This is a genomic window from Actinoplanes couchii, assembly GCF_016862075.1.
GTDB lineage: Bacteria > Actinomycetota > Actinomycetes > Mycobacteriales > Micromonosporaceae > Actinoplanes > Actinoplanes couchii.
On record NZ_BOMG01000064.1, the window covers coordinates 226,412 to 320,347 of the forward strand.

Consider the following 93,936-nt stretch of genomic DNA (forward strand, 5'->3'; position numbering starts at 1 on the left):
CTCGGTACGCAGCCCGGAGAAGGTGAAGAACAGCGGCAGGAACACCGCCGACGCGACCGGGTTGGTCACCGCGATCACGTGGTCGGTCCGCTCGTGCCGGGGCATCACCACGCCGAGCGCGAACGCCCCGAAGACCGCGTACAGGCCGATCTCGTCGGTGTAGAAGGCGACCAGGAAGAGCAGGCCCACCACACCGAGCATCCGGGTCCGGTCGTCGAGCCGGTCACTGCCGATCAGCAGCCCGGTCACCCTCCGGCCGCCGAACCAGAGCGCCAGCCCGAACAGGATCGCGCCGCCCGCGGTGACGAACGCCGGCCCGGCCTCGCCGGAGGCGAACGCCAGCACCACGGCCAGCATGATCCAGGCGATCATGTCGTCGACCGCGCCGCTGGCCAGGGCGAGCGAGCCGTGCCGGGTGCCGGCGTGGCCGCGTTCGGTGATGATCCGGGCCAGCATCGGGAACGCGGTGATGGCCAGGGCCACGCCGACGAACGCCGCCGACACCCCGAGCGACACCCCGTCCGGCCGCATCGGCACCGCCCCCGCGGTGAGGAGCACCAGCAGCACACCGAGCAGCAGCGGCGCGAGGACCCCGGCGAGGGAGATCACGCCCGCGGTGCCGGCCATCCGGGGCACCCGGTGCGCGGCGAACGCGTACCCGGCCTGGAACATGAACAGCACCAGGCCGACCTGGCCGACCACGTACAGCACCGGCAGCAGTGGCGCCGGGAACAACGCCGCCTGGACCTGCGGGAAGAGGAGGCCGAGCAGGGACGGGCCGAGCAGCACCCCGGCGAGCATCTCGCTGACCACCGGTGGCTGGCCGGTCTTGCCGAGCAGCCAGGTCACCAGGCGGCAGACGATCAGGATCACGGCGACCGCGATGAAGAACCGCGGCGCCAGCTCGGTCGGGGTCACGGGCGGGCCTCCTCGAAATAGGTGGCGCAGAGTCTCTGGCGGCGGGCGTCGAGCACCATCCAGGTGCCGAGCACCAGCTGTTTCACCGAGCGGCCGGCGTCGGCGACGGCGTCGGAGCGGCGCAGGGCGCGTAGCCGGCCAGCCGCCGGTCCCGGGCGGCCGACCGGGGTCAGGTACGCGGGCCCCCGGCTGGGCAGCGACCGGGTGTGCCGGACCGAGGACGCGATCGTGAACCGGCGCAGCACCTCGCGGGTGGCGGCGCGCAGCATCACCGGTGCGGCGCCCCGGGCGGGACAGGCACGGTTGGCGGTCACCCCGTACGGGATGAAATGGGCCTCTCGTCTTTTGATCTTCTCCCAGCGTGTGGGGTCGAAGACGTCGTCGCCGGCCGGCCCGGTGCGCTGGAACGCCAGGTAGTTGAAGAGCAGCACGGATCCGGCGGGCACCGTGACGTCACCGGCGGTGATCGGCGCCGAGGTGATCCGGTGGGCGATGCCGAAGAGCGGATGCACCCGCAGTGTCTCGTCGATCAGCCGGTCCAGGGACTCGTCGGACAGGTCGGTCCGGTAGCCCACGGCGCAGAGCAGGATGTGCGCCATCGCCTCGGACATCTGCACCACCGCGGTGTTGAAGAACGCGCCTTGCAGGTACCAGGCCGTCTCCTGGGCGGTGAACGGCGGCGGCAGTACGACCGGGCAGGTCCCGGCCTCGATCCGGCCGAGCAGATAGCGGGTCAGCCGGTCGCGGCGGCGCATGTGCCGCAGGCTCAGCCCTTTCAGCGCGGTCACCACGTCGTCGGCGTTGGCGACGATGAGGTCACGCGCCGCACGCGGGCAGGCCTCTGCGAAGACCAGCTCGTGGAAGACCTCCGCCCACACCGGCATGAGCAGGTCCCGCAGCCGGGTGAACGAGGTCCGGTCCGGTGGCAGCCGGTCCAGGATCCGGCGGGTCGCCGCGGTCGCCAGTTCGTCCGAGCGCGTGTGCGGAACCGCCAGCACCTTGCGTGTGGTCCGGGCGACCGTCTGATACCGATCACCGGGCTCCAGGTGCTCCTGGTGCATCTGCGGGCCGGGCGCGAGCCAGTACCAGAACAGGTCGGAGAGCCCGGCGCCACGACTGCGGCCGTTCGCGGCCGGATCGCTGTAGACCCGTTCGAAGTGCTCCGCGCCGATCAGCGGGCCGGGGACCGGGATCCCCTCGGTCCCGTTGACCCGCTGGAAGATCCACTCGCGGAGCCGGACGACGGTGTTCATCCGGCCACCGTCACCAGGTCCGGGCTCAGGTCGGCCGGTCGCTGCGCTCCGGCCAGCGCCATGGCGTGGTCCAGGTCAACGGTCAGTGTCCGCAATTGATCTCGTACGCCATCGGCCCCGCCCGCCGCGAGGGCATCCAGCACCGGCCGTCCGACCAGGACCGCGGTGGCGCCCCGGGCCAGCGCGATCAGCACGTCGGTGCCCCGCCGGACACCGCCGTCGAGGAGCACCGGGATCCGGCCGCCGACGGCCTCGGCCACCGCGGGCAGCGCGTCGATGGTGGCGACCGCCCCGTCGAGTTGCCGCCCGCCATGGTTGGAGACGATCACCGCGTCCACGCCGTGCTCCACCGCGAGCCGGGCGTCCGCCGGATGCAGGATTCCCTTGATCACGATCGGCAGCCCGGTGATCGCGCGCAGCCATCCGATCCGGTCCCAGCCCAGGGCCGGGTCCATCTCGATGTCGCGGACCCGGCCGGTGTCGTCGCGCATGTTCTCACAGGCCAGCCCGTCCGGCAGGTCGGTGAAGCCGTGCCGCAGGTCCCGTTCGCGGCGGCCGAACACCGGCGAGTCCACGGTCACCACCAGGGCCCGGCAGCCGGCCGACTCGGCCCGTTTCACCAGCCTCTCGGTGAACTCCAGGTCGGGCTGCGGGTAGAGCTGGAACCAGAGCGGGCCGCCGGCCTCGGCGATCCGTTCGACCGGCTGGGTCGCGGCCATGCTCACCACCATGACGGTTCCGGCGGCGGCCGCCCCCTCCGCGGTCGCCGCCTCCCCGCCCGGGTGGGCCAGCAGATGGAACGCGGTCGGCGCGACCAGGACCGGGGTGGCCAGCTCGGTGCCGAACAGGGTGGTCCGCAGGTCCCGGTCACCGGTGGCGCGCAGCACCCGCGGGACGATCCGCAGCCGGTCGTACGCCGCGAGGTTGTCCCGCAGCGTGCGTTCCTCGCCGGCCCCACCGGCGAAGAAGTCGGCGTGCACCGGGTTCATCCCAGGACCCGGGCCACGAACCCGGCCAGCGGCTTGACGTGCACCTCCGGCCGGTCCCACTGGTTCTCCAGGTTCTCGGCCAGGTGATGGGTGTTCGCCAGGGCGCCGTCGCGGTAGTGCCGCACGACCGGGTGCAGGTACGCGGCGTCGTGCGCCTGGCCGGGGGTGTCCTGGGCGATCCGGGCCACGCCGATGTCGAACGGGTCGACCTTGTCGTGGTCCGGGCCGTACTCCAGGGTGATCACGAACGCGTCGTGGTAGTCGTGGTCGGGGGTGGCCAGCCCGTGCCGGGCGAACCATTCCACCGGCACCTCGTCGTGGTAGCGGGCGCTGTCCTCGCCGACGGTCACCACGTCGGCGAGGAACCCGAACTGCTGCCAGAGCGCCGACGTCCGGTTCACCCGGGTGATGACGGCATCGGTGATCGCCTCCGGGGTGCGGTCCAGCTTCTCGGCCGGCCAGGGGGCGTCCTCGAGGATCCGGTGCAGCGCGCGCACGGCGTACCGGAAACCGTGAATGAAACCGCTCGTGGACTTCTTGAAGTCGCGGACCTGGCTGATCGTGCCGGCGAAGAACAGGCCCGGCACGTTCACCGACTCCCACGCCTCGGTCTGTGCCGGGAAACGGTCGTCGATGGTCAGTTCCGGGCGGCACGACTCGTCGAAGACGGACGCGTCGAAACGGAAGCCGGTGCAGGCCAGAATGCGGTCGTAGTGCAGTTCCTTGACGACCTCGTTCACCCGGGCGAAGCTGAACGTCACCTTGAAACCGGCACCGTCGCGCTCGATCTTCTTTACGGTACCGTCAAGGATCGCGTTGGCGGACTTCAGCTGATAGGTGTCGAGGAAATTGTTGTTGACCGCGCGCAGATGGCCGACGAAATGGGTGCGCCAGGCCAGCCGCACCGAGCTGGGCCCGGCCACGTGGATCACCGTGGTCGTCTCCATCAGGTTGTCGGCGGTCTCGAACGCCGAATTGCCCTTGCCGAGAATCAGCACCCGCTGGTCCAGATAGTCATGCGGATCGGTGGACATGGTGTCGTAGCCTTCGGCCAGCTCGAACCCGGGGATGTCCGGCCGGTGGAGCTGCGAGACACCGGTCGCCACGACGACCCGTCTCGCGGTGTACACCTGGTCCCCGGCTGCCACGGTGAACAGATCCCCGTCCTTGCTGATCCTGGTCACCCGGGAGTGGTACCGGACCTTGATCCCGGTGCGCTCGGCGAAGTCACCCAGGTACCGCACCATCGTGTCGGCGTCCGGGAAATAGCGCTCGGTGTAGCGGGTGAACAGCAGTTCGGGATCGTCGCTGAGCAGCGAGTTCCAGTCCAGCCGCAGGTTCAGCTCGGGATCGTCGGTGCCGGTGTGCGGCTTGTTGACGGAGATGAGCGTCCGATGGCGCGGGTACCGGGTGAAGAAGGCACCGGATCGGTCCGCCGCCTCCAGCACCAGATAGTCACGCCTGCCGTCGGCTTCCAGCAGCGCGGCCAGTTGCAGACCGGCCGGGCCGGCCCCGATGATCACGTAGTCAAGCGGCATGCCACCGACCGTACGAAGCAGAAATCAGAGATTTTTCAGCTCGCTCATCCGCCGCCACCCTGCTGACGACTGTGCAACGCACTCGCGGACACCGGCAGTCAGGTATTGCTCCAGCAGCGTGAGATGGCTGGCGTTGTAGGCCCAGGAAAGGTATCCACGGAAGTCGTCGGCTCTTTGCAGCGCTAAGTCCTCTGCCGCCGGGTGGCAGTTCGTTGAGGCAGCCTGTGATCGGCTTTCAGCCGCATGCCAGTGGATCGGCGGCGGTTTTGGGGTTGCAATAGGTTGCGGTGCCCCAGGTTCGGTCGGGTGTAGTGATCTCGAGTACGCCGGGGTCGTCTGTTCGTTTGATGGTGATTCGGCCACCGGCGGGAACGGCCAGGTCGTTGCTTTTGATGATGTGGGCGGTCAACCCTGGTTCGAGCTGGATGTCGAGGATGGTGGTGTCGCCGTCAGCGGCGGGCTTGGCGGGGTCGGCGGGTGGGTTCAAAAGTTTCATCGTGCCGGTTCCGTCCGGGTTGACGGTGATCGAGCGGTAGCGGCCGCCCCATTCACCGACGAGGAATTGCATGTCTGCGGGGAGCCCGGTTTCCGGTTTGGCGCAGCTGTTGCGGATACAGGCGATTACCTTGTCGGCGATTGCCTGCTGGCCGGCAACGGTGGGATGGAAGCTGAGGTTGGTCCACGACGGGATGCCCCGGTTGATCCAGTTTTCTTTCGAGCAGACGTCGTGGTCCTTCATGGCGTGGGTGATGTCGACGTACTCGAATCCGGCGTCGAATGCTCGCTGTTTGATCGTCCGATTGGCCAGGTCGACTGTCTGGTTGAGGCCGAGCATTTCCATCTCGGTGAAGTTGGTGCCGCCGCCGGTGCCGCAGCCTGTTGGTGGGCTGGCGGGGAAGAAGCGGGGGTAGCCGACGACCAGGACCCGGGCGTCCGGTGCCGCTGCGTGGACGTCTGCGTACAGGTCGGCCAAGGTGTGCCGGCCGGGCCAGGCGCCTCGATCGCGTCCCAGATAGGCGATGAGGCGCTCGGCCGCGCCTTGGCCGGCCAGGCAGCTGCCACGGCGTTTCTTGAGGACGTTGGCGCAGTAGGTGATGATCGTCGCGAACGTGGCGTCGTTTCCGCCGAAGGTCAAGGTCACCAGCTTCACTCGCGGGTCCGGTCGGCCGGCGTTGAGTAGGGCGTCTCGTTGTGGTGCGGCATCGTTCGGGTATTGGTGGTTGGGGCCCTGATAGAAGTCGTTGATCACGGAGCCGCTGCAGGCGGCGAATCGCAGTCCGAAGCGCATTTTCTCCGCTCGCCAGACACGGGCGGGCCAGGCTTCCCATGAACGGTGGCAGCCTTCGCGGCCTTGCTCAGTGCCGTCGAGGAAGATGCTCTCGCCGCAGACGGTGCGGAAGGGCGCGCCTTCACCGGAGGAGTACGAGTCGCCGAGGGCGACGTAGAGGTCTCCACTGAGTGGTTCGGGTGGCAGCTGGAGCCGGGTCGCCGGGACGTCTGCCGGGTTGGCCGGACAGCTCTCCAGCCGTGGCGGCTGGGCAACGGGCGGTCCGGCCGTCGATGTCGCACCGGACCCCTGGATTTTGCATCCTGCCGTCGAGGCCACGCACACAAAGGCAAGTACGACAACTATGGCGATGAAGGAACGGGCCGGTCGCATTCTCGGATCTCCTCAGGACAGGCCGAAGCCTTGGCATCATTCTCATATCTGACGGACCGAGATGTCGCCCGATGCGTCGCATGCCGGTAGGTCCGGGCGCTGAGCGTATTCACGGCGAGGTTTGTCAGTTCTTCCCAACCGGGCCTGGTGGCCGTGTCGCGAAGTGGTCGCGCAGGATCTGGTGGCTGAATGTGTACTCGTTGCCGCCGGTACGTTGCAGGAGCGCGAGCCGGGTGGCGCGGTGCAGGAAGGCGGGCAGATCGGAAGGGATGAGATGCTCGTCGCGCAGCCTGGCCTCGACCACGGTGACTTCGAGTCGGGCGCTGAGAAGCACAATGAGCACGGTGACGAAGCCGACGGCGGCGGCCAGGACGCCGCCGTCGAACGCCGGGTACAGCGAGGCGAACACTTCGCGGTAAGACTGGTCGTCGGCGCTGAAGGCGGTCAGGAGCAGGCGCCCGGTGGCAAATACCAGCGCCGTGATCAGCCCTGAAATGGCGGCGGCGTACGCGGCCCAGCGAGCGCTGCGCAGGACGAAGGGGCCGAACGGGCGCACGACGGGCCCGACGGCCCAGTTTTCCGTGTCGGTCCACCCCCATTGGGCGCCCTGAAGCAGGCCCAATGCGCCCACCGAAACCACTGCGACCACCGCGAATATCAGCAGACGCTGTCGCTGACCGGCGTCGAGTGAACCCCAGACCGACAAGCCCTGATAGAGGCGATGAGCGTCGAACAGCGCGCATCCGACCGTCACAACCCCGCCGAACCGGCGAAACCCGCGCCGGAACTCGCTGACCGACCACGAGATGCGGGGCCGCGCCGTCCGTACGGGAATCGCGGTGTCGCCCGTACGGTCCGGCACGTGGAAGGCGCTCAGCAACACGAACAGGGCCAGTGCGACGCCGAGACCGGTTGTTGGGTGGCGGGGTACGATGATCGCGGCCGCGCTGAGTGCAACAACCAGAGCCACCAACAGACCGATAGACAGGTTGATCACCCGGCGGGCCGTTCGCTGAGGGATCCACTCAACCATCAGGTAATCGCGCAGATAGAACGAATTCAGGCGATCCAGCTGAATGGCGATCCAGCCAAGGTCGCGCAGGAAGGCCTCGCGTTCCGCTCGGGCCTGCGGCGCGGCGAGCGATCCGGCGCGGTCGTCACGAAGCAACATGGATTCCGCGTACGACTCGATGATCGCCCTCCGTGGATCACCATTGCGCAGCCGCAGCATGGTGGTGCCGTCCCGATCCGGGAAGGCCAGCAGGGCCGTGGTGAAGAACAGGCGGGTCCGCAGCACGTCGACCAGGGCGGGCGAGTCGCGGGCCACTGAACGTAGCTCGTCGTGGGTGCCGCGGAAGCGGTCGAGATGCAGATCCACCTGACCGGCGCTGACGGGCTCGACGACAAGCTCTGGCAGGTTGAGCTCGGCGCCGCCGGCCCGGGTGCTTTCGGCATTGACGCCGAGCAGCAGACCGACCGCGGGATAAGCGGTTCGGAAGGCGTTGAGGTACTCGATCGCCTTCTTGCGGCGCAGCGGCGGCAGCCAGCTCAGATTATCGATCAGCAGGTAGACGGTTCCGGCTGCCAGCCATCGGTCGACGGCCGCGCCGGGTACTGCACTGCGCTGCTGTAAGACCTGTCGCACATGCCGGGCGAGGTCAAGCCCGGAGGGCCACGAGCCGGCGTCGATCAGGACCGGCATGACCGGGTCCTCGCCACGGTCGAGCCGCGCGGCCGCGTCGTCGGCGAGCGCCCAGGTGGTATCCCGCAGGAAGGTGCTCTTTCCCGAACCGGGATCGCCGACCAGCGCGACCGAGAGAGCACCGCGCGAGTCGACCACCGCGGCGACCAACTCAGCCGCACTGGACACTGCCCGGTGCGGCCCGTCGTCCTCACCCGCGGGCTGCAGTGTCAGGGGGAGCCGCGCGGCTGGGCCCAGCACCGTGCCAGCCTCGACGTCGATCGAGCCACGGTCTCTCGCCTCCAGGGTCTTGCGGGTCGTGTTGATCAGGCGGGCTGCGAACCGTGCATCCACTGCGGCAGTCGGTACCAGCGCCTCGGCGGGCGTCCGCAGCTGGTCGTAGGCCAGGGCCGCGAAGACGCAAACGGTGATCGGGATGATGAGGGCCGGCGTGGTCAGCCAGTCCGGTGTGTCATCGGACAGGAAGTTCACTAGTAGCGGCAGCACCACGAGTGCGAGGGCGAGCACTGCGGCCGCTCGCGCCCGGCCACCCGGAAGCCTCATACCCTTAGCTGACGGACCAGCCGCCAGCCGCACCAGCCGTACCACCGGCAGATCGGGTTCCACAACGCGACAAACTGGACCAGGCCGCCTCATGGGTGCAGCTGCCGTCGGGACTGTTGGCCCAGTCGCGGTAGGCGACGTCGGCCCGGTAAGACGCGTCGAGCAGTGATGCCCGCAGATCGGCGCCGTTGGGCAGGTAGCCGCTTCCGCCTGTCAGGCAGACTGGACAGCACGAAAGATCCGAACCGGATCGCCGGCCGAGGTCGATGAACGCCATGGGACGACCGATCACTCGGGTGGGGTCAGGGCTGCCAGTGATTCGGTGATCTCAGCGGCCAGGCGGACCTCGGCGTCCAGCGGGCGGTCCGGGTCGACCGGCGGGATCGCGGCGGACAGCGCGGACAGGATCTCTGCGCACGCCGGGGCGGTAGGCGTGCGGGCTCCCACATGGACGGCCTGGCGCAGCCCGAGCGCCAGCGAGCCGGTGATCAGGCCGAGCAGGCGGGACTGGTCCAGGGCGCGTAACGCGGACTGCGTGCCCAGGGGAATGACGTCCTGGTTGTGCAGGTTGGTCGGCAGGGACTGGAGGCTGGCCGGCATCGCGTCGCGGCGGATCTCGGCGATCAGGGCGGTCGAGGCCAGCTGCACCCCCTGCAGACCGTGCTGCTGCCCGGGGCCGGCGGCGAGCATCGGCGGCAGGCCACCGTTGCGGACCGGGTCGACGAGCAGGTCCAGCTGGCGTTCGGCCAGGTTGCCGAGCTGGGCGAGGACCATGGTGAGGACGTCGGCGGCGAACGCGGCCGGCTGCCCGAAGAAGTTGCCGCCGTGCACCACCCGGTCGGCGTCCGGGAAGAACAGCGGGTTGTCGCTGACGCTCGCCAGGTCGGCGCTTACCACCCCGTCGACGTACCGCAACGCGTCCTCGGCCGCGCCGAGCAGCTGCGGGGTGCAGCGGATCGAGTACGGCTCCTGCAACGGCCGCGTCCCGGACGGGGTCACGCCGTCGAGGATCGTGCGCATCCGGGCCGCCACCGCTACCGCGCCGGGATGCCCGTACGCGTCGAGCAGCCCCGCGTCGAGGAACTGCGGATCACAGCCGAGCAGATCGGCCAGCACACACGTGAGCAGCTGGATCACCCGGTGCGAGGACCGGATCCGGCGCAGTGCGAGCGCGAGCGCGGCGGTGGTCAGGGACGTGCCGTTGACCAGGGCGAGGGCGTCGCGGCCGTCGAGCGGCAGCGGCTCCAGCCCGGCCCGCCGCAGCGCCTGGGCGGCGGGGAGCCGCTCGCCGTCCAGATAGGCGTGCCCGCGCCCGCGCAGCGCCTGCGCGGCGGCGCCCAGCGGGATGAGATCACCACTCGCGCCGACCGACCCCAGGCGCGGCATCGCCGGCGCGAACGTGGTGCCCAGCGCGGCGGCGAGCGCGTCGACGACGTGCGGCGACACGCCCGAGTCGCCCTGTGCCAGCGAGTGCGCCCGGACCAGCAGGGTGGCGCGGGCCAGGTCCGGTCCGAGATCCGGGCCCTGGCCGGCGCCCAGGTGAGCGAGCGTGTTGTCGGCCTGGTCCCGCTGGTCGGCGCGACCCGCGTACCCCACCAGGGCCCCGAAACCGGTGGTAGCGCCGTAGACCGCCCGGTCGTCGCCGAGCACCCGGGACAGGAAGACCCGCCCGGCCGTGACCCGTTCCCGGACCTCCGGCCCGACCAGCACGGTGATCGGTTCACCGGCGGCACACAGGTCCTCGACACGCAGCGGGGAGGCCAGATCCACCTTGATCGTCATGGTCGCCGACGCTAATCAGGACTTCTCAGAACCCTCTGAAATCGGATCAGTAGGTTCCGGGTCATGACCCACGACTACCTCGTCATCGGAGCCGGGCCCGCCGGCCTGCAGCTCGCCTCCCTGATGGAGCGCGACGGCCATGACTACGTCGTCCTGGAGGCCGGTGACGCGCCGGGCACCTTCTTCACCCGCTATCCCCGGCACCGGACGCTGATCTCGATCAACAAGGTGTTCACCGGCTCCGACGATCCGGAGTTCAACCTGCGTTCGGACTGGAACTCGCTGCTCACCGACGACCCGGCGCTGCTGTTCAAGAACTACAGCCGCAAATATTTCCCCGGCGCCGACGACCTGGTCCGCTATCTGGCCGACTTCGCGCAAGGTCTCAACATCCTTTTCGGTACGCGGGTGGAGCGCGTGTCGTTCGCCGACGGGGTGTTCACCGTGGTGGCCGGCGACCGGTCGTGGCGGGCCCGCCGGGTCGTCGTGGCCACCGGTGTCTCGCAGCTGTACGTGCCGCCGATCGAGGGCGCCGAGCTGTGTGAGCGTTACGACACGGTCAGCGTCGACCCGGCGGATTTCGAGAACCAGCGGGTGCTGATCGTGGGCAAGGGCAACTCGGCGTTCGAGACCGCGGACGCCCTGGTCGAGACGGCCGCGACGATCCACGTGGCCGGGCCGCACTCGATCCGGCTGGCCTGGCAGACGCACTACGTCGGGCACCTGCGGGCGGTGAACAACAACTTCCTCGACACGTACCAGCTGAAGTCCCAGAACGCGGTGCTGGACGGCACCGTCGAACGGATCACCAGGCGCGACGACGGCGGTTTCCGGATCGTGTTCCGGTACGCCCGGACCAGTGAACGCCTGCGCGAGATCGACTACGACCGGATCATCCTGGCCACCGGCTTCCGGTTCGACGCGTCGGTCTTCGACGCCTCGGCCCGGCCCGAACTGGCGATCAACGGCCGGTTCCCGGCACTGTCCCCGGCGTTCGAGTCGGTGAACGTGCCCGGGCTCTACTTCGCCGGCACCCTCTCCCAGCAGCGCGACTTCAAGAAGTCGACGAACGGCTTCATTCACGGCTTCCGGTACGGCGTCCGCGCCCTGTACCGGATCCTGCGCAGCCGCCACCACGACATCCCGTGGCCGTCCACCCCGGTCGACGCCACCCCGGAGGCGATCACCGACGCGATCATCGCCCGGATCAACGTGACGTCCGCGCTGTGGCAGCAGTTCGCCGTACTCGCCGACGTGGTCACGGTGGCCGACGGGCGGGCCGATTACCGGGAGGAGGTTCCGGTCGCCCACCTCGCGCCGGAACCCCTGGCACTGGTGGTCACCCTGGAGTACGGGCCCGGCCACGACCTGGTGGACCCGTTCGACATCACCGTCCCGCGGATCGCCGAGAACGACGCCGCCGGCGCCCACCGGGCCAGCTACCTGCACCCGGTGGTGCGGGCCCACCGCGACGGCGTGGTGGTCGCCGAACACCACCTGGCCGAGAACCTGGAGAACCACTGGAACATCCCGTCGGTGCACCAGGAGCCCCTGCAACAGTTCATCAAGGGGCTGCTCTGACCATGTGGCCCGCTTCAGTGCTGAATCTGCTCGCCTCCGGCGGTGACCGGCCGGTCTTCGAGGACGGCGACCGGGTGGTGACGGCGTCGCGGATGTACGAGCTGATCCAGCGGATCGCGGCCGGTCTGCGGCACCGGGGTTTCGGGCCGGGCCGGGGGCTCGCGCTGCGGCTCGGGGTCGACGCCGAGGCGTTCGCGGCCACGATCGCCGCGTTCGCCGTCGGCACCCGGGTCTGCGGCATCCCGCCCGGTCTCACCCCGGCGCAGCTGGAGCACCTGCTGGCCCGCGACGACGCCGAGCTGATCGACGACACGGCCGTCGCCGGTTTGCTGGACTTCCCGCCGTCTCCGGTCAGCGCGGCCGGGCACCCCACGGACGTCGCGCGGATCATCTACACCAGCGGGAGCACCGGTCAGCCCAAGGGCTGTGCCCAGACGTACGCCGCCATGTCCGCGGCTTGGGCCGCCCACCCGGACCGATGGCCTCCGGTGATCGCCGAACTGGCCACCCGCCTCGACCGGTATCTGGTCTTCGGCTCGCTGAGCAGCCAGGTCATGCTGGAGTACGGCATCCTCGCGCTCACCGCGGGCGGCACCCTGGTCGCCGCCCACCCGCCGGCCTTCCCGGACGCGTTCGTCCGGCACCGGGCCACCGCCAGCGTGATCACGGTCGGCAAGCTGCATCAGCTGGTCCGCTCGCAGCGCGCGGATCCGGTCGACCTGAGCGGGCTGAAAGCCCTGATGGTCTCCGGTTCTCCGTTGACGGCGGGCCGCCTGCGGGAGGCGCTCGACGTGCTCGGCCCGGTCGTGTTCCACGGCTACGGCCAGACCGAGACCGGCATGATCTCGATGACCTTCCCCGGCGAGCGGCTCGACACGGTCGGCCGCCCACCCTCGGTCAACAACCTCAAGATCAACGACGGTGAGCTTTACGTACGCACACCGGCACAGGCCTCCTCGTACTGGCGGGATCCCGAGGAGAGCGTCCGGATCTTCACCGGCGGCTGGATCCGTACCCGCGACCTCGCCCGCCTCGACGACGACGGCTACCTGCACCTGCTCGGCCGGACCAGAGACGTGATCATCGTCCAGGCGACGCTGGTCCACGCCGGCCCGATCGAACACCTGCTCGCCACCGACCCGGCGGTCGCCGAGGCATACGTGATCGCCCGCCCCGACGACGACACGGGCGAGTCGGTGCACGCGTTCGTGGTCCCCACCCCCGGCGAGACCCCGGACCCGGCCCGCCTGCGCGACCTGGTCCGCACGACACTCGGCGCCCCCAGCACCCCCACCACGGTGACGGTGATCGACCAGGTCCCCCTGGCCCCGAGCGGCAAACCACAGAAATCCGCCCTGAAATAGGCCGCGTGTCCACTGCGCCCGATCCTGGCGCGCCAACAGCACGAAATGTTGCCGCGAAACATCGATGGGGTTAATTTGGGAGCGCTCCCACTCCCATCCCCAGGAGAGGATCCATGTCCCGTTCCCGCATTGCAGCAGCCGCCGCCTGCGCCGCCGTGGTGGCGACCAGCGTCCTGATCGTCACCGGGTCCGCCTCGGCCGGCACGATCTCCGGAACCCTCTACCGCGACCCGGACACCGCCGTGGCCCGCTGGCTGTCAGCGAACCCCGGCGACTCCCGGGCCACCGTGATCCGCGACAAGATCGCCAGCCAGCCCGCCACCCGCTGGCTGTCGAACTTCAACATCGCCACCGTCGGCGCCGAGGTCGCCGGCTACGTCACCGCCGCCGAGGCGGCCGGGCAGATCCCCGCCCTGACCGTCTACGGCATCACCAACCGCGACTGCGGCGGCGCCAGCTCCGGCGGTGCCCCCGACCTCACCCAGTACCAGACGTGGATCGGCAACATCGCCCGCAACCTCGGCACCCGCACCGTCGTGCTCAACCTGGAACCCGACTCGATCGCCCTGCTCACCTGCCTGAACAGCAGCGAGATCGCCGCCCGCAACCAGGCACTGCGCACCGCCACGCAGACCCTGAAGGCCGCGAACCCGAACGCCAAGGTCTACCTGGACGGCGGGCACTCCGCCTGGAACAGCGCCGGCGACCAGGCGTCCCGCCTCGTCGCCGCCGGAATCGCGAGCGCGGACGGTTTCTACACCAACGCGTCCAACTTCCAGCCGACCAGCGCGGAGGCGGCGTACGGCCGCTCGATCATCAGCGCCCTCAACGGGCAGGGCGCCACCGGAAAACGACAGGTCATCGACGTCAGCCGCAACGGCGGCGCCAGCGGCGACTGGTGCGGCGACGACAACACCGACCGCCGCATCGGCCAGTACCCGACGGTGAACACCGGCGACGCCAACATCGACGCCTACCTGTGGATCAAACCGCCGGGAGAGGCCGACGGCTGCCGGTACGCGGCCGGGTCGTTCCAGCCGGACCTCGCCTACAGCCTGGCGAGCACCGCACCCAACCCGCCGTCCTCTCCCCCGCCCCCGTCGTCACCGTCCACGTCACCTTCGTCGTCGCCTTCCTCCTCGCCGTCACCGTCGTCACCGGCCGGTTCGTGCGGTGCGACCCTGCGAGCGACGAGCACCTGGAACGGCGGCTACCAGGGCGAGGTCACCGTCCGGGCCGGCACCGTCGCCACCAGCGGATGGACGGTCTCCTGGACCCTCCCGGCCGGCTCCACCATCGCCCAGGCCTGGAACGGCACGCTGACCTCGTCAGGTTCCACAGTCACCGTCCGCAACGTGTCCTGGAATGGCAGCGTGCCCGCAGGCGGCTCCACCACCTTCGGTTTCACCGCCTCCGGCACCCCCGGAACACCGGCCGTCACCTGCACGTCCCCCTGACCGGGCAGCCGGGGATCCCCGCGACTCGGCGGAGATTCCCGGCCTCCCGCCGGTCAGTACCGCATGGTGCCCGACCAGGGATTGGTACTCCCCTGCTGGGTGCGCTGCTTGGCCCGGATCCGGAAGTCGGTGTTGGTGGCGACGTTCGTGGCGACGTTCTTCGCCGTGTAGTCGCCCGCACCCCAGCACGGGGCGTGGCCGTAGTAGTTCCCGGTGCGCACGTTGAACAGCATCAGGCACAGCCCGCCCGGCGGCAGCCGGTCCGGCTTGAACGTGACGGTGGTGCCGTCCACGTCGTGACGAACGGTGCTGTAGAGCACCCAGCTGGTGTCCCCGTCGGTGGTGCCCGCGACGTAGTTGTTCTGGGCGGCCTGCGCGGCGGCGGGAAACGCGACCAACCCGACACCGACGACCAGCGCGGCCAGCGACGCCTTGACTCGTGTGTACATTCCGGCTCCCTGTGAGTGGTTACGAAGTCCGCCGGACGTCCGTCCGAACGGCACCTCCGATGTTCACGACGCGGATGGCCGACACCAATGCGCATCTGTCCCTGACCTGGGGTTACCTGTCGCCGGAAGACAGATAACCCCGAACGGGCTCCCTGGACCAGGATCTCGGTACGGTCGAGATCGTGCAGGACCCGGACGGGCGTGATCCACGTCACGTCGCTGGGTGAAACCGTTGGCTCGGGGCGGTCGTCTTGTCGGACGTGAATCAGGATCCGGATGAGGCGACGCTTGTTCGCCGGACCGCCGCCGGGGATCGGGAGGCGTTCGCCGAGTTGTATCGGCGCACGTCACCGTGGTTGCTCGCCCGGCTGCACCGTCGCTGCGCCGACGACGACGTGGTCGCCGACGTGGTTCAGGAGACGTACCTGACGGTGTGGCGGTCGGCCGGCAGTTTCGCGCCCGAAGGTGTCGACGGCAGTGCCGTCGGCTGGCTCTGGACCATCGCCGCGCACCGGCTGATCGACGCGTTCCGCCGTCGGGCCCGGCAGGCCCAGAAGCCGCCGATCGCCCTGTCGGAGACGGTGGCTCCGGCCGCCGAGGACGAGGTGCTGGCCGGCCGGGTCGGTCACGAGCTGGAGCAGGCGCTGCTCGAACTACCGGCCGAGGCACGTCAGGTGCTGCGGGCGATGGTTCTCGACGGGCTGTCGGTGCGGGAGACCTCGCTGCTGCTGGGGATCCCGGAGAACACGGTGAAGACACGGGCCCGGCGCGCCCGGATCGCGCTGCGGGAGGCACTCTCATGACCACACACCCCAACCCCGAGATCATTGCGCGGTACGCCGACCGGCACACGATCCTGGACGAGGTGACCGCCTGGTCGGTGGAAGCCCACCTGGAGCAGTGTTCCGGCTGCCGGGCCCTGGTCGCCGAGCACCTGCCGGATCCGAGCAACGACCTGCTCGCCCGGATCGGCGCCGACATCGACACCATCGTCGCCACCGAACCCGCCCCAGTGCGCCGGCGGCGGTTCTGGGCGGCGCACCAGCGCTGGTTCGTCTGGCACCTGACCCCCTGGCTGATCATGACGATGGCGGTCCTGGGCTGCGCGGTTCTGCTGCAGACCCTGTTCCCCAGCCTGCCGTCGCTGGTGACTCTGCTGGCCCCGGTCGCGCCGCTGCCGGGGGTGGCCGTGGCGTGGAGCCGCCGGCACGACCCGGCGTGGGAACTGCTCGCCACCACCCCGGCGGCGGGTCTGGGCATGTTGTTACGGCGTACCGCCGCAATTTTGGCAGTTGTCGTGCCCGCACTCGCCCTGGCCAGTGCCGGCAGCGGGGCACCGCTCGCGCTGGCGCTGCTGCCGAGCCTCGGATTCACCACCGCCACGATCGCGCTGGGCACCTTCATCGGCGTCCAGCGGGCCACCTACGTTCTCGGCGGCGCCTGGGCGCTGACCGCACTGCTGCCGGTGCTGTTGACCGCCGACCTTCCCGTCATGCTGCGCCCGGCCAGCTCCCCCGCCTGGGCACTGGGCACCCTGGTCGTGGCCGGTGTCGTCGCCTGGCGATCCCACCACCTCCGCGGGCTGTCCAGCCACTACTGAGATTGCGAGCCGACGATGCGCATCGTGAGCACGAGAGAGACCGCGCCGCCCACCTATCACTGGGCCGTGCACGCCGAGGGACTCCAGGTCCGTGCCGGACGGCGGCACCTGGCCGTCGACGGCCTCGACCTGGCCCTCGGCACCGGCGTACACGGGCTGCTGGGCCCGAACGGCGCCGGCAAGACGACGCTGATGCGGGCCCTCGCCACCGCCGTCTCCCCGGCCGGCGGACGGCTGACGCTGCTGGGTGAGCAGGTCGGCGGCCGCGCCGACCTGCGGACGGTCCGCCGCGAACTGGGCTATCTGCCCCAGCAGTTCGGCTTCTACCCGCGGTTCACGGTCCGCGAGTTCGTGGAGTACATGGCCTGGCTCAAGGAGATGCCCCGCAACCTCGTCCCGGCCGCCATACAGCGGGCCGTGGATCGGGTGGGGTTGACCGCGAAGGCCGATGCGCGGATGAAGACGCTGTCCGGGGGCATGTTGCGCCGGGCCGGCATCGCGCAGGCGATCGTCAACGACCCGGCCGTGCTGCTGCTGGACGAGCCCACCGTCGGTCTCGACCCGGAGCAGCGTCTCGACTTCCGTGAGCTGCTGCGAGACCTCGGCACCGACAGCTGCGTCCTGGTCTCCACCCACCTCGTCGAGGACGTGGTGGCGGCGTGCACCGACGTGGTGATGATGAACGAGGGCCGGGTGGTGTTCCAGGGCACGCCGGGCGACCTGATCGCCCACGGCGGCCACGGTGACGCCGGTGACAGTCCCGCCGAACGTGGTTACTCGGCGCTGCTGCGCCGCAACCGGGCGGAGGCCGGCCGATGACCCGTGTCCTGGGTATCGAACTGCGCCGGTCCGCGGCGATCGGCACCGCACTGATCCTGGCCGTGATCGGCGCCCTGCTGCTCTACTTCGCCGAGCAGATCTACTTCGCGGACGGCTGGATGCAGCTGGCGATGACCATGCGGCTGTACCTGGCCCTGCTGTGGCCGCTGGCGCTGGCGGCCGGAGCCTGGCAGGCCCGCCGGGACCAGCGGGCGAAGGTGGCGGAACTGTTCGCCACCACCCCGCGACCGCAGGCGCAACGGTTCCTGCCGGTGGTCCTCGCGATGACCGCCGCGGTGGTGACCGGTTACCTCGCGATGGGGCTGGCCGGAGCGGCGTGGATCGCGGGCACCGCCACCTACCTGCCGGTCGCGACGTTCGCGGTGCTCGGGGTCGGGCTGCTGGCGCTGGTCGCCGCGGTCTGGCTGGGCCTGGCCGTCGGCCGGCTGATCCCCTCGCCGGTGACCGCGCCGCTGCTGGGCATCGCCGGTCTGGCCACGCTGCTGCTGATCCCCGGCGCGACCCGGCCTAAGGGCTGGCTGGCGCTGCTGCTGTCCCCGATCTACGAGATGAACATGCCCGGCCCGTTCCAGACGTTGCCCGGCGTCGCCAGTGCCGCGCAGGCGCTCTGGCTGGCCGGGCTGGCCGCCGGCGCGCTGCTGTTGCTGGTCGCCGCCGGCTGGCGGTGGCGGGTGACCGCGCTGCTGCCGGTGGCGCTGGGCCTGGCCCTCGGGATCGCGGTCATGCCGCACGAGGACCGGGTCGTCCGCAACGCGGTCGACATGACAGCGAAGGAACTCGTCTGTGCCGACGGGGAACCCCGGGTGTGCCTGAGCCGGATCCACGCCGGACTGCTGCCCGAGGTGACCGGACCGGCCCGGGAGGCGCTGACCATGCTGGCGACGATTCCGGGCGCACCGGACCGCGTCCACGAGGACACCACCACCTTCTCCCCCGACGCCTACCCCGCGGAGACCGCCGATGTCGTGCTGCTCAGCATCACCGTCGGCCCGGACGCCCATGTCGAGAACAGCGCCGACCTGGTGACCGACGTCCTGGTCCGGGCATTGAGCAACCCCTACTCGTGCGAGGGCAGCGGCGGACGGACCGACGCGCTGGCCGCCGCGTTCTGGCTCCGCGACCGCGAACCGGTCCTGAACGGCCCGCACGACCCGACGATGGTCGGCGAGGCGACCGCCATCTGGCAGGGCCTCACCAGCCTGCCCGCCGACGAGGCGACCGCCCGGGTCGCGGCACTGCGCAAGGCCGCGGTCGACTGCACCGCCACCGACGGCACCCTGCTCGGCGAAACCCGATGAGGTTGCTGACCCTCTACCTGCGGTCCCGGTACGTCCTGCCGGCACTCGCCGCCGCCGGTACCGCCACGGTGGGCAGCTGGACGTTGTGGTCGGTGTTCTCCGACGAGCGTGACGTGGGCATACAGATGGTGGTGGTGACCGTGCTGATCCTGGTGGCCGCGCTCACCGCCACCCTGGACGGGCCGGACGACGAACTCGACGGCACCGGCGCCCTGCGCTGGCGGCCGCGACGGGCCGCGTACCTGCTGATGGTCTTGATCGTCGTGGTGGCCCTGATGCTGGTCACCCAGCTGACCGGAACCCGGTTCGGGCCCTCCGCGCTGGTGGTCCGGGACGCCGCCGGGCTGCTGGGGCTGACCGCACTGAGCGCCGTCGTGCTGGGCACCGCCCGCGCCTGGTTCCTGCCGCTGGGCTGGACGTTGGCCGCGGTGCTGTTCCCGCACACCGACACGGTCACCGGCAGGATTCTGACCTGGCAGGCCCAGGCGCCGGGAGACACCGCGGCGGTGAGCACGGCCGCGGTGCTGGCCCTCGGCGGTCTGGTCGCCTACGCCTGGTACGGGTCGGCCCGGCGGGCGCCCGCCGAAGCCGCCCAGCGCTGATCGGGTTTTCGGAACCTCATGTCCGGGGCGCGGCGGCCGATGGTCGCGAGGTGGAGAAGCTGACCGACGTCGACGCCGCCGTTCTGGAGATCGAGGACGGCGAGGTCTGGGACGCGGTCGCGGCGTTCGACAGCGCGGTCCGGCTGGAACGGCAGGCGCGCGCCCTGGGTGACGACCTGCTGGTCCAGCGGGCGCGGCTGTGCCGGGTGACCATGTTGATGCGTACCGGCGATCCGGTTGTCGCGGTCCGGAACATCTGGGGCGTGCACCGGTGGGCGGACCAGCATCGTGAGACCAGGCTGCAGGCCCGGGTGCAGATGGTCTGGTCGGCGCTGCACTATGTGCTGGGTGATGCGGCGAAAAGTCTGGAATGCGCGTTGCGGTCGGTGGAGCTGCTGGACGAGACCGCTACATCGTACATGCGGGTCTGGCATCGGTTGAAGTTGGCGGACGCGCTGGCCGGGCTGGGGTCGATGGAGGCGGCGCGGGTCCGGTACGCGCATGCTGAAGAGCAATGTCATCGGTACGACCGCCCGGACCTGCTGTTGTGGGTGCTGAACAATCACGCGTACATGGAATTCGCCAACGGTGACCTGGAGCGCGCCGAACGTCTGGCGGACCGGCTGCGGGAGGCTGCTGCCGAGCTCAAGCCGGCGCAGCTGGACACGATCGGGCAGATCGAGATCGGGAACGGTCGTTTCGCTCGGGCCGAGCGGACGCTGTTGTTGTGCCTGGAGCGCTGCGGTGACGGGCGGGAGGAGGAGGGGCATTCGCTGGCCGGGTATCTGTTGACGTTGGCGCGGGCCCGGCGTGGTCTGGGTGCCTATGATCGGGCGCAGTCCAGTCTGGACGAGTCGCGGGCGTTGTGTGATCGGCGGGATCTGGGGCACGTTCTGGTGCAGGTGCACGAGGAGCAGGCCGAGTTGTATGCCGCGCGTGGCGAGCATGCGGCGGCGTTCGCGTCGTTCAAGGAGTTCCATCGGGCGTACGTCAGCCGGTACACCGCGGATCAGGAGTCGCAGGCGCGTACCAGGCAGGCGTTGTTCGAGACGGCTGAGGCTCGCGAGGAGGCCCGCCGGGATCCGTTGACCGGGCTGCGGAACCGTCGTTTCGTGGATGAGCGGTTGCCGGCTTTGATCGACGGTGACCCGTCGCTGACGGTGGCGCTGGTGGACGTGGACCATTTCAAGCGCATCAACGACGAGTTGTCCCACGACGTGGGCGACCAGGTGTTGGTGACGTTGTCCCAGCTGCTGGTGGACGGTGTGGCGTCGTCGGTGCCCGACGGTTTCGCGGCCAGGTTGGGCGGCGAGGAGTTCCTGCTGGTGCTGCCTCGGACCCCGCTGCCGGACGCGTTGAGCCTGGTGGACCGCATCCGCGAGACGGTGAGCGCCCACCCGTGGGAGATGCCGTTCCCGGTGACGATCAGTGCCGGCTTGGCGAGCGTGGAGTCAGCCCCCACCCGCACCCAGGCGGCCGTGGTCGCGGTAGCGGATCGCAACTTGTACGCGGCAAAGCGCTCAGGCCGAAACCGGGTAATGTGCGAGACCCTACAGCCGACCGCCTGACGTACGCCCCCGCCGTAGTCGGTTCATGATCGACTTGCTAGTTTATCCAGGCAGGTCCGGGTGGCGGAATGGCAGACGCGCTAGCTTGAGGTGCTAGTGCCCTTTATCGGGCGTGGGGGTTCAAGTCCCCCCTCGGACACCAATTAAAGACACGGGAACTCGCCGGGGTGCAAACCTCGGCGAGAGGTGTTTCTGGGCCAGGGCGGTAGGTCATCCGCAGGCCGATACGGCTGTACAGCTCGGCCTTGTCTCGCGGGTCGGCGTCACGCAGCAGCCGGAACAGATCGTTGAACGCGTCGGCGATGGCGTCGATCTGGTCGGTGCTCATCCGTTGGAGCGGCGCCTCGGTGAGACCCAGCCGTGCCTACGCAGCTTCCTGATTGTCGTGGTCCCGCTGATCCAGTCGGCGATCAGTGCGGGGTAGCCGCCAGCGTCGCGGGTCGCCCGGTAGCGGGTGATCTTAGCGTCCGCGTCGGCGATGGCCTGCCGTAACTTTTCGACCTCTCCGCGGTGTCGTGGGCGGCGAGTACGTCGCGGTACTTACCGTCGCAGATGCCGCAGGCCTGCAAATCACCAGCCTGGTCTTGGTCGCGGCCAAACTGGGGACCGTTCCGAGACCGGGTCCGGTCTCGGAACGGTTTATCGAACTCCGAGGCTTTCTCGAAGTATTGTCAGGGGCGGTTTCCGGCCTTGTCGACCACCGCCCGCTCGATCACCGCCGAGGTGCCGGTCAGCGTGCCGGCTTTGCCGTCTAGGGTGTCGGCGACGAGATAGCTGCGCTGACCCAGGTATTCAAAAGTGGCCGGGTCGAAGATCCACTCGGTGCGTTCGTCGAGGTACGTCATCGCCACTGCCACGCCGGGCCGGCCCAGCGCGTCGACCGACTTCTCGACCATGGTTACCCCGGGGATCTTCGCCGCAGCCCGGAACAGCGCCCCGGTCAAGGCCGGGGACAGCGCCGACTCGTCCACGGTGTCGCCGATGTAGTCGAAGGCAGCGTGATCGCGGGGCTTGTTGGTGTCCTCCTTCGTGGCGGCGTAGACCTGCTCCAGCAGTACGTCCGGGTCGGCGGGCAGTTCCGTCCACTTCCGGTGCGGCTCCGGATCCTGCAGGACGATGTCGAAGCCCCGCTCCCGGATCAGCCCGTCACCGGAACGCAGCGGAACCCAGATCTCCCGGTCGTGCAGCGCCTCCATCACCCGCGGGTCGACACCGGCCATCTGCTGGTCCGGACCGTTCTCCGGGAAGGTGAGGAACCCGACCCGGCTCTTGACGTAGACGAATCCGCTGTCGCCGGACGGTGGCTTCTCCTCGGCGGCGGCGGCGACCCGTTTCAGCAGCACCGTGGCCCCGTCCACGGAGGCACGCTGGACCGGGACGATGATCGGTGCGACGTACGTCTGGCGAATCTCGGTGCCGCCGGCCCACGGGCGGATCGCCACTACGGCTCCGCCGAGCAGCACCGCGGCCATGGCCGCCGCCGTCACCAGGACAATCCGCAGTCGACGGGCCGACGGGCGGGCGCTGATACCGGTCATCAGGGTCCGCTTCAGGTTCCGCTGCCGGTCCGGGGTCAGGTCCCGGGCATCGGCCGGCGGCAACAGTCGCAGAAGGTCTTCGCGGATCATGTCGTCCTGCTCATGCTGCCTGGCGGTCATCGGTCCCTCCCGTGGATCGTCTGGGCGGCGGGAAAACGGCTGTGGGCGGCGGCACCCCGGCTCTTCAGTTCGGCCTCGGCCAAGCTGCGCAACCTGTCCCTGGCCCGGGACAGTCGTGAGCGGACGGTGCCGACCGGGATGCCCAAGGCCTCGGCCGCCGACGCGTAGTCCAGCCCGGCCCAGACGCAGAGGGTGAACACATCCCGATAGGGCTGCCGGAGCCGCGCCAGCGCTGCCTTCGCCGCGGCCAGTTCCTCGCGCTCCTGTATGCGCCCGACCACGTCGTCGGCGAAATCCGGCACCTGCTGGTCCGGGAGCCGGTCCATGACCGCCCGGTGCCGCCGCATCGTCCGCCGCAGGTTGCGCAGCACGTTGGTGGCGATACCCAGCAGCCAGGGCAGCACGCTGTCGCCGTCCGGGCGCAGCCGGTGCCGTACCCGCCAGGCCTCGAAGAAGGTCAGCGAGACGACGTCCTCGGCCACGCTCCAGTCGGCGGACACCCGAATCGCGTGCCGGTAGACCGCGCCGGCGTGTTCCTCGAAGGCCTGCCCGAACGCCGCGACGTCACCGGCGCGGATCCGTGTTCGTAGTGAAGGGTTCACATCAGATTCTGTCCGGAGGCAGCGGAAAGTTCCCAAAATCTTTCTATGACTGGAGGGACTCGAGCAAGGCCCGGCTGACAGGTCATCCGCCCTGGCGAGGAAACACTGCTCACCACTGCAGGGCAAGCTCCAGGGGTCCGCGGACGTTGACGGAGTTGCGGATCGGCACGGTGGTGCCCGGGGGCAGCGACAGGCCCGGGAGGCGGGCCGTCAGGATTTCGAGGGCGATGCGGGCCTGAGCCCGGGCCGGGGCCGCGCCGACGCAGGTGTGGATGCCGGCGCCGAAGGCGAGGTGCCGGGCCGGGCGGCGGGTCACGTCGAAGCGGGCGGGGTCGGGATAGCGGTCCTCGTCGTGGCCGGCGGAGGCGAAGAGCAGCATGAGGTCGGCACCGGCGGGAATGTCGACGCCGGCGAGCACGGCGTCGCTGGTGGCGTGGCGGAACATCGCGGGGATCGGCGCTTCGTAGCGCAGCGTCTCCTCGACGGCCTGCGGGATCAGTGACGGGTCGCGGAGCAGCAGCTCCCACTGCGCGGGGTGGGCGGTCAGCAGGCGCAGGGCGCTGCCGATCAGGTCGGCGGTGGTGATGTGGCTCGCGCCGAACGTGCTGCACAGCGACGTGACCACCTCGGACTCCTGGTCGTACGACAGATTTTCCCCAGGAGCGACCCCGGGACCGAAGGCCGCGGTGACGTCGCTGATCAGGTCGCCCGCCGGGGCCGCGTGGCGACGGCGCACGTACTCGGCGACCAGGTTCTTGAAGACGACGACGGTCTCGCCGACCAGGAGCTCCTGCTCGACCGTGAAGTCGATGCTGCCCAGGGAGAACTGGGCCTCGCTGCCTTCCTTGACCACCGGGATGTCGTCGGGGGCGAAGCCGAACAGGGCGGCGGCGGTCTGGACCGGCAGCGGCGCGGAGAAGCGGGCGACCAGGTCGGCACTGCCGTCGTCGATGAACGAGTCCACGAGTGCTTCGGCGCGCGTACGGATGGCTGGTTCGAGGTTTTTGAGCCGGCCGGTCGTCGTGAGGTGCTTGGCGTAGGGCTGGCGGAGGCGGCGGTGCGCGGGGTCGTCGGTGGTGACGGCGTCGGGGGTCTGCGGGTAGCTGCGGGACAGCACCGCGATCGTCGACGGGTAGGGGGCCTTGATGCCGCGCAGGCTGTTGACCGACGAGAAGACGGCCGGGTTCTTGAGGACCGCGTCGATCTCGGCGAAGCGGGTGAGGACGTAGGCGTCCAGGCGCGGCGAGTAGAAGACCGGCTCTTTGCGCCGGGCCTCGGCGTGGAAGGGGAACGGGTCCTCGGCATGGGCTCCGAGCGGGTCGTAGCTCTCGGCGAGTGCGCTGGTCATGTCAGGGCTCCTGTCGGACGAAGGGCTTTCCGAGGGCGCGGGGCCGGCGGTGCCGGGTGGCGAAGAGCACCATCGCGAGCAGAGCCAGCAGGTACGGGGCGGCGATGAGCAGCTGCGAGTTCAGGGTCACGCCCAGCGCGGGCAGGGCGAGCCGCAGCGCGTCGGCGAGGCCGAAGACCGCGCAGCCGACGAGGGTGCGGCCGAGGCGCCAGCCGCCGAAGATGACCGCGGCGATGACGAGGTAGCCGCGGCCGGCGGTCATGTTCTGGTTGAACGAGCCGACCTCCCCCACCGCGAGGTACGCGCCGCCGAGCCCGGCGAGGGCGCCGCACCAGAGCAGTGCCTGGCGGCGGCGCAGGCCGACCCGGATGCCGGTCATGTCGGCGGCGCGCGGGTTCTCACCGACAGCGCGCAGTTCCAGGCCCCACCGGCTGCGTTCGACCAGCCACCAGGTCAGCAGGACGATGCCGGGCAGCAGGAGCAGCGGCCAGCGCTGGGGCGGGCGGCTGCCGAACGTGGCGCCGGCGATCAGGAAGCTGGTCAGGCCGAGTACGAGCGCGTTGAGGACCAGACCGACGACGAACGTGTTGATCGTGAGGCGGTGGGCGAGGTTGCCGTGGATCAGGCCGATCAGCGCGCCGGTCAGCACGCCGGCGGCCAGGCCGGTGGTGGCGCTGCCCGTGGCGCCGGCGACGGCTACCGAGCTGAAGGCCGCGCCGAGCATCATGGCCTCGACGGAGATGTTGAGGGTGCCGGCGCGTTCGGCGAGGTACTCGCCGCAGGCGGCGAACGCGAGCGGGGCCGTGAGGCGCAGGCTGCTGGAGAGAACGGTCCCGAGGTCGTCGAGGAGATTCATGCGACGGCCAGCCTTCTCCAGGGAACCCGCGGGGCGACGAAAGCGAGAACCAGTAACGCTTTCACGATGTCGGCGAGGTAGGACGGGACGCCGGTGGCCGCGAGGAAGCTGCCGCCCGAGCGCAGCACGGCGAACAGCAGCGCGACGGGGATCGCGAGCAGCGGCCGGTTGCGGGCGATCAGTGCGACGAGCAGGCCGTCCCAGCCGAGGCCGAGGGTGCCACCGGGCTGGAGCCGGTTGGTGCTGAGCGGGCTGGTCAGCAGCACGGCACCGGCGAGTCCGGCGAGGGTGCCGGAAATGGCGAGGGCAGAACCGGTCACCACCGTGACGCGTACGCCGGAGTGCGCCGCGGCCGCGGGATTGAGCCCCAGCATCGTGACCCGGAAACCCCATCTCGTACGCGTGAGGAGCACGGCGACGGAGACGGCCGCCGCGACGGCGATCAGTAGACCCGCGTTGAGTTGTAGTCCCGGGTAGCTGCCCAGCGAGCCGAGCAGCGCGCGGGGCGGGAGCTTGTTCGTCTGCGGCAGCACGGTCGCCCGGCCGAGGCGCGACTCCTGCAGCAGCCACGGGGTGTTGACCGCGAACGCGACGACCTGCTGGGCGACGAACGTCATCAGCAGCGTGCTGACCACGATGTCGACGCCGCGCAGCCGATGCATGAGGGCGCTGAGCCACGCCCAGAATCCGGCCGCCAGCGCGCCTGCCAGCCCGACGACGGCGATCAGCGCGGGGCCGGGCAGGGCGAGGCGCAGCCCGGCGGCGGCGCCGGCGAGGGCACCGATGAGCACTTGACCTTCTTGACCGATGTTGAACACGCCGGCGGAGGCACTGACGCAGGCGCCGGCGGCGATGAGCAGCAGTGGGGCCGCGTACAGCAGCGTCACGCTGATCGCTGTCGCGTCGGCCACGCTGCCGCGTACGAGAGCCTGCATCGCCTCGACCGGGGAGCCGCCGGTGGCGACGATGAGCACGGCCGACACCAGCAGGGCCAGGGCAGACCAGGCGGCGGTACGCGTCACCCGGCGCCTCCCCCGACGAGCATCCCCAGCTGTTCGGGGGTGGCCTCGGCGGCGTGCAGCTCACCCGCGACACGTCCGGAAGCGATCACCAGCACCCGGTCGGCGAGCCCGAGCACTTCCTCGATCTCGGTGGAGATGAGCAGCACTGCCATGCCGTCGTGCGCGCATCGGCGCAGGCGCTCGTGGAGGTCCTCGGCGGCGCCGACGTCGAGGCCCTGGGTGGGCTGGGCGAGGACCAGGACGCGCGGGTCGCCGGAGAGTTCGCGGGCGAGGACGACGCGCTGCTGGTTGCCGCCGGAGAGGCTGCTCAGCGGCGCGTCGAGGGAGGTTGCGACGACGCCGAACTCCGCGGCGAGTTCGCGGGCGCGACGGCGCAGGCGGCGGCGGTCGAGCCAGACGCGCGTACCGAGATCCTTCATGGTCAGGTTGGCGGCGACGCTCATGGCGGGGACGACGGCGGCCCGGTGCCGGTCCTCGGGGACGATGCCGAGGCCGGCGGTGTGCAGGGCGCCGGGTGTGCGCAGGTCGACGGGGACGCCGCCGACCTCGACGGTGCCGGCGTCCGGGGTGACGAGGCCGCAGAGGACGTCGCCGATCTGGGCCTGGCCGTTGCCCTCGGCGCCGTAGAGGCCGGCGATCTCCCCCGGGCGTACCTCGAGGTCGATTCCGGTCAGGCCGGGGGCGGTCAGGCCGCGGATCCGCAGCGCGGGATCGCCCTGGGCTTTTTCCGGGACGTGGGGCGCGGCGGGGATCAGGCCGAGCGCGGCGGCGTCGGCGACCTCGCGGCCGACCATCTGGCGGGCCAGCTCGGCCACGTCCGTCGCGGCGGTCGCGCTGCGGAAGACCACGCGGCCGTGGCGCAGCACGGTGACCCGGTCGGTGGCGGCGGTGATCTCGGCCAGCTTGTGGCTGATCAATACGACCGCGCGGCCCTCGGAGCGGACCACCCGGCGCAGCACGGCGAAGAGCTCGGCCGACTCGGCGCGGGTCAGCACCGAGGTCGGTTCGTCGAGGATCAGCACTGCCGGGTCGCGGCGCAGGCACTTGATCAGTTCGACGCGCTGCCGTTCGCCGGCCGACAGTGACGCGACCGTCGCCAGCGGATCGACAGGCAGCCCGTACCGCTGACTCATCTCGTGAATCTCCGCGCAGGCGCGGGAGCGCCGGATCCGGCCGGTGTCGCCGAGGATGACGTTCTCCCACACCGTCAGCGGCTCGACGAGGCTGAAATGCTGGTGCACCATGCCGATCCCGAGCGCCACGGCCTCGCGCGGGCTGCCGGCGGTGACCGGGCGGCCGTCGCGGAGGATCGTGCCCGCGTCTCGGGTCTCCAGGCCGAGCAGGATGCGCATCAGGGTCGACTTGCCCGCGCCGTTCTCGCCCAGCAGGCCGTGGATCTCGCCACGCTCGACGTCGAGATCCACGGCGTCGCAGGCGACGACCGTGCCGTACCGCTTCGTGATGCCCCGCAGCGTGAGCGCGCCCATGTCAGTTGCCGAGCTTCTTCACTTCCGCCGCCGGATCGATCTTCTTGGCGCCGATGTCGGCGATGAACGCGGCCAGCTTCGCGTTCTGCTCAGGCGTGCCGTGACACAACTTCACCGTCGGGTACGGGTCGACGCCCAGCTGCCAGACCTTCGTGACACCCATCCGCAGCTGCCCCGCGGCGAACAGCGTCAGCGCGGCCTCGAAGTAGTCGCCCGGGTCGAACAGCACCGACACGTCGAACGCCGGATTCGTGGAGTCGCAACGGTCGGTGCCGGGCGTCAGCGTGATCAGCTTCTTCTCGTTGGCGAGCGCCGTCGCCGCGTCGGTGGCGCCACCCAGATACGGGTAGAGCGCGCCGACGCCCTGGCTGATCTGCGCGTTCGCCGCCTCGCGCGCCTTGCCGGAGTCGTTGAAATCCCCGGCGTACGTGGTCACGAGCGTCGCCTCGGGGATGATCTCGCGGATCCCGGCCTTGAACGCGGTCGCGGCCACGACGGTGAAGTCGGCCTCGGGCCCGCTGACGAAGCCGGCCTTCGTGGTGCCCTTCTCCCGCATGAGCAGCCCGGCGGCGTACCCGGCGACGAGCATCGACTGGTTCGGGTCGTCGCTGGACAGCGTGATCTCGGGGGTCTGCGCGACGTTCGCGGACGAGGGCACGTACCAGGCGGTCTTCTGGCAGACCGCCTCGGTGGAGGCGGGGATCGCGTCCTTGAGTTCGGCGGCTCCGATCGCGACCATGTCGACCTTCTGCTGGCAGAGCGCGCGGGCGGCGTTGAGTGCCTCGGCGACGGGGACGCTGCCCCGCTTGATCACCTGCCAGCCCTGCTTCGTGGCGAACGCCTCGGCCTTGACGACGAAGCTCTCGTAGTAGCCGTTGTCGTTGATGTCGCCGGGGCTCAGCACCCCGATGACGACCTTGCCGTCACCGTTGACGTCGGGCTCGCCCGGTGGGAGCGTCCCCGCTTCGTTGATTCCCGGGGGCGCTTCCGGAGTCGCGGTGGCGTCGTTGCTGACGCAGGCGGTGAGCAGGAGCAGGCTGGCGGCGGCGAGGATTGCTCTCTTCACCCGCCCAGTAAACTCACAGCTGTCGATTTCGTAAAGGTCCGTCCGATGCGGACATCCGTCGACCAGTCAATCGATGGTGACGACTACGTTCTCGGCGGCACCGGGGGGCGAGCCGAAGGTCAGGGCCCGCTGCGCCTCCGGGTACGGGATCCGATCGCCACCGTGCTCACCTGGCACACCTACCCCCGGTTCGCTCTCCTCACGGCCGTCCCGGCCGGGCCCTCTGCCGCTGGTCAGTCGATGCAGGTGCACGACCGTAGGAGTGCACGCCGAATGCCCCTCTCGGCCCGGTACTGCGCCGTCGCGTTGATCAGGCCGATGGGCATGGATGGGCAATACCAGTCGCCTTCCACCTGGATGGCCCCGTTACTGCTGCTTCGAATGCCGAGTTGGTCGTCGCAGTAGTCGAAGACCACAGTTGTGGCCGAGCGCTTCCTTGTCGACCGTGGACTTGGCCGCCGGTGCCGCATTTCTGGTGTGGGGATCACCACGGACGCCACGTTGACCGAGATGCCTGAGGCCAGCCGTCATGCAGCTCGCCTACTCCCGAGGGGTCTCAACCTGACGGGATCGTTCCTGAGTTGAGTGCACCGGGAGCGACGGGCACCATCATGACAACGGTACTCGCTGTCGGCACTTGAGGGTTCACCTCCACCGTTGCCGGGGTTCGGATGGCCGGTGAATCCCACGGGGGCGACGATGACAAGGTAGCGCTCGATGTCGGCGTTACCGTCGATGAGGCGTTCCCGTTCAGGACCATCGAGATGGTCGATGGCGCGGAGAGTCCTGAACACGGCCTCCCGGCCAGCGTGCAGAACGGTTACCGCGAGGCGTCCAGCACCGGCCGGCAGCTCCAGCCCGTCTGCGCAGTGGAAGGTGTCACCGAAGTGCAACAGACCGCTGGGGAAGTCGACCACGAAGTCGAAGACTCCGTCCCATCCGGAATTGTCTTCGACTACTCGGGATCGACTGTAAGCCTTCACGACCAACTGCACCGGGATGATTCTCTGAGTGGCGCAGATGTAGACCGCCTCGTTACTGGCTGCGACGATCCCCAGGCCAGCGCGGTGCCTTGCCTCGCGGGCTGCTTCCTCGTCACGGGGAAGTTCCGCGTCCCGAATGATCATCAAATTGAACTCTGGACGAATACTGAGCCTTTTGGTGAGCAAACGTCTCCTTTCGCCATAGTGAGAGCTGCGCGGACCCGGTCCCAGCGCTGGTCCGTCAGTTCCCATGCGGTGAGATGGTCGAGGACATTGAGGTCACGCGGGTTCGGCAAGCCCGTCTCCTCGGCTCAGCGGTGCGGAGATGCGCAACGATACCGTCACCACGAGCGAATCGGGGGTGACAGTGGGCGAGGAAGCTCTGGTCACGGTGATGGCGGCGCTGGATTCCGCCGAACCGGAGGCGCTGCTCGCCGACGGGACCACCGAGGCGGCCGCCCTGCTGCGGGCGACACCGGGACTGGGCGACGATCCGACGGTGCGCCTGCGGCTGCACTGGCTGCGCTACCAGTGTCTGCCGGACGGCTCCAACGAGCCCGAACTGGCCGATGCGCTGGCCTTCCTCTCCACCGTGGACACGAGTTTCCCGGACAGCCTGCCCGCCGGCATCGCTGCGATGTTCGACACCACGCGGCCACCGGATCTGTCCACGGCCGCCGCCCTCGGACTGACCCTGCTGCGACGGAGCGGATCGGCGCCGGTGACCTGCCCACGTATCGCGCGAACACCGCGAACGCCCTGCGCCTGCGTTATCGCCTCAGCACCGGCCGGGCGGACCTGGACGAGGCGATCGCACTCGGCCGCCGGGCCGTCGCCGAAACCGAGGGCCACCCGGAACAGGCGGCCCTGTGGCTGGGCCTGGCGAACTCGCTGACACTCGGCTTCGACACCACCGGCGATCCCGGCGACCTGGACGAGGCGATGACGGCGCAGCGCGCAGCCCTGGACATGCTGCCACCGGGACACCCGTCCCGGCCTGTCGCGCTCGGCAACCTCGGCAACGCGCTGCGCGAGTCCTACCTGCTCACCGGCGATCCGGAGCCGCTACGGGAGGCGATCGACACACACCGCGCCGCACTGCTCGCCGGAGCCGGGCACCCGCACCACCCGTCGCTGCTGACCAACCTCGCCAGCGACCTGAGCAGCAGCTACGACCGTACCGGGGATGTCGACGAGCTGTGGGAGGCGCTCGCGGTCAGCCGGCAGGCGCTCGACACCACCGATCCGGAGGATCCGCGGTACGCGTCACGCCAGTCGAATCTCGCATCCCTGATGTGGACGTCGGCGTCCCGTACCGGCGATCGGGGGCGGTTGAAGGACGCGATCACACTGATGGAGTCGGCCGCCGCCGGACCGGACACCGGGGCCGGGCTGGATCCGCCGGCCCTGCACCGAGGGCTCCCGGCGGCTCTGTCTCTCATCGTCCGGCGACACGAGATCGGTGGGCGGCACGAAGTCGGTGGGCCGGTCATCGAGCTGAGCGTCGCCGGTGACCTCGCCGACGTGCCTGCCGCCGTCGAGGTGGCCGTCTTCCGGCTGGTCGACGAGGGACTCTCGAACGTCGTCCGGCACGCGTCGGCTTCCCACGCGTGGATGGAGGTGCGACGTGTCGGCGCGGTCGTGCGGGTCGTACTGGACGACGACGGCGTGGGCGGCGCGACGAGCACGCCGACCGGAGTCGGCCTGGAGTCGATGCGGCGCCGCTGCGAGGATCTCGGCGGCACGTTCCGGCTCGTCGACCTGCACCCTGGGACCAGGTTGTCGGCGAGCATCCCGCTGCCCTGACCCAGTCCTGCGGACGGGCACCTGCCCGTCGTCACCACCGCGTCACTCACCGGTTCGGTGGGCCACCGCACTGACACGGGTCGGACAACAAGGGGCGCTTCGCTATATCTTGATCAAGAAATCACGGGGGCCGATCCTTCTCCGCGTCAGGTGACGACCGGAGGGCAAGGTCGGCCGGTCTACTCGCCTGGCTCGCGACGGTTCGGTTCGGGGCGATGATCGGAAGGGGTGGCGCGATGCGTCGCAGGATGTTGTTGGGGTCGGCGGCGGTCGGCGCGGCCGGGCTCGTCGGCTGGCGGCCGGGTTCTTCCCTGGCAGCGCCGGCCGAGGCGACTTCCCGGGGCGGGTCCAACTACGGCTGGTACCAGATCGACGGCTGCAACCGGGAACCGTACGGCGTCGTCAACTCGTTCCACAAAGCCCCGGACCTGATCCGCAGTCAGCTCGCCGCGATGCGTGCGGCCGGCCAGGCACGGCTACGGGTGCACATCATCCACCGGCACCGTGCGGACACCGGAACCTGCATGGACTCCACCGGCGGCAATATCTCCGCCGCGAACCGGCAGAACCTGGCCGATCTGCTGCGCGCGATCAAGGACGCCGGCTTCGTCGAGATCCAGGTGGCGTTCATGCCCATCGGCGAGAACGCCGCATACAACTGGACGAGTTGGAATGAGGACATCTACCAGGAGAACTGGAGACTGATCGCCAACCTGCGCCCGATCATCGCCGGCTCCGGCCTCCATTACCGGATCGACCTGTGCAACGAGGCGGTGCCGACGGACCTCCAGCCGCTCCTGCTCCGCTATACACAGCAACTGTGGAAGGACTACACCAACGCCTTCGACAAGAAGGACACGGTCGGGTTCTCCGCCATCGGCTACGCCGGCCGGATCCAGAACATCCCCAAGGTGTACGGGAACAACGCGCCGTACCTGTTCGACTTCCATTTCTACCGTCGTAACGGGGTCGACGAGGGCGCCTTGTTCACCACCGCACACACCATGATGAACCAGTACGGCTACACCAAGCAGGGCTGGACGATCGGCGAGGCGTTCAACAACGACTCCATTGCGGCCAGCTCGCTGCGGCAGGCCATCAACAGCACCGACCGGACCGTGTACTACCTCCTGCAATGGCCACGGCAAGCGCCGAGCGACGACCCCACGTGCCCCGACGCAACCGTTCTGCCGCCCCCGGTCAACTTCGGGAACTACATCGCACAGGGCTTCTAGCCCAGGTCGCTATGAATGCTGGCCGGAGCCGATCGCGCTGCGGGTGGTCGGCATGTATCTCGACCACCCCCTGGAGGGGTTCCCCGAGGGAGGTGAGCCCCATGCGCGACAGCAACGCACAGTGCCTGATGACGGCGCAAGCCGCCCAGTAGGATCTCAGCCCTGGGCGACGTCGCGATGCCGGCGGCGGAAACGGCCCGGTGCCGTGCCGTACTCGCGGCTGAACGCGGCCGAGAAACTGAACTCCGTCGCGTAGCCCAGCCGCTCGGCTATCGCCGCCAGCGGCAGGTCGGTGTGGCGCAGCAGCCGGGCGCCCTGGTCGAGCCGTCGGCGCGTGAGATGGGCGCCGGGGGTCTCGCCGGTGGCCTCGGTGAATCGGCGGGCGAAAGTGGCGGGCGACATCCGTGCCAGAGCGCTCAACTGCCGTACCGAAAAGGGTTTGCCGGGGTTTTCCTGGATCGATGTCAGGACGCGGGCGATGGCCGGGTCGAGCGATGGCGGGACGCCCTGCCGGTCGTGGCAGATCCGCAGGAGCCGGACCAGGAGCAGGTCCATGATGGCGGGCAGTGCCACGTCGTCGCCGGGGTGTTGTCCGGGCGCGTGGTCGCCGAGCAGGTCGGCGAGTCCCCGCACGCCCGGATCGTCGACGCGCAGCGTGATGACGTCGGGCAGTCCGGTGAGCAACTCGTGGGCACGCCCACGGTCGAGGTGGTAGCAGCAGGAGACGAAGTCGACGTCGTACGGGTCGGGGTCCGGCGACGGGACGCGCTCCGGCGGCAGGTCCCGGAACGGGCGGGGTTCGCTGCTGAAGCCGTGCGGTGGCCCTTGCGGCACGAAGACGATGTCGCCCGGGCCCAGTCGTACCGGATCGCCGTGCTCCGGAATGAGGAACGGTGCTCCCTGCCGGACGATGTGCAGGCCGGCACCGTTGATGGCGGGAAAACGGGTGGTCCACGAGCCGGCATAGCGGTTCCGGACGGCCACTGCCCGGCCGGCCCCTGCGGTAGCGACCGCCTCGCTGATCATGTCCACCGCGCGGACGATACCGCCGGTGCGCGAAGGGGATGCGTATGTGTCTGCGAGATCTCAGTATGGCGGGCCGGGGGCCGGGACGGTTCAGTGGGTGAGTGCGAAACGAAAGCCTTGAAGTAAACGGTGTCCGGCAGGTTTTCCACGTGGCCGGGCGCGGCCCGTACTGCGTCGTCCACTCCGGCGGGCCCGGCCTGGGCTGGGCGTATCTTCGGTCACCGGAGTTGGAGGAACGCTTCACGATGGTCTATCTCGAGCCGGTGGGCACCGGCGGGTCCGGGCGGCTTCCGGCCGAAGATTACCGGCTCGCGACGTACGCGCGGTTCCTCGGCGCTGTCGTCGACCATCTGGGCACCGAGCCGGTGTACGTGCTCGGTCACTCCTTCGGCGGGTTCGTCGCGCAGACGTACACCCTGGAGCACCGGGATCGGGTTGCCGGGCTCATCCTCTACTCGACCTCACCATATGCGGGGCAGGAGTTCTGGGAGGCGGGGATGGCCGGGCTCGACGCCCACCCGCAGCGCCACCCGGACGTACCGGAAGCCGCAGCCGTGCCCGGCCTGTTCCGTGCGGCGCTGGCCGCCGTCACCGACGGCGACGACGTGCTCAGCCGGGCCTTCGCCGCGGCCGTCCCGGTCTATTTCGCCGATTTCTGGGCCCGGCGCGAGGAGTTCGCGAACTTCCGGACCGCATTGCGGATGTACGCCGTGCCGGCCGGCGCCGGGGATCCGGCCCCGTTCGACGTACGCGACCGGCTCGGCGAGTTGACCATGCCGACCGTCGTCATCGCCGGCCGCCACGACTTCCTGGCCGGCCCGGTCTGGGCACAGCAGTTGGCCGACGGGATTCCCGGCGCCCGGCCGGTCATTCTCGAGAGCAGCGGCCACTTCGGTCACCTGGAGCAGCCCGGCGCGTTCGCCGAGGCCGCAGCGCGAATCATCGACTGACGGCGTGCCGGTCATCCCCAGCCGATGGCTTCGTCGACACGGCTCAGCACGTCGTCCTGACCGACTACGCGCAGCAGGTCGACGGCCGTCGCCCGGATCTGGCCGACGACCATCGTGACCGGTGCCGACGGGGCGGACTCGAGCAGTTTCGCGGCGATGCGGACCGCTTCGAGAGCGTTCTCGTCGGCGCGGCAGGCGTGCCGGGCCGGATCGTCGTCGCCGGTCAGGTCGGTGGCCAGGGACTCCCCTGCGCAACGGACGGCCTCGATCAATGCGTTCAGCGCCCGGGTCAGGTCGTCGGGGGTGCTGGTGTGCAGGCGGGTCAGTGTCGCCGTGTGCCGGGCCAGCACCCACACGTCGCCGACGACGTGTTCGAGTTGACGGATCGTGGCCTGGACGTTGCGTACCCGCTCCAGGTGTCTGCGGCGATGGATCTGCAACCGTAACGTCTCGCCTGCCGCCCGGGCCGCCGCTTCGAGGTGTTCGACGCCGTCGTTGAGCCGATGGGCACGGTCGAGGACGGCGTCGGCGGCTGTCTCATCGCACCGGTCGAGGGCGTCGCGGAGATCACCGAGAAGGGCGGCCACCTCGGCGTACGTCCGGCGCGCCGCGTCGACCAGTGGGGTCAGCGGTTTGCGCGCGGAGGCGATCTGGGTGACCAGGAGCGCGACGGCGCCGCCGATCAGCGCGTCGACGAACCGGAACGGGACGAGCCGGCCTTGCGGCGCGGCCACGAGCACCAGATACAGGGCGGAGAGCGACGCCTGTACGACGAGCGTGTTGCTGGCGCCGATCGCCAGCATGGGCCCGACGGTCAGCAGCAACACGACGAAGAGGCTGATCGCGCCGGTTCCGACGGTCAGGATCACGAGTTCGGCGATGAGCACTCCGGCGGCTACACCGAGCACGAGTTCGCTGCTCTGCCGTAACCGGCGTCCACCGACTTCGCCGATCACGATGAGGGCTGCCGACGGCGCGAAGACGGGATCCGGATGTCCGATGAGGTGGGCCGCGGCGAGCCAGGCCAGGGTCGCCGCGGTAGCTGCCAGGAACGCTGGAGGGGCGGCGTGTCGCAGCCGTGCCGCTGCCTGCCGAAGATTGATGGCTGAGAACACGAGGAGTTGATCTACCCGTGGTTCGCGGCCGTTCAAACGACGGCCGTCGCCGAACACGAAGGCGCCACGCAGATTGCCTGATGCGCTGTCGTCAGCCGGTACGGATCTCGGCGGTGCAGTTCTCCCGGTGGGGCTCGTCGCGCCACAGGCACACCTGGAGCGTGACCGGGCGGCCGCCGATCGTGGTGGGGACCGCGGGGCTGTGGACGTAGCCCCGTTCGGCCACCGGCAGCGGGGTGGCGCAGCTGTGCCACGGGCCGTCGGCGACGCGCCACCGGACCCGGGAGCCGCCGGCGAAAGGTGTGGCGTCGTCGGAGCCGGCACGGCCCCAGTAGTAGGTGAGGCCCTGGTGGCGGGCGTACCGGCCGGAGCCGTTCATGGCGTCGAAGTCGAGGTTGGGTTCCAGGCGGATGGCGTCGTCGTCGCGGAACACCTGCGGGGTCGTGGTGACGATCTCGGCGCCGACGGTGCCGTCCTGGCAGGCGGCGTCCGGTGCCGGGCCGTCGTCGCGGAGCGATCCGCCATCGATCCGCTCACCCCACCCCTCCCGATCCATCGACACATCATTATGTCGAGGCGGCGAGGAGCGGGTCGAGCGGCCGGGCCGTCAGTCACATTTGCCGGTGTCCGGCCAGTTGGTGATCTGCGGCCCGTCCAGGCACCAGTCCTGGATGGACTGCAGCGGGGAGTACGCCGACGCACCGTGCTCGGACGTGCCGCCGGCCCACGCGTCGATGTATCCCTTCGTGCCCTGGACGTAGCATCCGGAGTTGTCCGAGCAGATGCTCTCGGCGCCCTGCCAGTAGTGCAGCTCCCACACCGTCCAGGTGGAGTGCGCCGGCACGTAGATGCCCTGGGGCCCGAAGGATTGCACCGAACTCGCCTGCGACGACATGTAGTTGCGGAAGCGCGTGTAGTTGGCCTCGACGTACACCTGGAAGTCGCCGTAGTTCTGCACGGCGATGCCGGTGCGCACCACGCCGGCACCGTTGTAGGAGCAGGCCCAGTACTTGACCTGGTACTTGGCCAGGTAGACCGACTTGCCGCAGTCGGTGGCGGAGTTGAACTTGCCGAACCCGGTCGCGTAGGTCGGGTCCGCCAGGGCGGGGGTGGCGGTGGCGGTCACGGCCAGGATGACGGCCGCGGCGATCGCCGCGGTGCGCCGGAACAGTCGTCTCATCGACGTCTCCTCACAGTGGGGTCAGCGGGTCTGGCGGTTTTTCAAATTCCTTGCGGCGGTACGCCGGGAGGGCTGCAGCGGATCGGGACTGGATCCCGGAGTGCTGCCCCCGGCCGCGTGCCAGGCGGCCAGGCGTGGATCGCCGGGCCGCACGTCGAGACGGAAGAGGCCGGCCGAGGGGGTCCGGTCGTCGCCGCCCCAGCGGACCAGTCCCCCGCAGCCGACGAGGATGTCGCGGATCACCAGCACCTGGGCCGGGAACAGCACATCGGTGGCACCGGCCGGATAGGCGCCGGGCCGCAGCAGCACGCCGGTTCCGCCGAACAGCGGCGCGACCTCACCGGGACGGATCGGGTCGACCTCGTAGTGGAACCGTCGGGCGGCGTACAGCAGCACCGGCGCGGCCGCTGCTGCCAGTGCCACGGTGGCGTCGCTGCCTTCGATCCGGTACGTGACCGGCGCTGCCGCTGCGGCCGGGCCGATATCGATCATCGTGGTGCCCGCGCTGCCGGCCATCAGCACCAGCAGTGTCCGGCGGGACAGTCGCGCGCTCATCCGAGGCCTGCCCGGTCCAGGAGCATCTCGGCGAACCCCTGGACGAAGGCGTCCAGGTTCTCGTCGGTCAGGTCGCCCGGCATCGCGGTGAGCGGGCCGGCCGTGGACCGGATCAGGTAGTCACGGCCGGCCAGGATGACCAGGTCGGCTTCGGTGGTCAGCATCGTCCGGGCGATGGCCTTGGCGTTCTGCTGGCCGTTGAACCGGTCGGCGTAGTAGCGGGAGAACCGGGTCAGGGTGCCGCCGTCGCGGTAGTAGGCGGTGAACACGTCGGCGATGTTCGCGGTGCCGCCCAGCCGCCGGGCCAGGTTGAACGCGTCGGCGTCCTCGATCAGGTCGCGCAGTTTGAACGTACCGCCGGTGGTGGGGTCGCTGACCTTGGCCAGTTTCTCCCGGCAGTAGGCCAGCCCGGACGGGTACTGGTTCGAGTCGCGCCGCCACTCGCCGTAGAAGGTCATCAGGTCACCGCCCCATCCCGCGACGTCGCCGCGGTTCACGTCGTTGCCGCCGGGCCGGCCGTCGACCAGGGCGCCGTTGCAGGAGGCGCCGAGGTGCGACACCTTCAGGTCGATGCCGAAGAACGGGTCGCGGACCTCGCGGACCATGTCGATGCCGAGCTGTTTGACGTACGTGATGAAGGTGCCGTCGACCGTTCCGATCAGGGTCCGCCACGGCAGGTCGTTGTAGTCCTCGTGGCGCAGGAACTCCAGCACCAGCTGGTTCGGTGGACGGTCCCCGCCGTAGGCCACCGCCCGCTGGTGCAGTTTGGTGACGTACTCCAGGAATTGCTCCAGTCCGGTCGCGGTCACGTTGACCGCGGCGACCGCGGGATCCGTACCCGGGCGATAGATGTTCTTGTCGATCTCGATCTTTCCGGCGTCCTGACCCACGGTGAGGGTCTGGACCTGGTTGAACGCCCAGTTGTCCGGCAGCGGAAAGCCCATGTTGCCGGAGAAGCCATAGGACATTCCGGAGACGAAGGACCAGCGGGCGTACGTCTGAGCGGTCACCCGGGCACAGACGTTGCGTGATCCGTAGACGCCGTGCACATACCGTTTCCCGGAGGACGCGAGCCCGGCGACCACCCCTTGGAAATAGGGGATGATGTGCGAGCCGATCTCGGCGTCGGTGGCGTCGTAGTCGACGGCGAAGTAGATGACGGTTCCGGTCGCGAAGCCGTAGCCGACCGCGGCCGTGTGGGCCCGGCGGGCGTCGGAGTACCCGTTGGCGTAGGTGAACACGCCGACCTCACGGCCGTAGTACTGGCTGATCGGGAACACCCGCAGCCCGTTGCGGAAGATCGTGGCCAGTTCGCCGGGGCGGATCATCTTGTCGATGACGGTGAGGTCGTCCTCGTCCAGGTAGCGGCCGATGTAGCGGTATCCGGCCGCGTACAGGGTGCGGGCCCGGTCGTCGGTGATCTCGGTGACGCAGTCGCACGCCTCACCGCGCCGCCCCGGATCCCCGGTCGAGACCAGCACCTGGCACCAGGTGGCGTAGTCGGCCCGGCCGTTGACCGTCAGCACCGAGAACTGCTGCAGGGTGCGCACCGCCGACGCCAGCGCCGGGGTGAAGTAGGTGGTGAACGTCGACCACACCGATCCGTCGCCGAGCGCGACCCGGTTGAACATCAGTGCCGCGCTGAACAGTTGCACCCAGATCCCGGTCGCGCCCTCGGCGAGTTCGTGCCCGGCCAGCCCGGACCGGGTTCCCGGCCCGAACACCCCCGTGGCGTCGGCGTCGCTCATGCCGAGTTCGTACTGGACCGCCAGGTACATGGCCTTCTGCACGTCGCGGGAGAAGATGCCGTCGCACGGGATGACGAAGAAACTCGCCCGGTTCAGGTAGCGGCTGTTCAGCCACTGCTGGACCACCCGGACCGCCGGGGTGCCGCCGGACACCTGGACGTACGCGTCCATCGTCAGCAGCGCCTTGAACAGTTTCGGCGTCACCGTCCGCTGGCCGGCGCCGGCACCGAAGACGTCCGCCGTGAGGTTCAGGATCGCGCTCTCGGTGCCGAGCCCGAACGTTCCGGTGATGCCGCCCGGATCGTAGCCCTTGCAGTAACAGGCCGACTGGATGATCTTGACGATGTTCCCGGTCGCCTGCCCGATCCCGATCGGCCCCCGGGCGTTCAGCGCCGCCAGGGTTCCCGGCCCGAACGCGTCCGACAACGTCGCGATCCCGAGCTCGTGCTGCAACGCCCGGGTGAGCGCGTACATCGTCGGCCACCCGGTCTGCCCCGACTCGGGCACGGGTACGAACCCGGCCACCGATCGGTAGGTGGTGTTGACCCATTGCTGTGCTTGCCGGACCCGCTCGTCCACGCTCCTCCGTCCGCCGTCGCTGAGGTGACGTCAGCAGCATCCGGGGCGCCGGGCCCGTCAGTGAACAGCTATCTGTCCCCGGGGACAGATAGCCACCAGCCAGGGGACAGCAGCCTCACCCGGTCCTGACGGGGTGGTTGACCTGCACCGCAGGGATTCCACAGCCGAATCGTCGGGGGTTCTCGGTGATGGTCTTGCAGCGAACGACATGTTCGGATCCGGTGAACGGCATCGACGAAGACGAAAGGGAGACGCGTGAAGCGCTTCATCAAACTGGTAGCGGCATCCGCGATGGCGATGGCGATGGCGGCCGTGGCTCTGCCCGGCAGCCCGGCCAACGCGGCGGCTGCCGCAGCCGAGGCCACCTGCCACCACGCCACGCTCGGCGGCACCTACATCTGTGACTACGGCGTGGCCACGGCCACCCTGGCCGACGGCCGCAAGCAGGTCTTCGTGGTGGGCCCGAACCACGCGGTCTACTCCCGCTGGCAGCTCGGCGGCGGCACCTGGAACGACGCCTGGTACAACATGGAGGGCAGCGTCTGGAGCCCCGTGGTGGTCAAGCACAACAACACGAACCACATCCTCATCGAAGCGACGGGTTCGAACGGCTACCGCTACTCCCGCCACCGCAACGGCACCACCGGGGCGTGGGGCGCCTGGTCGCTCGTCTGACCGGCCCTGATATCGAGCAGCCCTCACCGTCCGGTGGGGGCTGCTCAGCTTGTGTAGCGCGCCCAGTCGACGTGGGCCGTGACCTGGCTCGGTGTCTCCTCGTTCGGGGCCGGGATCGAGCCCTCCGGCCCGGGGTTGATCTGCACGTAGAGAAACATCGGGACGGTCGGGATGCTCACCGGGTCGGGCAACCTGCGGCTGTCGAGGATGACCGCACCGTTCAGGGAGACGGTGACAAAACCGGGCCGCCACTCGATCGCATACGTGTTCCAGGCGGTGAAATCCCCGGTCACCGGGGCACCGTCGACATGCTCGGCCTCAGCCCCGCGCATCACCGGATACATGACCCGGCGATCACCCTCGTCGAACCGGGCCATCGTCATGAAGCCCCAGCCCGGGGTGCCCGGCTCGGCGGCGGGATACAACCCGATGGCCGGGGCGTAGCCGGAGCCGACGTCGAACTTGGCCCGGACCTCCCAGATCCCGTAGCTGCGCACGATTCCCTGTTCCAGGCACCAGCAGACGGCGCCCGCGACGTTGCCGGCGCCGGTCGGGTTCCGCCCCGTACCGCGGATCTGCAGTTCGCCGCCCTCGACCCGGACCGCGCTCGGCGACCACGACGAGCCGTTCTCCCGTTGGGCCTGATTGGCGGCCCACTGCATCGGTGTCAGGGTCGTGCCGGAGAAGTCCTCGGTGACGGTGAAGGGGGCGGGAGCGGGGGCGGTGCGGCCGGACCGGCGGAACATCGCGACGGTGCCCAGCGTCACGGCGAGCGTCGTTCCCACCGCGACGGTTGCCATGCCGTACCGGCGGCGTTTTCCCGGGGAAACGGGCCGGTCGGCGACCGGCGGCGAAGTCGGAGGCTGGGGCGGGGGCGGCGCCGCACGTTCCGGCTCCGTCGGGACGCGGGCGGCCCCGGCCGGATGCCGGTCCCCGCGCAGGATCTCCTGGTAGAGCGCCGTCAGTTGCGGACTCGGGTCGGTGCCGTACTCGTCGGCGAGCCGCTGCTGGTGCAGGCGGCACCGTTCCAGGGCCTCGGTCGGTCGCCCGGAGTCGACCAGCGCCTTCACCAGCGCCACGACCAGCGGCTCCACCAGGGGATTCGCGTCGACCAGCGTGGTCAGCGGCGCCAGCACCGCCATGGCGTTGCCGACGGCCAACTCGGCCTCGGCCCACTCCGCCCGGGCCGTCAGCAGCTCCCCGGTCAGTTGTTCACGGGTGCGCGTCGCCCATGTTCCGCTCACCCCGGTGAGGGGGTCGCCGCGGTGCAGCGACACGCTGTGCCGCAGCAGCTCGACACGGCGCTCCGGTGTGCACGACGAGGACCTCGACTGGACCACCAGGTCACGGAACCGGATCAGGTCCACGTGGTCGGGCACGGCAGTCAACCGATAGCCGCCGGGATGATTGACCACGGTCACATCGCCGAAGGACTGTTCGAGCATGCGCCGGATGCGCGTGATGTGGGTGCCGAGGGTCCTGACCGCCTGCCCCGGCGGATCCTCACCCCAGACCCGGTCGATCAAAACGGTCGCCGGCACCACCTGGCCCGCGTCGACCGCCAAGGCCGCCAGCACGGCCAGGCGCCGCGGTTCGCCGCCAAGAACGACCCCATCGGCTGTACGGACCTCGACCGGCCCCAACAGCCGCACTTCCCCCACCCGCGCAACCTCCCCGCCCACGGCCCGCACGATTGGGCACACCGTATCAACCACCCCCAATAGCCCCAGGCCCAGCCCTATCTGATCATCGGCAGTGCACACTGTGGATCTCCCGCCATGGCCGGCCCGCACACTCGCCACCCGTTCCGGAGTTGTCCACCGAGTACGGGGCTGGTGAACAACTCGCCGCGCTGCTGCGCTGTGTCGATGGACGCCAACCGGGTCCATGCCACCACCTGCACGGGGAGAGAGATGAGAAGACGAATGACGGCGAGGATGGCGCTCGCCACCGCACTGGCCGCTGTGCTGTCCATGGTCGGGATGGCCGCGCCGGCCCGGGCGGCCGCCGCCGACTGCCGGAATGCGACCGGGCCGACGTACGGCGCATGGTCCGGAGCGCAGAGCTACACGTACACCAGGACCAACAACTGGTGCATGCACAACCCCGCCCCGGGCCACGAGCACTGGCGACTGGTCTTCCAGGACAACGGCGACCTGGTGCTCTACGACCGCGAGACGGTCCGCTGGAGGACCTACACCGCCGGCACCCGCCTGGTCTTCCAGAACGACGGAAACATGGTCGTCTACAACGCCAACGGCAGTGTGGGCTGGGCCTTCAACACGCTGACTTCCGGTGTCGGCCCCAACACCACCTATCGCCTGGAGTGGTACTTCAACGAACCCGGGTTCTACTTCGGCGCGTTCATCAGACAGACCAATCCGAACTGGCCCCGTTTCAACGACATCAAGCCCGCGGGAAGTGGACCGCCCGGCCCCCTCAGCCGGACCGTTCCGGCGGGCATCGAACCCGTCCGCGGAAACCGGTAGAGCAGCGGGCGTACTGTCAGGCCAGCAGCGCTTTCGCCACCTCGTCCGGGTGGGTGAGCAGCGCCTCGTGGCCGCCGGGGACCATGATCGGCCGGGTGCCGACGCGAGCCGCGAGTTCATCGCCGGGTGCGGCGAGGGCGTGGTCGTTCTCGGCGAGCACATAGGTGACCGGCAGGCCGAGCGTCTCGACTCCGGGAAGGTCCTGCGCGTCGGTCATGTACCCGCCGGGCTGCGGGAGCAGCTGATCGAAGACGACACGTTGCAGTTGCTCGGGTTCGCCGGGCATCAGCCCCTGGGTGAACGAGCCGAAGTCGATGCCGATGGTCTGGTCCGGTGAGGCGGCGATCGTGTCGCGGACGAAGCCTTCCATCGGGCCCATGGCGGCGGCCATGGATTCCCCGGGCCGCGGGATGAACGCGCTGAAGTAGGCGATCCCGGCCAGCCGCCCGGCGAGCCGGTGCGCGGCCCCGGTGATCGGGATGCCGCCCCAGCTGTGCCCGACGAGGACGACGTCGCGCAGGTCACGAGCCTCGACCGCGGCCACGATGTGATCGACGGCGTCGGTCAGCCGCAGCCCGGCCGGGTCGTCGCCGAGGTTCAGGCCGGGCATGGTGAGTGCGGTCGCGCCGTGCCCGGCCGCCCGGATCCGGCTGCCGACGGCGTGCCAGGACCAGCCACCGTGCCAGGCGCCGGGGATGAACACGTAGTGCATGAGGGGCTCGTTTCGTTCGCTGCCGAATTCGTGTCGGCGGACCGTACCATGTTGATCAGAGTCGACTCTGGCGAAATAAGCCGACTATGATCATGGACATGCAACCCACCGGCCGGCGCGCCGAGTACGCCGAACAGACCCGCCGCGCCATCCTCGAAGCGGCCCGCACCCTGTTCACCGAGCAGGGCTACTTCGCCACCAAGGTCGACCAGATCGCCGGGGCGGCACGGGTCGCGCCCGCCACCGTCTACGCCGTCGGCGGCGGCAAGAGCGGCCTGCTCCGTACGCTCATCGAGTCGGCGGTCAACTCCGAGGAGAACGCCCGTATCCACGCCGAGCTGGCCGCGGTCACCGACCCGGAGTCGCTGCTGGCCACTGTCGTCGGCGCGACCCGGGCCAAGTTCGAGCAGTGGGCACCGCTGATGCGCCAGGTGGCGGCTGCCGCACCGCAGGAACCCACCGTCCGCGACAGCATGAAGATCGCCGAGGCGAGCCTCCGTAACGGCCTGCGGCTGACCGCCGAACGCCTGGCCCAGCTGGACGCGCTCAGCGACGGCATCGACGTGGACCGGGCCCAGGACCTCCTGTGGATCTACCTCAGCAACACCGCCTACTTCGTCCGGACCGACGACCTCGGCTGGTCACTCGACGAATCGCAATCCTGGCTCACCGCCGCACTGACCCGGGAACTGCTCGCCCGCTGAAACCGTCGTGGTACGCCGCCGTTCTACTCAGACACCCGGCTGAACTCCCTGCCCGGGAATCCAGCCCGACCCGTTCCCTATGGAGGCGATGGACCGTCGCAGCCGCCGCCGAGCACGCCGGTCGAGATGGCTACCGTCCAATGCCAGGAGCGCGTCACGGGCACGGCGCTGACCTGGACCCGAGATTTCGGCCAGACCTTCAGCTGCCCATCGCCTGTGGTCGAACGGGCTGCCTGCGTCGGCCACCGCGAGGAGCAGACGCTCAGCACAGGTGCTCGCGTGCGTAAAGTCCAGTTCGGGGATGGCCGCGAGCGCAGCAAGGCGCACAAGGGGATGCACTTTTTGATCACCCGCCAACCGCCGCAGGATGGTCGCGGCGGCTTCGCGGTCCGCCCAGGCTCCGGTGCCACCGAGCGCTTTCGCCGCGGTCAGGACGATATGCGGCGGCGTATCCGGCAGAGTCGACAACTCGATGACACGTTGCGATGCCGACGGCCCGTGTCGACGGAGGCGAACTGCCGGCTCCGGACCATCGGCATGTAGTACCACGATGGCCGCTGCCAGACGATCGCTCGGATGGCCATCCAACTCCAGTAGGCGGGACCGGGTATCCGCGCGTTGGGGCCCCGGCCCGTCGAGCAGGGCCTGACCGGCGAGCACACGGAGATATCCAGGCGTTTCCGGTTCGTTCAACAGATCGTGGAGCACGTTGTGGGCCGGCCGTGCGGAGGCGCCCGACCCGAGGCCCGCCAGGAGGACGGCCGCCTGGATTCTGACGGACGGGTTGAGGCCGCTGTCAGTCGCGATAGCGGTCGCCTCGTTCGCTACCCGGCGTACGGTGTCCGGCAGCATCCGCTTCAGCTCGGTGAGCAGTTTGAGTCGACGTGCTGGCGTGAAGTCCTCATGGTCGAGGAGCCTTTCCACCACCAGGCCGGCACGATGCCGCTGTACGGGTGTGCCCCTGCTCAGCTTCCGCGCGATCTCGATCGTGGCTTCGAAGTCCTTTTCGGCCGCGCTCATCAGAGCGAGAAGTTCGGACAGGTGCTCGTTCTGTTCCGGGTCGGCGCTCGCGATGGCCGACAGGACGGTGATCCGGTCAGTCCTGCTGTTGACGGTGCCCAGCGCGCCGCGGAGGCGGCTGATGCTGTCCGGCAGCACGCCCGGCACCTCGTCGGCTCGCTGCACCAGAGCCGCGCATCGATCGGTCAGTGACAGCCTGTCGTCGCACCATTCGGCCACGTACGACAGGTCTGCGTGCCTGAGCGCGGTCGGGCCACCCTCCTCGGTCAGGACGGCTCGGGCCGCACGGCGGCGGCGCCAGGTCTCGTCGTCATCACTGACGACCGCTGCAAGCTCCGCACCGGCCTCAGCCCGGCTCTGGACGACGAGGTATAGCAGCCGGGCGGCATCGACCGCATCGATCGGCGCGGGCATCGTCTCGTCTGGCCGGGTACGCAGGGCAGTGTGAAGCCCCTCTATGGCGGACAGTCGGTGCTCGGATGAGAGGCCTAGTTGTAGCTCCAGCACCCGGGCTCGGTCCCCAGGTGTAGCAGCCGGCTCCTCCAGAATCCGACGGATCCCGGCCAACGCCGCCGCTTCCTCTTGCGGGAGGACCATGACGGCGCTGGCCACTGCCGCCACGGTGGGCCGCTCAGCTTCGAGGGCAGTCAGGATCGCCGCTCTGACCCCTTCGATGAGGGCCAGCCGGCGGACGGTCTCTGGCGACACGTAGCCGCGAGGATCGGGCCGGGCGAGGAGCCGAAGAAGTAGATCTCCGATTGCTTCTCGTACGGCCAGTTCACGTCCCCACCCGGAGCGGAACAGAATCTCGGCCGTGCGTTGAGCGTCGTAGGCCGAGGGAACCGGGGCCCACAGCAGGTCGTCGGTCAACTCCAGTGGCGGGACAGTGCTGCCGTCCCCATGGCGCTGGAGCGTTTGCAGTGCTTGCACCCGGTGTTCGATCAGCTCGTACCGGTCCGAGAACAACGCCAGCAGCCCAGCTCGATACCGACCAGTTCCGTTCCTCTCGGTCTGCGCGAGCCAGGAGAGGGCGTCGGCACGCTCTTCACCTGGCGTGTAGGCCTCGTCTACTGTCGCCTCCAGTACTCGGACGGCATCGGCCAGCAAGCGATTCTCGGCAAGCCTGATTGCTATCCAACGGCGATCGATCGAGTCATTGGTCCGCTCCGACAACATATCCGGCAACAATGACACCCACTCCGCTGCCCGCTGCGGCATAAACTCGATTAGAATCGGAACAGCATCAACACGATAGGTGGGATCAATGTGCGGGTCGCGCGCATATGACTCGACGATATCGAAGGCGGGATGAAATTGACGGATAACAGCCCTGTAGTGAATAAGGAGGTTCCAACGCTTCGTGGGAGCCGCCTTGATACTGAGCACGACTTCTTTTGCTGACACATAATGCGAAGGATGACTCATCAGCATAAGCGCCGAGCGAAGCTGATCACGGGGCTGCGTAGATGATGTGGTCATTAAATCGTGGACCAATGAATCGATCGCATCATCGGCACCTCGGATTGTGCGCAAGAGGCTGACTGAGCTAAACACCAAGCTACCTGAAAGATCAATATCAGGGCTCATCATAATCGGCTTCAGCCGCCGAAAGAATTCGCCACCGGCTGGCAGAGAACATTCGCCCGCTCGCCGGATGTGGCTGCCGGTCTCCTTAGTGGTCCATGGGCGTGCTGCGGCAGCCTTCAACCCCGCATCCGCATCGGGTTGAAATCTAGGGTCGAGGTCGACAGCCAGTGACCGGACTCGAGATTCGGTCGCGGCATCGAATCCTGATTCGCGTGTCAACGTCTCGATAGCATCGGCTATTTGATCACGTAAATCACGTTCGATTTTCCCGAAGGAAACGGAATAGACGAGACTCCGCGGCGACCGGCCACCGTCACACAAGGCCCGGCAGACCGCTTCGATCACCTCCGGCCAAGAATCCTCGCCCACCATGGCCAGCTTCAGTGCGGCATGCATCCGGTCGTCCGGACTTACGTGGTCGGCAAAAGACAGATGACGCAGAACTTGAACCCCGTCGGAGCGATATTCCGGTCCCAGCTCCGTCAACAGCCGAGCAGCCTCGATACGACTGCGGTCGTCGATGTTCATCTCGGACAGGAAGTATGAGCAGCGCGCAGCGATCTCGGATCGGCACGACTGATCGACTGCGAGGGTGGTCTCCGCCGTCCCCGCCAGTTCGTAGATCAACATGTCCGGCCGGCCGAGAGTGGCACGAAGCTCAGCGAGGATCAACTGGCGGGAGTCACCATCCCATTCGGCCAGAGCTTCCGCGGCCAGCCGCCGTTCATCCACCTGAGATGCGACATCGCGGAGGGCGTCCCGCATCACCTGGAGTGCCCGCTCCCTCGGTTCGCCCTCTCTGTCGATGAGGTGACTCGCGACGGCGACCCGATCAGCGATGGTGCCCTCGATCGTCGTCAAGGCGTCAGTCAGCAGGCTGGCGAGTTCCGGCTCCCGGTCGGAGCCGATGGTCTCGAGGGCCACCACCGCGGCCAGCCGAGCGGTCAGCGAGTCCCCCTCGGCGGCCTCGGCCAGTAACTCCGCCACCAGCGCCGACCGTCGTGAGCGGTCACGGTCCGCAAGAATCGCAGCAATCGCCGACCATGCCGCCGACCCCGGTTCGGCGATCTCGAGTCGGCGCGCGAGCCAGTCGACAAGCATCGGGGACATCGGGAACCGGCGCAGCGGAGCGGTTATTTCGACCGCGCTGGCGATCGTCACCCCCACCAGCTGATGAACCAGGGAGTCCAGGCACGTGGCCGTCTGCTCGACGGAAGCCTCCGCGCCCTCAGCGACCAGTCGTACCGCGGTGGATCTGTCGGCGGCGACACCGCTGAGCAACCAGCTCAGCAGGTCTCCGTTCCCGGGATGGAACTTGGTCCACCTGATCAGCACCGCCATCGCGCCCGGCTCGTCGCGGACCGCGAGATGCAGTGCGCGGCGCCATCCCGCGTCACCCGCGTCGAAGCGATCCGGCAGGTCCGCGGCAAACCGCCGGGCAGCGAAGTGCTCGGCGAACGTCAGGTGGATGAAGTCCGGCCCTGCATCCCGAATGCTGAGCAGTCCCGTGCTGAGCAACACCTCGGAGACGAGTTCCGCCACGTCCTCGGCCGGACCGCCACCGATCGGCCCGGTCTCCCGGCGCAGCCACTCCATCGCGGTCAGGATCAGCGAGCGCCGGCTGCGCACCCGTACCACCGCGATTTCCTCGATCAGATCATCCGTACGGTCGCAGAGCGCGGCGACCAGAGCGGGAGCGTGACGGTCCCCGTCCAGAGCGGCGATCAGCGCGGCGCGTGCCGCGGATCGCCGAGCAGCGTTGTTCTGACGGAGCCAGTGCAGGTAACGTTCGTACAGGTCGTGGCGGTTCCGCGGCAGTCGGGAATCCGGATCATCGTCGTACACGGTGATCGCGATAGTCGCCATCAACGGGACCGCGGCGACTTCATGCAGGCCGGCTGACGCGATCTGAGACAAGAAGCCGGCAGCACGGTCCGCTGCCTCCGGTGAAGGCTCGAACCAGCGGTGGGCGAAGTCGGCGAGCATCCGCCGGTCGAACGGGAGCAGCGTGTAGTGGCCGATCGACCCAGCGCCGAGCATCGCGGTGGCATGCCCGGCGATGGGTCGGGTTGTGATCAGCAGACGCCAGGGACGGTCGGTTGAGGCCGTCCATCCGGACAGCACCGCCATGAAGGTCTCTCGCTCGTCACCCGGAACCTCGTCCAAGCCGTCGATCACGATCAGCCACTCGACGCTGTCGATGGCACCGGCGAGCAGATCCGGATCGACCGAGTCGCGGGCTGCCATCCCGAGGCCCTGCGACGCGGCCGCCGCCAGCGCCTGCGGCCACTTCTTGTCCGCATGGACCGCAAGTGAGCGAGCCGTGACCAGCAACGGCAGCAGGGGCTTCGCCGTCAACCGGCGCCCGCGCTCGTCGGCGTGCAGCCAGGCCCTGGCCAGCTGACGGCAGATCTGCGCTGCCGTGGTCGACTTGCCGGTACCGGGGCCGCCCTCGATGAGCAGGTGACGGTGCTGATCGAAGACCTTCTCCAGTGGACGGCGCACCGGGATGACTCGGGGACGCTGGTCGAACGGCAGGAACAACCGCTCGTCGGAGAAGCGGCTCGGACGGTGCTGGCGTCGATCCGTACGGCTCTCTGTGGGCTGAGGCTGTTCCACCCGTTGCTGTACGTAAACGGTGGACACCTCGTTCCGACGGTCACGCAGGAGACGGCTCGGCGACCGGTCGGCGGCTACCTCGATGTCCTGGAGCAGCCGCCGCACGTCGTCGCGAAGTGGCCGTCGGCCCCAAGCGGTCCGCTGCCTTCGGGTCCGGACCGGTCTCGAAGTGATCCGGCCCTGGCGCAGTGCGACCACAGCGGCGCCGAAGGCGAAAACACCGATGAACATGGCCAGAACGCTGGAGAGCTGGTCGGCGCGCTCGAGACCGAGACGGGTGAGGGCGACGGCAAGGCCGCCGATGAGGAGTGCGGTAAAGGCGAAGATACCGGCAACGACGAGTCGTCCGAGCAGAGACGTTCGCACCACGTCATCGTCCCAAGCGTAAAACCCATCGGCGTCAATCGATCAGTGCGGTAAGTCGGGCCGAACGACCGACCCGTTCCGGCTGCCGAATGGTCAGCGGGTCGAACGGCAACGCCAGCCGGACCATGAAGATGATGGCCGATGGTGCGGCGTTGCAGCTCGAGCAAAATGGCCTTCGCCCTGTGCTGCGCCATCACCCGGTAGGTAAGCGGACCTGCCGGCCCGGCGGACCGTACCCCCGCCATCAAGCGCAGCGTCGTCCTCCGATGCGATGCTGCGGATCACGACCTCGACAGCAACCCCTGGAACAGAAACGTGACCTGTGCAGTCAGGGCGGGGACAATAGAGCCGCGTTCGACGCTTCGGCGTTTGGATCCTTGCCGGTCTCGGACAGTTCCGGGCGGTACATGAGCCAGACGTACGCGGTGCGCTCACGGGCGAAGCGCACAGACGTCTCGATCATCACCACAGCAGTCCGTCAGTCGTGCCGGGGCGCTCGAAGGCGGAGTATTTCGGCCTATTTGGGTATCAAAAACTCGCTGGGCCGATCCTCAACTGTGTGGACGAAAGCTACGACCTGACCGACCTGGTGGCCGCGGCCGCCGGCGGCGAGGAGCTCGCATGGCAGGGCCTGGTGACCCGGTTCACCCCGCTCGTGGCCTCGGTGGCCTGGGGATTCCGGTTGCAGGGCACCGACGCCGACGATGTCGCCCAGACCGTCTGGCTGCGCCTCGTGGAGCACCTCGGCAAGATCAAGGAACCGCAGGCGCTGCCCATGTGGATCAAGACGACGGCACGTAACGAGTGCCTGCGCCAGATCCGCGCCGGACAGCGGACCCAGCCGCGCGAGCAGCTGCCGGAGACGACGGACGGTAACCCGGCGAACGCCCCGGATGAACCGATGCTCCGACGGTCCCGGCAGCAGGCATTGCTCGCCGGTCTCGCCGAACTGCCCGAGCCGCAGCGTCAACTGGTCCTGCTGTTCCTGACGGATCCGCCGATGCCGTACGCCGAGATCAGCAGGCAGCTCGGCATCCCGATCGGGAGCATCGGGCCGACCCGCGCCCGGGCCCTGCACCGGCTGCGCACGTACCTGCAGAACATGGGATGGGAGTGAGAACGGTGACCCTGCACAGTTGGGACGATGAAACGTTGCTCGCCGAGATGGCGAGCGCGCTCCGGGACTCCGCACCGCTGCACGACCGGGTCCGCGACACCGGCCTGGGGGCCTGGACCTGGCGGACCATCGACGAGGAGCTGGAGCTGGCCAGCCTGACCCACGACTCGTTGCTCGCACCGCCGGTGGCGCTACGGTCGGGTGCGACGAGCGTACGCCGCACGCTGGTCTTCACCGGGGAGTCCGGGACCGAGATCCAAGTGGAGCAGGACGGCGCCGAGGTGGTCGGGCAGGTGATCCCGCCCGGCCCGGGAACCCTGATCGTCGAAGGAGCACAGGGGCACCGGGCCGAGGTGGCGATCGACGACGTGGGCTGCCTGAACTTCATGCCACCCGAGGATCAACCGGTACGCCTGCGGGTCCGGGCCGACGGCGTGGACATGGTGACCGAGTGGTTCAGATGGTGAACGGCGTCAGGCCGGCGCCGAGACAGACGAACCCGGCGGCGGCCGCGAACTCCCGGGGCCCGTGGTCGCGGATGCGCTCCTGGGCGACAGCCAGCGCCTGTGCCGGGGAGCAGCCGGCGGCGAGGCCGGAGTGGTACGCCTCCATCAGGGTGACGGTCTCCCCGTCGGGCACCGGGATGACCGGCGCGACCAGGGTGGGAGTGCCCTGGCTGAGCAGCGCGGTGGTGAGGCCGAGGACTTCCGCACCGGCCACCGGGTGTCCCCGGCCGGCGTCGCAGGCGGCCAGCACCACGTGGCGTGGCGGCACGTCGAGTTGTTCCAGGTCGTACACCGTGAAGGGTCCGTCGGCCAGCCGCAGGGCGGAGAACAGCGGGTTGTCCGAGCGCAGGTCGCCGTGGGCGGCCACGTGCACGAGGCGGGATCCGGCCATGGCCGCGGCGACCCGGTCGGCGTCCGCTTCGGCGCCCCGCAACCGGATCACCGGGCCCGGATAGCGCCGGGCGACCGATTCCGCCTCCCGGTCGGCGTCGCGGAGGCCCGGCCCGGCGACGACCACGACGGGCCCGGCCGTACGCGAGCCGTCGGCGCCGGAGGCGAGGACGGCCGACCGCCAGAGCCCGGCCGACGGCGCCACCGTCACCGGCCGTCCCGCGCACGACGGCAGAATCGACCACGGCACCGAGCGCATCCGGTCACTCGGGACGATCACCAGGGGCCGTCCGGACGCGCGCAACGGCTCCAGCAGGGTCCGGTCGAAGACGGCGGCGGCCCGGTCCAGGACGGTACGGGCCGCGGCGATCCCGGCCGGTGTGGTGACCTCCCCGGCCAGCCGGTGCAGAGCGAACGGCAGGTGCTTCAGGGCGCGGACGATCTCGGTCATCGGCCCGAGGTGGTGCAGCCGGGCCCGGCCGTCCCGCACGGTCACCGCGTGCAACTCCTCGTCGAGTTCGACGTACGCGATCAGCACCGCCTCGCCGAGTTCCGCCGCCACGTCGTCGACGGCGGCGATCCGGCGACGGTACACGCCCTGCCCGCAGCCGTCCTGCCGGCGACAGTGGTCGCGGATCTCCCGTTCGACGGCGACCTGCCGCTGCACGAGAGCCGGCGACGGTCCATCGGATTCCATGGCGGTCATCGTGACGCGCAGGTCGGCCAGCAGGGCGGCCAGTACCGGGTCTCGGGGCGGGCGGACCGGCCGGAGTTCCGCGGTGATGCCCCGGCGGCGTTCGGCCCAGCGGAAGACGTCCCGGGGCCTGCCGGATTCCAGGGCCATGCCCACACCGATCAGGGCGAGTTCGTCACGGTGGGCGGTCATGTGCGCGCGCAGCTCGGTCGCGCCCAGCATCGCCTGCTGCTCCTCCACGATGCGCAGGCCCGCGTCGACGGCCCGCAGCGCGCCGGATCGGCGCCCGTCGGCGCGGCGCAGGAACGCCTCGGCGCTCCACGCGCGGGCCCGGACCTCGGCGGGCCCGGCCGAGCGGGCCCGGCTGGCCCGGATCAGATCCTCGCGCGCCTCGGCCCGCTGTCCACGCCGGAGGGCGAGCATGCCGGCCATCACCCGGGCCTCCAGAGCCGGTACCTGCCAGCCGGCCGCGGCCAACTCGTCGGCGGTGCGCCGGGCCAGGCCGGGTGTCACGCTGTCCCGGTCCCGGACCACCTGAACCTGGAGGCGAGCGTGCCGGGCCAGGGCGAGCAGTTGACGGCGGTCCCGGCTCTGGAACTCCCGGATCGCCTGCTGCGCCGCCTGTTCGGCGGTCTCCAGATCGCCGTCCACCAGCGCGATGGTGGACAGCAGCAGGCGCGCCTCGGGCAGGTTGATCCGCTTGTGTTCCACGTACGCCGCCACCGCGGCCTCGGCGGTCTCCCGGGCCTCCCCGACCAGGCGGACCGACAACAGCAGCCGGGCCCGGTCGACGAGCAACGACTCGACCTGTACGTGGAGCCGCCGGTATCGTTGCTCGGCCTGGTCGAACAGGACCAGCGCGGCCGGCACATCACCCTGGCCGGCGTGCAGGCAGCCGAGGTTCTGTTCGGCGTACGCCCGGGGCAGTTCCAGGTCGTGTTCGGTGCACAGGGCGATCGCGAGCAGCAGGTCCTCCTCCGCGGCCGCGAAGGAGCGCCGTTCGATGTGCAGCAGGCCCCGGTTGTTGAGCGCCCGGACCGCCCACTGGTGGTCACCGGCCCGGCGCAGCACCGGCAGGACGGTGCGGACCACGGCCAGCGATTCGTCGAGCCGGCCGAGTTCCTGCAGGATCGCCGCCTGCTGGACGCGGGCGTGGGCCGCGGGCACGCCCTTGAGTTCCCGCAGCGCGGTGGTGATCTGGCGCAGCGCCGATCGGGTCGCGCCGCGCAGGACGAGTGCCGAGGCGAGGCTGGTCCGGGCCTCTGCGGCGAGGGTGCCGGCACCGGCGCGGCGGGCGACGGTGACCGCCTCCCGCAGGTGGGCGACCGCCGCGTCGAGGTCGCGCTGTTGCATGGCGGCGACGCCGAGGGCCCGTTTCGCGACGCTCAGGGAGATCTTGTCGCCCCGCGCCCGGGCGGCTTCTTCCGCGGCCCGGGCACAGCGGCGGGCCTGATCCGGGTGTACGGCGGCGAGCCGCAGCGCCTCCTCGGCATCGGCGGCCACCGCATCGGCGTCCCCCACCCGTGTCCTCCCAGCGGTGTATCACCACGATTATCGGTCATACAGTACTTTTTACGACTATATGGTCTCGGCATGACGTCCCCCGCCGAGCCCGACCAATTGGTGGTCGCCCAGCAGCATCTGCGCCCGCTGGTGACCGCGCTGACCGAGGCCGACTGCCGTTACGAGACCCTCGAAGTCAACAGAGACCTCGACCTCGCCCTGGTCAAACTGCCCGAACCGGAACAGGCAGCCCGCAACCTGCTCCTCTGGTCCCGGCAGCAGGGCCCGTCCACGGCCGACACGACACTCGACCGGATCCTGTACGGCCTGCGCACCGGGTTCGCGCACCGCTACTTCGGCTGGACCCCCCAACTGGGCAAGAACCGCTACGTCGGCCGGATCCACGGACGGGCCGGTGACGACGTCGCCGGCGCCGGCGAGGTCTCGCACGGTGGCGGCGGGGCGCCCGTCGCGATCGCGAAACCGGCCTGGGCCAGCGACCGCCAGACCGCCGAACCCTCCGGGGTGACGGTCGGGCTCATCGACACCGAGATGGTCAACCACGACTACCTGGCCGGCGGCTGGACCGGCGCGCCACCACCGGCCTGCGACGGCGAACCGTGCACCGCCGAGGAGGGACACGCCACGTTCATCACCGGCCTGATCCGCCGCTACGCCCCGGCCGCCACGGTGCGCGTCTATCCCGTACTCGAGGAGAACGGTGACGGCAACGCCTGGAACGCCGCCAAACGCATCGTGCAGGCGGGACGCGACGGGGTGGACGAACTGAACCTGTCCTTCGTCTGTCACACCGACGACGGTGACGGCCCGCTGGTGCTGGCCGCCGCGCTGAGCAAACTCGGCGACACCGTCGTGGTGGCGGCGGCCGGCAATCACGGCCATCTCCCGGACGGCAGGGAGTACCTTCCGGCCTTCCCGGCGGCGTTCCCGAACGTCATCGCGGTCGGCGCGCAGGGCGCCCCGTTCAGCGCGAAAGGTCCGTGGATCACCGTCATCGCACCGGGGAGCGACCTGGAGAGCACCTACCTCACCGGTCCCGTCTCAGTCTGGGAGGACCCCGACGGTCCCGGCCCGCACCCACCGGTCCGGGTCGTGAAAACCTTCAGCGGGTACGCCCGATGGAGCGGGACGTCGTTCGCGGCCGCCTTGGTCAGCGCCGCGATCGCCGCCCGCACCGTCCCCGGCCGGCGCACCGCCACCGAGGCCGCCGACGAACTCCTCGGCTCGGCGCTGTCCCAGGGGGAACCGGCCCGGCTGACACTCGACAGCCGGGATCCGGTCCTGGTCTGAGCTGTCCGGTTCAGTTCACCGCCGCCGACGGCGAACGCCGGAACCGGCTCTTGTACGCCTCGAAATCCCACGCCGGCCGCCGCTCGTCCCCCTCCAGGAACAGGGCGGCGGCCCGTCGTCCGTTCTCGAACAACCGCAACGAGTCGGCCGGGCTCAGGCCGAAGTCGGTGGCGTTCACCCCGGTGGTGTCCACCACGATCGTCCGGGCGACCACCTCGGGCCGGCACGTCTGCAGCCGGTCGTAGAAGCCGGTCATCGTGGACAGCATCGCCCGGGACAGCGTGACCACGCCGCCGATCCGGTTCACCCGCATCGCCGCCGGGTCACCGGACAGCTTGATGCCGATGGTGGGCCACCGCGGTTCGATGTCGTGCCGGTCGAAGACGCTGATCGGGAAGTTCGACAGCATGCCCCCGTCGACCAGCCACGCCTGTCCCCCGGTCACCCGGTCCGGGCAGCGGGCCGGCCGGAAGAAGAACGGGATCGCCGACGACGCCCGGACCGCGTCGGCCACCGGCGTCTCGTTCGGGTCGACCCCGAACCGGGCCCGGTACTCCCACGGCAGCTTCACCAGCCGCCCCTGGGACAGGTCGGAGACCATCGCGACGAACCGGAAACGCCGGTCCGGGTCGTCCTGCAACTCCGGCGCCGCGTCCACGTCGTCCAGCGGAAGATCAGCGAAGGTACGCACGCCGGCCTCCTGCAGACACTCGGCCACCCAGGAGCGCAACCGGTCCCCCTTGCACCAGCCCTTGTGCACCAGCACCGCCGTGCAGGCGCCCACCGGACCGAACCGGGCGTAGAACGGCGGATCCCGGAAGTCGCGGAGATGGAGATCCTGCAGCATCTCGCGTAGCCGTCCGCCGGAGATCCCGGCGGCGACCAGGCTGCCCACCAGTGAACCGGCCGACGTTCCGGCCACCCGGCGGAAGCGGTAGCCGCGTTCCTCCAGCATCGACACGGCACCGGCCAGCGCGATGCCCTTGACTCCGCCGCCCTCCAGGACGAGATCGGCGTTGAGCTCGTTGTTCATGACTACTCCGTTCTCCGCGGCGCCCGGTAGGCGTACGCCACGGTGATCAGAGTCTGAACCACATGTCCGAAATACCGGTTATTTCGGTGTATCAGCGCGCCACCTCGGTGGATCCGACTCCCGTACCACCCGATCAGCAACGACCGAGGGAACAGCCATGACCATCACCGCGCCCGCCTCCACCGTCCGCACCCTGCGCAGCGGCGTGTACACCCACCGCGCCACCGCCGAGGAACTCCGCATCGACGTCGACGGGCCACATCCCACCGTCAGCGGCACCACCCCCGGCCGGCTCACCTGGATCGCCCCGGTGACCTGGGACGACACCCGGCAGGGCTGGGCCGGGCGGATCGAGTACCGCGACGGCGGCACCGGCGCCGCCGCACACGTCCTGGTCACCCCGGCCGGTGAGGTGACGTTCTCCGGCTGCGGCACCCGGCCCACCACCCGGCGCTTCGTGTTCACCCGGTCCGCGTTCCGCACGGTCGGCATCGAGTTCGACACCGTCGAGGGCGCCACCGCGGTCACCGACTTCTCCCTGCGGTCCCACCCCAACCGTCCCGCCGGACTGCCCGACCGGACCCTCACCATCGAGGACGTCTTCACCGCCCAGGGCATCGCGATGAAGCGCACCGGCGGCGGCGACGTCATCCCGGTCTCCGGCGCCGGAGACGACAGCACCTGGTCGGACATCGAACTACACGACGCGATGACCGCCCACTGGTCCCGCTGGGCCGACACACCCCAGTGGCAGGTGTGGACCCTGTTCGCCGGACGGCACGACGAGGGCCCGGCACTGGGCGGCATCATGTTCGACGGCATCGGCGCCGCCCAGCGCCAGGGCTGCGCCGTCTTCGGCGACTCGTTCATCGCCGAACCCCCACCCGGTGACCCGAACGCCGCAGCAGCCGTCCGCCGCATGCGGTTCTGGACCGCCGTACACGAGATCGGGCACTGCTTCAACCTGGCCCACTCGTGGCAGAAGCCGCTCGGCCGATCCTGGATCCCGCTGCGGGTCGACCCCGAAGCCCGCAGCTTCATGAACTACCCGTATGCCGTCGACGGCGGCGCCGAGGCGTTCTTCAGCGACTTCGACTACCGGTTCAGCGACGAGGAACTGCTGTTCCTGCGGCACGCGCCGGAACACCTGGTCCAGATGGGCGCGGCACCCTGGTTCGACCGGCACGGCTTCGAGCAGGCACGGCGGGCTTCCGCACGTACGCTCGAACTGGGTTTGCGGGTCCGCCGAGCCGAACCGGCGTTCGCCGCACTGGAACCGGTCGTGGTCGAGGTCTCCCTCACCAACACGTCACCGCTCCCGCAGACCGTCGACCGCAACGTGCTCGCCGGCGAGGGCCTGACCGTGCTGATCGAGGGCGACGGACGCGAACCGCGGCAGTGGGTGCCGTTCGCCCGCTACTGCCACCGGCCCGACCCGGTCGTCCTGCAGCCCGGCGAGTCACTGTCCACGTCGGTGTTCCCGTGGGCCGGCCGCAACGGCTTCGACCTGGCCGAGCCGGGCCGATACTCGCTGTACGCGGCCCTGGCGACACCGTCCGGGGACGTACTGTCGGCACCACTGCGCCTGGAGATCCGGCCACCGGCGGACCGGCAGACCGACCGGCTCGCAGGCGACGTGCTCACCGAGGGCGTGGGCCGGGTGCTGGCGTTCGGCGGCAGCCGGGGCGGATCGGCATCCCTCGACCGGGCCAACGACGTGCTGTCCGAGGTGGCGGCCCGGATGCCGGCCTCCCGGATCGGGGTGCACGCGGCGGCCGCCCTGGGCAGGGTCGCCGCACGGCCGGGCCGGGTCCTGACAGCCGACCGCCGGTTCCGGGTCGTCGAGGCCGACCCGACGGCCGCGCAGGCCCTGCTGACCACCGCTTACGCGAACCCGGAGCGGGCCGCGGAGACCCTGGGCCGCAATCGTCTTTGACCGCCCACGGCAGGCCGGTGGTGTCGGCGGCGGCCCCCGTCACGAGTCCTATAAAAGAAATCAGAGAGACGAGAGAACAGAATCCGATTTCTGGTACGGGGGCCGGCCGGACGTAATCAGTAGGTGTAGTAGTAGGACGCCCCGCCGGCTTTGTCGGTGGTGCCCTGGGCGGCGAAACCGATTCCCGTCCTGCCGTTGTAGAACGTCTCCTGGCCGTTCTGGCCGCGCTGACCGACCGTGAAGGTGTTCTCGCTGGTGTTGAAGTGGCCGACCATCCAGATCAGGGCCGGGGTGCTGCCACTGGGCATCGGCCCCCACCAGCAGTCGGCGCCCGCGTCGAGGGTGGGACTGAGCCGCTGGTAGCCGGACCCGACGGTGTATTCCAGGTGGACGCGGTAGTTACCCCACGGGCAGAGCTGAATCCAGCCGTCCCTGATCGTCGACGCCGCGGCCGGAACCGCGGTGACCACCGAAAAGCCCGCGGTGACCCCGAGAGCCACCAGCGGGGCAACGATCCGCCGAGTCAGATCCTTGACATTTCTCATGCGAGGCAAACAACCTTCCATCATTCACCCGAGGCGATTCCCCCGGGCACGACATCGATGCTCGCATTCCGCCGTGGACCGGAACTGTATTTCCCGACATCGATATAAAGACCGTATCCAGTGACGACTCCGGGCCCCGCCTAGGCTGGACAGCGTGCTGAACATCGAACTGAACGGGCGGGTGCCGTCGGACGTCGCCGACATCCAGCGGCTGGCGACCGCGGGATACGGGCACTACACCTCGATGCAGGTGCGGGGCCGGGCGGTCCGCGGTCTGGCGCTGCACCTGGCCCGATTGTCCGACGGCAACGAGGAGTTCTTCGACTTCCGGATGGGCATCGACGACGAACAGCGGCTGCTCGGGTTGATCCGGCACGCGCTCGGCGACGAGACCGACGCCTCGGTCCGGGTCGGGTTCGTGCCGTCCGCCACCGGCGGGGCGGCCCCGGACATCCTGGTCTCGGTGAGTGCTCCGGTGGACGACACCGCTGGCCGGCCGCTACGTGTCCGGACCGACGACTATCAGCGGGACTGGCCGGCGCACAAACACGCGGCGACGATGGGATTGACGTACGCCGTGCGCCGGGCTCGTCTGGCCGGCTACGACGACGCGCTCTTCGTCGGCCGGGAAGGCCTGATCAGCGAGGGCACATCGTGGAACGTGGCGTTCTACGACGGCGACCAGGTGATCTGGCCGGACGCGCCGATGCTCAAGGGCGTGACCATGGTGCTGCTGCAGCTGGCGCTCTCCATGAACGGAACGCCGTGGACCATCCGCCCGGTCGACGCGATCGAGCTGCCGCTGCTGACCGGCGCGGCAGCCGTCAACTCGATCTGCCCGGCCCAGCCCGTCACCAGCATCGACACCGTCCCCTTCCCGGCCACCGACAAGCTGACCTCACTACTGCGGGACGCCTGGGAAACGGTCCCGTTCGACGACCTCTGAGCACAGCCGGTACGCGAAATCCCTGGCAGCCTGCACGGTCCCGCCCCGGGTTTGATGGAGACATCCAAGCCTGGGAGAAGACTCAGCTGTTCCGGCACCGAAGAAGTACCCCGATGAGCTGCGTGAGCGTGCGACCCGGTTGGCGGTTGAGGCCCGCCGAGATCCGGGATCTGCGGTCGGGGCGATCAAGCGGATCGCCGACCAGTTCGGGAGACACGCCGGCACAGATCGCATCGTCGACCTACTACTCCGCCAAGACCCGTCCCGCCTCGGCCTGAACGGTGCGTGATGACGAGCTGACCGACACGATCGAACGGATTCACCAGGACAACTACGGCGTCTGCGGCGCCCGCAAGATCTGGCACAAGTTACACCGCCGGGCATACCCGTGTCCCGCTGTACCGTCGAGCGGCTGATGCGAGCATGTGGGCTGCGTGGGCTGCTGCGCGACAAGTCGCCGCGCACGACCCGGCCGGCCGCCGAGACCGACCGGCGTTCGTCCTCGACGTGTGCTCCCGCATGATCGCCGGCTGGCAGATGGCCGTGTGGCGCCGCGAGAATCAAGGCGCTGAACTGGGCGGACTCATCCACCACTCGGACCAGGGCGCCCAATATCGAGCGATTCGCCACACCCGGAGACTCGGCGAGGCCGGCGGCGTCGCCCCGGTCGGATCGAAGGGCGACTTCTTCGACAACGCGATGACCGAGGCGTTCAACTCCCCGTTCAAGGCCGAACTCGTCCGCAACAGAGGATCCTGGCGCGGCCTCGACGATCTGGAGATGGCCACCGTCGAGTACATCGACTGAGCCATTTTCATCGTGACGGCGCAGGTCACGGTGGGTGTTGACGGTGAGAGTCGACAAAGGACGAGGCTCCCGGTAAGACAGCAGTCGACCAAGATCCGATGCCCCAACCGGGAGCCTCGCTGTGCTGTCTTACCCCGCCGCGATTCCGTTGTCCACTCGCAGCCTGAACCACCTCGCCGGCCTCATCCGGGCCCGCCGCGACCAGTGCAGGTCCCGGTGGCGGCGCCTCGACCCCGGCCGGCAAGCACTGCTCGCCCTGGCACACCTGCGCAACGGCGACACCCTGACCCGTCTGGCCTGCGGTTTCGAGATCGGCGTGACCACCGCCTGGCGGTACGTCCGCGAGGCCATAGACCTCCTCGCGGCCACCGCCGACGACCTCGAAGCGGCGATGGCCAGGATCCGGCTGCTCGCGTATGTGATTCTCGACGGCACCTTGATCCCGATCGACCGGGTCGCCGACCAGAAGCCCTACTACTCGGGCAAACATCGTCGACACGGCGTGAACATGCAGGTTATTGCCGACGCGGCAGGGCGGCTCATCTGGGTGTCGGCAGCGCTGCCCGGCGCCGTTCATGACCTGACCGCAGCCCGCACCCACGCCATCATCCAGGTGTTGACCAGCGCGAAGGTGATGACGTTCGCTGACAAGGCCTACCAAGGAGCCCGCGGCAGCATCCGGACGCCGTTCAAACGGCACCGCTACCGGCCGAAACTCAACCCCTGGCAGAAGAAGGTCAACCGGGCTCACGCCCGGATCCGCGCCATCGGCGAACGCGCCAACGCCACCCTTAAGACCTGGAAGATCCTGACGAAACTCCGCTGCAGCCCACATCGCGCAACCGCGATCGTGCAAGCCATCCTCGCGCTCCATCACGTGGAGTACCCGGCCTACTCAGGATGAAAATGGCTCACTGGTACAACAACCGACGCATGCATGGCGAACACGAGGCATTACCCGCGACGACCCACCCGGTCACCGCACCCTGGAAACCAACTAACCAGCTCTCCATTCTATTTTTCGGGAATGTCGGCCAGCATGTAACGGATGTATTCGCGGTTTGCATTCATCCGGATCGCGACGTCGATGACCGGCTGCGGACTGTTCAATTTCATCAGACTCACGAGCAGTGCCTCGCCCTGTGCCCGGTGCGCCTGCACGCCCTCACGGAGCACACTGTCGAACGCCACGCCGCGTTTCGTGGTCGCGTCAGCGAGTTGCTCCGGCGTCACCATCCCGGGCATCGGCATGCCGAGATGCGGGTTCTCGGCGGGCAGCCCGGCCTCGGCGTGCAGTTGCCGCAGGTCGGCCAGCTCGGCCTCGAATCGGCCCACCAGGTCGACAGAAAGCGCCTTGAGCTGCGTGTTCGCGCCGTGTTCGGTGGCCAGCGCGAGCAGCGGGAGGATCTGCTCGTTCATCGCGATGTTCACCTCGATCCACGCGTTGTCGGTCGTCGAAAAGGCGACCGGGGACGCGCCGGCCGGAGAAGAGGTGCCGGGCAGGGTGGGCCCGCTGGGCGCGGGAGCACCGGCCGAGGCGGATGAACCGGGCGGGGACGACGAGGGCGGGCCTGCGCAGCCGGCCAACCCGATCGAGAGGCCGACGGACAGGCCGGCTGCGAGAAATACCCGTTGATGGGGAAACACCCGCGCAGTCTCCAGTTCCTGATCCGGCGATGTCAATGCTTTCCATTGGCGATCAGCAACTTGGGCGAAACAATCACCCAACTTGGAAAGCGCTTTCCCGAATTGGTGCGATCATGAGTAAAGGGCCGCCCCGTCCTCGCCTCGCTGCGGGAGTGCGACGCCCGGGCCGCCGCCGACGCGGTCGATCGGCCCGCGCGATCGGCTACCCGCTCGGGGTGTTCGGCGTCCACCGAGGCCGAAACACGTGAACGGCGCCCGTAGGTTCCGGAACCTACGGGCGCCTTGCCACACCCACACCCCACTGACCTGGGTCTATGCCTGTGGAAGTCGACGAGAAAGCGCTTCACCGATGTTTCCACTGCATTGACAGCGTTTTACGGCCGGTTCACAGTGACTTTCAAGAGAGCGCTTTCACAGCTCCGTCCGCGCTGTGAAACATCCCCGAGGAGTCCTCGCCATGAAACGACGCCTGTTATCCGCCGCCGCCCTGGGCGGCCTGCTCACCGCGTTCCTGGCCGTCCCCGCGGCCGCCGCGGAAGTCCTCGTCTCGCAGAACAAGCCGGCCACCGCGTCGTCGATGGAGTGGTCCGGCACCCCGGCCGCCTCCGGTGTCGACGGCGACAACGGCACCCGCTGGTCCAGCGCGTTCGCCGCAACCCAGTGGTTCCAGGTCGACCTCGGCGCGTCCACCGCGGTCAGCCGGGTTGCGATCAACTGGGAGGCAGCCTACGCCCGGGCGTTCCAGGTCCAGCTCTCCACGAACGGCAGCAGCTGGACGAACGCGTACGCGACCACGTCGGGCACCGGCGGCCAGCAGAGCATCGCGGTGACCGGCACCGCCCGTTACGTGCGCCTGAACCTGACCCAGCGCGCCATCGAAACCTACGGCTACTCCTTCTGGGAGTTCCAGGTCTTCTCCGACAGCGGAACCACCAACCCCAACCCCGGCAACGGCCTTCTTTCGTACGGGAAACCGGCTCGCGCCTCCTCCGAGCAGAACGATCCGCAGTGCAACCCGTGCACCGCCGACAAAGCGTTCGACAACGACCCGGCCAGTCGCTGGGCCACCAACCCGACCGGCGGCTGGGTCGACCCCGGCTGGATCCAGGTCGACCTCGGCGCGACCGCGCAGATCAGCCAGGTCGTCCTGCAGTGGGATCCGGCATACGCCCGGTCCTACCAGATCCAGGTGTCGGCCGACGGCGCCAACTGGACGCCGATCTTCTCGACCACCACCGGTGACGGCCTCAAGGACGTGATCAACGCGTCCGGCACCGGCCGGTACGTCCGGATGTACGGCACCGCACGGTCGAGCGACTACGGGTACTCGCTCTGGGAGTTCAGCGTGTACGGCACCGGCGGCAACCCGACCGCTCCGCCCGCCAAGCCGGCCGACCCGGTCTTCCCGGCCACCCGCCTGGTCTTCGCCGACGAGTTCAACGGCGCGGCCGGCAGCAAGCCGGACACCGCCAAGTGGACGTACGACCCCGGGTTCCCGCAGAACGGCGAGGTCCAGTACTACACGCCGGACAGCCGGAACGCGTCCATGGACGGCACCGGCGCGCTGGTCATCGAGGCGCGTAAAGAGGCGTCCAACGGCCGCGACTACACGTCACACCGGATGAACACCGGCAACAAGTTCTCGGTCCAGTACGGCCGGATCGAGGCCCGGGTCAAGGTGCCGAAGGGCAACGGGCTGTGGCCGGCGTTCTGGCTGATGGGTGACGACTTCCTGCAGGGACGGCCGTGGCCGTACAACGGCGAGATCGACATCATGGAGGTCCTCGGCCGCAACACCGGCGAGGCGTACTCGACGCTGCACGCCCCGGCCTACAACGGCGCCGGCGGGTACGGCCAGAAGTACGCGACCGTCGACCTGTCCCAGGACTTCCACGTCTGGGCGGCCGAGTGGGACAGCAAGGGGATCCGGTTCTTCCTCGACGGCCGGAAGGTCTTCGACGCGAACAAGGAGACCGTGGAGAACACCCGCGGCCCGTGGATCTTCGACCACAAGTTCTATCTGATCCTCAACCTGGCCGTCGGCGGCGACTTCCCCGGTCCGATCGACGCCGGCACCCCGTTCCCGTCCCGGATGCTCGTCGACTACGTGAGGGTCTACCAATGAGGAAGCTCTTTGCCGGCACCGCGGCCATCGTCCTCGCCACCTACCTCTTGGTGTCAGCCGGTTCGGCCAGCGCGGCCGACACCCTTCTCTCGCAGGGCAGGACGGCCACCGCGTCGTCCACCGAGTCGGCCGCCTTCCCGGCGTCGAACGCCGTCGACGGCAACGCCGGAACCCGCTGGTCCAGCGCGTTCAGCGACCCGCAATGGCTTCAGGTCGACCTCGGGGCCAGTGCGACGATCACCAGTGTCGTCCTGGACTGGGAGACGGCTTTCGCCCGAACGTTCGCCATCAAGGCCTCGGCCGACGCCCAGAACTGGACCACGCTCTATTCCACCGCCGCCGGAAGCGGGGGGAAGCAGACCCTGAACGTGACCGGGACCGGCCGCTATGTACGGGTGGAGACCAGCGTGCGGGCGACACAGTGGGGTGTGTCGCTGGCCGAGTTCCAGGTGTTCGGCTCGGGCGGCGGCACCACGCCGACGATCCCGCCGGGTGCCGTACGGGTCGCCGAGTTCCTGGCCGACTGCCCGTTCAGCCACAGGCTGCCGGACGATCCGATCGTCTTCCCGAACCTGCCCGGCGCGTCGCACATGCACAGCTTCTTCGGCAGCACCGTGACGAACGCGTTCTCCACCGCCGAGCAGCTGCTCAACGCGAACAGCAACTGCAACCCGTCGATCGACAAGTCGTCGTACTGGATTCCCACGTTGTACCAGGACAACCAGCCGGTCGAGCCGGTCACCGGGATCTTCTACTACCTCGGTGAGGGGGTGCGGGACGACCTGATCGCGCAGACCCAGCCGCTGCCGTTCGGCCTGCGGATCGTGGCCGGCAACGCCAAGGCGACCGGGCCGGCCGACAACACCATCTCCCGGTGGTCGTGCCTGCACGCCGGGCACGTCGGGTCGTCGCCGGACTTCGTGAGCTGCCCGGCCGGCACCATGCTGGAGTCGTACCTCGACTTCCCGCACTGCTGGGACGGCCGCAACCTGGACTCCACCGACCACAAGAGCCACATGGCGTACCCGGTGAACAACGCCTGCCCGGCGTCGCACCCGGTCGTGGTGCCGAAGTTGCGGCAGGTCATGCGGTACCCGGTGAACGGCGCGCCGGCCCGGCTGAGGCTGGCGTCCGGTGGCGGTTACACCATGCACGGTGACTTCTTCAACGCCTGGCCGGTCGACGAGATGGCCCGCCGGGTGAACGACTGCATCCGCCCGATCATCAAGTGCGGGGTCGACGGGCGCCCGTAACGAGGGCTGCCGGGCCGGTGGTCCCGCCGGGGCCGCCGGCCCGGGGTGGCGATGGTGGTCACCTATCCCCTAGAAAGTCTCCATGATCTCCAAGCCCGGCCGTGGCGGACAACATCCGACGATGGATCACGTCGCCGCGGCGGCCGGGGTCTCCCGGGCCACCGTGTCGCGGGTCATCAACAACGCGGCCTCGGTGGCGCCCGCGATCCGCGAGACGGTCCAGCGGGCGATCGCCTCCACCGGGTACGTGCCGAACGTCGCCGCCCGCAGCCTGGTGACCCGGCGATCCGACTCGGTCGCCCTGGTGATCAGTGAACCGGACCGGCCCGACGACCACTCCTTCCTGAACCGGATCTTCACGGACCCGTACTTCGGCCGGGTCACCGCCGGCGCGACAGGCGCCCTCCGCCCGCACGACGTGCATCTGGTCGTCATGCCGGCCGAACCGTCCGACCATCACCAGGTGGTCCGGTACCTGCGCCAGGGCCACGTCGACGGGGTTCTGCTGATCAGCAGCAACGAACACGACCCGTTGCCGGCCCAGGTGCACGCCCTGGGCATCCCGGTGGTGCTGTCGTCCCGGCCGCCCGGCCCGCTTCCGGTCAGCTACGTCGACGTCGACCAGGTGGCCGGCGCCGAACTCGCGGCCGCGCGCCTGCTGTCGCTGGGACGGCGGCGGCTGGCCACGATCAACGGTCCGCTGGACATCCCGGCGGGCTCGCAGCGGCTCGATGGTTTCCGCTCCTACCTGCGGGACCGGGGCGTCGACGGGGTCCCGGCGGTGACCGGGGACTTCACCCGGGCCGGTGGGGAGGCGGCGGCCCGGGTGCTGCTCGCCGCCGACCCGGCGATCGACGCGCTGTTCGTGGCGAGCGACCTGATGGCCGAGGGCGCGCTGCGTGCGGTCCAGGACCACGGCCGGCGGGTACCGGAGGACATCGCCGTGGTCGGCTTCGACGATTCGAGCGTGGCCCTGGAGTGCCGGCCCCCACTGACGACGGTCCGCCAGCCGGTGGAGGAGATGGCCGCCGAGATGGCCGCACTCCTGATGGCCCACATCGAGAACCCGTCGCGCTCCCCGCGCTCGGTCATCTTCCAGCCGTCCCTGGTGATCCGGGACTCGGCCTGACCCCGCCCCCGGTCGGTGTCTCCAGTAGTTGCGCCATGCGGCGGGGCAGAATTTCGCGCAGGACCAGGCTGGTGGCGGTACGCCGGATGCCGCGGCATTCCATGATCCGTTGGGTGATCTGGTAGACGTCGTCGGCGTCCGCGGCGAGGATCTCGATCTGCAGGTCGCTGGGCCCCGAGATGGCCAGACACTCGACCACCTCCGGGATCCGGGCCAGCGCCTCCAGCAGGCCGTCGAAGTTGGCCTGGTCGACCTCCGCCGTCACCAGGGCACGCAGCGGACGGCCCACTCGGACCGGGCTGAGCCGTGCGGTGACCGGGGCCAGTCCGCCTTCTTCGAAGATCCGGTTCATGTACGCATGGGCGGTGCCCCGGGCGATCCCCAGGTTGTCGGCCACGTACTGCACGGTCGCGCGGGGCACCTCGTCGAGAAGGCGGAGGATGCGCGCCTCGGTGTCGTTCACCGGCGTCTCCGAGGATCGAGGGTGGTCGAGATGATCATCAGAACCCCTCGGCAGGCACCCCTATTGAACACAACGACCAACTTTCCGGTCAACAATTGCCTGTTCTGTAGCCGTTGACCACACTCAGGCCCGCTGAATGAGCACCGAGAGGAGAGAATGTTGGGGGCACTGGCCGTAGCGGGCTTCGTGGTGGTGATCGTGGGGGTGAACCTGCCCAACCCGCTGATGCCGCTCTACACCGAGCGGTACGGGCTGACCCCGCTGGCACAGTCGGTGTTGTTCAGCCTGTACCTGCTCGCGCTGGTCGCGACGCTGTCGATGGTGATCCGGCGGCCGAGTCCCCGGCTGTCCCCGCGTACCACCCTGATCGTCGCCCTGGTGCTGTCGGCCGGGACCGACCTGCTGATGGTGTGGGGGTCGCAGATGTTCGCCGGGCTGGCGGCCGGCCGGCTGGCGGCCGGGGTCAGCGTCGGGCTGGCCACCGGATCGGCGGCGACGGTGGCGCTGGCCGCCCTCGGTGAGCGGGCCCGGACCATGGTCGCCTCCGGGGCGGTGATCGGTTCGCTGGCCGGCAACCTCGGCGGCGGCCTGCTGGGCGTGCTGACCCCGGCCCCGCTGGAAACCGTCTACTCGGTTCATCTGCTGGTGACGCTAGCCGTCGCCACAAGCCTGCTACTGGTCCGCGGGGTGCCGGCACCCTCCACGACCGCCGCCGAGCCGGTCACCGGCGAACCGTCCGGCTACCGTCCCCGGCATCGGAGGGCGGCCCTGCTGCTCGGCGCGATGTCGTGGAGCGCGGCCGGGGTGGTACTGGCGCTGGTGCCCACCAGCCTGCGGCTGGCACTGCCCGGCGTCTCGCTGCTGCAGGCGGTCCTGCCGGGCGCGATGTTCCTGGCCGCGGCATGGGCGGCACAGACCCTCTGCCGCCGCCGGATCCTGCGGCTGCGCGCCTGGCAACTGTCGGTCCCGCTGGTCATCGGCATGGCCCTGATCGCGGTGGCACTCGACCAGGGCCGGTGGTGGTTGCTGCTGGCCGGCGCGGTGATCGGCGGGCTCGGTCAGGGCCCGGCGTACAGCCTGGGCTTGGCCACCGTCACCTTCGGCCTGCGGGCGGCCCGGCAGGGACGGGCGGCCTCCTGGTACGCCGCCGTCGCGTATGGCGCCTGCGGGGTGGTGACGACAGCGGTCGGCGCATACGCCTTGCAGGCCGGCGTCCCGGCGGCGATCGCGACGCTGACGGCAGGCCTCGCGGTGGCCGGGCTGAGCGCAGCGGCGTTCGCCGGCGCTCCCCAGCGTGTTCACCTGGCCGCCCGCCCGGCCACCGCATAGCCCCTCAGGCGCAAGCGCTCGATCATCCAGCGCGGTTGGTTACGGTCGCCGTTCAGTATTCGAGGGTTTCGTCGTCGCCGGGCTTGTCCGCGGCCCGGACTGTTCGGCGGCGGCGTATGCCCATGGCGAGGGCTCGGGTCAGCAGGTCGTAGAGGTATCCGGTTCGCTGGAGACCGGTGGCCCGGGTCAGCATGGCCCGGGTCTGTTCGCGGAACTCGGCTCGTTCGGCTGCCGGCAACCAGAGCGCGGCCAGCCAGATCACCGGGCGTTCGGCCCGCCTCGGCAACGCTACGGGAAGAACAGGGCCCAGACCGAGCAGCACCAGGACTGCGGTCCCGGCAACGGCTCCTTTCTTGCCGAGGCCGTCCAGGAACAGCCAGGTGGTTCCGACGACGAAACCGACCGCTACCAGACCCGTCACTCCGTAGTTGACGGTGTTCCTCGCACCGGCGGCAACCCCTGCGTCGCCGCCGGACATCAGGTGGCGAACGAAGCCGATCAGCGTCATGAGGGCCGGGGTCACCACAGCGACACCCGAGGCGACGATCAGCGGGAGATCGCTGTTCATGATCCGGATCCGGCTGTGCGGGGTCGCGGTGCGGGTGACCCGGCCGGATCCGGGTGGAGGGCCCGGAACTCCTCGATCGCGCTGTCGACGTCGTCACGGTTACCGCTGTCGAGCCGGTAGAAGCGACGCCGGTCGCCGGTGCGCTCCTCCCAGCGTGCGGTCAGCCAGCCACGGTCGATGAGGAACCTCAATGTGGGGTACGTCTGGCTGGGCATCAGGCCGGTGCCCGTACACACGTCGTGGTCGTCGAATTCCACCCCGGGGTGACGCTGGAAGAAGCAGGACACCTCGTATGCCAGCCGGTTCAGCACCGGGGCGGTGACTCCGGCCGCACCCGGCGGTGCCAGGCCCTGGAGGTAGATCCGGTGCCGGAAGTCGAAACCCATGCCCCGGTGGCGCAGGATACGGCGGACCGCGGCGTCCTCCAGGAAGCGGGTCAGGCGCCACGGCAGGGCGCCGCGGGCGGCGAGCACGAGATGGCTGGACCGGTACCAGCCCCACGGGCTGAACAGCAGCGGCAACGGTGACCCGGCGACCGCCGCCGTCAGGAGGATGTTCGGTGAGCGTTCGACGATGGACACGGAGACCAGCGGCAGCAGGGCTTCCAGGACCGCGAACAGCAGAGCCAGCCGCAGGGAGCGTCGTGCATCGAGTGGTTGACGGACCCGTCTCCGGGATATCAAGCGGCGGATCGCCCCGCCGACCGGCCAGCTCAGCAGCCAGCCCGCGGCCACCGTCACGGCGGTCGTGACCGCGGGGCCGGTGACAGCGGCTACGGTCAGGGCCACCCCGGTGGCTTGGGCCGTCATCCGTACCCCGGTGAAGGCCTTTCGGGGGGTGACGGCCGCCGCCGCGAGCACCGCCGTGGCCAGGAGCAGCAGAATCAGCGCCGTCATCCGGTCAGCACCGGAAGCCGGTAGGGGGCGGCGGGACGCACCGATCCAGGCGGCCAGTGTGACCGCCGCGGCGGACCCGAGGGTGACGATCAGGGTGCGGGCCGGGCCGGTGAGGGTTCGGTGCAGATCCGGCCAGGTGAACCCGTGCGAGGTTCGGCGGGCGGTCACCGCGATGGTTCGCAGCCAGCGCCGGCACTGTCCGATGATGGGTGGCTCGCGGTCGGTCCGGCCCCAGTCGATCCCCCGCTGGATCGCCGCTTCGGTGAATGCCTGTTCGGCGTTCTGTGCTGATTGACGCAACTCCGCCCGGACCACGGCGGCCAACTCGACCGCTTCGTAGGTGGTGAGGAATTCGTCGCCGACCTGCTCGTCCGCGAACCGCGGCAGGACCGCCTCCTCCGGGCCCGGCAGCGGGTCGATCCGGACGACACGGGCCGTGCTCAGTCCGCGGGCTGCCGGCGAGACGGCCGAATACTCCTCCAGGCGGCACGCGGCAACGACCGTGACGCGGGGACCGGCGTTCTCGATGCCGCGCAGCGCTTCGAGGCGGGCCGGGGCGCTCAGTTCGTCGAGGTCGTCGAGGATCAGTGTGAGCTCGCCGTTCTCGGCGAAGGCGGTGAGGGTGGCGCGTTCGCTGCGCGAGACCCGCCCGAGCCGTCCGGTGAGTTCCCGGACCGCCCAGTGGACGAGGGTTTCCCGGGTCGGGTGCCAGGTTCTCGTTGACAACACCACCGGGATCAGCGACCGGTTCGTCAACATGTCGGCGAGGGCGCAGAGCAACATCGTCTTGCCGCTGCCGGGACTGCCGAGCAGGTGCACCTTCATCGGCTCGTGTGCCAGATCGTCGGCCAGATCGTCGACCCGCACCGACCGGGGCGATTCCCCGTCGGGGGTCCAGGTCAGACCGAGCGGGGGCGGGAACAGAGGGAACCGTCCGGCATACTCCCGGACTCGGGTCAGGACGGCGTCCGGTGCCGCGGTGGTGGGCCGACGACGGACTCGCTCCCCCACGAGGACCACGGTCTCGATCACCATCGCGGCTACGCCCAGCACTGCCGACGCGCCGGCCAGTGGTGCGGCGAGGCCGCGGAGCAGCGGCTGGGTCAGCACCACGATCAGCCATACGGTCATGGTGGTCAGGGCGGTCAGGTTCAGGATCTGGGCGGCGCGCAGCCGGCGCGGCTTGTCGGCGGGGGCCAGGATCCGGGCGAACAGCGCACCGTAGGTTCCGGCCGCGAGGAGCAGAGCCGCGGTGATCGGGTGTGGTGAGACGAGGGCGTTCAGAAGCGGGATGAGCCCGGTCATGATGGTCGGCACCCTGTTGCGCAGTGGGAGGCCGTATCGCACGGTGATCCCGCCGTGCCCGGGCGTGTCGAGGACGAGCACGTCGCCGTACGCCAGGTGTGGTGTGTTCCCGCTGATCCGGGGGCGTGTTCCCACCGGAGTACTGATCGTCACGTGTTGTTCGGCTCCGTGCACCGCGGCCGGTTCGGCGACGACGGTGGTCCGGCCGGTCCACCGCGACGGTGGATCGGCGGGTGTCTCGTACGACAGGGTGAGCGCCCGTGGTGCCGAGTCCGGCAGCAGGGCGACGACCGGTACACCGTCCAGCCGGTTTCCGGTGCCGCGCCTGGCCCGTCGCAGTGTCTTCCAGGTCTCGTCGGCCGTCTCCGGGAACCGGGCGAGCCATCCCGGCTCGGGGAATCTGGTGGCGATCATGTCGGCGATGGTGATCAGGTGACGTGCCTTGCCGGTGGTCAGGCGAGGCATGACGGCGCCGGTCCCGTCGTGGACGTGGACTCCGTCGGCGACCCCACCGGCGGCGGTCGGAAGCACACTCACCAGGACCGGGGCGTCGCCGGTGCCGTGGACCACCGCATCGATGCGGTGGACGACGCGCCCGCCGGTGACGGTGATCGTGTGGGTCTGAGCGGAGACACTGTCGTGGGACCGGGCGTAGGCCAGTGCGGTGAGCCAGTCGTCGATGCCGGGAATCACCGTCGTCTCCGCGCCGGTCGCCCGGAGGTACCGGTCACTCAGGTCCCGGGCCAGGTCGAACAGGCGCTGCTCGTCGACGGTGTCGACAGTCCCGGCCTTCGACAGGGCGATCCGGAGCAGACGAGCCCGGCCGAGCGGCGTACCGGCACCGCGGTCGAACGTGAGCAGAGCACCGACCAGACCGACCACGTCGGCGAAGCGTGCCAGCCGTTCCCGCTCCAGCCCGGCCGACCCGCCGAGATGCCCGCCCAGGTACATCTGGTCGACGGCGTCCCGGGCCATGGTCACCGCGCCGCCGGGATCCCCGGAGTTCAGCGCCCCCATGGCGGCGGTCGCCAGGCCGGACTGCGCCGCCTCGGGATCGAAGAGTGCCACGTAGCCGAGGTACTGCCGGTCCGCTGGTGACAGGAAGGCGGCGGCCAGTCCGGCGGTGTGCCGGATGATGGTCGGCGCCTCGGACTCCAGCGCCGACAGGATGTCCGGCCGCAGTGCCCCCCGCACCCGGTACCGGCCCTGCTGACCACCGATTCGTTGTACGAACGGGGAGTCGCGGACGAGGTCGAACGGCAGCACGTCGCCGACCACGAACTCGTGCAGTTCCGGGTCGAACCAGCGCAGCACCGCGAGCCGTCCCCAGGCCCGGCGCTGGGCGACCGGGATCCCGTCGAGAATCCGGCTGTCCTGGGGACGGCTCATCGGCCGTCGTCCCGGCGTGCCAGGAGATAGGGGACCAGTTCGTCGCGGATCGGCCCCGGAACGCCTCTCATCCGCCGCCACAGGTAGTCCGCCAGCGCGTCCGAACGGTCGATGCCGAGAGCCGCCAGCCAGTCGCGGACGTCGTCGAGGGTGAACGGGCCGAGCCGGAACAGGTACGGCACGACACCCGGCAGCCACGCGGCCGGTGGCCCGCTCCCCCACGGCTCCCCGGCGGAAGCGACCAGGACCAGGACGTCCGCGTGCAGCGTGGCGCCGGGCAGCAGGTCCTCGCGCAGCCAGCCGCGCACCTCCGCGGACGGGCAGCGGTCGAAGTGATCGAACAACAGCAGCGGCCGGTGCTGCCCCGCACGGGCCAGGTCCTCCACGAAGACCGGGGTGAGCTGCCGGGCCTGCGCCGCACGCTGGCGCACCCCGTCGACGACGAACGTCATCCGTGCCGAGCCGGACAGTGTGACGTCGCCGGTTCTCAGGGCGCTTCGGACCGGTGGGATCCTGGCGCGCAGCCGCTCGTACGACGGAAACGTCACCCGCCCGCGCAGCCGGGTGACGATCCGTTCCAGGACCTGGCCCGGTTCGGCGGTCTCCTCCAGATCGATCAGCACCGCGGGCCGGTCCGGGCGATGCCGCTGGAAGGCCTCGGCGAGCAGGGCGGTCTTACCGATCCGGGGCTCGCCGCAGACGACACCGACGCCGGATTCGTCAGCGGCCAGCAGGCCGGCGATCCGGGCCAGTTCGGTGCGCCGGTCGATGTGGACGTCGGTCACCGATCGTCCTCGCCGACTTCCTCACCCTTCATCTGTCCGGGGTCCGAGCTGTCGGTGACGATGAACCGGGCCTGGTCCCCGGCGGTGAAGTTCCTGGTTCGTACGGCGGCGCCTTTCCGCGGCCGCACCTCGGCCTCCCCGGTCAGGGACACGTCACGGGCGTCGAACTCCCGAGCTGTGCCGTTCCGGCCCGGGGCGGTCAGCCAGGCCATGAGCAGTGCACTGGCCACCGTCAACAGAACGACGACGACCCAGATCGGCCACGACGAGTGCGGTTCGGTAGCCAGGTTGATCGCGACCCCCAGCCCACTGGTGGTGGCCGCGGTCAGGCCGGTGCCCAGCAGAATCCGCTGGGGTCGCCGGAGATCGCTCATCGGGCCGGGCGAGATGCGGATCCAGTCCGCATCGCGGCAGCCGCCAACCCGTCGGTCATGGTGGAACGCACTGGCATCGACACGAATGCACCCTCCGGTTGTGCCGTTCGTTATATCGCATCCGGCCGATCCGGACCACCTTCGAACGTCGAGCTTGACGTCGGTCAACCGCGATCGACGCCCACCTGGTCGAGCCGGCCGGCTGTCAGCGGTAGCGCTACCTGGAGATCGACGTTCTCAGCGGGCTGCGGACTCACTTCGCCCACGGAAGGCGGTCGGACAGCCGCCGACCTAGGCTGACAGCGTGATCCGGGATGAGCTGGAGCGGCTGCGAGCGCGAGCGGACGCCGAGACGGCGGCGCTGGCCCGGGACCTGGAGGGTCTGTTCGCGGCGTCGCGGGACTCCAACGCCGACGACGAGCACGACCCGGAAGGAGCCACCGTCGGCTTCGAGCGGGCCCAGCTGACCGCGTTGCTGGCCGCGGCCCGGGATCGGTCCGCCGAGGTCGGCGAGGCGTTGCAACGCCTGGATTCCGGCAGTTACGGCAGCTGCGAGGGTTGCGGCCGGCCGATCCCCGAAGAGCGATTGGCGGTACGGCCGTTCGCCCGCCGTTGTATGGCCTGCGCCTGAGCGGCAGGACTCGGGCAGTGCGAGGTCCGGTACGAGCTGGACCGAGGCGGCGATGGCCGGCAGTACGGCGAGTGCCTCCGCCGCGAGCGCCCACCGGCCGCTACGTGTCCGGACCGACGACTATCAGCGGGACTGGCCGGCTACGACGATGCGCTCTTCGTCGGCCGGGAAGGCCTGATCAGCGAGGGCACGTCGTGGAACGTGGCGTTCTACGACGGCGACCAGGTGATCTGGCCGGACGCGCCGATGCTCAAGGGCGTGACCATGGTGCTGCTGCAGCTGGCGCTTTCCATGAACGGGACGCCGTGGACCATCCGCCCGGTCGACGCGATCGAGCTGCCGCTGCTGACCGGCGCGGCAGCCGTCAACTCGATCTGCCCGGCCCAGCCCGTCACCAGCATCGACACCGTCCCCTTCCCGGCCACCGACAAGCTGACGTCACTGCTGCGGGACGCCTGGGAAACGGTCCCGTTCGACGACCTCTGAGGACAGCCGGTACGCGAAATCCCGCACGGCCGGGTCCGTCGTGGCCACCGCGGCCTCCAGCCGGCTCGGTGACAGGCCCTCGACCGGGCGGGTCACGATGCCGGGCAGCGGGGCAGCCGGATCCCCCACGTCGTGCAGCGCCGACGCCGGCACGAACGCGATCGAACGGCCCAGCCGAAGCTCGGTGATCAGCTCCGACACCCCGGCCACCTCGGGGCCCGGCCGCCACGGCCGGGTGTCGACGTCGGCGCCGGCCCAGTGCGCGCGTTCCGCCGGGGACATCCCCCGCAGGCACGCGATCGGGGCGTCACGTACCTCGGCCAGGGTCGGGGCGGCCGTACCGGCAAGGGGGTGGTTGTCGCTGAGGACCATCACGCGAGGCTCGGTCGACACCGGGACGAAGTGCAGGCCGTCACGGTCGAAACAGTCCCGCAGCAGCGCCACGTCCACGGCACCCGATCGCAGTTGGGCAAGGTCCATCTTCCAATCGAAAGGCACGATCTGCGCGGGTACGCCGGCAGCACGCGCCGTGGCCATCACGGTCAGCACGTCACACCCCGCGACCGCGACCTGCAGCGTCCGCGTGTCCCGGGCACGTTCCACCGCCCGGCCGGCCCGTCCGACGAGCTCGTAGGCTTCGCCGAGCAGCACCGATCCCGCCGCCGTCAGCTCGGTGGCGTGCGGCCGGCGCAGGAACAACGGCACACCGACCGTACGTTCCAGAGTCTTCACCGCCCGGGACAACGCCGGCTGGGTGATCCGCAGGCGCTGGGCGGCACGGGTGATGCTCCCGGTCTCGGCCACGGCGATCAGATACGTCAGCTGACGCAGTTCCAGGTCGGGCATGCCCCCGACGATAACGCCCCATGATCAGACGGCATTGGCGTACGCCGCTGCGTTCGGTTTGACTTCCGCCATGAGCATCACGATCCCCGAGCACATCCTCACCTCGCCGCAGCCGGTCGCCTGCGTCGGAACCTTCACCACGACACCCGGCAACCGGGAGGCGTTCCTGCACGAGGTGCGGAAGATCCTTGCTCCGGTACGCGCCGAGAAGGGTTGCGAGGCCTACGAGTTCCACACCACCGACGACACGATCGTGCTCTACGAACGCTGGACGACCGGCCCCGACCTGGCCACCCACGGCACCCAGCCACACCTGAAGGCATACGGCACAGCAATCGCCGGCATGGTCGACCCCACCTCCATCACCGTCACCTGGATGAGCCCGGTCGAACACCCCTGACATCCCGAGCTACTGGTGGTGCAGCCCCGCAGAGCGGTGCGGGCGGCATCGCAGCCCTCGGATAGGTGTCCGGCGGCCCGGCTGTGACGCAATCCTCACGCTCGTGCGATCAGCTCGCTGAACCCGGAGACGGGAAGCGGCCCGACTTGACGTCGGTCACGAACGCCGTCCACAAGGGCAGGGCGAATGCGAGGGTTCCGCCTGACGGGTTCTTGGAGTCCCGCACCAGAATTCTGTTCGTGCCACGGCTGCCGTCCAGAGAGACTTCGACACAGGCGCCGTTGGCCACCGAATACGAGCTCTTCTGCCAAGTCGTTTTCATCATCGATCCCTTCACCGGCGACGGGAGCTTCCCGGAGCATCGGGAATTTCAACGTACGTACTCCGCGGCGCGGCAACGAACTGTTCAGTCCATCAGGCGATGGCCGCCGGGCGTCATGTCCGGCGTCACGTAGTCACAGCGGTCCCCGGCGCGTCACACGCCGGCGCAGATTGCGGCCCGTGGCGACGGCCACGGCGGTGAGTGTCAGCAGGACCGCTGCGCCCACCGTGAGCAGCACGGTGATCCTCGGCCAGGCGGGTAGTGGGAGGTCCGGCGGGTTCGGGCCAGCGAGGGGCAACGCCCAGCCCGTGACCAGCCATGCGAGCGCACCGACCAGCAGGCCGATCACCACGGCGACGGCGACCAGGGCGGGGTACGTCCAGAGCATCGCCTGGCCGGCCGGGCCGGGGCGCAGGCCCTGGTTCCGCAACGCGGACAGGTCCTCGACCCGGCGGCGCCGGTCCACCGCTGCCGCCAGCACCAGCGCGCCCGCCCCCAGCAGCACGGCCAGGACGCCGGTCAGCACGTGGAACCAGAGCGCCAGCGCCGGCCCCTGCTGGTCGAGGCGCTGGCGTATCCGGTCGGCACGGACATCGGCGACGACGGTGAGTCCTTCGGCCGAGACCCGGTCCAGGATGTCCGGTGGCGCCGTCGTGTTGAGCCAGATCTGTGGCGTGGTGCTGAGACCGGCGTTCATGGTCGTCCGGTCCGCGTACTCCAGGTCGACCATGACGGCCCGGCGGCCCACCTGGGGCACGACCGGCAGGGTTCCGGCGTCGGTGGTCAGCATGGGTTTGGCGTCCAGGCCGCTGATGACGTCGCCGGTGGGGCGGGCACCGGCCACGGCGACCGGGATCGGGTCGGGGGTGCTGGCCGGCTTGATCCAGACGAGCGGGGAGGCGCTGATCGATTCGTCGAAGGTGATCCGCAGGCCGTCCGGCGCCTGCGCCACCCGTACCTCCGGGCTGGCCCGCCAGCTGTTCGGGTCGGCCAGCCGGGTCACCGGCCACACCTTCCGGTCCGGGGCGGTGGCGCGCAAACCCTTGAGTGTCACCTCGGCGGTGATGCGGGACGTGCCGGTGCGGGCGAACCCGATGCCGTCGATGCGGCATCCTTCCTGACAGACCTCGATCTTCTGCCGGTACGTCGCCGCCCGGTTCTGTAGTTCACCGAGTTCGATCACCGCGTCGCCGATCCCGTTCAGTGCCGAGACCGACACCTGCAGCCGCAGGCCTTTGGTGCCCGGTACCAGTCCGGACGCCGCCACGTCGACGGCGATGTCGGGGCCGGGGAACTCCGGTGGGGCCGGCAACTCCGGGCGCAACCGGCCGGCGACCTCGTCCGGGCCGGGTCCGTCGCCGGGCCACGCCGCGACGGCTGCGAGCCGGGTGGAGTCCACGGCCAGGCCGGGCGCTTCGTCGGCGGTGGTGCCCGGGGGCAGCCGGGTGACGGCCATGGCGAAGTCACCGTCGGGGTCGATCCGGCGTACCGCGGCCAGTAGTTGCTGGGGTTGTGCCGTCTGCACGGTGAGGACCCGGGCCGCTCCGGTGCCGAGGGTCGCCTCGACGGCGCGGCCGGTGGTGGCGGTGTCCACCGCACAGGTCGCGTACCCGGTGACGGCCACGGTGGCCACCAGCAGCGCGAAGAGCCGGCCGGCGCCGGGGCGGCGGGCGAGTTGCAGACCGGCCAGGGCGACACCGAGCCGGCCGCGGTGCAGGGCGCGGACCGCGTACCGGCTGATCAAGGGCAGTGAAGCGCGGGCGGTGAGCAGGCCGAGGGCGAGCATCAGGATGGCGGGTGCGAACAGGCCCACCCCGGTCAGCGAGCCTTGGGAGAGTACGAGCTGGACCGAGGCGGCGACGGCGAGGAGTACGGCGAGCACCTCCCCCGCGATCGCCCACCGGCCGTCGGCGGTGGCGGGGTTGCGGCGCAGCAGTGCGGCGACCGAGCCGACCAGCTGCCGGCGCTGGGCGAGCATCACCGACAGCAGCGCTGCCCCGGCGGCCAGTGGTGCGTAGCGCAGGGAGGTCCAGGCGGAGGGGACGCCGCCGTCCGGGAAGACGATCGCGGCGATCGCATCGACGAGCAGTTGCCCGGTCAGGCAGCCGCACAGGGCGCCGGCCAGGACCGCGACGAGGCTCTCGCCGGCCGCCAGCCACCACCGGGTCCACCATCGTGAGCCACGCAGCGCGACGACCGCCAGCTCGCCCTGCCGTCCTTCGAGGCCGTAGCCGACGGTGAGGAAGATGGTGAAGCAGGCGAGCAGGATCAGGGGCACGGCGAGCACCGGCACGAGCGGCCGGGTCGAGGTCTGTCCGACGTCGATGCGGTCCAGCAGTGCCGTCATACCGGTGTCGATCTTCACCGCCATGCCGACGTCGGCGGTGGACTGTTCCAGTTTCTGCAGGTCGGCCCGGAGTTGGCCGAGACGGTCGGGGTTCAGTGCGGCCGGCCCGGCCCGGCCGTCCATGGCTAGGGTGATCTGGCCGTGGTCCATCGTCTGCTGGGTCACGGCGGTGGTGAAGATCGGTTCGCCCGGGCCGGTCTCCGGTGTCGCGGTGAAGTAACCGCGGGCGCCCCAGTAGCCGGCGTTCGGCTCGGCCGCCCGGTAGGTGCCGGCGATCAGCAGGCGCCGCGGTTTCCCGTCCGGTAGCCAGATCTTCCGTTTCGGGTCCGGGCTCGGCAGGGCCGACCGCAGCTCGACCGAGTCGCCCGCCTTCAGGCTCAGCCGCTGTGCCGTGTGTTCGCCGAGCAGCACATCGCCCTCGGCTGCCAGGCAGCGGCCGGTCAGGATCCGCAGGTGGGCGCAGACGTCCTGGCGGTAGACGAGGAGTCCGGCGTTCGCCGGATTCGGGTCGATGCCGATGACCCAGTACTCGGCCGAGTAGACGTAGGTGAAGCCGGGCAGGGCGATCAGCGCCGTGGCCACGTCGCCGAACTGCAACCCGTCCTGCTCCGGCGGGCTCGGCGGCCCGGTGTCGTCCTCGGTGGCGACGCGCTCGTTCTGCACCGCGCTCGCCACCAGGCCGAGTTCGTCCGGCGCGGCGGTGGCGATCTGCCCGGCGGCGACCGCACGGTCCACCGCGATCAGGTAGGCCGGGGCGGCGACCGCGGCGGTGACCGCCAGCAGGCCGAGCAGGGCCAGGGTGACGGCCTGCCCGCGGCGGTGCCAGAGCATGACGAAGACCAGCGAGATCATCGGCCGTCCTCTTTCGGGTCGGCACCACGACCGGCCGCGGCGCCTGGTGCTCGCAGACCGCGAAGCAGCGGCCGCACCGACAGCCACCCGGTCACGCCGAGCACCACCAGGGCGACCAGTGCGGACAGCGCGAGCACAACACCGTTCTGCGGGGCGGGCGGCGGCAGCACCGCCCAGCCGTCGGTGAACGGTGGCACCACGATCCGGGTGAGCGGCCCGACCAGCGCGGCGGCGAACACCCCGACCGACAGACCGGCCAGTACGAGGGCGGCCGTCCCGGCGTAACCGGTGGTGACCGCGGCCGGGGCGGGTAGCCCCTGCGAGCGCAGCGCCGCGAGTTGGCCACGCAGCACGGGCCGGTCGACGGCGGCGGCGACGGCTGTCGTGGCCGCGGCCAGCAGCAGCGCCGCCACCCCGGCCAGCAACCCGAACCGTGCGACGGCCGCCGGTCCCTGGCCACCGAGGACAGCGGATCGTTGCGCGGTGCTGTCGGCGGTGATCACGGTGAGCCCGGCGGCGGTCAGGTTGGCCGTCAGACCCGGGCGGGCGCCGGCGGCGAGCCAGACCTGGAACTCTCCGGGCGGCTCGCTCTCCCCCGCGACACGGCGGGTGGCGTCCAGGTCGACGAGGATTCCGCTGGTGCCCAGCCCGGGCAGGGCCCGCGCAGTGCCGGCGACCCGTGCCGGGACCTGGCCGAACGAGGTCAGCAACGGGTCGGTGAGCCGCCACTCGGCCGGAGCCTCGCCGGCCAGCACCACCGGCAGCGGCATCGCGGTGTCGGACGCCCAGACCTCGGTGCTGCTCACCCGTACCGCCAGCTCGTTGCGGTCGGCGGACAGCCGCAGTCCGTCGCCGGTGGTGGCGATGTCGATGGCGACGCCGCCGACGGCGGGCCGCCACCGGCCGATGTCGCCGAACCCGGCGGGGTCCAGGACCTCGGCCGCCGGGCCGTACTGCCGCAGGCTCTGCAGCGTCACCACGGTGTCCGGCGGGAGTGGGCTCCGGCCCGGCGCGGTCAGCCCCCAGCGGACCAGGCGACAGCCGGGCGCGACGGCGCATCCGGGCACCGGAGCCGAGACCGTGCCCGGAACACCGAATGCGACAGCCACCGGCCGGCCGGTGCCCTCGTGCTGCAGCAGCAGTTCGACGGTGACCGGGGCGGTGCCCTCGGAACGCGTCCGCAGGGTCAACCGGTCGCCGGTGACCAGCGGCAGCGGCTTCGCACCGCCGGCCGCCGTCGCGTCCGGGAGCAGACCGGCCGGCCCGAACTCGGGGCGCCACTGCGCGACCGCGGCGAGCCGGGTGGTGTCCACGGCCAGCACCGGCGGGATCGTCGTGGTGTCGGCGACCACCGCCATCGCCTCCCGGCCGCCCGGATCGGCCCGGCGGACCGCCGCGAGCAGCGCGGTACGGTTCGGCGCCTCCACTCTGAGCACCCGGTCGGCGCCCAGTTCCGCGGCGCTGCGCTCGGCCCGGACGGTACGGTCGGCGGCCAGCCCGCCGGCCGCCGTGGCGAACACCGCGACCGCGACCACGATCAGGGCGAACACCCGGTCGGCGCCGCGTTGCCGGGAGACCTGGACGGCGGTGAGGCCGAGCCGGAGCCACCCGCCGCGTAACGCCGCACCACCGGCCCGGTCGGCGACGCGTACCAGCAGCCGCGCGGCCAGCAGTGCGATGGCCAGTGCGGCGAGCGCGGGCGCGGCGACCTTGAGGCCGTCCTCCGGCCCGCCGGACCGGGACTGGTAGACCGCGGCGGCGGCGACGGCGGCGAGCACCTGGTCGACCAGGGTGGCCCGCCAGTCGGCGCGGCCCGTCGCCGAGCGTCGCAGCAGGACCGCGACCGGCTGCCGCAGCACCAGCGCCTCCCCGATGACCAGCACGAGCAGACCGCCGAGCAGGACGGCGGCGAGCGCGGCGGCGACGAGCACCAGCGCGGCGCCCCGGTCGCTCGGGTGTACCGCCCCGGCGAGGCCACCGGCGAGCAGCAGCCCGGCGGGCGCACCGGCCAGCACCCCGGCCAGCAGCGGCACCAGGTGTTGTCCCGAGGCGAGCCGCAGGATGTCGCCGCGGCTCAGGCCGCGCAGTTTGAGCAGCGCCACGTCGGTTCGCCGGTCCCGGCCGGTGCAGCGCCCGGCGATCCCGATCGCGAACCAGGTGAGGATCAGCGTCTGCAAGCCCGCGGTCAGGACGCCGCGGCGGACCGTGTCCCGGTCGGCGGCGATGCGCTCCAGCACCGTGTCGATGCCGGTGATCATCCGCAGCCGGTTCGGTTTCAGCCGGGCCTCGGCGTCGTCCAGTGCGGCGCCGAGGCGCTGGGCGCCGTCGCCGCGGATCAGGTCCGGCGGGATCTGGACGTCGTAGGTGAGTGTGGGCTGCTGGAACAGGCCGGAACCGAACGTCTCGACCGGTGTGAAGACCGGGTCCAGGCCCGGGACCTCGGCCCGGAACAGCGGATTGCTCCAGTACGGGTCGGCGGGATCGCGCATCGAGTAGGTGGCGACGACGGTGAACCGGAACGGGAAGCCCGTCCGGTCCAGCAGGGTCAGGGTGTCACCGGTCTGCAGGCCCAGGTTCTGGGCGGTGGCGTTGCTGACCGCGATCTGCAGGGGTGCGGACGGACAGGGCCCGTCGAGGCGTACGTGCCGGCAGAGGTCGTCGCGGTAGGCGACCGCCATGTTCGCGTCGCCGCCGGCCCGGGTGACGCTCAGCCGCTGCTGGATCCCGCGCACCGGCTGGTCCAGGGAGCGGGACAACTCCCCGGCGGCGAGATCGGCGAACCGGCGGAGCACGGCGGCCGCGTCGGTGCGGACGTCGGTCTCGGTCTGGATCGAGACGTTGCGCTGGGCCGCCGACGCGGCGCTCAGTTGTGCTTCGGCGGCGCGGGTGACGGCGGCGTAGGCATACCAGGGACCGGCGGCGGCGACGGCGGCGGCCAGCGCGGTCAACACGAAGATCGCCAGTACCTGCGCGGTCCGAGCCCGCACCGCGTCGACAACAAGCGTGAACAACCCCCACCCTCCCCCGATCAACGGCGACGCTACGCGACGGGCACAGCGTGTGGGGGGCACTGTGCGATCGCAGCGTGACAGCGATGATCCCGGGCTGACCGTCCAGGCGCACCGCGGGACCGCTACACCTTCCGTGCCTCCATCACGGACTGACCCCGCCCACGGTGTACGCGGACAGGGTCAGTCGCTGATCTGTGAAGATGCGGCCTACCTGACCGCCGCCCTGGTCTCGCCAACCACCATCGCCGTCTCGGAGCAGCGCTCACGCAGTTCCTTGAGGCGCTGGTACTCCGGGGACTCGTACCAGTGGTTCACCGCCTCCTTGTCCGGAAACTCCTGGACGACCAGGCTGGACGGTTGCCAGGAGCCTTCCAGGACGACCGGCTTCAGGTCGACCACGAGGTTGCGGCCGCCGTAGCGGGTGAGCAGGTCGGCGGCTTCCCGCGCGTACCGGCCGAACTCCTGGGGGTTCGTGACTTTCAGATCGATGACGACGTACGCGGTCACTGCTGTCTCCCTGGATCTGCTACTTGATCAACTCCTGGACATCGAGGCTAGGTAAGCGGCCGGGGATCAACCATGCGCGTGACTCCCGGTTTCATGCGCGACCGGGTCACGCCGTCGGCGTTGTTAGCCTTGCGCGGTGGACGTGCTGAGCCAGGTGGTCATGTCGTTGCGGGAGGGCGATGCTTTTCTTCGCCGCACCCGGCGCCGCGGGCATTGGGCCAACCGTTTCGGGCCGTACACCGGGGCCGGATTCCATGTGCTCCTGGAGGGCGCCTGCTGGTTCTCCCTCGGGGCCGGGCACAGCATCCGCCTGAGCGCCGGTGACGTGGTCTTCCTGCCCCGGGGAACGGTTCACGCCATGGGCGCCGGGCGGCAACCGCCCCTCGCGACGCTTCCGCACGAATACACCGACGGGCCCGACCTCGGCGACGGTACGCCCGACGGATCGGAAGCCGTGCTGCTGTGCGGCGCGTACGAGCTACGCCGGCGCAGCGGCCAGGCCCTGCTCGACGCGATGCCGGACTACGTGCACTTCCCCGGCGCGGGCCGGGCGATGACCCACACGACGAGCCTGATCGCCTGGGAACAACCCGGCGGGCGCATCGGTGATCAAGCGGTCCGATCGGCGGTGCTGGACCTGTTCCTCGTCGACATCCTGCGCCGGTGGATCGACGGGCACTCCCCCGGGCTCTCCTCGGCCGGCGCAGCCGATTCCGGCATCGTCACCGTGCTCCGGCACATCCACGAGGCCCCGAACCGGCAGTGGACCGTCGATCAGATGGCCGCGCTGGCGAACCTGTCCCGCAGCACCTTCGCGCGCCGGTTCGCCGCCACCGTCGGCATGCCCCCGCTGCGGTACCTGGGGTGGTGGCGCCTGCACATCGCCGCGCGGCGGTTGCGGCAGACCGATGTCCCGCTCGCGGTCATCGCCGGCGAGGTCGGGTACGGCTCGGAGTTCGCCCTGGCCCACGCGTTCAAACGGGAGTTCGGCGTGGCCACCGGCACGTTCCGGCGGACGCCGAGCCTCGCCGATCGCGAGCACTACCAGAGCTGACCCGCGACGGCCAGCCGGCCCGGTCCCTGGCCGAGCACCGGGACGTCCTCGTCGCGATCACCACCGGCGACCCGGACCTGGCGGGTCGCCGGATGCTCGACCACCTGGCCGGCACCACCGACGACCTGGTACAGATCAGCCCTGGCCGGTGACGTGTCTCGCGATCTCGTCGGCGACCGCGGCCATGCCCTCGGCGTTCGGGTGGAACGAGCCGGCGGCGCCCGTCGGGTCCGCCGAGAACGGGAGGATCCACGGCTCGGCGGATCCCAGTGCGTGGTCGCGGCTGATCCGCGAGACCGCGACGAGTTCGGCGCCGGACCGTTGTGCGGCAAGCTCGTACGCTGTTTCGAGTGCGGCCCGGATCAGCCGGAACTCCTCGAACTCGGCCGCGGAGAACGGGATGCCGGGCCGGGGTGTCACGTCGTCGGCGAGGATCGTCAGGTAGTCGACGAGCAGCACCCGTGACCGGGGCGCACGGGCCCGGACCCGGCTGACGATCCGTGTCAGCCCGTCCGCGGTCCGTTCGATGTCCTCGTCGCCGGGCCGCGGAACGCCGTCGGGAAGATCGGCACCCATCAGCCTGGCCATCGGTCCGCCGGGCTGGAGGTGGTTCCAGGCGGTGAACAACAGCGCGCCCATGTACCGCAGATCGTTTCCACCCGCTGTCACCGTTACCAGGTCCGCCCGCTCCGGCACGCCGTCGAGCTGGGGCGGGAACTCGGTCCCCCAGATCGTCGCCTGCGGCTGGTCGAGAATCGTCGCGGTGGTGGCGCCGGAGACACTCAGGTCGGTCAGGTCGGCGTCCAGCAGGCGCGCGAGCCGGTGCGGGTAGTTGTCGCCCGAGCGCATGGCATGACGGTCGACGACCGGCTCGATCCCGGGCCCGGAGGCGAACGAACTACCCAGGGCGGCGTACGACAGGGAGGCGACCATGCGCGCGATCATGTCATCTCCCTCCGCGGCTCCGGAGAGCATCGGCGTCCCAGTCAGCAGTCCAGCCACCACGGCGACGAGCGCGAACGATCTTCCACCCCCAATGAACGGGCACGCTACGCCGATGGCCGCGGCGTGTGGGGCATTGTGGATGGACTGTTAATGTCCACTGCCGTGGCGAGAATTCTTCTGACCGGGTCGTCGGCCGGGATCGGGCGGGCGGCGGCTGTCCTGCTCGTCGGCCAGGGCCACGAGGTGGTGGTCCATGCCCGTGACGAGCGTCGTGCGGCCGAGTCCGCGGTGCCCGGCGCCGCCGGTGTGGTGATCGGTGACCTGGCGTCGCTGGAGCAGACCCGGGCGCTGGCGAAGCAGGCGGCGGAGACCGGCCCGTTCGACGCGGTGGTGCTGAACGCGGGCCTGGCCCGGATGACTGCCACCGAGCGGGAACTCACCGTGGACGGCATCGAGACGACGTTCCAGGTCAACACCCTTGCGTCGTACGTGCTGGCGGCCCTGTTGCCGCGTCCCCGCCGACTGGTGTTCACGTCGTCCGCGCTGGCCGGGTCCGGCAAGCTGGACCTCGACGATCCGAGCTACGCCCGCCGCGCCTTCAACGGCCGTGAGGCGTACTCCACCACAAAACTGCACCTGGTCCTGCTCGCCCTCGGCCTCGGCCGGCTCTGGCCCGGGACCGATGCTCTCGCCTTCGACCCGGGATGGGTCGCCACCGCGATGACCGCCCGCAGCGGCGACCGGGCCCCGCTCACCCCGGAACATGCGGGCGCTCGCCTGGCCCGCCTCGCCACCGGCGTGACAGTCCCGCCGAACTCCTACGACACCGAGCGGGCCTGGACCCCCGGCCCGGCCGAACACGACACCGCGACCCAGGACGCGCTGCTGCGCCTCTGCGCCGCACAGACCGGTGTCGCCCTTCCGACCGCGGACTGATCCTCGGCGGTTCAGGCCAGGGGCCGCGTCGGCCACCGTGCTCGGAAGGCCGCCCGCGCACCGGACGGGCACGGACGGCCTGGTCAGGGCACGATCTTGCCGGGGTTGAGGAGGCCGACCGGGTCGGTGGCGGTGAACAGGGCGCTGATCAGGCCCGCGCCGGCCGTTGAGACGTCCTCGGGTAGCCAGCGGGCGTGTTCGGTGCCGACCGCATGGTGGTGGGACAGGGTGCCGCCGCCGTCGACGAACGCCTGCTGGACCGACGACTTCACGATGTCGTAGGTGCTCAGGTCGCCGTCCTCGGCCGGCACCACCGCGAACGTGAAGTACAGGCAGGCGCCGATCGGGTCGGTGTGCGACAGGTGGCACATCACCGACCCCCGTGCCCCGGACTCCGCCAGACCGGTGCGGAACGCGGTCATCACCTCGTCATACAGTCCGGGCAGGCGGGACCAGGGCGCACCGGTCTCCGAGACGTCGGCGTGCACACCGCGGGAGAGCAGGAAATCGCGGATGTACGGCGTGTCGAACTTCTTCCGGTCGTACACCGCGCCCGCCCCGGCGCCGATCGCGAACCCACCTTCGGCCTGCACCGACGTGGCCACCAGCTTCCGGTCACGGCGCACCGACGAGGGTGACCCTTCGTAGCCGACGAGCCCGAGGCAGAGTTGCCGCGGATCCTGGCGGCGGATGGTCCGTACGTACGCGTCGAGCAGTTTCCCGGTCCGGCCGGGACCGCCGGTGCGCAGCGACAGCGAGAAGGTGGTCTCCTCGGCGTCGGCCAGGCGCACGAACGCGGGCCGGGCCTCGCCGCGGGTGATCGCCGCGGCGGCGCGCAGGCCCGCCGCCCAGCTCGGGTAGAGGTATCCGAGCACCACCCGGCGCTTCGGCAGCGGCCGGATCCGGACGGTGGCCCGGGTGATGACGCCGAGGCGGCCCTCGCTGCCGAGGATCATCTCCAGCACCGACGGGCCGGTCGAGGTGCCCGGCAGCGGACGGGTCACGAGCAGCCCGCGCGGGGTCACCACACGCACCGCGGCCACCATCGCGGCGATGTCACCGTACGTGTCGGACTGCATGCCGGAGGAGCGGGTGGCGATCCAGCCGCCGAGCGTCGAATGCTGGAAACTGTCCGGGAAGTGCCCGAGTGTCCAGCCGGCCGCGTTGAGGTGGTCCTCCAGTTCCGGGCCGAGCGCGCCGGCCTGGATGACGGCCAGCCCGGACTCGGTGTCGATCGATTCGACCCGGTTCATCCGGGCCAGATCGAGTGAGATCACCGGCCGTGTCTCGTCGCCGGGCGGGCGCAGGCTGCCGCTGATGTTGCTGCCGCCGCCGAACGGGATGACGACCGCGCCGTGCTCGGCGGCCAGGCGTAGCACCTCGGCCGTCTCGTCCTCGTCGCCCGGGTACACCACCAGGTCGGGCAGCCTGCCGATCCGCCCGGCGCGCAGGTCGACGAGTTCGCGCAGCGACTTGCCGGTACCGTGGGTGAGCCGTTCGACCGGAACGTCGCCGAGCTCGGTCGCCGCGGCCAGCGCCGAGGTCAGCGGCTCGGGCCGATGCGGCTGCGGAAGGTGCAGGTCGTCGAGGTGCGGCGGGCCGGCGGCGGGGATGTCGATGTCGACGCCGAGGCGGTCGAGCAGCAGGGGGCGCAGCGCCGGTTTGTCGTCGTGGTGGAAGGCGGTGTCCTCGCGGCCCCAGCCCCACCATTTCATGGTTTCACGGTTCATGATGTCTCTCCCGGGCAGGTGATGAGGGCGCCGACGGCGGCGGCGCACCGAGCGGTGAACGCTGTCGCGTCCTCGCCGGCGGCAGGGGTCAACGGTTGCCCGATGTGTACGGCGACGGGTGGGCGGCCGGCGCGGGGCCAGCGACGGCCGTGGGGCATGGCGTGATGAGTTCCGGTCACGCCGACAGGCAGGCAGGCGACACCGGCGCGCAGGCAGAGCGCGGCGACACCCCGGCGGAAACGGCCGGGCACACCGTCGCGGCTGCGGGTGCCCTCCGGGAACAGCAGCAGATTCCAGCCGGCGGCGAGCAGCCCTGCCGGGTCGTGGTGGGTGGCATCGCGGACGTCGGGGGTGCCGGGACGGCGTACCGGAAAGGTGGTGAAGAACATCCGCACCAGCACCGACCGTAACCGTGAGGCGTAGAAGTAGTCGGCGGCGGCGCCGACCGCGGTCCGCCGCGGCAGCACCCGCAGGATCAGCGGCGTATCAAGGTGGCTGGCGTGGTTGGCGACCACGACAACCGGGCCCGGCACGGGTGGGCCGTGCCGGCAGACGGTGATCCGCACTGTCGCCCGCAACACCGCATTCACGATCAGGACCCGATTGGCGGTCCGGAGGAAGCCGCTCACCGCACCGCGGCCCGAACCGTGGCCCGGGCCGACAGCTGATCGAGGTGCCAGCCGTAGAGACGTTCCAGCGTCGGCAGGTCGATCGTCCACGACAGCAGCCGCGCGCCCGGCGCGACCGCCCGCAGGTTGCCCTGTTCGAACGTCTTCTGCCCGGTCATGTAGGACCGGTGGAAGTCCAGCCGCCTGTCGAACTCCCGGTCGATCTGCTGGAAGCCGTCGTCGTCGCCGACCAGCAGCGGGGCGGGCAGCCCGGACATCGCGAACATCAGATCCAGGCCCGGTCGCAGCCGCATCGGGGCCGGGTGGGTCAGGTGATAGACGCCGGCCGGCGCCGCTGCCTCACTCAGCGTGACCGCGTCCGCGGCGACCAGGTCGACCGGCACCACGTTGATCCGGCTGTCCTCGTCGGCCCGGATCCGCAGCGGCCGTTCCCGGCCGTCGGTGTCGCCGATCAGGGTGAGCATCCGGTCGAGTTGGAAGACCCGGCGGTGGATCGTGTACAGCCCGGTCCGGCCGCCGGCCACCGCCATCGTCGTGCTGTGCCCGATCACGATGCTGGGCCGCAACACTCGCACCATCGGCTCATCACTTTCGGACAGCAGGTGCTCGGCGGCTGTCTTGCTCTCCTCGTAGTGGTTGTTCCCCAGCCCGGCCGGGGCCGGTTCCTCCCGCAGCAGCCCGGTGCGACGGCCTGCCACGTACGCGGTGCTGACGTAGTTGAACACCGTCGCGCCCAGCGCCCGCGCCAGTTCGCGCGCGTGCCGGGTACCTGTCACGTTGGTGTCGAACAGCAGTTCGCGGTGACGGTCCTCGTAGCGCAGGTCGGCCGCGCAGTGCCAGAACTCGTCGACCGGGCCGACCGCCGCCGGGTCCACTCCGCACAGCTCCCGGGTCAGGTCGGCCGGGACGGCCCGGCACCGGGCGATCAACCGCTCGTCGGCACCGTAGGCACGGGCCGCCCCGGTCAGCGCGGCCGTCAGCCGGGTGGCGGCGTCGGTGCGGCCCGGACGGACCGGGCAGACCACGTCGGCGCCGGTACGGGCCAGCAGCTCCAGCACCAGGGCGGCGCCGACCAGCCCGGTCGCGCCGGTCACCACGTGCACGGTCATGGCTTCGCTCCGTTCGTGGCCGCCATCGTGCCGATGGCGTTGATGAAGTTGCCGAGCACGTAGCGAGGCTCGGCCAGCTCCAGGCCCGGCAGTCGCGTCACCACCTCGGCGACCAGATGCCGGATCTGCTTGCGTGCCATCACCGCGCCCAGGCAGAAGTGCGGCCCGCCCCCGCCGAACGCGATGTGCCGGTTCGGCCGGCGCCGGATGTCGAACCGCCACGGATCCTCGAACACCGACTCGTCCCGGTTGGCCGACTCGTAGAACAGGACCACGCTCTCGCCCGGCGTCACCCGGTGACCGCCGAGCAGCGCCGGCCGGGTCACCGTCCGGCGGAACGTCATGATCGGGGTGGCCCAGCGAACCATCTCCTCGACCGCCCCGTCCAGAAGCCCTTCCGGGTCGGCGGCGACAGCGGCCCACTGCTCCGGGCTGTCCCGCAACGCCTTGACCCCGTGCGCGATCGCATGCCGGGTCGTCTCGTTCCCGGCGATGACGAGCAGGATCACGAACGCGGCGATCTCGTCGTCGGTCAGCCGCTCGCCGTCGACCTCGGCCTCGGCCAGCGCGCTGATCAGGTCATCGCCCGGATGCCGCCGCCGGTCGTCGATCAGTTCCGCGGTCAGCGCCCCGAACGCGACCAGCCCGTCCCGCAGCGCCCCGATCGGATCGGTTCCGCCGAACAGCGGATCCCGGCAGCCGGTCATCGCGTTCGCGTGCGGCAGGATCCATGTGCGGTCCGGCTCGTCGAGCCCGAGGATCTCGCAGATCGCCCAGATCGGCAGCGGCTCGGCCACCTCGGCGACGAAGTCGAACTCCCGGCCCGGCTCGGCCACCGCGCCCACGATGTCCCGGGCCGCGCGCCGGATCGCCGCGTCCATCAGGCTCATCCGCCGCGGCGTGAACGCCGACGACACCAGCCGGCGCAACAGCGCGTGCTCGGGCGCGTCCATCGCGATGATCGACTGGGTGGCCCGGGCCAGCGCGGGCGGCAGCGCCTCCATCGTCACCCCGCCGTAGCGGGCATCCGACGAATACGTCTCCGGATCCCGGCTGACCGCCACCACCTCGGCGTGCCCGACCACCGCCCAGTAGCCGTCCCCTGCAGCACCGGGCAGCACCGGATCGTCGAGCGGCCGCTGCCGGCTGACCGGCGCCTCCCGCCGCAGAACGGCAAGGCTCCGATCCCGATCCCGCGGCGACCGCCCCCAGAACTCCACACCCGAGAGATCGATCAACTCCGTCATACGCGCGATGCTATGCGCCCGCACTGGACAGATAGTGGACAGATTTGTGAAGTCCTCGGAGGACGCGGGTTCGGGACAGCAGCCCTCACCACCCTCTTTGTTAAGAGACCTTTACAGATCGATATCAGGCGATCGAAGATGGCTGACGATCATCGATGTTGACGGAGGCCTCATGCGTTCTGCGCCGCTCGCCGCCCTGTTGTCGGTTGTCCTGGCCGGAGGGGCGGTGGTGGTGAGCCGGCCGGCCTCGGCCGCCCCGGCACCGAGGTTCAGCACCTCGTTCGAGACCACGGATCCACCGCCCACCTGGCAGAACACCGCGGAACGAACCTCCGGCGTGGACGGGCGGCTGCGGACCGGGATCCCCGGCTCGGTCAACGACCGGGTCACCGCGGTCGCGGCCTCCGGCGAGAACACCAGCGGCGGCGAGGTCAAGGAGAACCTGCTCGACGCCGACCCGGACACCAAATGGCTGGTCTTCGCCGGCACCGGCTGGGTCACCTACCAACTGAACGCGCCGGTACGCGTCGCCCGCTACGCGCTGACCGCGGCCAACGACGCACCCACCCGCGACCCCCGCGACTGGCGCCTCGAAGGCTCGGCCGACGGCACCACCTGGACGACCGTCGACACCCGGACCGGACAGAGCCTCGGCGAGCGCGGCGCCACCACCCTCTACGACGTCGCCACGCCCGGCGAGTTCGGGTTCTACCGGCTGACCGTGACCGCGAACGGCGGCGCGACCATCGTGCAGCTGGCCGACCTGCAGCTGTCCAACGGCGACGACACGCCGCCACCTGCCGAGCCGGCCCGCAGCGCGATCGGGACCGGGCCGTCCAACGCGCCGGCCGCCAAGGCCCGGGTCGGGTACTCCGGCCTGGCGTCGCTGGAGTTCGCCGGGCGCCATGCCACCGACGGGCGCGGGTATACGTACAACAAGATCTATGACGTTGATCTGAAGGTCGGACCGGACACCGAGCTGAGCTATCTGGTGTTCCCCGAGTTCACCAGGGACGACCTGAGCTATCCGGCCACCTTCACCGCGGTGGATCTCGCGTTCACCGACGGCACCTTCCTGAGCGCGCTGAAGGCCCGGGACCAGCACGGGACCGTGGTCAGCCCGCAGGCGCAGGGCGCGTCGAAGAAGCTGTCCGCGAACCAGTGGAACAAGATCGTGTCGCGGATCGGCGAGGTCGCCCGCGGCAAGACCGTCGACCGGATCCTGGTCGCCTACGACAAGCCGTCCGGGCCGCAGAGCCCCTGGCGGGCCTGGTTCGACGACATCACCCTCACCGACGTCAAGGCCCAGAAGCCGAGCAAGAGCCTTGCCGAGTACGTGGAGACACGGCGCGGCACCCAGTCGAGCGGCGGCTTCTCCCGTGGCAACAACATCCCCGCCGCCGCGGTGCCGCACGGCTTCAACTTCTGGACCCCGGTGACCAACGCGGGCACCCTGAACTGGCTGTACGAGTACCACAAGGCCAACAACGCGCAGAACCTGCCGCAGCTGCAGGCCCTGTCGGTCAGCCACGAACCGAGCCCGTGGATGGCCGACCGGCAGACCTTCCAGTTCATGCCGCAGGACGGCACCGGTGTCCCGAACGCCGACCGGACCGCCCGCGCGCTGCCGTTCCACCACGAGAACGAGACCGCCCGGCCGCACTACTACGGTGTCACGTTCGACAGCGGACTCAAAGCCGAGGTCGCGCCGACCGACCACGCCGCCCTGCTGAAGTTCACCTTCACCGGCGACGGCGGCAACATCATCTTCGACAACGTCGACGACAACGCCGGCCTGACCGTCGACCCGGCGACCGGCACGATCACCGGCTGGACCGACGTGCGCAGCGGCCTGTCCAACGGCGCGTCCCGGATGTTCCTCTACGCCACCGTCGACGCCCCGGTGCTCGGCGGTGGGATGCTGCCGGCCGGCAACCGGCCCTCCACCGGCTACGTCACCGTCGGCGCGAAGACGGTGAACCTGCGGGTGGCCACCTCGCTGCTCGGCGTCGAGCAGGCCCGGCACAACCTGGAGCTGGAGATCGCCGCCGCGGACACCCTGGAGACGGTCCACAGCCGCGCCGAAGCCGCCTGGAACACCAAGCTGCACACCGTCGAGGTGGAGGGCGCGAGCCGGGATCAGCTGGTCACCCTCTACTCCAGCGTCTCAGTTTTCCCGTGCGATCCTGGGTGTTCCGGGCGTTTCGCCGCCGCCGCGTGTGCCGGCCCGCTGTTGTAGCGGTGTGGCGTGTACGTGGTGGTGGAAGCCTCGGCCGAGGACGGTCCATCGCACCCGGTGTC

At 70.1% G+C, this 93,936-nt stretch carries 81 protein-coding genes and 1 tRNA gene (1 of these 82 running past the window's edge); 36 read left to right on the top strand and 46 right to left on the bottom strand.

Annotated elements, in window-relative coordinates:
• The 7 genes from Aco03nite_RS26835 to Aco03nite_RS26865 form a co-directional block, all read right to left on the bottom strand.
• A protein-coding gene (locus Aco03nite_RS26835; RefSeq protein WP_203799083.1) for a cation:proton antiporter crosses the window boundary here: on the bottom strand, positions 1–918 show its 5' portion. The gene continues 321 nt to the left of window position 1, outside the view; the window shows 918 of its 1,239 coding nt (coding positions 1–918); the start codon lies at positions 916–918; its stop codon lies off the left edge, out of view.
• On the bottom strand, positions 915–2,171 hold the full coding sequence (locus Aco03nite_RS26840) for a cytochrome P450 (protein ID WP_203799087.1): 1,257 nt from the start codon (positions 2,169–2,171) through the stop codon (positions 915–917). Before Aco03nite_RS26840 ends, Aco03nite_RS26835 begins: the two co-directional genes overlap by 4 nt.
• On the bottom strand, positions 2,168–3,160 hold the full coding sequence (locus Aco03nite_RS26845; protein ID WP_203799089.1) for an alpha-hydroxy acid oxidase: 993 nt from the start codon (positions 3,158–3,160) through the stop codon (positions 2,168–2,170). The genes Aco03nite_RS26840 and Aco03nite_RS26845 overlap by 4 nt, the downstream gene beginning before the upstream one ends.
• Complete coding sequence (locus Aco03nite_RS26850) at positions 3,157–4,698, bottom strand: NAD(P)-binding domain-containing protein (protein ID WP_203799092.1); 1,542 nt, start codon at positions 4,696–4,698, stop codon at positions 3,157–3,159. Before Aco03nite_RS26850 ends, Aco03nite_RS26845 begins: the two co-directional genes overlap by 4 nt.
• A gap of 235 nt (positions 4,699–4,933) precedes the next feature.
• Positions 4,934–6,358 carry an SGNH/GDSL hydrolase family protein gene (locus Aco03nite_RS26855; RefSeq protein ID WP_203799094.1) on the bottom strand — a complete coding sequence of 475 codons (1,425 nt, stop codon included), beginning with the start codon at positions 6,356–6,358 and terminating at the stop codon, positions 4,934–4,936.
• 124 nt (positions 6,359–6,482) lie between these two features.
• The gene (locus Aco03nite_RS26860; protein ID WP_203799096.1) at positions 6,483–8,567 is read right to left on the bottom strand and encodes an NACHT domain-containing protein; all 2,085 of its coding nucleotides are present in this window, start codon (positions 8,565–8,567) and stop codon (positions 6,483–6,485) included.
• A 324-nt stretch (positions 8,568–8,891) separates the two neighbouring features.
• Entirely contained in the window at positions 8,892–10,385 is a 1,494-nt protein-coding gene (locus Aco03nite_RS26865) for an aromatic amino acid ammonia-lyase (RefSeq protein ID WP_239145451.1), read from the bottom strand.
• A 63-nt stretch (positions 10,386–10,448) separates the two neighbouring features.
• Between Aco03nite_RS26865 and Aco03nite_RS26870 the strand changes: the two genes are divergently transcribed.
• From Aco03nite_RS26870 to Aco03nite_RS26880, 3 genes are all read left to right on the top strand, one after another.
• The gene (locus Aco03nite_RS26870; RefSeq protein ID WP_203799097.1) at positions 10,449–11,966 is read left to right on the top strand and encodes an NAD(P)-binding domain-containing protein; all 1,518 of its coding nucleotides are present in this window, start codon (positions 10,449–10,451) and stop codon (positions 11,964–11,966) included.
• Positions 11,967–11,968: 2 nt separating this feature from the next.
• A complete protein-coding gene (locus Aco03nite_RS26875; RefSeq protein ID WP_203799098.1) occupies positions 11,969–13,330 on the top strand; it encodes a class I adenylate-forming enzyme family protein in 1,362 nt (453 codons plus the stop codon).
• Between the two features lie 113 nt (positions 13,331–13,443).
• Positions 13,444–14,787, top strand: a complete 1,344-nt coding sequence (locus Aco03nite_RS26880) for a glycoside hydrolase family 6 protein (protein ID WP_203799099.1) — start codon at positions 13,444–13,446, stop codon at positions 14,785–14,787.
• 53 nt (positions 14,788–14,840) lie between these two features.
• On the opposite strand, the gene Aco03nite_RS26885 is transcribed toward Aco03nite_RS26880, so the two are convergent.
• On the bottom strand, positions 14,841–15,236 hold the full coding sequence (locus Aco03nite_RS26885) for a hypothetical protein (RefSeq protein WP_203799100.1): 396 nt from the start codon (positions 15,234–15,236) through the stop codon (positions 14,841–14,843).
• Between the two features lie 260 nt (positions 15,237–15,496).
• On the opposite strand from Aco03nite_RS26885, the gene Aco03nite_RS26890 reads away from it, so the two are divergent.
• From Aco03nite_RS26890 to Aco03nite_RS26920, 7 genes are all read left to right on the top strand, one after another.
• Complete coding sequence (locus Aco03nite_RS26890; protein WP_203799101.1) at positions 15,497–16,039, top strand: RNA polymerase sigma factor; 543 nt, start codon at positions 15,497–15,499, stop codon at positions 16,037–16,039.
• Entirely contained in the window at positions 16,036–16,836 is an 801-nt protein-coding gene (locus Aco03nite_RS26895) for a cupin domain-containing protein (protein ID WP_203799103.1), read from the top strand. Before Aco03nite_RS26890 ends, Aco03nite_RS26895 begins: the two co-directional genes overlap by 4 nt.
• Before the next feature lie 15 nt (positions 16,837–16,851).
• Complete coding sequence (locus Aco03nite_RS26900) at positions 16,852–17,655, top strand: ABC transporter ATP-binding protein (protein WP_203799106.1); 804 nt, start codon at positions 16,852–16,854, stop codon at positions 17,653–17,655.
• Positions 17,652–18,974 carry a hypothetical protein gene (locus tag Aco03nite_RS26905; RefSeq protein ID WP_203799109.1) on the top strand — a complete coding sequence of 441 codons (1,323 nt, stop codon included), beginning with the start codon at positions 17,652–17,654 and terminating at the stop codon, positions 18,972–18,974. The genes Aco03nite_RS26900 and Aco03nite_RS26905 overlap by 4 nt, the downstream gene beginning before the upstream one ends.
• Positions 18,971–19,576 (top strand): hypothetical protein, encoded by a 606-nt coding sequence (locus Aco03nite_RS26910; protein ID WP_203799112.1) that lies wholly within the window; start codon positions 18,971–18,973, stop codon positions 19,574–19,576. The genes Aco03nite_RS26905 and Aco03nite_RS26910 overlap by 4 nt, the downstream gene beginning before the upstream one ends.
• A gap of 50 nt (positions 19,577–19,626) precedes the next feature.
• The gene (locus tag Aco03nite_RS26915) at positions 19,627–21,144 is read left to right on the top strand and encodes a GGDEF domain-containing protein (protein WP_203799127.1); all 1,518 of its coding nucleotides are present in this window, start codon (positions 19,627–19,629) and stop codon (positions 21,142–21,144) included.
• A 54-nt stretch (positions 21,145–21,198) separates the two neighbouring features.
• Positions 21,199–21,286, top strand: a tRNA-Leu gene (locus tag Aco03nite_RS26920).
• Here the strand turns inward: Aco03nite_RS26920 and Aco03nite_RS26925 are convergent.
• The 9 genes from Aco03nite_RS26925 to Aco03nite_RS26965 form a co-directional block, all read right to left on the bottom strand.
• A complete protein-coding gene (locus Aco03nite_RS26925; protein ID WP_203799131.1) occupies positions 21,248–21,472 on the bottom strand; it encodes a hypothetical protein in 225 nt (74 codons plus the stop codon). The two genes, Aco03nite_RS26920 and Aco03nite_RS26925, sit on opposite strands and share 39 nt — an antisense overlap.
• A gap of 343 nt (positions 21,473–21,815) precedes the next feature.
• Positions 21,816–22,802 carry a CU044_5270 family protein gene (locus Aco03nite_RS26930; protein ID WP_203799134.1) on the bottom strand — a complete coding sequence of 329 codons (987 nt, stop codon included), beginning with the start codon at positions 22,800–22,802 and terminating at the stop codon, positions 21,816–21,818.
• The gene (locus tag Aco03nite_RS26935; RefSeq protein ID WP_203799136.1) at positions 22,799–23,404 is read right to left on the bottom strand and encodes an RNA polymerase sigma factor; all 606 of its coding nucleotides are present in this window, start codon (positions 23,402–23,404) and stop codon (positions 22,799–22,801) included. The genes Aco03nite_RS26930 and Aco03nite_RS26935 overlap by 4 nt, the downstream gene beginning before the upstream one ends.
• 109 nt (positions 23,405–23,513) lie before the next feature.
• Positions 23,514–24,752 carry a cytochrome P450 gene (locus Aco03nite_RS26940; RefSeq protein WP_203799138.1) on the bottom strand — a complete coding sequence of 413 codons (1,239 nt, stop codon included), beginning with the start codon at positions 24,750–24,752 and terminating at the stop codon, positions 23,514–23,516.
• Between the two features lies 1 nt (position 24,753).
• Positions 24,754–25,608 (bottom strand): ABC transporter permease, encoded by an 855-nt coding sequence (locus Aco03nite_RS26945; RefSeq protein ID WP_203799141.1) that lies wholly within the window; start codon positions 25,606–25,608, stop codon positions 24,754–24,756.
• Positions 25,605–26,630, bottom strand: a complete 1,026-nt coding sequence (locus Aco03nite_RS26950; RefSeq protein WP_203799143.1) for an ABC transporter permease — start codon at positions 26,628–26,630, stop codon at positions 25,605–25,607. The genes Aco03nite_RS26945 and Aco03nite_RS26950 overlap by 4 nt, the downstream gene beginning before the upstream one ends.
• On the bottom strand, positions 26,627–28,117 hold the full coding sequence (locus tag Aco03nite_RS26955) for an ABC transporter ATP-binding protein (RefSeq protein WP_203799147.1): 1,491 nt from the start codon (positions 28,115–28,117) through the stop codon (positions 26,627–26,629). Before Aco03nite_RS26955 ends, Aco03nite_RS26950 begins: the two co-directional genes overlap by 4 nt.
• Before the next feature lies 1 nt (position 28,118).
• Positions 28,119–29,183, bottom strand: a complete 1,065-nt coding sequence (locus Aco03nite_RS26960; RefSeq protein ID WP_203799167.1) for a BMP family ABC transporter substrate-binding protein — start codon at positions 29,181–29,183, stop codon at positions 28,119–28,121.
• 527 nt (positions 29,184–29,710) lie between these two features.
• Complete coding sequence (locus tag Aco03nite_RS26965; protein WP_203799172.1) at positions 29,711–30,310, bottom strand: hypothetical protein; 600 nt, start codon at positions 30,308–30,310, stop codon at positions 29,711–29,713.
• A 181-nt stretch (positions 30,311–30,491) separates the two neighbouring features.
• On the opposite strand from Aco03nite_RS26965, the gene Aco03nite_RS26970 reads away from it, so the two are divergent.
• The 3 genes from Aco03nite_RS26970 to Aco03nite_RS26980 all read left to right on the top strand — a co-directional run bounded on the left by Aco03nite_RS26970 (position 30,492) and on the right by Aco03nite_RS26980 (position 33,207).
• Complete coding sequence (locus Aco03nite_RS26970) at positions 30,492–31,061, top strand: hypothetical protein (RefSeq protein WP_203799174.1); 570 nt, start codon at positions 30,492–30,494, stop codon at positions 31,059–31,061.
• 47 nt (positions 31,062–31,108) lie between these two features.
• A complete protein-coding gene (locus tag Aco03nite_RS26975; RefSeq protein WP_203799176.1) occupies positions 31,109–31,972 on the top strand; it encodes a sensor histidine kinase in 864 nt (287 codons plus the stop codon).
• Between the two features lie 236 nt (positions 31,973–32,208).
• Positions 32,209–33,207 (top strand): hypothetical protein, encoded by a 999-nt coding sequence (locus Aco03nite_RS26980; RefSeq protein ID WP_203799178.1) that lies wholly within the window; start codon positions 32,209–32,211, stop codon positions 33,205–33,207.
• Positions 33,208–33,363: 156 nt separating this feature from the next.
• Here the strand turns inward: Aco03nite_RS26980 and Aco03nite_RS26985 are convergent, their stop codons facing one another.
• The gene (locus tag Aco03nite_RS26985) at positions 33,364–34,233 is read right to left on the bottom strand and encodes an AraC family transcriptional regulator (protein WP_239145461.1); all 870 of its coding nucleotides are present in this window, start codon (positions 34,231–34,233) and stop codon (positions 33,364–33,366) included.
• Positions 34,234–34,334: 101 nt separating this feature from the next.
• Here Aco03nite_RS26985 and Aco03nite_RS26990 point away from each other — a divergent pair, with 101 nt between their 5' ends.
• Positions 34,335–35,183 (top strand): alpha/beta fold hydrolase, encoded by an 849-nt coding sequence (locus Aco03nite_RS26990; RefSeq protein WP_203799182.1) that lies wholly within the window; start codon positions 34,335–34,337, stop codon positions 35,181–35,183.
• 11 nt (positions 35,184–35,194) lie between these two features.
• Here Aco03nite_RS26990 and Aco03nite_RS26995 read toward each other — a convergent pair whose 3' ends face one another.
• From Aco03nite_RS26995 to Aco03nite_RS27015, 5 genes are all read right to left on the bottom strand, one after another.
• Positions 35,195–36,298, bottom strand: coding sequence for an FUSC family protein (locus tag Aco03nite_RS26995; RefSeq protein ID WP_239145452.1), 1,104 nt, complete (start codon positions 36,296–36,298; stop codon positions 35,195–35,197).
• A 91-nt stretch (positions 36,299–36,389) separates the two neighbouring features.
• Complete coding sequence (locus tag Aco03nite_RS27000) at positions 36,390–36,854, bottom strand: hypothetical protein (protein ID WP_203799184.1); 465 nt, start codon at positions 36,852–36,854, stop codon at positions 36,390–36,392.
• Positions 36,855–36,905: 51 nt separating this feature from the next.
• Positions 36,906–37,478 (bottom strand): hypothetical protein, encoded by a 573-nt coding sequence (locus Aco03nite_RS27005; RefSeq protein WP_203799186.1) that lies wholly within the window; start codon positions 37,476–37,478, stop codon positions 36,906–36,908.
• A 21-nt stretch (positions 37,479–37,499) separates the two neighbouring features.
• Positions 37,500–38,033, bottom strand: a complete 534-nt coding sequence (locus Aco03nite_RS27010; protein ID WP_203799189.1) for a hypothetical protein — start codon at positions 38,031–38,033, stop codon at positions 37,500–37,502.
• The gene (locus Aco03nite_RS27015) at positions 38,030–40,360 is read right to left on the bottom strand and encodes a glycoside hydrolase domain-containing protein (protein ID WP_203799191.1); all 2,331 of its coding nucleotides are present in this window, start codon (positions 40,358–40,360) and stop codon (positions 38,030–38,032) included. The genes Aco03nite_RS27010 and Aco03nite_RS27015 overlap by 4 nt, the downstream gene beginning before the upstream one ends.
• A gap of 255 nt (positions 40,361–40,615) precedes the next feature.
• On the opposite strand from Aco03nite_RS27015, the gene Aco03nite_RS27020 reads away from it, so the two are divergent.
• Positions 40,616–41,035 (top strand): DUF8189 domain-containing protein, encoded by a 420-nt coding sequence (locus Aco03nite_RS27020; RefSeq protein ID WP_203799193.1) that lies wholly within the window; start codon positions 40,616–40,618, stop codon positions 41,033–41,035.
• A 44-nt stretch (positions 41,036–41,079) separates the two neighbouring features.
• Here the strand turns inward: Aco03nite_RS27020 and Aco03nite_RS27025 are convergent, their stop codons facing one another.
• The gene (locus tag Aco03nite_RS27025) at positions 41,080–42,696 is read right to left on the bottom strand and encodes a BTAD domain-containing putative transcriptional regulator (RefSeq protein ID WP_203799195.1); all 1,617 of its coding nucleotides are present in this window, start codon (positions 42,694–42,696) and stop codon (positions 41,080–41,082) included.
• A 264-nt stretch (positions 42,697–42,960) separates the two neighbouring features.
• Between Aco03nite_RS27025 and Aco03nite_RS27030 the strand changes: the two genes are divergently transcribed.
• Positions 42,961–43,524 (top strand): hypothetical protein, encoded by a 564-nt coding sequence (locus Aco03nite_RS27030; protein ID WP_203799197.1) that lies wholly within the window; start codon positions 42,961–42,963, stop codon positions 43,522–43,524.
• A 16-nt stretch (positions 43,525–43,540) separates the two neighbouring features.
• Here Aco03nite_RS27030 and Aco03nite_RS27035 read toward each other — a convergent pair whose 3' ends face one another.
• Positions 43,541–44,236: an alpha/beta fold hydrolase gene (locus Aco03nite_RS27035; RefSeq protein WP_203799199.1), complete on the bottom strand. Its 696-nt coding sequence runs from the start codon at positions 44,234–44,236 to the stop codon at positions 43,541–43,543.
• A gap of 98 nt (positions 44,237–44,334) precedes the next feature.
• Between Aco03nite_RS27035 and Aco03nite_RS27040 the strand changes: the two genes are divergently transcribed.
• Positions 44,335–44,940 carry a TetR/AcrR family transcriptional regulator gene (locus tag Aco03nite_RS27040; RefSeq protein ID WP_239145453.1) on the top strand — a complete coding sequence of 202 codons (606 nt, stop codon included), beginning with the start codon at positions 44,335–44,337 and terminating at the stop codon, positions 44,938–44,940.
• A 27-nt stretch (positions 44,941–44,967) separates the two neighbouring features.
• Here Aco03nite_RS27040 and Aco03nite_RS27045 read toward each other — a convergent pair whose 3' ends face one another.
• Together Aco03nite_RS27045 and Aco03nite_RS54185 are read right to left on the bottom strand one after the other, a co-directional pair.
• Positions 44,968–50,532 (bottom strand): NACHT domain-containing protein, encoded by a 5,565-nt coding sequence (locus Aco03nite_RS27045; protein WP_203799203.1) that lies wholly within the window; start codon positions 50,530–50,532, stop codon positions 44,968–44,970.
• A gap of 328 nt (positions 50,533–50,860) precedes the next feature.
• Positions 50,861–50,995, bottom strand: a complete 135-nt coding sequence (locus tag Aco03nite_RS54185; protein WP_275415909.1) for a hypothetical protein — start codon at positions 50,993–50,995, stop codon at positions 50,861–50,863.
• A gap of 96 nt (positions 50,996–51,091) precedes the next feature.
• On the opposite strand from Aco03nite_RS54185, the gene Aco03nite_RS27050 reads away from it, so the two are divergent.
• Together Aco03nite_RS27050 and Aco03nite_RS27055 are read left to right on the top strand one after the other, a co-directional pair.
• Positions 51,092–51,649 carry an RNA polymerase sigma factor gene (locus Aco03nite_RS27050; protein WP_203799206.1) on the top strand — a complete coding sequence of 186 codons (558 nt, stop codon included), beginning with the start codon at positions 51,092–51,094 and terminating at the stop codon, positions 51,647–51,649.
• 5 nt (positions 51,650–51,654) lie between these two features.
• The gene (locus tag Aco03nite_RS27055) at positions 51,655–52,116 is read left to right on the top strand and encodes a hypothetical protein (protein ID WP_203799208.1); all 462 of its coding nucleotides are present in this window, start codon (positions 51,655–51,657) and stop codon (positions 52,114–52,116) included.
• On the opposite strand, the gene Aco03nite_RS27060 is transcribed toward Aco03nite_RS27055, so the two are convergent.
• Complete coding sequence (locus tag Aco03nite_RS27060; RefSeq protein ID WP_203799210.1) at positions 52,106–54,760, bottom strand: CHAT domain-containing protein; 2,655 nt, start codon at positions 54,758–54,760, stop codon at positions 52,106–52,108. The two genes, Aco03nite_RS27055 and Aco03nite_RS27060, sit on opposite strands and share 11 nt — an antisense overlap.
• Positions 54,761–54,832: 72 nt before the next feature.
• Here Aco03nite_RS27060 and Aco03nite_RS27065 point away from each other — a divergent pair, with 72 nt between their 5' ends.
• A complete protein-coding gene (locus Aco03nite_RS27065) occupies positions 54,833–56,053 on the top strand; it encodes a S8 family peptidase (protein WP_203799212.1) in 1,221 nt (406 codons plus the stop codon).
• 10 nt (positions 56,054–56,063) lie between these two features.
• Here the strand turns inward: Aco03nite_RS27065 and Aco03nite_RS27070 are convergent, their stop codons facing one another.
• Positions 56,064–57,086 carry a patatin-like phospholipase family protein gene (locus Aco03nite_RS27070; RefSeq protein WP_203799214.1) on the bottom strand — a complete coding sequence of 341 codons (1,023 nt, stop codon included), beginning with the start codon at positions 57,084–57,086 and terminating at the stop codon, positions 56,064–56,066.
• Positions 57,087–57,243: 157 nt separating this feature from the next.
• On the opposite strand from Aco03nite_RS27070, the gene Aco03nite_RS27075 reads away from it, so the two are divergent.
• On the top strand, positions 57,244–59,022 hold the full coding sequence (locus Aco03nite_RS27075) for a hypothetical protein (protein WP_203799215.1): 1,779 nt from the start codon (positions 57,244–57,246) through the stop codon (positions 59,020–59,022).
• Between the two features lie 116 nt (positions 59,023–59,138).
• Here the strand turns inward: Aco03nite_RS27075 and Aco03nite_RS27080 are convergent, their stop codons facing one another.
• Positions 59,139–59,567 (bottom strand): hypothetical protein, encoded by a 429-nt coding sequence (locus Aco03nite_RS27080; RefSeq protein WP_203799217.1) that lies wholly within the window; start codon positions 59,565–59,567, stop codon positions 59,139–59,141.
• A gap of 154 nt (positions 59,568–59,721) precedes the next feature.
• Between Aco03nite_RS27080 and Aco03nite_RS27085 the strand changes: the two genes are divergently transcribed.
• The 4 genes from Aco03nite_RS27085 to Aco03nite_RS27100 all read left to right on the top strand — a co-directional run bounded on the left by Aco03nite_RS27085 (position 59,722) and on the right by Aco03nite_RS27100 (position 62,224).
• Positions 59,722–60,513: an aminotransferase class IV gene (locus tag Aco03nite_RS27085; protein WP_203799219.1), complete on the top strand. Its 792-nt coding sequence runs from the start codon at positions 59,722–59,724 to the stop codon at positions 60,511–60,513.
• A 281-nt stretch (positions 60,514–60,794) separates the two neighbouring features.
• Positions 60,795–60,929, top strand: a complete 135-nt coding sequence (locus tag Aco03nite_RS54765; RefSeq protein ID WP_203799222.1) for an IS3 family transposase — start codon at positions 60,795–60,797, stop codon at positions 60,927–60,929.
• 7 nt (positions 60,930–60,936) lie between these two features.
• Positions 60,937–61,320: a hypothetical protein gene (locus Aco03nite_RS27095; protein WP_203799225.1), complete on the top strand. Its 384-nt coding sequence runs from the start codon at positions 60,937–60,939 to the stop codon at positions 61,318–61,320.
• Between the two features lie 121 nt (positions 61,321–61,441).
• Positions 61,442–62,224 (top strand): transposase family protein, encoded by a 783-nt coding sequence (locus Aco03nite_RS27100; RefSeq protein WP_203799228.1) that lies wholly within the window; start codon positions 61,442–61,444, stop codon positions 62,222–62,224.
• Between the two features lie 110 nt (positions 62,225–62,334).
• Here the strand turns inward: Aco03nite_RS27100 and Aco03nite_RS27105 are convergent, their stop codons facing one another.
• The gene (locus tag Aco03nite_RS27105) at positions 62,335–63,003 is read right to left on the bottom strand and encodes a DUF305 domain-containing protein (protein WP_203799231.1); all 669 of its coding nucleotides are present in this window, start codon (positions 63,001–63,003) and stop codon (positions 62,335–62,337) included.
• A gap of 421 nt (positions 63,004–63,424) precedes the next feature.
• On the opposite strand from Aco03nite_RS27105, the gene Aco03nite_RS27110 reads away from it, so the two are divergent.
• From Aco03nite_RS27110 to Aco03nite_RS27120, 3 genes are all read left to right on the top strand, one after another.
• Positions 63,425–65,092, top strand: a complete 1,668-nt coding sequence (locus Aco03nite_RS27110) for a galactose-binding domain-containing protein (RefSeq protein ID WP_203799234.1) — start codon at positions 63,425–63,427, stop codon at positions 65,090–65,092.
• A complete protein-coding gene (locus Aco03nite_RS27115; RefSeq protein ID WP_239145454.1) occupies positions 65,089–66,345 on the top strand; it encodes a DUF1996 domain-containing protein in 1,257 nt (418 codons plus the stop codon). The genes Aco03nite_RS27110 and Aco03nite_RS27115 overlap by 4 nt, the downstream gene beginning before the upstream one ends.
• Positions 66,346–66,466: 121 nt before the next feature.
• Positions 66,467–67,474 (top strand): LacI family DNA-binding transcriptional regulator, encoded by a 1,008-nt coding sequence (locus Aco03nite_RS27120; protein ID WP_239145455.1) that lies wholly within the window; start codon positions 66,467–66,469, stop codon positions 67,472–67,474.
• On the opposite strand, the gene Aco03nite_RS27125 is transcribed toward Aco03nite_RS27120, so the two are convergent.
• Positions 67,434–67,937 (bottom strand): Lrp/AsnC family transcriptional regulator, encoded by a 504-nt coding sequence (locus Aco03nite_RS27125; protein ID WP_203799242.1) that lies wholly within the window; start codon positions 67,935–67,937, stop codon positions 67,434–67,436. The two genes, Aco03nite_RS27120 and Aco03nite_RS27125, sit on opposite strands and share 41 nt — an antisense overlap.
• A 156-nt stretch (positions 67,938–68,093) precedes the next feature.
• Between Aco03nite_RS27125 and Aco03nite_RS27130 the strand changes: the two genes are divergently transcribed.
• Positions 68,094–69,266 (top strand): MFS transporter, encoded by a 1,173-nt coding sequence (locus Aco03nite_RS27130; RefSeq protein WP_203799245.1) that lies wholly within the window; start codon positions 68,094–68,096, stop codon positions 69,264–69,266.
• A gap of 52 nt (positions 69,267–69,318) precedes the next feature.
• Here Aco03nite_RS27130 and Aco03nite_RS27135 read toward each other — a convergent pair whose 3' ends face one another.
• The 4 genes from Aco03nite_RS27135 to Aco03nite_RS27150 are packed head-to-tail and all read right to left on the bottom strand — an operon-like array spanning position 69,319 to position 74,583.
• Positions 69,319–69,834, bottom strand: coding sequence for a hypothetical protein (locus tag Aco03nite_RS27135; protein WP_203799248.1), 516 nt, complete (start codon positions 69,832–69,834; stop codon positions 69,319–69,321).
• Positions 69,831–73,424: an AAA family ATPase gene (locus Aco03nite_RS27140; RefSeq protein ID WP_203799250.1), complete on the bottom strand. Its 3,594-nt coding sequence runs from the start codon at positions 73,422–73,424 to the stop codon at positions 69,831–69,833. The genes Aco03nite_RS27135 and Aco03nite_RS27140 overlap by 4 nt, the downstream gene beginning before the upstream one ends.
• Complete coding sequence (locus Aco03nite_RS27145) at positions 73,421–74,209, bottom strand: AAA family ATPase (protein WP_203799252.1); 789 nt, start codon at positions 74,207–74,209, stop codon at positions 73,421–73,423. Before Aco03nite_RS27145 ends, Aco03nite_RS27140 begins: the two co-directional genes overlap by 4 nt.
• Entirely contained in the window at positions 74,206–74,583 is a 378-nt protein-coding gene (locus tag Aco03nite_RS27150) for a hypothetical protein (RefSeq protein ID WP_203799254.1), read from the bottom strand. Before Aco03nite_RS27150 ends, Aco03nite_RS27145 begins: the two co-directional genes overlap by 4 nt.
• Before the next feature lie 304 nt (positions 74,584–74,887).
• Here Aco03nite_RS27150 and Aco03nite_RS27155 point away from each other — a divergent pair, with 304 nt between their 5' ends.
• Both Aco03nite_RS27155 and Aco03nite_RS27160 read left to right on the top strand, forming a co-directional pair.
• The gene (locus Aco03nite_RS27155) at positions 74,888–75,214 is read left to right on the top strand and encodes a TraR/DksA family transcriptional regulator (RefSeq protein WP_203799256.1); all 327 of its coding nucleotides are present in this window, start codon (positions 74,888–74,890) and stop codon (positions 75,212–75,214) included.
• Positions 75,215–75,346: 132 nt separating this feature from the next.
• Positions 75,347–75,700 (top strand): aminotransferase class IV, encoded by a 354-nt coding sequence (locus Aco03nite_RS27160; RefSeq protein WP_275415911.1) that lies wholly within the window; start codon positions 75,347–75,349, stop codon positions 75,698–75,700.
• On the opposite strand, the gene Aco03nite_RS27165 is transcribed toward Aco03nite_RS27160, so the two are convergent.
• Positions 75,653–76,546, bottom strand: a complete 894-nt coding sequence (locus tag Aco03nite_RS27165) for a LysR family transcriptional regulator (protein WP_203799258.1) — start codon at positions 76,544–76,546, stop codon at positions 75,653–75,655. The two genes, Aco03nite_RS27160 and Aco03nite_RS27165, sit on opposite strands and share 48 nt — an antisense overlap.
• A 70-nt stretch (positions 76,547–76,616) precedes the next feature.
• On the opposite strand from Aco03nite_RS27165, the gene Aco03nite_RS27170 reads away from it, so the two are divergent.
• Entirely contained in the window at positions 76,617–76,946 is a 330-nt protein-coding gene (locus tag Aco03nite_RS27170; protein ID WP_203799261.1) for a putative quinol monooxygenase, read from the top strand.
• Positions 76,947–77,055: 109 nt separating this feature from the next.
• Here Aco03nite_RS27170 and Aco03nite_RS27175 read toward each other — a convergent pair whose 3' ends face one another.
• From Aco03nite_RS27175 to Aco03nite_RS27190, 4 genes are all read right to left on the bottom strand, one after another.
• On the bottom strand, positions 77,056–77,271 hold the full coding sequence (locus Aco03nite_RS27175) for a DUF397 domain-containing protein (RefSeq protein ID WP_203799264.1): 216 nt from the start codon (positions 77,269–77,271) through the stop codon (positions 77,056–77,058).
• A 130-nt stretch (positions 77,272–77,401) separates the two neighbouring features.
• The gene (locus Aco03nite_RS27180; RefSeq protein WP_203799267.1) at positions 77,402–80,467 is read right to left on the bottom strand and encodes an FtsX-like permease family protein; all 3,066 of its coding nucleotides are present in this window, start codon (positions 80,465–80,467) and stop codon (positions 77,402–77,404) included.
• Positions 80,464–83,478: an FtsX-like permease family protein gene (locus tag Aco03nite_RS27185; protein ID WP_203799270.1), complete on the bottom strand. Its 3,015-nt coding sequence runs from the start codon at positions 83,476–83,478 to the stop codon at positions 80,464–80,466. The genes Aco03nite_RS27180 and Aco03nite_RS27185 overlap by 4 nt, the downstream gene beginning before the upstream one ends.
• A gap of 207 nt (positions 83,479–83,685) precedes the next feature.
• Positions 83,686–83,985 carry a DUF1330 domain-containing protein gene (locus tag Aco03nite_RS27190; protein WP_203799273.1) on the bottom strand — a complete coding sequence of 100 codons (300 nt, stop codon included), beginning with the start codon at positions 83,983–83,985 and terminating at the stop codon, positions 83,686–83,688.
• 136 nt (positions 83,986–84,121) lie between these two features.
• Between Aco03nite_RS27190 and Aco03nite_RS27195 the strand changes: the two genes are divergently transcribed.
• Together Aco03nite_RS27195 and Aco03nite_RS54770 are read left to right on the top strand one after the other, a co-directional pair.
• Positions 84,122–85,039: an AraC family transcriptional regulator gene (locus tag Aco03nite_RS27195; RefSeq protein ID WP_203799276.1), complete on the top strand. Its 918-nt coding sequence runs from the start codon at positions 84,122–84,124 to the stop codon at positions 85,037–85,039.
• A gap of 26 nt (positions 85,040–85,065) precedes the next feature.
• Positions 85,066–85,191, top strand: coding sequence for a hypothetical protein (locus tag Aco03nite_RS54770; RefSeq protein ID WP_373872638.1), 126 nt, complete (start codon positions 85,066–85,068; stop codon positions 85,189–85,191).
• Here the strand turns inward: Aco03nite_RS54770 and Aco03nite_RS27200 are convergent.
• On the bottom strand, positions 85,175–85,984 hold the full coding sequence (locus tag Aco03nite_RS27200) for an SGNH/GDSL hydrolase family protein (protein WP_203799279.1): 810 nt from the start codon (positions 85,982–85,984) through the stop codon (positions 85,175–85,177). The genes Aco03nite_RS54770 and Aco03nite_RS27200 overlap by 17 nt on opposite strands.
• A 162-nt stretch (positions 85,985–86,146) precedes the next feature.
• Between Aco03nite_RS27200 and Aco03nite_RS27205 the strand changes: the two genes are divergently transcribed.
• Positions 86,147–86,920: an SDR family NAD(P)-dependent oxidoreductase gene (locus Aco03nite_RS27205; RefSeq protein ID WP_203799282.1), complete on the top strand. Its 774-nt coding sequence runs from the start codon at positions 86,147–86,149 to the stop codon at positions 86,918–86,920.
• Between the two features lie 83 nt (positions 86,921–87,003).
• On the opposite strand, the gene Aco03nite_RS27210 is transcribed toward Aco03nite_RS27205, so the two are convergent.
• The 4 genes from Aco03nite_RS27210 to Aco03nite_RS27225 are packed head-to-tail and all read right to left on the bottom strand — an operon-like array spanning position 87,004 to position 91,635.
• The gene (locus Aco03nite_RS27210) at positions 87,004–88,650 is read right to left on the bottom strand and encodes an FAD-binding oxidoreductase (RefSeq protein ID WP_203799285.1); all 1,647 of its coding nucleotides are present in this window, start codon (positions 88,648–88,650) and stop codon (positions 87,004–87,006) included.
• A complete protein-coding gene (locus Aco03nite_RS27215) occupies positions 88,647–89,279 on the bottom strand; it encodes a lysophospholipid acyltransferase family protein (protein ID WP_203799288.1) in 633 nt (210 codons plus the stop codon). Before Aco03nite_RS27215 ends, Aco03nite_RS27210 begins: the two co-directional genes overlap by 4 nt.
• Positions 89,276–90,388 carry an SDR family oxidoreductase gene (locus tag Aco03nite_RS27220; protein WP_203799291.1) on the bottom strand — a complete coding sequence of 371 codons (1,113 nt, stop codon included), beginning with the start codon at positions 90,386–90,388 and terminating at the stop codon, positions 89,276–89,278. Before Aco03nite_RS27220 ends, Aco03nite_RS27215 begins: the two co-directional genes overlap by 4 nt.
• Positions 90,385–91,635: a cytochrome P450 gene (locus tag Aco03nite_RS27225; protein WP_203799293.1), complete on the bottom strand. Its 1,251-nt coding sequence runs from the start codon at positions 91,633–91,635 to the stop codon at positions 90,385–90,387. Before Aco03nite_RS27225 ends, Aco03nite_RS27220 begins: the two co-directional genes overlap by 4 nt.
• A gap of 172 nt (positions 91,636–91,807) precedes the next feature.
• Here Aco03nite_RS27225 and Aco03nite_RS27230 point away from each other — a divergent pair, with 172 nt between their 5' ends.
• Positions 91,808–93,874 (top strand): discoidin domain-containing protein, encoded by a 2,067-nt coding sequence (locus tag Aco03nite_RS27230; RefSeq protein ID WP_203799295.1) that lies wholly within the window; start codon positions 91,808–91,810, stop codon positions 93,872–93,874.
• Positions 93,875–93,936 lie beyond the last annotated feature (62 nt).

Bases quoted from the DNA above. Each gene is read 5' to 3' on its own strand.
- Aco03nite_RS26980 (WP_203799178.1), top strand. From the start codon at position 32,209: ATGCGTCGCAGGATGTTGTTGGGGTCGGCGGCGGTCGGCGCGGCCGGG.
- Aco03nite_RS27120 (WP_239145455.1), top strand. From the start codon at position 66,467: ATGGATCACGTCGCCGCGGCGGCCGGGGTCTCCCGGGCCACCGTGTCG.
- Aco03nite_RS26900 (WP_203799106.1), top strand. From the start codon at position 16,852: ATGCGCATCGTGAGCACGAGAGAGACCGCGCCGCCCACCTATCACTGG.
- Aco03nite_RS27210 (WP_203799285.1), bottom strand. From the start codon at position 88,650: ATGAACCGTGAAACCATGAAATGGTGGGGCTGGGGCCGCGAGGACACC.
- Aco03nite_RS27035 (WP_203799199.1), bottom strand. From the start codon at position 44,236: ATGCACTACGTGTTCATCCCCGGCGCCTGGCACGGTGGCTGGTCCTGG.
- Aco03nite_RS26855 (WP_203799094.1), bottom strand. From the start codon at position 6,358: ATGCGACCGGCCCGTTCCTTCATCGCCATAGTTGTCGTACTTGCCTTT.
- Aco03nite_RS26930 (WP_203799134.1), bottom strand. From the start codon at position 22,802: ATGACCGCCAGGCAGCATGAGCAGGACGACATGATCCGCGAAGACCTT.
- Aco03nite_RS27110 (WP_203799234.1), top strand. From the start codon at position 63,425: ATGAAACGACGCCTGTTATCCGCCGCCGCCCTGGGCGGCCTGCTCACC.
- Aco03nite_RS27095 (WP_203799225.1), top strand. From the start codon at position 60,937: ATGTGGGCTGCGTGGGCTGCTGCGCGACAAGTCGCCGCGCACGACCCG.
- Aco03nite_RS27080 (WP_203799217.1), bottom strand. From the start codon at position 59,567: ATGAGAAATGTCAAGGATCTGACTCGGCGGATCGTTGCCCCGCTGGTG.
- Aco03nite_RS27005 (WP_203799186.1), bottom strand. From the start codon at position 37,478: ATGAGACGACTGTTCCGGCGCACCGCGGCGATCGCCGCGGCCGTCATC.
- Aco03nite_RS26880 (WP_203799099.1), top strand. From the start codon at position 13,444: ATGTCCCGTTCCCGCATTGCAGCAGCCGCCGCCTGCGCCGCCGTGGTG.
- Aco03nite_RS27200 (WP_203799279.1), bottom strand. From the start codon at position 85,984: ATGATCGCGCGCATGGTCGCCTCCCTGTCGTACGCCGCCCTGGGTAGT.
- Aco03nite_RS26875 (WP_203799098.1), top strand. From the start codon at position 11,969: ATGTGGCCCGCTTCAGTGCTGAATCTGCTCGCCTCCGGCGGTGACCGG.
- Aco03nite_RS26940 (WP_203799138.1), bottom strand. From the start codon at position 24,752: ATGACCAGCGCACTCGCCGAGAGCTACGACCCGCTCGGAGCCCATGCC.
- Aco03nite_RS54185 (WP_275415909.1), bottom strand. From the start codon at position 50,995: ATGATCGAGACGTCTGTGCGCTTCGCCCGTGAGCGCACCGCGTACGTC.
- Aco03nite_RS26895 (WP_203799103.1), top strand. From the start codon at position 16,036: ATGACCACACACCCCAACCCCGAGATCATTGCGCGGTACGCCGACCGG.
- Aco03nite_RS26870 (WP_203799097.1), top strand. From the start codon at position 10,449: ATGACCCACGACTACCTCGTCATCGGAGCCGGGCCCGCCGGCCTGCAG.
- Aco03nite_RS27010 (WP_203799189.1), bottom strand. From the start codon at position 38,033: ATGAGCGCGCGACTGTCCCGCCGGACACTGCTGGTGCTGATGGCCGGC.
- Aco03nite_RS26850 (WP_203799092.1), bottom strand. From the start codon at position 4,698: ATGCCGCTTGACTACGTGATCATCGGGGCCGGCCCGGCCGGTCTGCAA.
- Aco03nite_RS26985 (WP_239145461.1), bottom strand. From the start codon at position 34,233: ATGATCAGCGAGGCGGTCGCTACCGCAGGGGCCGGCCGGGCAGTGGCC.
- Aco03nite_RS26905 (WP_203799109.1), top strand. From the start codon at position 17,652: ATGACCCGTGTCCTGGGTATCGAACTGCGCCGGTCCGCGGCGATCGGC.
- Aco03nite_RS27115 (WP_239145454.1), top strand. From the start codon at position 65,089: ATGAGGAAGCTCTTTGCCGGCACCGCGGCCATCGTCCTCGCCACCTAC.
- Aco03nite_RS26910 (WP_203799112.1), top strand. From the start codon at position 18,971: ATGAGGTTGCTGACCCTCTACCTGCGGTCCCGGTACGTCCTGCCGGCA.
- Aco03nite_RS26925 (WP_203799131.1), bottom strand. From the start codon at position 21,472: ATGAGCACCGACCAGATCGACGCCATCGCCGACGCGTTCAACGATCTG.
- Aco03nite_RS26955 (WP_203799147.1), bottom strand. From the start codon at position 28,117: ATGGGCGCGCTCACGCTGCGGGGCATCACGAAGCGGTACGGCACGGTC.
- Aco03nite_RS26965 (WP_203799172.1), bottom strand. From the start codon at position 30,310: ATGATCATTCGGGACGCGGAACTTCCCCGTGACGAGGAAGCAGCCCGC.
- Aco03nite_RS27070 (WP_203799214.1), bottom strand. From the start codon at position 57,086: ATGAACAACGAGCTCAACGCCGATCTCGTCCTGGAGGGCGGCGGAGTC.
- Aco03nite_RS26840 (WP_203799087.1), bottom strand. From the start codon at position 2,171: ATGAACACCGTCGTCCGGCTCCGCGAGTGGATCTTCCAGCGGGTCAAC.
- Aco03nite_RS27225 (WP_203799293.1), bottom strand. From the start codon at position 91,635: ATGACGGAGTTGATCGATCTCTCGGGTGTGGAGTTCTGGGGGCGGTCG.
- Aco03nite_RS26845 (WP_203799089.1), bottom strand. From the start codon at position 3,160: ATGAACCCGGTGCACGCCGACTTCTTCGCCGGTGGGGCCGGCGAGGAA.
- Aco03nite_RS26885 (WP_203799100.1), bottom strand. From the start codon at position 15,236: ATGTACACACGAGTCAAGGCGTCGCTGGCCGCGCTGGTCGTCGGTGTC.
- Aco03nite_RS26970 (WP_203799174.1), top strand. From the start codon at position 30,492: ATGCGCAACGATACCGTCACCACGAGCGAATCGGGGGTGACAGTGGGC.
- Aco03nite_RS27065 (WP_203799212.1), top strand. From the start codon at position 54,833: ATGACGTCCCCCGCCGAGCCCGACCAATTGGTGGTCGCCCAGCAGCAT.
- Aco03nite_RS27175 (WP_203799264.1), bottom strand. From the start codon at position 77,271: ATGATGAAAACGACTTGGCAGAAGAGCTCGTATTCGGTGGCCAACGGC.
- Aco03nite_RS27130 (WP_203799245.1), top strand. From the start codon at position 68,094: ATGTTGGGGGCACTGGCCGTAGCGGGCTTCGTGGTGGTGATCGTGGGG.
- Aco03nite_RS27140 (WP_203799250.1), bottom strand. From the start codon at position 73,424: ATGAGCCGTCCCCAGGACAGCCGGATTCTCGACGGGATCCCGGTCGCC.
- Aco03nite_RS26945 (WP_203799141.1), bottom strand. From the start codon at position 25,608: ATGAATCTCCTCGACGACCTCGGGACCGTTCTCTCCAGCAGCCTGCGC.
- Aco03nite_RS27135 (WP_203799248.1), bottom strand. From the start codon at position 69,834: ATGAACAGCGATCTCCCGCTGATCGTCGCCTCGGGTGTCGCTGTGGTG.
- Aco03nite_RS27180 (WP_203799267.1), bottom strand. From the start codon at position 80,467: ATGATCTCGCTGGTCTTCGTCATGCTCTGGCACCGCCGCGGGCAGGCC.
- Aco03nite_RS27075 (WP_203799215.1), top strand. From the start codon at position 57,244: ATGACCATCACCGCGCCCGCCTCCACCGTCCGCACCCTGCGCAGCGGC.
- Aco03nite_RS27170 (WP_203799261.1), top strand. From the start codon at position 76,617: ATGAGCATCACGATCCCCGAGCACATCCTCACCTCGCCGCAGCCGGTC.
- Aco03nite_RS27150 (WP_203799254.1), bottom strand. From the start codon at position 74,583: ATGAGCGATCTCCGGCGACCCCAGCGGATTCTGCTGGGCACCGGCCTG.
- Aco03nite_RS27220 (WP_203799291.1), bottom strand. From the start codon at position 90,388: ATGACCGTGCACGTGGTGACCGGCGCGACCGGGCTGGTCGGCGCCGCC.
- Aco03nite_RS26865 (WP_239145451.1), bottom strand. From the start codon at position 10,385: ATGACGATCAAGGTGGATCTGGCCTCCCCGCTGCGTGTCGAGGACCTG.
- Aco03nite_RS27040 (WP_239145453.1), top strand. From the start codon at position 44,335: ATGCAACCCACCGGCCGGCGCGCCGAGTACGCCGAACAGACCCGCCGC.
- Aco03nite_RS27030 (WP_203799197.1), top strand. From the start codon at position 42,961: ATGACGGCGAGGATGGCGCTCGCCACCGCACTGGCCGCTGTGCTGTCC.
- Aco03nite_RS27000 (WP_203799184.1), bottom strand. From the start codon at position 36,854: ATGGATCGGGAGGGGTGGGGTGAGCGGATCGATGGCGGATCGCTCCGC.
- Aco03nite_RS26975 (WP_203799176.1), top strand. From the start codon at position 31,109: ATGACGGCGCAGCGCGCAGCCCTGGACATGCTGCCACCGGGACACCCG.
- Aco03nite_RS27230 (WP_203799295.1), top strand. From the start codon at position 91,808: ATGCGTTCTGCGCCGCTCGCCGCCCTGTTGTCGGTTGTCCTGGCCGGA.
- Aco03nite_RS27165 (WP_203799258.1), bottom strand. From the start codon at position 76,546: ATGCCCGACCTGGAACTGCGTCAGCTGACGTATCTGATCGCCGTGGCC.